83 protein-coding genes and 3 pseudogenes (1 of these 86 running past the window's edge) are annotated in these 115343 nt (G+C 66.5%); 49 read left to right on the top strand and 37 right to left on the bottom strand.

The window, feature by feature from the left end:
• Nucleotides 1-593 carry the 5' portion of a FadR/GntR family transcriptional regulator gene (locus DM816_RS00425; RefSeq protein WP_117207996.1) on the bottom strand. Its footprint begins 94 nt before the window's first position, so 593 of the gene's 687 nt are visible here — the first part of the coding sequence; the start codon lies at nucleotides 591-593; its stop codon lies beyond the left edge, outside the window.
• 1013 nt (nucleotides 594-1606) lie between these two features.
• Between DM816_RS00425 and DM816_RS00415 the strand changes: the two genes are divergently transcribed.
• The gene (locus tag DM816_RS00415) at nucleotides 1607-2965 is read left to right on the top strand and encodes a ricin-type beta-trefoil lectin domain protein (protein ID WP_246001370.1); all 1359 of its coding nucleotides are present in this window, start codon (nucleotides 1607-1609) and stop codon (nucleotides 2963-2965) included.
• A 62-nt stretch (nucleotides 2966-3027) separates the two neighbouring features.
• Nucleotides 3028-4842 (top strand): family 43 glycosylhydrolase, encoded by a 1815-nt coding sequence (locus tag DM816_RS00410; protein WP_425455196.1) that lies wholly within the window; start codon nucleotides 3028-3030, stop codon nucleotides 4840-4842.
• A 102-nt stretch (nucleotides 4843-4944) separates the two neighbouring features.
• Here the strand turns inward: DM816_RS00410 and DM816_RS00405 are convergent, their stop codons facing one another.
• Nucleotides 4945-5715 carry a FadR/GntR family transcriptional regulator gene (locus tag DM816_RS00405; protein ID WP_117207994.1) on the bottom strand — a complete coding sequence of 257 codons (771 nt, stop codon included), beginning with the start codon at nucleotides 5713-5715 and terminating at the stop codon, nucleotides 4945-4947.
• A gap of 140 nt (nucleotides 5716-5855) precedes the next feature.
• Here DM816_RS00405 and DM816_RS00400 point away from each other — a divergent pair, with 140 nt between their 5' ends.
• From DM816_RS00400 to DM816_RS00355, 10 genes are all read left to right on the top strand, one after another.
• Nucleotides 5856-7124, top strand: coding sequence for an ABC transporter substrate-binding protein (locus DM816_RS00400; protein WP_117207993.1), 1269 nt, complete (start codon nucleotides 5856-5858; stop codon nucleotides 7122-7124).
• A gap of 5 nt (nucleotides 7125-7129) precedes the next feature.
• The gene (locus DM816_RS00395; protein ID WP_117207992.1) at nucleotides 7130-8113 is read left to right on the top strand and encodes a carbohydrate ABC transporter permease; all 984 of its coding nucleotides are present in this window, start codon (nucleotides 7130-7132) and stop codon (nucleotides 8111-8113) included.
• A complete protein-coding gene (locus tag DM816_RS00390) occupies nucleotides 8113-8940 on the top strand; it encodes a carbohydrate ABC transporter permease (protein WP_117207991.1) in 828 nt (275 codons plus the stop codon). Before DM816_RS00395 ends, DM816_RS00390 begins: the two co-directional genes overlap by 1 nt.
• Before the next feature lie 2 nt (nucleotides 8941-8942).
• The gene (locus DM816_RS00385) at nucleotides 8943-10094 is read left to right on the top strand and encodes a mandelate racemase/muconate lactonizing enzyme family protein (protein WP_117207990.1); all 1152 of its coding nucleotides are present in this window, start codon (nucleotides 8943-8945) and stop codon (nucleotides 10092-10094) included.
• A 13-nt stretch (nucleotides 10095-10107) separates the two neighbouring features.
• Entirely contained in the window at nucleotides 10108-11148 is a 1041-nt protein-coding gene (locus DM816_RS00380; RefSeq protein ID WP_117207989.1) for a zinc-dependent alcohol dehydrogenase, read from the top strand.
• Nucleotides 11141-11905, top strand: a complete 765-nt coding sequence (kduD, locus tag DM816_RS00375) for a 2-dehydro-3-deoxy-D-gluconate 5-dehydrogenase KduD (protein WP_117207988.1) — start codon at nucleotides 11141-11143, stop codon at nucleotides 11903-11905. The genes DM816_RS00380 and kduD overlap by 8 nt, the downstream gene beginning before the upstream one ends.
• On the top strand, nucleotides 11902-12882 hold the full coding sequence (locus DM816_RS00370) for an aldo/keto reductase (RefSeq protein WP_117207987.1): 981 nt from the start codon (nucleotides 11902-11904) through the stop codon (nucleotides 12880-12882). Before kduD ends, DM816_RS00370 begins: the two co-directional genes overlap by 4 nt.
• A 32-nt stretch (nucleotides 12883-12914) precedes the next feature.
• Nucleotides 12915-15146, top strand: a complete 2232-nt coding sequence (locus DM816_RS00365; protein WP_211588487.1) for a beta propeller repeat protein — start codon at nucleotides 12915-12917, stop codon at nucleotides 15144-15146.
• Complete coding sequence (locus DM816_RS00360) at nucleotides 15143-16825, top strand: amylo-alpha-1,6-glucosidase (protein ID WP_211588486.1); 1683 nt, start codon at nucleotides 15143-15145, stop codon at nucleotides 16823-16825. Before DM816_RS00365 ends, DM816_RS00360 begins: the two co-directional genes overlap by 4 nt.
• Nucleotides 16826-17007: 182 nt before the next feature.
• Complete coding sequence (locus DM816_RS00355) at nucleotides 17008-18555, top strand: arabinofuranosidase catalytic domain-containing protein (protein WP_117207984.1); 1548 nt, start codon at nucleotides 17008-17010, stop codon at nucleotides 18553-18555.
• Nucleotides 18556-18603: 48 nt separating this feature from the next.
• On the opposite strand, the gene DM816_RS00350 is transcribed toward DM816_RS00355, so the two are convergent.
• The 6 genes from DM816_RS00350 to DM816_RS00325 all read right to left on the bottom strand — a co-directional run bounded on the left by DM816_RS00350 (nucleotide 18604) and on the right by DM816_RS00325 (nucleotide 30780).
• Entirely contained in the window at nucleotides 18604-20019 is a 1416-nt protein-coding gene (locus tag DM816_RS00350) for a ricin-type beta-trefoil lectin domain protein (protein WP_246001368.1), read from the bottom strand.
• Nucleotides 20020-20084: 65 nt separating this feature from the next.
• Nucleotides 20085-21422 carry a ricin-type beta-trefoil lectin domain protein gene (locus DM816_RS00345; RefSeq protein ID WP_117207982.1) on the bottom strand — a complete coding sequence of 446 codons (1338 nt, stop codon included), beginning with the start codon at nucleotides 21420-21422 and terminating at the stop codon, nucleotides 20085-20087.
• A 29-nt stretch (nucleotides 21423-21451) separates the two neighbouring features.
• Nucleotides 21452-23152 (bottom strand): ThuA domain-containing protein, encoded by a 1701-nt coding sequence (locus DM816_RS00340; protein ID WP_117207981.1) that lies wholly within the window; start codon nucleotides 23150-23152, stop codon nucleotides 21452-21454.
• Nucleotides 23153-23165: 13 nt separating this feature from the next.
• Nucleotides 23166-25979 (bottom strand): PQQ-dependent sugar dehydrogenase, encoded by a 2814-nt coding sequence (locus DM816_RS00335; RefSeq protein WP_117207980.1) that lies wholly within the window; start codon nucleotides 25977-25979, stop codon nucleotides 23166-23168.
• 47 nt (nucleotides 25980-26026) lie between these two features.
• Nucleotides 26027-27130 (bottom strand): SGNH/GDSL hydrolase family protein, encoded by a 1104-nt coding sequence (locus DM816_RS00330; protein WP_117207979.1) that lies wholly within the window; start codon nucleotides 27128-27130, stop codon nucleotides 26027-26029.
• Nucleotides 27131-27258: 128 nt separating this feature from the next.
• A complete protein-coding gene (locus tag DM816_RS00325; RefSeq protein ID WP_246001366.1) occupies nucleotides 27259-30780 on the bottom strand; it encodes a ThuA domain-containing protein in 3522 nt (1173 codons plus the stop codon).
• 391 nt (nucleotides 30781-31171) lie between these two features.
• Here DM816_RS00325 and DM816_RS00320 point away from each other — a divergent pair, with 391 nt between their 5' ends.
• From DM816_RS00320 to DM816_RS00290, 7 genes are read left to right on the top strand one after another with little or no spacing between them, the layout of a single operon-like run.
• Nucleotides 31172-32647, top strand: a complete 1476-nt coding sequence (locus DM816_RS00320) for a sugar ABC transporter ATP-binding protein (RefSeq protein ID WP_117207978.1) — start codon at nucleotides 31172-31174, stop codon at nucleotides 32645-32647.
• Nucleotides 32648-32652: 5 nt separating this feature from the next.
• Nucleotides 32653-33597 carry an ABC transporter permease gene (locus tag DM816_RS00315; RefSeq protein WP_117208008.1) on the top strand — a complete coding sequence of 315 codons (945 nt, stop codon included), beginning with the start codon at nucleotides 32653-32655 and terminating at the stop codon, nucleotides 33595-33597.
• Nucleotides 33594-34565 carry an ABC transporter permease gene (locus tag DM816_RS00310; RefSeq protein WP_117207977.1) on the top strand — a complete coding sequence of 324 codons (972 nt, stop codon included), beginning with the start codon at nucleotides 33594-33596 and terminating at the stop codon, nucleotides 34563-34565. Before DM816_RS00315 ends, DM816_RS00310 begins: the two co-directional genes overlap by 4 nt.
• A 1-nt stretch (nucleotide 34566) precedes the next feature.
• Complete coding sequence (locus tag DM816_RS00305) at nucleotides 34567-37407, top strand: glycosyl hydrolase family 95 catalytic domain-containing protein (RefSeq protein ID WP_117207976.1); 2841 nt, start codon at nucleotides 34567-34569, stop codon at nucleotides 37405-37407.
• Nucleotides 37408-37429: 22 nt separating this feature from the next.
• The gene (locus DM816_RS00300; protein WP_246001364.1) at nucleotides 37430-38599 is read left to right on the top strand and encodes a substrate-binding domain-containing protein; all 1170 of its coding nucleotides are present in this window, start codon (nucleotides 37430-37432) and stop codon (nucleotides 38597-38599) included.
• Nucleotides 38600-38610: 11 nt separating this feature from the next.
• Nucleotides 38611-39528 (top strand): sugar phosphate isomerase/epimerase family protein, encoded by a 918-nt coding sequence (locus tag DM816_RS00295; RefSeq protein ID WP_246001363.1) that lies wholly within the window; start codon nucleotides 38611-38613, stop codon nucleotides 39526-39528.
• A gap of 2 nt (nucleotides 39529-39530) precedes the next feature.
• Complete coding sequence (locus DM816_RS00290; protein ID WP_425455198.1) at nucleotides 39531-40736, top strand: ROK family transcriptional regulator; 1206 nt, start codon at nucleotides 39531-39533, stop codon at nucleotides 40734-40736.
• A 4-nt stretch (nucleotides 40737-40740) separates the two neighbouring features.
• Here DM816_RS00290 and DM816_RS00285 read toward each other — a convergent pair whose 3' ends face one another.
• A complete protein-coding gene (locus DM816_RS00285; protein ID WP_117207975.1) occupies nucleotides 40741-43014 on the bottom strand; it encodes a glycoside hydrolase family 31 protein in 2274 nt (757 codons plus the stop codon).
• Nucleotides 43015-43303: 289 nt separating this feature from the next.
• Here DM816_RS00285 and DM816_RS00280 point away from each other — a divergent pair, with 289 nt between their 5' ends.
• A complete protein-coding gene (locus DM816_RS00280) occupies nucleotides 43304-44047 on the top strand; it encodes a FadR/GntR family transcriptional regulator (RefSeq protein WP_117207974.1) in 744 nt (247 codons plus the stop codon).
• A gap of 21 nt (nucleotides 44048-44068) precedes the next feature.
• Here the strand turns inward: DM816_RS00280 and DM816_RS43595 are convergent, their stop codons facing one another.
• The 11 genes and pseudogenes from DM816_RS43595 to DM816_RS00230 all read right to left on the bottom strand — a co-directional run bounded on the left by DM816_RS43595 (nucleotide 44069) and on the right by DM816_RS00230 (nucleotide 56585).
• Nucleotides 44069-44464, bottom strand: coding sequence for a hypothetical protein (locus DM816_RS43595; RefSeq protein WP_211588485.1), 396 nt, complete (start codon nucleotides 44462-44464; stop codon nucleotides 44069-44071).
• Between the two features lie 14 nt (nucleotides 44465-44478).
• Nucleotides 44479-44856 (bottom strand): hypothetical protein, encoded by a 378-nt coding sequence (locus DM816_RS43590; protein WP_211588484.1) that lies wholly within the window; start codon nucleotides 44854-44856, stop codon nucleotides 44479-44481.
• A 170-nt stretch (nucleotides 44857-45026) separates the two neighbouring features.
• Nucleotides 45027-45167 (bottom strand): annotated as a pseudogene (locus tag DM816_RS00270) (RNA polymerase sigma factor); the annotation flags it as partial.
• 169 nt (nucleotides 45168-45336) lie between these two features.
• Nucleotides 45337-45963, bottom strand: coding sequence for a hypothetical protein (locus DM816_RS00265; protein ID WP_117207972.1), 627 nt, complete (start codon nucleotides 45961-45963; stop codon nucleotides 45337-45339).
• 5 nt (nucleotides 45964-45968) lie between these two features.
• On the bottom strand, nucleotides 45969-46967 hold the full coding sequence (locus DM816_RS00260) for a sugar phosphate isomerase/epimerase family protein (protein ID WP_117207971.1): 999 nt from the start codon (nucleotides 46965-46967) through the stop codon (nucleotides 45969-45971).
• A gap of 14 nt (nucleotides 46968-46981) precedes the next feature.
• On the bottom strand, nucleotides 46982-48190 hold the full coding sequence (locus DM816_RS00255) for a Gfo/Idh/MocA family protein (protein WP_117207970.1): 1209 nt from the start codon (nucleotides 48188-48190) through the stop codon (nucleotides 46982-46984).
• A 4-nt stretch (nucleotides 48191-48194) separates the two neighbouring features.
• Nucleotides 48195-49181, bottom strand: coding sequence for a substrate-binding domain-containing protein (locus DM816_RS00250; protein WP_246001362.1), 987 nt, complete (start codon nucleotides 49179-49181; stop codon nucleotides 48195-48197).
• Between the two features lie 75 nt (nucleotides 49182-49256).
• Nucleotides 49257-50213: an ABC transporter permease gene (locus DM816_RS00245; RefSeq protein WP_117208004.1), complete on the bottom strand. Its 957-nt coding sequence runs from the start codon at nucleotides 50211-50213 to the stop codon at nucleotides 49257-49259.
• Nucleotides 50214-50242: 29 nt separating this feature from the next.
• Nucleotides 50243-51760: a sugar ABC transporter ATP-binding protein gene (locus DM816_RS00240; RefSeq protein WP_170318762.1), complete on the bottom strand. Its 1518-nt coding sequence runs from the start codon at nucleotides 51758-51760 to the stop codon at nucleotides 50243-50245.
• A 56-nt stretch (nucleotides 51761-51816) separates the two neighbouring features.
• The gene (locus DM816_RS00235; RefSeq protein WP_117207967.1) at nucleotides 51817-53007 is read right to left on the bottom strand and encodes an ROK family protein; all 1191 of its coding nucleotides are present in this window, start codon (nucleotides 53005-53007) and stop codon (nucleotides 51817-51819) included.
• Between the two features lie 764 nt (nucleotides 53008-53771).
• Complete coding sequence (locus tag DM816_RS00230) at nucleotides 53772-56585, bottom strand: RICIN domain-containing protein (RefSeq protein WP_117208003.1); 2814 nt, start codon at nucleotides 56583-56585, stop codon at nucleotides 53772-53774.
• Nucleotides 56586-57385: 800 nt separating this feature from the next.
• Here DM816_RS00230 and DM816_RS00225 point away from each other — a divergent pair.
• The 4 genes from DM816_RS00225 (at nucleotide 57386) to DM816_RS00210 (ending at nucleotide 62604) form a co-directional block, all read left to right on the top strand.
• Nucleotides 57386-58654 (top strand): ABC transporter substrate-binding protein, encoded by a 1269-nt coding sequence (locus DM816_RS00225; protein WP_211588482.1) that lies wholly within the window; start codon nucleotides 57386-57388, stop codon nucleotides 58652-58654.
• Between the two features lie 73 nt (nucleotides 58655-58727).
• Nucleotides 58728-59681: a carbohydrate ABC transporter permease gene (locus tag DM816_RS00220; RefSeq protein WP_117208002.1), complete on the top strand. Its 954-nt coding sequence runs from the start codon at nucleotides 58728-58730 to the stop codon at nucleotides 59679-59681.
• A complete protein-coding gene (locus tag DM816_RS00215) occupies nucleotides 59678-60550 on the top strand; it encodes a carbohydrate ABC transporter permease (protein WP_117207965.1) in 873 nt (290 codons plus the stop codon). Before DM816_RS00220 ends, DM816_RS00215 begins: the two co-directional genes overlap by 4 nt.
• Entirely contained in the window at nucleotides 60547-62604 is a 2058-nt protein-coding gene (locus tag DM816_RS00210; protein ID WP_117207964.1) for a family 43 glycosylhydrolase, read from the top strand. Before DM816_RS00215 ends, DM816_RS00210 begins: the two co-directional genes overlap by 4 nt.
• Nucleotides 62605-62711: 107 nt before the next feature.
• Here DM816_RS00210 and DM816_RS00205 read toward each other — a convergent pair whose 3' ends face one another.
• Together DM816_RS00205 and DM816_RS00200 are read right to left on the bottom strand one after the other, a co-directional pair.
• Nucleotides 62712-64778 (bottom strand): glycoside hydrolase family 6 protein, encoded by a 2067-nt coding sequence (locus DM816_RS00205; protein ID WP_246001361.1) that lies wholly within the window; start codon nucleotides 64776-64778, stop codon nucleotides 62712-62714.
• Nucleotides 64779-65108: 330 nt separating this feature from the next.
• On the bottom strand, nucleotides 65109-66167 hold the full coding sequence (locus DM816_RS00200; protein ID WP_246001360.1) for a LacI family DNA-binding transcriptional regulator: 1059 nt from the start codon (nucleotides 66165-66167) through the stop codon (nucleotides 65109-65111).
• Nucleotides 66168-66535: 368 nt separating this feature from the next.
• Here DM816_RS00200 and DM816_RS00195 point away from each other — a divergent pair, with 368 nt between their 5' ends.
• The 4 genes from DM816_RS00195 (at nucleotide 66536) to DM816_RS00180 (ending at nucleotide 77440) form a co-directional block, all read left to right on the top strand.
• Complete coding sequence (locus tag DM816_RS00195; protein ID WP_162906953.1) at nucleotides 66536-68203, top strand: cellulose binding domain-containing protein; 1668 nt, start codon at nucleotides 66536-66538, stop codon at nucleotides 68201-68203.
• Between the two features lie 182 nt (nucleotides 68204-68385).
• A complete protein-coding gene (locus tag DM816_RS00190; RefSeq protein WP_117207960.1) occupies nucleotides 68386-74154 on the top strand; it encodes a ThuA domain-containing protein in 5769 nt (1922 codons plus the stop codon).
• Nucleotides 74155-74177: 23 nt separating this feature from the next.
• On the top strand, nucleotides 74178-74693 hold the full coding sequence (locus tag DM816_RS00185) for a hypothetical protein (protein ID WP_117207959.1): 516 nt from the start codon (nucleotides 74178-74180) through the stop codon (nucleotides 74691-74693).
• A 362-nt stretch (nucleotides 74694-75055) separates the two neighbouring features.
• On the top strand, nucleotides 75056-77440 hold the full coding sequence (locus tag DM816_RS00180; RefSeq protein WP_246001359.1) for a non-reducing end alpha-L-arabinofuranosidase family hydrolase: 2385 nt from the start codon (nucleotides 75056-75058) through the stop codon (nucleotides 77438-77440).
• 229 nt (nucleotides 77441-77669) lie between these two features.
• Here the strand turns inward: DM816_RS00180 and DM816_RS00175 are convergent, their stop codons facing one another.
• Nucleotides 77670-78647, bottom strand: a complete 978-nt coding sequence (locus tag DM816_RS00175) for a phosphotransferase family protein (protein ID WP_246001358.1) — start codon at nucleotides 78645-78647, stop codon at nucleotides 77670-77672.
• Between the two features lie 465 nt (nucleotides 78648-79112).
• Between DM816_RS00175 and DM816_RS00170 the strand changes: the two genes are divergently transcribed.
• On the top strand, nucleotides 79113-79856 hold the full coding sequence (locus DM816_RS00170) for a DUF5994 family protein (RefSeq protein ID WP_162906952.1): 744 nt from the start codon (nucleotides 79113-79115) through the stop codon (nucleotides 79854-79856).
• A gap of 40 nt (nucleotides 79857-79896) precedes the next feature.
• On the opposite strand, the gene DM816_RS42040 is transcribed toward DM816_RS00170, so the two are convergent.
• The 3 genes from DM816_RS42040 to DM816_RS00160 all read right to left on the bottom strand — a co-directional run bounded on the left by DM816_RS42040 (nucleotide 79897) and on the right by DM816_RS00160 (nucleotide 82490).
• Nucleotides 79897-80349: a sigma-70 family RNA polymerase sigma factor gene (locus tag DM816_RS42040; RefSeq protein ID WP_162906951.1), complete on the bottom strand. Its 453-nt coding sequence runs from the start codon at nucleotides 80347-80349 to the stop codon at nucleotides 79897-79899.
• A 361-nt stretch (nucleotides 80350-80710) separates the two neighbouring features.
• Nucleotides 80711-81721: an NAD(P)-dependent alcohol dehydrogenase gene (locus tag DM816_RS00165; protein WP_117207955.1), complete on the bottom strand. Its 1011-nt coding sequence runs from the start codon at nucleotides 81719-81721 to the stop codon at nucleotides 80711-80713.
• A 55-nt stretch (nucleotides 81722-81776) separates the two neighbouring features.
• Nucleotides 81777-82490, bottom strand: a complete 714-nt coding sequence (locus DM816_RS00160) for a DUF4386 family protein (RefSeq protein WP_117207954.1) — start codon at nucleotides 82488-82490, stop codon at nucleotides 81777-81779.
• Nucleotides 82491-82947: 457 nt separating this feature from the next.
• Here DM816_RS00160 and DM816_RS00155 point away from each other — a divergent pair, with 457 nt between their 5' ends.
• On the top strand, nucleotides 82948-83997 hold the full coding sequence (locus DM816_RS00155; RefSeq protein ID WP_117207953.1) for an acyl-CoA desaturase: 1050 nt from the start codon (nucleotides 82948-82950) through the stop codon (nucleotides 83995-83997).
• A gap of 270 nt (nucleotides 83998-84267) precedes the next feature.
• Here DM816_RS00155 and groL read toward each other — a convergent pair whose 3' ends face one another.
• Nucleotides 84268-85839, bottom strand: coding sequence for a chaperonin GroEL (gene groL / locus DM816_RS00150; protein WP_117208001.1), 1572 nt, complete (start codon nucleotides 85837-85839; stop codon nucleotides 84268-84270).
• A 505-nt stretch (nucleotides 85840-86344) separates the two neighbouring features.
• Here groL and DM816_RS45595 point away from each other — a divergent pair.
• From DM816_RS45595 to DM816_RS00135, 4 genes and pseudogenes are all read left to right on the top strand, one after another.
• Nucleotides 86345-86587 (top strand): annotated as a pseudogene (locus DM816_RS45595) (sigma factor); the annotation flags it as partial.
• A gap of 130 nt (nucleotides 86588-86717) precedes the next feature.
• Nucleotides 86718-87242, top strand: coding sequence for a hypothetical protein (locus DM816_RS45590; protein WP_425455197.1), 525 nt, complete (start codon nucleotides 86718-86720; stop codon nucleotides 87240-87242).
• A 96-nt stretch (nucleotides 87243-87338) separates the two neighbouring features.
• Nucleotides 87339-87572: a hypothetical protein gene (locus DM816_RS00140; RefSeq protein ID WP_162906950.1), complete on the top strand. Its 234-nt coding sequence runs from the start codon at nucleotides 87339-87341 to the stop codon at nucleotides 87570-87572.
• A 453-nt stretch (nucleotides 87573-88025) separates the two neighbouring features.
• Nucleotides 88026-88679, top strand: coding sequence for a hypothetical protein (locus tag DM816_RS00135; protein WP_162906949.1), 654 nt, complete (start codon nucleotides 88026-88028; stop codon nucleotides 88677-88679).
• A 304-nt stretch (nucleotides 88680-88983) separates the two neighbouring features.
• Here the strand turns inward: DM816_RS00135 and DM816_RS00130 are convergent, their stop codons facing one another.
• The 3 genes from DM816_RS00130 to DM816_RS00120 all read right to left on the bottom strand — a co-directional run bounded on the left by DM816_RS00130 (nucleotide 88984) and on the right by DM816_RS00120 (nucleotide 92146).
• Nucleotides 88984-89634: a hypothetical protein gene (locus DM816_RS00130; protein WP_162906948.1), complete on the bottom strand. Its 651-nt coding sequence runs from the start codon at nucleotides 89632-89634 to the stop codon at nucleotides 88984-88986.
• 241 nt (nucleotides 89635-89875) lie between these two features.
• Nucleotides 89876-91372, bottom strand: a complete 1497-nt coding sequence (locus DM816_RS00125; protein ID WP_162906947.1) for a vanadium-dependent haloperoxidase — start codon at nucleotides 91370-91372, stop codon at nucleotides 89876-89878.
• Nucleotides 91373-91672: 300 nt separating this feature from the next.
• Nucleotides 91673-92146 carry a hypothetical protein gene (locus DM816_RS00120; protein ID WP_162906946.1) on the bottom strand — a complete coding sequence of 158 codons (474 nt, stop codon included), beginning with the start codon at nucleotides 92144-92146 and terminating at the stop codon, nucleotides 91673-91675.
• 114 nt (nucleotides 92147-92260) lie between these two features.
• On the opposite strand from DM816_RS00120, the gene DM816_RS00115 reads away from it, so the two are divergent.
• Complete coding sequence (locus DM816_RS00115; protein ID WP_117207947.1) at nucleotides 92261-93280, top strand: phosphotransferase enzyme family protein; 1020 nt, start codon at nucleotides 92261-92263, stop codon at nucleotides 93278-93280.
• On the opposite strand, the gene DM816_RS43585 is transcribed toward DM816_RS00115, so the two are convergent.
• From DM816_RS43585 to DM816_RS00105, 3 genes are read right to left on the bottom strand one after another with little or no spacing between them, the layout of a single operon-like run.
• On the bottom strand, nucleotides 93277-93996 hold the full coding sequence (locus DM816_RS43585) for a beta-galactosidase small subunit-related protein (protein WP_246001355.1): 720 nt from the start codon (nucleotides 93994-93996) through the stop codon (nucleotides 93277-93279). The two genes, DM816_RS00115 and DM816_RS43585, sit on opposite strands and share 4 nt — an antisense overlap.
• Nucleotides 93905-95038: a glycoside hydrolase family 2 protein gene (locus tag DM816_RS43580; RefSeq protein ID WP_162906944.1), complete on the bottom strand. Its 1134-nt coding sequence runs from the start codon at nucleotides 95036-95038 to the stop codon at nucleotides 93905-93907. The genes DM816_RS43585 and DM816_RS43580 overlap by 92 nt, the downstream gene beginning before the upstream one ends.
• Before the next feature lie 3 nt (nucleotides 95039-95041).
• Nucleotides 95042-95290 (bottom strand): hypothetical protein, encoded by a 249-nt coding sequence (locus DM816_RS00105; RefSeq protein WP_117207946.1) that lies wholly within the window; start codon nucleotides 95288-95290, stop codon nucleotides 95042-95044.
• Between the two features lie 183 nt (nucleotides 95291-95473).
• On the opposite strand from DM816_RS00105, the gene DM816_RS00100 reads away from it, so the two are divergent.
• On the top strand, nucleotides 95474-96796 hold the full coding sequence (locus DM816_RS00100; protein WP_162906943.1) for a hypothetical protein: 1323 nt from the start codon (nucleotides 95474-95476) through the stop codon (nucleotides 96794-96796).
• A gap of 53 nt (nucleotides 96797-96849) precedes the next feature.
• Here DM816_RS00100 and DM816_RS00095 read toward each other — a convergent pair whose 3' ends face one another.
• Nucleotides 96850-97746, bottom strand: a complete 897-nt coding sequence (locus DM816_RS00095; RefSeq protein WP_117207944.1) for a LysR family transcriptional regulator — start codon at nucleotides 97744-97746, stop codon at nucleotides 96850-96852.
• A gap of 524 nt (nucleotides 97747-98270) precedes the next feature.
• Between DM816_RS00095 and DM816_RS00085 the strand changes: the two genes are divergently transcribed.
• The 9 genes from DM816_RS00085 (at nucleotide 98271) to DM816_RS00045 (ending at nucleotide 108739) form a co-directional block, all read left to right on the top strand.
• Entirely contained in the window at nucleotides 98271-99194 is a 924-nt protein-coding gene (locus tag DM816_RS00085; protein WP_117207943.1) for an EamA family transporter, read from the top strand.
• 14 nt (nucleotides 99195-99208) lie between these two features.
• Nucleotides 99209-99916, top strand: coding sequence for an alpha/beta fold hydrolase (locus DM816_RS00080; protein ID WP_117207942.1), 708 nt, complete (start codon nucleotides 99209-99211; stop codon nucleotides 99914-99916).
• A gap of 210 nt (nucleotides 99917-100126) precedes the next feature.
• Nucleotides 100127-101635 carry an MFS transporter gene (locus tag DM816_RS00075; protein WP_117207941.1) on the top strand — a complete coding sequence of 503 codons (1509 nt, stop codon included), beginning with the start codon at nucleotides 100127-100129 and terminating at the stop codon, nucleotides 101633-101635.
• Nucleotides 101636-101678: 43 nt separating this feature from the next.
• Nucleotides 101679-102638 (top strand): NAD(P)/FAD-dependent oxidoreductase, encoded by a 960-nt coding sequence (locus DM816_RS00070; protein WP_117208000.1) that lies wholly within the window; start codon nucleotides 101679-101681, stop codon nucleotides 102636-102638.
• A 340-nt stretch (nucleotides 102639-102978) separates the two neighbouring features.
• Nucleotides 102979-103659 (top strand): response regulator transcription factor, encoded by a 681-nt coding sequence (locus tag DM816_RS00065; protein ID WP_117207940.1) that lies wholly within the window; start codon nucleotides 102979-102981, stop codon nucleotides 103657-103659.
• Between the two features lie 47 nt (nucleotides 103660-103706).
• Nucleotides 103707-104882 carry a sensor histidine kinase gene (locus DM816_RS00060; RefSeq protein ID WP_162906942.1) on the top strand — a complete coding sequence of 392 codons (1176 nt, stop codon included), beginning with the start codon at nucleotides 103707-103709 and terminating at the stop codon, nucleotides 104880-104882.
• 129 nt (nucleotides 104883-105011) lie between these two features.
• Nucleotides 105012-106598 (top strand): amino acid adenylation domain-containing protein, encoded by a 1587-nt coding sequence (locus DM816_RS00055; protein WP_117207938.1) that lies wholly within the window; start codon nucleotides 105012-105014, stop codon nucleotides 106596-106598.
• Nucleotides 106595-107953, top strand: coding sequence for a ferredoxin reductase domain-containing protein (locus tag DM816_RS00050; RefSeq protein WP_117207937.1), 1359 nt, complete (start codon nucleotides 106595-106597; stop codon nucleotides 107951-107953). The genes DM816_RS00055 and DM816_RS00050 overlap by 4 nt, the downstream gene beginning before the upstream one ends.
• 18 nt (nucleotides 107954-107971) lie before the next feature.
• Nucleotides 107972-108739, top strand: a complete 768-nt coding sequence (locus DM816_RS00045) for an enoyl-CoA hydratase (RefSeq protein ID WP_117207936.1) — start codon at nucleotides 107972-107974, stop codon at nucleotides 108737-108739.
• Nucleotides 108740-108933: 194 nt separating this feature from the next.
• On the opposite strand, the gene DM816_RS00040 is transcribed toward DM816_RS00045, so the two are convergent.
• Together DM816_RS00040 and DM816_RS00035 are read right to left on the bottom strand one after the other, a co-directional pair.
• On the bottom strand, nucleotides 108934-109686 hold the full coding sequence (locus tag DM816_RS00040; protein WP_162906941.1) for a hypothetical protein: 753 nt from the start codon (nucleotides 109684-109686) through the stop codon (nucleotides 108934-108936).
• Nucleotides 109687-109697: 11 nt separating this feature from the next.
• Nucleotides 109698-110264, bottom strand: a complete 567-nt coding sequence (locus DM816_RS00035) for a papain-like cysteine protease family protein (protein WP_162906940.1) — start codon at nucleotides 110262-110264, stop codon at nucleotides 109698-109700.
• 784 nt (nucleotides 110265-111048) lie between these two features.
• Here DM816_RS00035 and DM816_RS00025 point away from each other — a divergent pair.
• The 4 genes from DM816_RS00025 (at nucleotide 111049) to DM816_RS43575 (ending at nucleotide 113925) form a co-directional block, all read left to right on the top strand.
• On the top strand, nucleotides 111049-111681 hold the full coding sequence (locus tag DM816_RS00025) for a hypothetical protein (protein ID WP_162906939.1): 633 nt from the start codon (nucleotides 111049-111051) through the stop codon (nucleotides 111679-111681).
• Nucleotides 111678-112085, top strand: a complete 408-nt coding sequence (locus tag DM816_RS00020) for a hypothetical protein (protein WP_117207931.1) — start codon at nucleotides 111678-111680, stop codon at nucleotides 112083-112085. The genes DM816_RS00025 and DM816_RS00020 overlap by 4 nt, the downstream gene beginning before the upstream one ends.
• Nucleotides 112078-112854 carry a hypothetical protein gene (locus tag DM816_RS00015; protein ID WP_117207930.1) on the top strand — a complete coding sequence of 259 codons (777 nt, stop codon included), beginning with the start codon at nucleotides 112078-112080 and terminating at the stop codon, nucleotides 112852-112854. The genes DM816_RS00020 and DM816_RS00015 overlap by 8 nt, the downstream gene beginning before the upstream one ends.
• 78 nt (nucleotides 112855-112932) lie before the next feature.
• Nucleotides 112933-113925 carry a hypothetical protein gene (locus DM816_RS43575; protein WP_211588480.1) on the top strand — a complete coding sequence of 331 codons (993 nt, stop codon included), beginning with the start codon at nucleotides 112933-112935 and terminating at the stop codon, nucleotides 113923-113925.
• Nucleotides 113926-114711: 786 nt separating this feature from the next.
• Here the strand turns inward: DM816_RS43575 and DM816_RS43570 are convergent.
• Nucleotides 114712-115343 (bottom strand): annotated as a pseudogene (locus DM816_RS43570) (hypothetical protein); the annotation flags it as partial.

Raw genomic sequence — 115343 nt, 5'->3', positions numbered from 1 at the left:
ACCAGCGCCGCGTAGATCGCCTCGTGTTCGCGCAGTGTCTGGCCCGCGGCCGCGGCGTCAACCAGTCCGCGCCACACCCGTGCGCGCACCGTGCGGCTGGAAATGCCGTCGAGCACCGTCGACAGGGTCTGGTTGCCGGTGGCGGCGAACACCGCGCGGTGAAACGCCGCGTCGTGCTTGTTGAGCAACTCGACATCATCGGCCGCCGTGCGCATCGCGTCGAGGTGTCCCTTGATCTCCGCCAGCTGGACGGAGGTGATCCGGGTGGCGGCCAGCGCGGTCGCGGCCGGCTCGAACAACCGGCGCACCTCGGTGAGCTCGAGCATCGTGTCGCCCTGGAGCAGCTCCACGGCCGCGCCGATGCCTTCCAGCAGAAGTTTCGGCTCCAGGCTGGTCACGAACGTGCCGTTGCCCCGGCGCACCTCAAGCACCCGCGCGGCCACCATCGCCCGCACGGCCTCCCGCATGATGTTGCGCCCCACGCCCAGCTCGGCGGCCAGTTGAGGTTCGGGCGGCAGCTTGGATCCCGGCGGGAGCTCGCCCGACTGGATGAGCTCACGTATGCGGGTCATGGCCTTCTCGGTTTGCGACATGTGAAGTTCCTTGGGCGTTCGGTCCGGGACGAGGCCGGAGCTCAGAAGAAGGTTGCCGTGTGCGACCGTTTCGCACAAGGCAATCCCATGTCTCCACGAGATCGAGGCAACGACTTTGTCGTGCCGATTGAAGAATTACTTGACGTGTTTCGGGTTTCCGAGAACTCTAGACGAATCCGTATGGCAGGGGTTATAAAGACATCCCATGACGGCCGCGTTTCGTCATAGTTTCGAACCACACGCAAGCGGCGCAGGGCATCGCCGTGCGCGTCGGATGAAGCACTATATAGCAGTATAAAAAGAGGTATTGACTGATCTCTTTCCTTTCGGTACCTTTAGCAAACTCCGAGATGTTAACGCTCACATTCCTTGGATCATGAACGGATCGGTCCTGAGGCAGCGGGACCCCGTCCGCGAAGCGAAACCGCGTGGTTAGGAGCCGGGCCACCCGCGGGCGTCCTGGAGGCAAGCGCCGCAACGCGATGCGTGACGAGGCTTGCTGCCCACCGAGAAGGGATTGACGATGGCTTCCTTGACAGCCCGGCCGCGACAAAGTGGCCGGCCCGGGGATCCCAACTCCGGCGACGACAGCGCCCTGCCGTGGCGGCTCGCCCTGCGCACCCAGACCAACTCCACCTGCTGAGCACCCGCGAGGGCCGTCGCCTTGGGCCTGCGCAGCCGGGGCGACGCCCTCGCGGGGAACCGACTAGAAAGGTTGGCGGGCATGTCCGGTCCCCTCAACCCATCCCGGCCCAATCGCCGCGCGTTGCTTGCCGCGCCGCGGCCGCGGTCGGCGGCTACCACCAGCAGTGGCGGCTGACCAGCGTGGGCAACTGCCGGGTACCAAATCGTCAACCGCGGCACCAACACCGCACTCGACGGCATGGGCAACATCACCGCCGGTTCCACCGCATCCATGTGGGCGCCCAACACGAAACACCAACAACCACTGGACCATCACCGCGGTGTGACCGGCAGTGCAATCGCTCCCCAAGTACAAAGGAGACAACGCAGTGAGACAAACATCCACCCGTTGGCTGCCGGCGGCGGTGGCCGCCTTGGCCGTCGCCGCCGCGGCGGCGTATGCCGTGACGGGCACCAGCCCATCCGCGTCGGCCGCACCCTCGTCCGGTTGCGGCCGGACGCCGACGATGGGCAACGGCACCCACACCATTCAAAGCGGTGGCCAGAACCGCCAGTTCATCCTGCGGAGGCCCAACAACTACAACAACAACACCCCGTACCGGATCATCTTCGCCTATCACTGGCGAGGCGGCACCATGAACGATGTCTCGACGGGCGGATCGAGCGGGGCCGCCTGGGCGTACTACGGGATGCAGGAACAGTCCAACAACACCGCGATTCTCGTGGCGCCGCAGGGCCTCGGCAACGGCTGGCCCAACTCCAACAATCAGGACGTCACCTTCACCGACGACATGATCCGGCGAATCGAGGGGGACCTCTGCGTCGACACCTCGCTGCGCTTCGCCATGGGCTTCAGCTACGGCGGCGGGATGAGCTACTCGCTCGCATGCAGCCGGGCGAACGTCTTCCGTGCCGTCGTGGTCTACGCCGGTGCTCAGCTCAGCGGATGCAGCGACGGCAGCCAGCCCATCGCCTACTTCGGGATCCACGGGATCTCGGACAACGTGCTCAACATTTCTCAGGGCCGGTCGCTGCGCGACAGATTCCTGCGTAACAACGGGTGTGCGGCCCAGAACGCGCCGGAGCCTGGGCAGGGCAGCGGCAGGCACATCACCACCACGTATTCGTGCCGCGCAGGCTTCCCGGTGCAGTGGGCGGCGTTCGACGGCGGTCACGGTCCGGCACCGGTGGAGGGATGCTCCGGCTGCGAGGACGGCGTCAGGACCTGGACCAAGGGCGAGGCGTGGCGGTTCATCTCGCAGTTCGTCGGCGGCCCGTCGCCCAGCAACCCGCCGACCAGCAGCCCGCCTGCCAGCAGCCCGCCGCCCGGTCAGCAGAACGTCCAGATCGTCGGGGCTCAGTCGGGTCGCTGTGTCGACGTGGCCGGGGTCAGCACCGCCAACGGTGCGCAGACCCAGTTGTGGGACTGCCACGGCAACACCAACCAGCGCTGGTCCTACAACGCCGGCAGCAGGCAGCTGACCGTGTACGGCAACAAGTGTCTGGACGCCAGCGGACAGGGCACCAGCAACGGCACCCGTGTGGTGATCTGGGACTGCAGTGGCCAAGCCAACCAGCAGTGGAACGTCAACTCCAACGGCTCCATCACCGGAGTCCAATCCGGACTGTGCCTGGACGCGAGTGGAAACGGCACCGCCAACGGCACGCTGCTTCAGCTGTGGTCCTGCCACGGCGGCGGCAACCAGCAATGGAGCTTCCGTAACTGACCGCGTTTTCGGGGCCGAGCGATCGCCGTTCGGCCCCTTCGCATGCCTATCAAGGAGCAATGGTGAAACTCGTATCGAGGCGTGGCATCGCTCTGATAACAAGCCTGCTCTGTGTCACGACTTTTCTTCCCGCCGTTGCCCGTGCGGACAACCCGATAGTCCAGACCATCTACACCGCCGACCCGGCTCCGTTGGTGCACAACGGCCGGGTGTACCTCTACACCGGGCACGACGAGGACGGGTCGACGTGGTTCACGATGCGTGAGTGGCGGGTGTGGTCGTCGGCGGACATGGTGAACTGGACCGATCACGGCTCGCCGATGAGCCTGTCCACATTCAGCTGGGCCAGCGCCGACGCCTGGGCGGGCCAGGCCATCGAGCGAAACGGCAAGTTCTATTGGTACGTGCCGGTGCGACGGTCCAACGGATCACAGGCCATCGGGGTCGGGGTCTCGGACAGTCCCACCGGGCCCTTCCGCGACGCCCTCGGCCGCCCGCTGATCGAGAACGCCGAGATCGACCCCTCGGTTTTCATCGACGACGACGGGCAGGCGTACCTGTACTACGGCAACCCGAACCTGTGGTATGTGCGGCTGAACGCCGACATGATCTCCTACTCGGGCAGCCCGACCCGGATTCCCCTTACCACGGCGGGATTTGGCGCCCGCAGTGGAAGCACCAGCCGTCCGACCCTCTATGAAGAGGGTCCGTGGGTGTACAAGCGCAACGGCTTGTACTACATGGTGTTCGCGGCGGAGTGCTGCTCCGAGTACATCGCCTACTCCACGGCCCCCGGCCCCACCGGACCGTGGACCTATCGCGGCACCATCATGCCGAGGCAGGGCGGCAGCTTCACCAACCACGCCGGGGTCATCGATTTCAACGGCGGCTCGTACTTCTTCTACCACAACGGCGCACTGCCCGGCGGTGGTGGCTTCACCCGCTCGGTGGCCGTGGAACGGTTCGCCTACAACGCCAACGGCACGTTCCCCACGATCAACATGACCACCGTGGGTCCGCCCCAAGTCGGCACGCTCAATCCCTATGTGCGCCAGGAAGCCGAGACGATCGCGTGGGCCTCCGGCGTCGAGACGGAGCCGTCCACCGAAGGCGGGATGAACGTCGGTTGGATCGAAAACGGCGACTCTATCAAGGTCAAGGGCGTCAACTTCGGCACCGGTGCGACCTCCTTCTCCGCGCGGGTTGCCTCAGCGACCAGTGGCGGCAACATCGAGCTCCGATTGGGCAGTGCCACCGGCACACTTGTCGGGACATGCCGCGTGCCGGGCACCGGCGGCTGGCAGACCTGGACCACCGTTTCGTGCTCGTTGAACGGCGCCGCCGGAACCCACGATCTGTATCTCAGATTCACCGGTGGCGGCGGCTCGCTGTTCAACCTGAACTGGTGGCAGTTCAGCGGCACGCCCGGCGGCGGCGGAAATGTGCTCACCAACGGCGACACGGAAGGCGGCGCCACCGGCTGGTCGGTGTTCGGCAGCGGGACGCTGTCGTCCAACACCGCTGTCACGCACGGCGGGACGCGATCGCTGCTGATCACCGGGCGCACCGGCTCGTGGAACGGGCCGGGTCAGGACGTCACGGCGAAGCTGACCAACGGCAAGAGCTACACGACGAACGTGTGGGTGCGCACGCAGTCCGGCACGCCCAGCGCGAAGGCGACGCTGGCGCTCACCGCCAACGGGTCGACCAGTTACGTCCAGCTGACACCGGCGGCGACCGTGAACGCCAACGGCTGGACGCTGCTCACCGGCACCGCGACGGTGTCGTGGACGGGCACGCTGTCCGGCGCCACGTTCTACGTCGAGACGGCAGCGGGCACCGACAACCTCTACGTCGACGACGTCTCCATGCAGTAGGAAGGCCAACGGATGAAAGGAATGCTGCGCGCCGCGCTCGCGGTGGGCGCTGCGGCGCGCAGCACCAACAACCACTGAACCATCACGGGAGTCAGAATGGGCCTAACGTTGCAGCCGCACCGGATCGCCCGGACCCATGCGCCTGACCAGCCAGGCCTCGGTGATGTGGGTGAAGACCGCCTCGGCGGCACCGTCGGGGTCGTGCGCGGCGATGCGTTCATAGATGCGGCGATGACCCCGGTTGGACGCCACGCACAACGCACGCTCGGGATGGCCCATGTATCTGGCCGTGTTGATGACCTGGCTCTCCAGCGCGCGCACCACGGCACGGGCGATGCGGTTCCCGGAGGCCTGCATGATCACATCGTGAAAGGCGCGGTCGTGCACGGCGTAGGTGATGTGGTCGTCGACGAGTGTGTCCATCCGGTCCACCAGTTCGAGCAGCCGCTCGACGACCTGCGGGGTGGCCACCCGCGCGGCGACGTTGGCCATGTCCGACTCCAGCAGGCGCCGGGTGACCACGAGATCGTCGAGGACGTCCAGGCCGTCGTCTTCGGCGATGCTCGCCGCGAGGACAAGCTCGTCGAGCATGTTCCACATGGCCGGTGGCGTGACCGTGGTCCCGGCTCCCTGGCGGACCTGCACGAGTCCCTTCTCCTGCAACATCTTCACCGCTTCGCGGACGACTGTGCGGCTCACGGAGAACGTCTCGCAGAGGGCCGGCTCGGGCGGCAGCACCACGCCGGGCGGGTGGACCCCGCGCACGATGCGCTCCACCAGCTCCGCGGCCACCGCGCTGGCGAGGTTGGCGGGTCGCTGAGCCCAGGCCGGGGGCGGCGAAGCGCTCACGGCCGGTTGGTGCGGTGCCGTCATGTTTCCTCCGGTGCCCAACTGCGAGCGGGGCGACTCGCGGGCTCAGTATACGCAGACCGTTGACATCACACATCATACGACTTATGTTTGCGGGCAATCTGACGGCCGGTCCTCGGCCCTCTCTCGAGGAGTGAGCAGTGATGAAACAGCAAGCACTCTGGCCGGCCGTCCTGGCGGCGGCGCTGGTCCTGGCCGGTTGCGGAAGTGCTTCCGGGACGAAGAACCCCTCCGACGCGGCGGGCGGCAAGCTCGTGGTCTGGGATTGGAAGTCCGGTGACAAGACCGCGGCTGCCTACGTGGAGAAGGCGAAGGCCGACTTCGCCAAGAAACACCCGGGCGTGACCGTGGAGTTCGTGGCCCAGCCCTTCGATCAGTACTACACGCTGCTCGGGACGGCCATCCAGTCGGGCAAGGGTCCCGACGTCATGCTGTTCAACGGCGGCGGCCAGCTGCGCGATCGGGTGAGCGCTCTGCTCCCGCTGGACGAATTCATCGCCGCGGACAAGCAGCGGCTGGCAGGCTGGGACGCGTTCGCCAAGGACGGCAAGGTCTATGCCGCGCCCATCACGCTGCAGGGTCACCCGATCTACTACAACAAGGCGCTCTACAAGAAGGCCGGGCTCAACCCCGACCGCCCGGCGACCACATGGAGCGCCTTCGTCAACGACTGCGCGACCATCACCAAGGCAACCCAGGCCACCTGCTTCGCCGTGGGAAACAAGGAGGGCGCCGGCATCCAGTTCTTCATGTCGGGCCTGGGCTCGGGCATCCTGACGCCGAAGGAATACACCGACTGGATCGCGGGCAAGCGCGACTGGAACTCCCCCAATGTGAAGCGGATGTTCGAGCTTTGGAAGGAGGCCAACGACTCCGGCCTGAACAACAAGGGCGCCAACTCGACCGCCCTGTTCAACGACGCCTTCGGGCTGTTCAGCTCCGGTAAGGCCGTCAACATCATCGGGTTGATGTCGGACATCGGGCACTGGAAGGACTTCCGGGAGTTCCTCGGCGCCGACAACGTCGGCGTCATGCAGGCCCCCGTGATCACCTCCGGCACGACACCCAGCCTTCCCTACGACGGCGGAATCGGTTACGGGATCGCCAAATGGACCCAGAACCCGGCCCTCGCCGCCGACCTCGTGCGGTCGCTGACCTCAATCGATGCGCTGCACGCCTTCTACACCGGCGCCGGCGCAATCGTGTCCGACACCACCGTCAAGACGTCGGACGGGGGTCCCGCGGTCACCACCATCGTGTCCAGCCTCAAGGACGGCAAGCCGGCACTGCACGTCGCGCTCTCGTCCAAGACCCAAGACTTGATGGGGCGGCTGTCCCAGCAGATCATCGCCGGGTCGGTCAGCGTCGACGACGCTCTCAAGCAGCTGGCCGAGTCAGACAAGGCGAGCTGATCGGCGTGCCGGTAGGACGTTCAACGTCGGTCCACTCGGCTGGTGCCGAGTGGACCGACGAGGCAAGGGGACTCGCCTCCCGCCGGCGATGGGAGGCGCGAGCGGAAACCCCACGGGCGCCGCGCCGCTTCCGGGGTGACCGCCTGGCCCCGTATGTGCTGGTGGCTCCGGCGCTTCTGATCATCCTGGGGCTACGGCTGTGGCCGCTGCTGCTCGGCGTCAACTTCTCGTTCACCGGCGACGGCGATCGCGACGGGATGCCGGTGGGTCTGGACAACTACGCCGATCTGCTCAGTGATCCGGTTTTCCAGATCGCGCTGCGCAACGTCGGGCTGCTGGCGCTGCTGCTTCCGGTGGCGGTCGCGGTCCCGGGCCTGTTGGCGACGTTCATCTTCCTGCGCGTGCCCGGTCATCGGGTCTTCCGCAGCGTGTATTTTTTCCCGGCCGTGCTCTCGCCGGTGATCGTGGGATCGATCTTCAATCTGCTCCTGGCCTTCGACGGCCCGCTCAACTCCCTCATCGAGGGCATCGGTCTGGGCCCGGTCGACTGGCTCGGCGATCCGAAGGTCGCCATGTTCACCGTCGTCGGAGTGCACATCTGGGCGACCTTCGGGATGGCCCTGGTGGTCTTTCTCGCCGGGTTCTCGACGCTTGATCCCACGCTGGTGGACGCGGCGCGAGCCGATGGGGCCACCGTGGCGCAGATGATCTGGCACGTGATCATCCCCGCTCTGTCGCGCACCATCCAGTTCGTCTTCGTTACCACGATGATCGGAATGCTGACGTCGATGTTCGGCCTGATCTACGTCATGACAAGTGGCGGTCCCGGCGGATCGACCTATCTGCCGGAGTACTACATCTGGGTGCAGCAGGGGCAGATGAACCGTCCGGCGCTGGCCTCCGCGGCATCGACGGTCCTGTTCCTCATCATGCTCGTGATGGGGCTCGTGCAGATCGCGCTGTTGCGCCGCGCGGGGAGGGAGGACTGATGCGCGGCCCCCGGGCAAGCACATGGATCGTCGCCGTGCCGATGATGGCCCTCGCTTTGGCGACCATCTATCCGCTGGTGTTCACGGCCAACGTCGCGATGAAGACCCGGCATGACTACATCCTCGACCGGTTCTCCCCAGCCGGTTCCCTGAATTGGGACAACGTGGTCACCGCGTGGACGAGCGCGGGCATGGCGCGGTACTTCGTCAACTCGCTCATCGTCGTTGCCGCCTCCGTCGCGCTGCTTCTGCTGTTCGGCTCGATGGCCGGCTTCGCCCTGAGCCACCTGCGGTTCCGTGGCTCACGAGCGCTGTTCCTGGGCTGTCTCGCGGCGCTGTTCATCCCGTTCCAGGTGATCATGGTGCCGCTCGCCCGCACCATGGCCGACGCCGGCCTGATCGACACCTATCCGGGGCTGGTCCTCGCCTACGTCGCGCAGTTCCTTCCCTTCACCATCTATCTGATGGCCAGCTATTACAGCGGCATCCCGCGCGAGATCGTGGACGCGGCCCGCATCGACGGGAACACCGTGTACGGCGTCTTCCGGCGGATCATGTTGCCGATGGGCAGTCCGGCGCTGCTGTCGGTCGGCATTCTCGACGCCCTGTTCTGCTGGAACGACGTGCTCATCGCCCTGCTCATGATGCCGTCCGCGCAACATCGGACGCTCATGGTGGGCGTCACCTCGCTGCGCGGTCAGTACTCCAGCGACATCCCGACGTTCGCGTCCGGGGTGCTGATCGCCGCCGTGCCCGTGTTGGTGGTCTATCTCGTGTTCCAGCGCCAGATCGCCGATGCCGTCACGGCCGGTTCCACGAAAGGCTGACAATGAGGATCACCGGGTTTCGTACCCTGAGGACGGTCCAGGAATGGTTCCGGCCCGTCGGAGACGCCAACGGCGTGTTCCCCGAAGGGGTCACCGCGATATCGATCGTTCTGGTGGACACCGACGAGGGAATCACCGGCGTCGGGATTGGACCGCATGTGGAGCTGGAGGCGGTCTTCGCCGCGATCGCCGGCGAGGACCCGCGTTGCGTGACCGCCCTTTACGACCGCATGCTGCGGCAGACGTTCAAGGCCGGCCACGCCGGGGTGGTCTTCGGAACCATCGGCGCGCTCGACACCGCCCTGTGGGACATCAAGGCGAAGGCGGCCGGAGAACCCCTGTGGCGCCTGCTGGGCGGACGCGACCGGACGGTACCCGCCTACGCCTCGGGTCTGGACATCGACCTCGATGACGACGAGTTGGTCGCGGTCTATCAGGTCTACGCCGAACGCGGTCTGCGGGCGGCCAAACTCAAGGGCGGCCTCGACGTCGAGCGGGACCTGCGCCGGCTGCTGTTGGTGCGCGACGTGCTGACCCAGGCCGGAAACGGGATGCGTCCCGCCCTGATGCTCGACGTGAACGAGTCGTTGACGCGCAAGCAGGCCGTCCGTCACGTCGGCGAACTGGAACGCACTGTGGATCTCACCTGGGTGGAGGAGCCCGTGCGGCGCTGGGATGCCGAAGGGCACGCCGCCGTCGGGCGTGGAATCCGGGCCTCGGTAGCCACCGGCGAAAACCTCACCGGGCTGGAGCAGTTCCGTCCCCTGCTGGCAGCCGGGGCGGTGGACATCGTGCAGACGGCGGCGGTGTGGGGAGTGACCCACTTCCTGCGCGTCGCCGCCCTGGCACACGCCCACGACCTGCCGGTGAGCCCGGTCGGCAACATTCCCGTCGCGCTGTTGCACGCCGCCACGTCGGTACCCAACCACATCGTCAGCGAGTTGCAGGACCTTGACCCCCCGGTCGGCCTGACCGTGGACATGCGCGTGGAAGACGGAGCCTTCGTCCTCGGCGACTCGCCCGGTCTGGGCATCCGCATCGACGAGGAGACCATCACCGCACGGGCGCGACGGCCCCACACGGTGACCTACCACGGACCCCACGTCCGGCCGGAACGCGCCGGACAACGCCTGATCGCGGAAGCGCGAAGCTAGCAAGGAGTGATTCATGCGCGTTGCTCGCTACACCGGCAACGGGACGATCGCTGTGGGCGAGTCGGACCCGTTGCCTCCCGGTCGTGGACAGGTGCAGATCGCGGTCGCGTTCACCGGCATCTGCGGAACCGACCTGCACATCCGGCACGGTGCGATGGACGGCCGGGTGCGTGTCCCGGCGGTGCTCGGGCACGAGATGTCCGGCCGGATCGCCGCCGTCGGCGCGGACGTCGCGGATTGGAGTGTCGGCGATCCCGTGACGGTGATGCCGTTGCGCTGGTGCGACTCGTGCCCCGCGTGCCGGGCCGGCCATCGGCATGTGTGCCAGCGCTTGAACTTTCTCGGCATCGACTCGCCGGGGGCGATGCAGGAGCGATGGACGGTGCCGGCCGAGGTGCTGGTGCGCATCCCGGAGGGGACGCCACTGCGCGGCGCCGCGCTGGTCGAGCCGGTCGCGGTGGCCGTGCACGACGTGCGGCGCGCGGGTCTTGCGGCCGGCGAGTTCGCGGTGGTGGTGGGCGGCGGCCCGATCGGCGTGCTCATCGCCTGCGTGGCCCGTTCGGTGGGAGCCGATGTCGTCCTGGTGGAACCCAACCCGCACCGGCGCAAGCTCGCCGAGGGCCTGGGCCTTGAAACGCTGAACCCGCAAGAAACCGATATCGGTGGGCACGTCGAGGACCGCACCGGTGGTGCCGGGGCGGCCGTGGCATTCGAGGTCTCCGGGGCCGAACCCGGGGTGACGACGGCCATTTCAGCGCTGGGCGTCCGCGGGCGGATGGTGGTAGTCGGCATCCACCCGGCGCCGCGAGCGGTGAACCTGCAGCAGGTGTTCTGGCGCGAGCTGAGCCTGATCGGAGCCCGTGTGTATGAGCGGGCCGACTTCGAGCAGGCCGTGCGGTTGGTGGCGGACGGGACCATCCCGGCCGACCGGCTGGTATCCCGGGTCCAACCGCTGGCGTCCGCGGCGGATGCGTTCTCGGCACTCGAATCCGGTGGCGACGTCATGAAGGTGCTCATCGACTGCCGGGTGGGGGAGGAAAGTGTCGATGCCTGAACTGTTCGACCTGAGTGGAAGGCTCGCCGTGGTCACCGGCGCCCGGCGCGGAATCGGTCTGGCCATGGCCGTCGCCCTCGCCCGAGCCGGCGCGGACATCATCGGGGTCTCCGCCAACATGGAGGAGCGGGAAAGCCTGGTGCAGCAGCAGGTTGAGGCCGCCGGAGGGAAATTCACCGGGTACCGATGCGACTTCGCCGAACGGGCCGAGGTCGAGGCGCTGGCGCAGAGACTGTGCGAGCTCGACCGGCCGGTGGATGTCTTGGTCAACAACGCCGGCACGATCGCCCGCGCACCAGCGGTGGACTACACCGACGACATGTGGGACCACGTTCTCGCGGTCAACCTGTCCAGCCAGTTCGTGCTGACCCGCGGGATAGGGCGGGAGATGGTGCGCAGGGGCCACGGAAAGGTCGTGCTGACCGCGTCTCTGCTGAGCTTCCAAGGCGGGATCAACGTGGCGGCCTACACCGCGACCAAGTCCGGGATCGCCGGGCTCACCAGAGCGCTGGCCAATGAGTGGGCGCCGCACGGAGTCAACGTCAACGCCATCGCCCCCGGCTACATCGCCACCGACAACACACAGGCGTTGCGTGACGACCCCAACCGCAACCGTGCCATTGTCGAGCGCATTCCCGCGGGGCGATGGGGTGAGGCAGACGACCTCGCCGGCGCCACCGTCTTCCTCGCCTCGGCCGCATCGGATTACGTCAACGGCATCGTCCTTCCCGTTGACGGGGGATGGCTGGGTCGATGAGCCGCACCCGTCCGCCTGTTTCGCTCAGCCGGCTCGGACTGGGCGGCAGCCAGCTGGGCAACCTCTACCGCGAGGTGTCCGACGCCACCGCCGCGCAGACATTCGAGGCCGCGTGGGAAGCCGGCATCAAATACTTCGACACCGCTCCCCACTATGGTCTCGGCCTGTCCGAGCGGCGGTTCGGCTCGCTGCTGCATGGGCTGCCCCGTGATTCCTACATACTGTCCACAAAGGTCGGACGGCTGCTCGAACCCAATCCGGCCTTCGCGGGCGAGCAGGACAACGAGGGATTCGCGGTCCCCGCCCGGACCGTTCGGCGCTGGGATTTCAGCCGTGAAGGGATCCGGCGTTCGATCGGTGACAGCTTGGAGCGCCTCGGCCTGGACCGGATCGACATCGCCTTCCTCCACGATCCGGAGAACCACTGGAGGCAGGCGCTCGACGAGGGACTGCCCGCGCTGCTTGAGCTTCGAGACGAGGGTGTGGTCGGGGCGATCGGCGCGGGAATGAACATCGCGCAGCACCTGACCGAGCTGGTTCGTGGTCACGACGTCGATGTGGTGATGTGCGCCGGGCGCTACACGCTGCTGGAACAGGCGGACGAGCTGATGTCCGCAGCCGCCGAAAACGGCGTTGGTGTGGTCATCGCCGGGGTTTACAACTCCGGTCTGCTGGCCCGGCCGCGGCCGGACTCGCAGGCTCGCTACAACTACGCACCCGCCCCGCCGGATTTGGTCTCCCGGGTGCACGCGATTGCCGATGTCTGTGAGCGCCACGGCGTGACCCTGCCGGAGGCCGCACTCGCCTTCCCGCTTCGCCACCCGGCGGTCGTCTCCGTCGTCGTGGGGGCGGGCACGCCCAGTCAGCTCACCGACGCGACGCAGCGGCTCGCCGGGCACATCCCCGAGGTCGTATGGTCGGAACTGGCGGCCGCCGGACTGATCAGCGATCCGCAACGGCAACGGCACGATCGATGATGGGTGGCCGGCCATCGACCGCTCAGCTCGCGGTGCCCAGATCCGATCCCTATGTCTGGCGCAATGTGCGGATCGGCGGAGGCGGGTTCGTCACCGGCATCGTGTGCAACCCGAGCCGGCCAAACCTCATCTACGCGCGCACCGACATCGGCGGAATGTATCGCTGGGAGGAAAGCACGCAGTCGTGGATCCCGTTGCTCGACTGGGTGGGATGGGATAACTGGGGATATCAGGGCGTGGCCAGTGTCGCCACCGACCCGATCGATCCCGACCGGGTGTACGCGGCCGTGGGGATGTACACCAACGACTGGGATCCGAACAACGGCGCGATCCTGCGTTCGGTCGATCGGGGCGACACCTGGGAGATCAGCCCACTGCCGTTCAAGTTGGGCGCCAACATGCCCGGCCGGGGGATGGGGGAGCGGCTAGCGATCGACCCCAACCACAACGCGATCCTCTACCTGGGTGCGCCCAACGGCAACGGCCTGTGGCGCAGCACCGACTCGGGAGCCAGCTGGGCGAGGGTCGCCGGCTTTCCCGGCAGCGGGGACTACGCGCCCGACCCCAGCGATCCCGAGAGATACCTCAGTCAGCGGATCGGCGTGGTCTGGGTCGCTTTCGACGCGTCAACCGGGGGCGAAGGCCATGCCACGCAAGGCATCTACGTCGGTGTGGCCGACCCGGCCAACCCGGTCTACCACAGCACAGACGGCGGTGTCACCTGGTCGGCCATCCCGGGCGCGCCGGCCGAATACCTGCCGCACAAGGGGATCGTGGACTCGGTGAACCGCGTGCTGTACATCGCCACCAGCGACACCGCCGGACCCTACGACGGCGCCAAGGGTGACGTGTGGCGCTACGACATCGCCACCACGGCGTGGACGCGCATCAGCCCGATCCCTTCCAGCAGTCCCGACTGCTACTTCGGCTACAGCGGGCTGACGCTTGACCGGCAGAATCCTGAAACCATCATGGTGACGACGCAGGTGTCGTGGTGGCCCGACGCCATCTTCTTCCGCAGCACCGACGGGGGCGCCAGCTGGACCGGCATCTGGGAATGGGCGACGTATTCCGAGCGCACCGTCCGGTACACGATGGATATTTCCTCAATTCCCTGGCTCACCTTCGGCGAGGAATCCGATCCACCGGCGACGAGCCCGAAGCTCGGTTGGATGACAGCGGCCCTCGAAATAGACCCCTTCAACCCCAATCGGATGATGTACGGTACCGGGGCGACGATCTACGGCACGAACAACCTCACCGACTGGGACTCCGGCGGGACAGTCATCATCACACCGATGGTCAATGGGCTGGAGCAGACCGCGGTCATCGATCTCATCAGCCCGCCGAGCGGGCCGCCGCTGATCAGCGCGCTCGGTGACGTCGGCGGATTCCGCCACGATGACCTGGAGCGCGTCCCGTCGACCATCTTCACCGGGCCCGTGTTCACCACCACACGGAGCCTGGACTACGCGGAAAGCAACCCTGGCGTGATCGTGCGGGCCGGAGACTTCACCGACCGGCCCAGCGACTGCCACATCGCGTTCTCCACCGACGGTGGCGCGACCTGGTTTCAGCACACCGAACCGCGAGGGATCAGCCTCGGCGGTAGCGTCGCCGTTTCCGCCGACGGGCGCCGGTTCGTGTGGGCGCCGGGCGATCCCGGTCAGCCGGTGGTTTTCTCGGCAGGATTCGGGATGCCGTGGGCGCAGTCGACCGGTGTGCCGCCGAATGCGGTCGTGAGATCCGACCGGGTCAACCCTCACACGTTCTATGCGTTCAAGGACGGCACGTTCTTCGTGAGCGCCAACGGTGGAGCCACCTTCCAGGCCACCGCCGCGACCGGTCTGCCCGCGGAGGGCAGTGTGTACTTCAAGGCAGTGCCGGGACACGAAGGCGACATCTGGTTGGCAGGCGGCAGCCCCGTCGGCGCCTACGGCATGTGGCGCTCCACGGACTCGGGCGCGAGCTTCACCCGCCTGTCCAATGTGGAGCGCGCCGACAACGTCGGATTCGGCAAAGCGCCACCCGCTCGCACCTATCCGGCGGTGTACGCCGTCGCCCAAATAGGCGGCGTACGCGGCTTCTTCCGCTCCGATGACGGCGGTGCCGGCTGGGCGCGCATCAACGACGATCAGCATCAATACGGCAACGCCTGCTGCGCCATCACTGGCGACCCACGGATTTACGGCCGCGTCTACGTCACCGGCAACGGGCGCGGCATCGTCTACGGCGACAGGAGCCTTTCGCCATGGGGGACATGAAGCAACATGCGCAGTTCTCGATACGAGATATCCCGTTCAGCTACTGCGGATCCTGGTTCAACTTCGCAGAAGTGGCCGGGGAGGCGACCCACGCGGGCGATGTGCACCTCGTGTCACACCAGACGCGGCAACAACCGGTGCTGCGGTTCACCCCGCAGTTCGGCGATGGCCGGGCGCGGACCACCATCACGGCCGTGCCGTCGCGATTGACCTGGACCGGTGAGCAGGGCCGCATCGAGCTGGCCTACGAGACGCCCGACACCGTACGGGTCCGGGGCGTGGGGCTGGGCCTGCGCCTGGCAGTGGCGTCTTCGCGAAATCACCTCCTGCACGATCCGGTCGACGGCTCGTGGCTTTGCGCCGTCCCGGGGACGGGCCGCAGGTACCGCGTCACGCCGCTCTCGCCGGAACTCCGGCCGGGCAAACGGGCAATCACCATGCGGCACGACCGCGAGTGGGAAATCGCGATCGAGGAATACGACAGTGCCCGGCCTCCGTACCGAGCCGTGCTGACCTTCGACCAGATCGTCACCGCCGGCGCCATCGGATTCCACCGGTACGCCGACTCGATCGCGCCGTGGCGAAACGCCGACACGCCGGCGGCCGAGCTCGCCGCCTACATCCTGTGGTCGACCACCGTCCGCCCGGCCGGATTCGTCACCCTCCCGGCAATCCTCGGCTCCAAACATCGCGCGGACAAGGTGTGGAGCTGGGACCACTGCGTCAACGCGCTCGCCGTCGCGTCCGGGCTGCCGGATCTCGCCTGGGCGCAATACCGGTTGCCCTTCGAGCACCAAGACGACTCGGGCGCGCTGCCGGATTCCGTCTCGCATTCGGAGGTCCTTTACCACTTCGTCAAGCCACCCATCCACGGCTGGGCCTTGCACCGGTTGCGGCAACAGATCCCCACGCTGGGCAAGATCACGCTGACCAAGGCCTATCGGGAGCTGGCGAGCTGGACGAACTTCTGGCTCACCACGCGCCGGGTGCCCGGACATGCCCTGGCGCATTACCAACACGGCAGTGACAGCGGCTGGGACAGCGCGACCACGTTCGGTCAGGGGCACGCGACCGAGTCCGCCGATCTGGCGGCGTTTCTGGTGTTGCAGACGCGCGAGCTCGCAGACCTGGCTTGCGAACTCGGGCTCGCTGCCGACGCCAAATCGTGGGCCCTCGACGCCGACCGCATGCGCGCCGGGTTGCTGGAATTGTGGACGGGGGAACGGTTCGCGGCACGTGCGGCCGGAAACCAGCGCACCTGGACCAGTGACAGCCTGCTGGACCTGATGCCGATCGTGCTCGCCGACCAGTTGCCCGAAGACATGCGTGACGCGCTCGCCAAGCGCATCCGCGCGCACCTGACCGAGCATGGTCTGGCCACAGAGCTGCCCGCCTCGCCGCACTATCGGGCCGAAGGACACTGGCGGGGCCCGATCTCGGCGTCGGCAACGGTTCTGATCGAAGACGGGTTACGCCGCAGTGGATACCAGGAGCTGGCCGACGAGATCAGCGACCGGTTTCGCGCCTTGTGCGAAGGCTCCGGCTTCGCGGAGAATTTCGACTCCCTCACCGGCGTCGCACTGCATGAGCGCGCCTGCACCCAAACCGCCGGCGCCTATCTTCTCCTCGCCGGCGCATACGTCGGCTCCACCATTGGACAATCGAAAATCGTCGCTTGACTTGGCCTTCGCCGTAGGGCAATCTACGTCTTGACTGATCGCGCTCGGCGGGCGAGATGTCCACTCCACCATCCGTTTCAGGAGTCGGCATTGTCCCAGCCGCAGCTTGTCCCGAGTGGACGGTTCCTCTACGGCCCGGCGTTCCTGCCGAGTCCTGACTCAACCACACGTGAGGAACCGCCATGGTCACTCCAAACCTCCTGCGCCGCCGCTACAGAAGACCGTCTGTCGTGGCCGGCGCGCTGATCCTCGCCCTGATCGCCGGCAGTACGGCTCTGGCGTCGCAGACCGGCAAGGTGCTGTCCGCGCCTGTGACGGCGGCCATCGAGCCCGGGCAGACCGCCCAGATCTCGGGCGTTGCCTCCGGACGCTGCCTGAGCGTCCCCAACTCCAGCATCGCCAACGGCACACAGATGCAGTTGTGGGACTGCAATGGGGCCGCCAACCAGCTCTGGACCTACACGGCCGGTCGGCAGCTCATGGTGTACGGCAACAAGTGCCTCGACGCCGAAGGGCGCGGCACCGCCAACGGCACCCGCGTCATCATCTGGGACTGCAACGGGCAGAACAACCAGCAGTGGAATGTGAACGCCAACGGCTCCATCACCGGCGTCCAATCGAACCTCTGCCTCGACGCCAACGCCGCCGGCACGGCCAACGGCACGAACATCATCCTTTGGTCGTGTCACGGGCAGAGCAACCAGCAGTGGACCTCGCCGTCGCAGCCGTCGCCGTCGCCGTCATCGTCGTCGCAACCGCCGACCGGTGACCGCCCCTGCGACATCTACGCCTCGGGCGGCACGCCCTGCATAGCAGCTCACAGCACGGTGCGAGCGCTCTACGGTTCGTACAACGGCAACCTCTACCAAGTCAGGCGCTCGTCGGACAACACGACCCGCAACATCCCGGTCCTGAGCGCGGGCGGCTCCGCCAACGCGGCGGCCCAGGACTCGTTCTGCGCCGGCACCACGTGCGTCATCACCGTCATCTACGACCAGTCCGGGAGGGGAAACAACCTGTGGTATCAGGGGTCGGCAGAGGTCCCCGGTTCGAGCCAGAGCCGCCCGGCGATCGCCACCTCCGAGTCGCTGACGGTCGGAGGCAACAAGGCATACTCGCTCTACATCAATCCCGGCAACAGCTATTGGCGCGACGGCCACCTGACCGGTGTGCCGACGGGCAGCGCCCCCGAAGGCATGTACATGGTGACCAGCGGCACGCACGTCAACAACGGCTGCTGCTTCGACTACGGCAACAGCGAGACGACGAGAAGCGCCGACGCCGCCGGAGCCATGGACGCCATTAACTTCAGCACGCAGTGCTGGTTCGGCGGGTGCTCGGGAACCGGCCCGTGGGTCCAGGCGGATCTGGAGTGGGGCCTCTACTCGGGTGGAAGCCAGTCCTGGAACCCCAACCAGAGGGCGTTCACCAGTAAGTTCGTCACGGCCATGCTGAAGAACAACGGGACCACGCGGTTCGCGATCAAGGGCGCCAACGCGCAGTCCGGCACCCTGTTCACGCTTTGGGACGGCGCGCTTCCGCCCGGATACAGCCCGATGAAAAAGCAGGGAGCCATCATCCTGGGCAGCGGCGGCGACTGCTGCAAGCCCGGCGGCGGCGCCAACCTCAGCGCCGGGACGTTCTATGAGGGCGCGATGGTGACCGGCTATCCGTCCGACGCGACCGAGAACGCGATACAGGCCAACATCATCGCGGCCGGCTATCGCTAGTTGTTGACCCGGTTTCCCTCCCTCACAGGAGGGAAACCGGCTTACGGGCTAGGGGGTGTGCGTCTGCCACTTCTGGTTGTTGCCGCCCCAGCAGGACCAGAGCTGCACCTTGAAGGTGGACTGATTCGCGTCGAGACAGAGCCCGGAGTGCACGCCGCGGATCGTGCCGTCGGAGTTGAAGACCCACTTCTGGTTGTCGCCGCCGTTGCAGTCATACGTTCCGACAACCGTGCCGTTGGTCGTGCCCCGGCCGAAGGCGTCCAGGCACTTCTGCCCGCCGAGGGCGGTGATCTGCCCGGAGTCGGTCCGGGTCCACTGCTGAGCACTCGACGTGCTGCAAGTAGACACCTGCACCTGAGCATTGGTGGTGCCCGCGGGGATTTCGAGGCAACGAGTCGTGCCGACGTTTCTCAGGTTGGTGGCAACCGGCACGCTGCCGCCACTGCCCCAGGCGTACTTGAGGCGATCCAGGCCGCTGGCGTTGGGGGTGCTCAGCGTGAGGTTGGTGCCGCTGCCGTGCAGCTTCTGCATGGCATACCAGTCGTCGCTCTGCCCGGCGGTGATTTTACCGCCGAGTCCGGGCCAGTAGATCGAGCCCATGCGCAGCTCGCGCAGGACGGCGGTGGTCGCGCGGAAGTAGCGGACGAAGTTGTCGGTGCTGTTGGCGTCGTGGTAATTGAGGCCGGTATCCATCGGTGCGCCGAACTCGTCCACGATGGTCCGCGAGGCGCAGGTGCCGATCGCGTCTTTGAGGTAGGCCACCCACTGGTCGTAGGTCTTGGCACCGCTGAAGAACGTGTAGTGGTGCAGCGAAAGAAGGGTCCCGTCGAGGCGGCGGTCGGCGCACATGGCCTTGGTGTTGGTGTTCAGGCCGGCGCCGCTGACGACTATGCGGTTCCTCGGGATTGAGGGGCGGCTGGTGATCCACGCGGCGGCGATGTCGGCCCACTCGGTGGCGCTGTGGCCGCCGGGCTCGTTCATCGGTTCGAAGTAGACCAGGCTGTTGGCGCCGTATTTGGCGACAACGGTGTTCCACATGGAATTGAAGGCGCCGGTGTTGACGATCCTGCCGCTCCTGGCCGCCACCCCGTCCTCCCAGTAGGACAGGATGACCTTCAAGCCCCTGTCGGTGGCGGCGTCAATGGCGCCGGTGTAGGCGTTCCACCAACTGGTGCCCACGCTATAGGTGTTGACCGGCAGCCGGACGGTGTTGGCGCCGAGGTTGTTCTGGAAACCGGTGTAGACGGCGTCGGCCTTGGCCCGCACCGTCGCGTAGCTGTCGGAGCCGTTGAGCCCGTGCAGGATCAGCGTCCCGCCGTGGAAGTTGTCGCCGAGACGGGCCCAGTTGACGCCCATGAACTGGCTGGTGTCCGCCGCGGCGGGGGCAGCGATGGCGGGAAGGAAGGTCGTGGCACAGGCTAGGCTGACCATCAATGCGAGGCCGCGCCTCGATAAAAGTTTCACTTTCTGCTCCTTGATAGGTACGGTTCGGGGCCGGACGGTGACTCCGCCCGGCCCCGAAAACGCGGTCAGTTGCGCAAGCTCCATTGCTGATTGCCGCCGCCGTGGCAGGACCACAGCTGAAGCAGGGTGCCGTTGGCGGTGCCGTTGCCGCTGGCGTCCAGGCACAGTCCGGATTGGACTCCCGTGATGCTGCCGTTGGCGTTGACGTTCCACTGCTGGTTGGCGCCACCGTGGCAGTCCCAGATCACCACACGGGTGCCGTTGCTGGTGCCCTGTCCGCTGGCGTCGAGGCACTTGTTGCCATACACGGTCAGCTGCCTACTGCTGCTGTTGTAGGTGAAGCGCTGGTTGGTGCCGCCGTGGCAATCCCAGATCTGCAATTGGGTGCCGTTGGTGGTGCTGGAGTTGGGCACGTCGGCACACCGGCCGGACTGACCACCCACGATCTGGACGTTCTGCTGACCGGGCGGCGGGCTGCTCGTCGGTGGGTTGCTCGGCGTCGGACCGGACCCGAACTGCGTGAAGAACTTCCACACCTCCGGCTTGACCCAGCTGCGGGCGCCGCTCTCACACCCGGCGCACCCATCCACCGGACCCTGCTGGTGACCTCCGTCGAACGGTGCCCAGACCACCGGATACCCGGCCTGGCAGCCCGAGTAGACGGTGATGATGTGGGTGAGACTGCCCCGTGCGGGCTCCGGCGGGTTCTGCGGGGTGCAGCCGTTGTTCCTGACGAACCTGTCCCGCAGCGACCGTCCGGCGGAAATGTTGTCCGAGATGCCATGGATTCCCATGTACGCGAACGGCTGGGTGCCGCCGCTGCATCCGCTGATCGCGCCGGGGGCGGCGATGGCGACGACCGCACGGAAGACGGTCGGCCGGGCGCACGCGAGCGCGTAACTCATGGCGCCGCCATAGCTGAAGCCCACCGAGAACCGCTGCGTCGTGTCGACACACAGGTCGGCTTCGATCAGCCTGATCATGTCGTCGGTGAACGTCACGTCCTCGCCGTTGGAGTTGCCCCAGCCGTTGTTGAGCCCCTGGGGCGCAACGAAGATGGTCGTGTTGCCCGACTGCGACTGCATGCCGTAGTACGCCCAGGCGTACCCATCGGATCCGCCCCCCGCGACCTGGCTGGCGGTGCCGCCCAACCAGTGGAATCCGAAGGCCAGCCGGTGGGCGTAGTTGTTGTTGTAGCTGTCGGGGATCTTCAGGATGAAGCTGCGGCTCTTGCCGCCGCTTTGAATCGTCCGCGTGCCGCTGGTCAGGGTCGGGGCCTTGCCGCAGCCGGCGGAGTTCGCCGCTGATGCGGGCGAACCGGCCGTGAGCGCATACGCACCTATGGCAGCCACGGCCAGGACGGCGATTGTCGCCCCCAGCCAGCGGGTGGATGACTGTCTCACTGCTGTGTCTCCTTTCGTTCCTTCATGGGTCACGGCAGTGTCCAGCGTTGGTTGGTGCCGCCGTGGCAGGTCCAGATGATGAGTTGGGTACCGTCGGCGGAGCTGCCGCCGTTGGCATCCAGGCACTTGCCGGACTGCTGATTCACCAGAGAGCCGTTGGCTCCGGCGGTCCAGTTCTGTGAGCCGGAGCCGTTGCAGGTCCACAACTGCACCAGCGCGCCGTTTGCGGTGCTGCCACCGGCCACGGTCATGCACTTGCTCAGCGAGCGGATGGTGTTGTCCGAGCCGATCGTCCACTGCTGGTTGGGGTTGTTGTGGCAGGTCCACAGTTGGATCTTCGAACCGTCGGTGGAACTCGCGCCGCTGACGTCCACGCACTTGCCACTGGCACTCCGGATCTGCCCGGTGCGGGGCTGAGTCCCGCCCAGCTCCTTGATCCGGATGTTGCGGAACGACACGTCGTCGCCGGTGCCGTGGTTCTGGATGCCGATGTGCCCGGAGGCCAGCGACCGTACCGGATCGGTGTTGGTGAAGTCGTTTATCTTCACGCCGTTGAGGAACACCTGCAGGCGCTCGCCCTCGACGAGCAGTTCGAAGGTGTTCCACTCGCCCGGTGGGTTCAGCGCCCCGTCACGGGCCGCCTGATCGGCCGCCTTGAACCCGTAGATGGACCCGGTGGTCCGGTCTGCGGTGTCAGTGGCATCGATCTGTACCTCGTAGCCGGTGTTGAGGGCGGCGTTCGGGTCGCTTGTCGGCGGGAAGCCGACGATGACACCGGAGTTGTCATCGCCGGGCATCATCCAGTCCAGCTTGAGCGAGTAGGAGCGGAACTCCTTGGTGCTGTACCAGAGCATGCCCATCCCGCCGGACGAGGTCAGCGTGCCGTTGCTGTTGCTGAACCCGCCGGGCCCGGCCTGGGACCAGCCTGTGGTGGAGCCGTTGTAGAGCGCGGTGTAGCCGGTCTCCGGCCGGCAGTCCGCCTTGGTCCGGTTGGCCGCGTACCGGATTCCGCCCAGCACGTGGGACCGGAACGCCGGCTCGCTGTAGGAGGACTGGGTGTGTCCGCTGCCGGTGTAGAAGGACCGTCCCCCCTGGTACGTCTTGCACCAGGCGTGCGGGTGGTCGGCGCCCATGCTGCCACCGGAGTAGCTCGACTCGTCCAAAGTGGCCAGTACGCGAGCCGACGACCGGGGGTTGGTCCGGAAGTTGTACCACTCGTCGGTGCGCACCCACGTCGGGCTCAACCCGGCCGTCGCGGCGTGCGCGCGGTTTTCGACCCGGATCGTTGCCTGCTGGATCGCCGGGTGCGAGGCGAAGTAGGCGCCCACGAGCTCGCCGTAGAACGCCCAGTTGTACTCGGTGTCCGAGGCGGAGTGCACGCCAACATACCCGCCGCCGGCCCGGATGTAGTTCTCGAAGGCGGTCTGCTGGGTCGCGTTGAGCACGTCGCCGGTGGTGTTGAGGAAGACGACGGCCTCGAACTGCGCCAGGTTGGTGGCGTTGAACTGGTTGGCGTCCTCGGTGGCGGTCACGGTGAAGCTGTTGGCCGCCCCAAGTTCGCGGATCATCTGGATGCCTTGCGGGATGGAGTCGTGCCGGAAGCCCGCCGTCTTGGAGAACACCAGCACGTCATACGGTGTGTCCGCGGCGCTCGCCGGCGGACAGCCGACGCTGGCCAGGATCAGCGTCGTCGCCGCTGCGCCGATGATGCTGCGCATTGTTTGTCGCATAACCGGATTCCTCTCAGGGTAGAGTCCAGCGTTGGTTGGTGCCGCCGTGGCAGGTCCAGATGATGAGCTGGGTCCCGTCGGCGGAACTGCCCCCGTTGGCGTCCAAGCACCTGCTCAAGGCCCGGATGGTGCCGTCAGCGCCCGATGTCCACTGCTGGTTGGTGCCGCCGTTACAGGCCCACAGCTGCACGAGTGCGCCGTCTGCGGTGCCGTTGGCGGTCATACACTTGCCCAGCGAGCGGATCGTGCCGTCGGCTCCGATGGTCCACTGCTGGTTGGTGCCGCTGTTGCACGTCCACAGGTGAATCTTCGTCCCGTCAGCGGAGCTGGCACCGCTGACGTCCACGCACTTGCCGCTGGAGCTCCTGATCTGCCCGGTGCGGCTGCCCGTGGATGTGCCGAAGGTGAAGGCGTCCACGTCGAACAGATTGCCCGTGCCGCTGCCATGGAAGGTCAGATACAGCGTGATCGTTCCGGCCGGGACGTTGGACAGGGTGGTCGAAACCTCCCTGAAGGTCTCCCAGCCGCCTGTGACCGGGACGGTGACCGTGCCGAGCACGGTGCCGGTGGGCGAGCCGGCGCGCACCGAGAGCGTGCCGCCGGAGCCGGCGGAGGAAACCCGGGCGGTGAAACGGGTTTCGCCGGCCAGCGCGTAGGGCTCGAACGCGATCCAGTCGCCGTTGTGGATGTCACCGACGGTCTGCCCGCCCTCGGCGCTTGCCTTGCTGAACAGGCCGGTGCCCGACTGGGTGCCGCGGTGCTCGGCCTGACGGTGCCGCACCTGCAGGACGTGCTGCGCCTGCGTGGTCAGCGGCGGCTGCCCGTTCGCGCCGAGGTCGGTGTATTCGGCGACGAACCCGCCGTACAGGTTCGCCGCGGTGTCGTGCTCACCGTCCACCGGGATCTGCATCGTCCCGGAGCATCCGGTGCGCGTGGTGATGAGGTGACCGTGGTTGTCGTGACCCAGGTTGTAGGAGAGCTTGACCCGGCTGCAGTCGATGGCGCTGTCCTCCGGGTCGGACACGGTGATCGTGTACGGCACGCTGTCGCCGAAGTTGAACAGGGAGCCGTTGATCGGTGTGGTCAGGGTGACCGTCGGGGCGGTGTTGCCGACCGTGATGATGACGTTGGCGACAGCGGAGCGCCCGCCCGCGTCGGTCACGGTGAGTGTCGCGGTGTAGACCCCGTTGGTCGTGTACGTGTGGCTGGGGTTGGCCGCGGTGGAGGTGTTGCCGTTACCGAAGTTCCACGAGTACGTCAGCGCGGTGCCCTCCGGGTCCGACGAGCCCGCGCTGGAGAAGTTCACGGCCAGCGGCGCGTGGCCGGAGGTCCGGTTGGCGGCTGCCCGTGCGATCGGCGCCTGGTTGCCCGCGGGGTTGTATTCGATGCGGTACAGCGCGGAGTTGGCGTCGCCACCGCCCCAGCCGGTGCCGTAGTCCAAGACGTACAGTGCACCGTCTGGACCGAACGCGGCGTCCATGATCTGCGTGCCGCGCCACGGGAAGTCGCTGACCTGCCCGGGAGTGCCGTCGGCGTTGACGTCGATGGTCTTGATCCAGCGCCGGCCGAACTCGGTGGCGAAGACGTGCCCGTCCAACGCCGGCGGGAACTTGATGGTCGAGGGGTTGGCGGCGTCGTAGCGGTACACCGGTGCGGCCATCGGCGACTCGGAGCCACAGCCGAACGCGGCGAACGAGCAGTTGTCGTACTTGATCCACGACGGGCGCGCGGCCGGCAGGTTCCGCAACCCGGTGTTGCGCGGCGAGTCGTTGACTGGCGCGGCACAGTTGAACCGGGCACCCGACGGGCCGGACGGGAACGTGTAATCCACGTAGGCCTCGGCGGTGGTGTTGGTGCCGACGCAGTAGGGCCAGCCGTAGTTGCCCGCCGAGGTGATCCGGTTGAACTCCACCAGACCGGCGGGCCCACGGGTCGCGCTGGCGCTGCCGGCGTCCGGCCCGTATTCGCCGAGGTAGATTGCACCGGTCGGCTTGTCAACGTTGAACCGGAACGGGTTGCGCAGGCCCATGGCATAAATCTCGGGCCGCGTGCCCGCGGTGCCCGGCGGGAACAGGTTGCCGGCCGGGATCGAGTACGTCCCGTTGGCGTTCACCTTGATCCGCAGCACCTTGCCCCGCAGATCGTTGGTGTTGGCCGCGCTGCGCTGCGCGTCGTAGGCCGGGTTGCGGTTGCTCCGCTCGTCGAGCGGTGCGTAGCCACTCGAATCGAACGGGTTGGTGTCGTCCCCTGTGGACAGGTACAGGTTGCCGGCCGCGTCGAAGTCGATGTCTCCGCCCGCGTGGCAGCACATGCCCCGGTTGGCCGCCACCTCCAGCACGGTCACCTGGCTGCTCATGTTGAGCGTGAAATCGGCGTTGAGGGTGAACCTCGACAACCGGTTCACGCCGTTCCAGGCCGAGAAGTCCGTGCCGGTGGATGGCGCGTCACCGCCCGGAGTGGACAGTGGTGGCGCGTAGTACAGGTAGATGTGCCGGTTGGTGGCGAAGCCCGGGTCCACTCCGATGCCCTGCAGGCCGTCCTCGTCGTGGGAATACACCTGCAGCGTGCCGATCACGCTCGTGGCTCCGGCGGCGGTGGTGCGGCGCAGCACCCCGTTGCGCGAGGTGTGCAGCACGGAGCGGTCGGGCAGCACTGCCATCGACATCGGTTCGCCCATCTCGGCCACACCGCGGGCGAGCTCGATCTGCTGGAAGTCCGCCGCGTTGACGGGATGCGCCGCGGCCGGCGACGCAGCGGTGAGGACGGCCACCACAACGCCTGCCGCGAGAACAGCGGCGGATACCGCCGCACTCATAGGTTTTTTCATGCGAGGTCACACACCTTTGGGTCGTGGAGTTGGTTGAGGGAGGCCGACTAGCTGGTGGCGGCAGCCATAGTCCACCTCTGGTTGGCGCCGCCGTGGCATGCCCACAGGATGAGCTTGGTGCCGTTGGCGGTGCCTAGGCCGGACGCGTCGATGCACAGTCCGGATTGGACGCCGGTGATCGTGCCGTTGGCATTGACGTTCCACTGCTGATTGGTCTGCCCGTTGCAGTCCCAGACGACCACTTGGGTACCGTTGCTCGTGCCCTGACCGCGTGCGTCCAGGCACTTGCCGCCGGAGGCCACCAGTTGCCGGCCGGCGGTGTGGGTCCAGGACTGGTTGGCCCCGCCGTGGCAGTCCCACAGCTGGATCTGAGTGCCGTTGGCGGTGTTCGGCACATCCAGGCACCGGCCGGACTGCACACCGACGATCGGCCGGGCGGGCTGGCCGGGGTCACCGATGCTGCCTGGCACGGACCGCAGTGCGGTGAGCCAGGTGGCGGCCATCTTGTCGTAGCCACCCGCGGTGGGATGCACGCCGTCGATCAGGTCGGCGGTAGTCAGCGCGGCGTGCATGTCCACCAGGTGCACGCGTTTGCCGGCGTTCACCTTGGACTGCACCATGGCCGGGATGGTGGCGTTGAAGGAGCGGGCCTTGCTTTCCTGATCGGCGTTGGCGAGCGGGATGATGGTCGCGACGAACACATCGGCGGCCGGGACGGTTGCCGTGATGCGATCGACCAATGTGGACAGCCGGCTCGGCGCCGTGGCGAGATGGTAATTTTGCAGCACGTCGTTGGTGCCGATGTGCAGAAGTACCGTGCGGGGGTTGGTGACCTGGAGCCAGCGGACGATGTTGGCGTCGATCTGGTCGATGCGCCAGCCGGGATGACCCTGGTGGTCGTGGTCGCCGAGACTGGGCGGGCCGTTGAACTGAGAGCCCACGAAGTCCACCCGGTATCCGTTGGCGGCCAAGCGTTGCCAGAGCCCGTTCCGGTACCCGCCGGGAATCTGCGTCCCCTCGGTGATGGAATCGCCCAGCGGCATCACCCGGACCCCGCCATTGGACTCGGCGGCGGCGATCCCGCCGTGCAGCACGGTGCCCATGATGACGGCCACGGCGGCTGCTGCGACCCATCGACGGCGTGTACGCATTGTCTCTCCTTGGGTTGTCGGCACAAGCCCGCGCCCGATTCAGCACATGGGGGACCGCCACGACCACCAGCGGGTGAGCCTGAACAGGCCCACCCCGCCGGTGTCGTGCGCGGGCTGGAATACGTGGGTCAGACGACCGTCAAGCGCCAGCGCTGGTTGTTGCCGGTGTGGCAGGACCACTGGATGAGAGCGGCGCCGGTGGATGTGGAGGCGCCGTTGACATCCAGACACTTTCCACTGTGGACGGCCCGGAACTGGTACACGCCGGTCGTGCCGGTGGGCACGGGCTCCCACTTCTGGGTGTTCTGGTTGTTGCAGGTGAGCTGGACGATCGCCGCGGCATCCGCGGTGGAACCGCCCGAGACCGCCATGCACTTTCCGCTGTGGACGGCCTTGAGGTACACCTGGCCGCTGCCCGCGTCGACCGCTTGCCACCTTTCGTTGTTGCCACCGGTGGCCGACCACTGGATCACGGTGGCGTTGTCGGCCGTGGAGTTGCCGTTGACATTGGCCAGCAGGTTGCTGTGCACGGCGGTCATCGTGTAGGTCTTGCCCGCGATGCCACCGGTGGGACCGGTGCCCACGCCTGCCCCGCCGAACGTGAACGCGTCCACGTCGAACGAGTTGGTAGTGGTGCTCTTGAAGACCATGTACAGGTTGTGCGTGCCGCTGAGCGCCGCAACCGGTACCGGAGCAAGGTTTTGATAATTGTCCCACCCACCGGTGCTGGTCACCGAAGCCGTCGCCAGCAGTTGGCCCGTCGGTGAATCGGCCCGCAGCTCGATGCTGCCGCCGCCGCCGGACGGCGCCGAAACACGGTAGCTGATGGTGTTGATGTTCAGCAGGTTCATCGGGCTGAACATGATCCAGTCGTTGTTGCTGATGTCGCCGATCCGGTTGCCGCCCTCGGCGCCGGACTGCGCGACGACCCGGACGCCGGACTGCTGGGTGAAGTACTCGGCTTGCTTATGCTTGGGCTGCAGGATGGCCTTGGCGTAACCCGTCAGCGGGTTGACCGTGCCGTTGCCGTTGTCGGTGTAGCGCGCGTTGAACGCGTAGTACAGGTTGGCGCCGTCCGGATGCCCACCCAGGATTTCGGTGTTGACCGTGCCGGAACACCCCGGATAGTCGGTCGTCGAGTGCTCGTGGTCATCGTGCCCGAGCGCCGGGTTCATGATGACCCGGCTGCACGTGACCGTGCCGTCGTCAGGGTCGGAAGCGCTGATGGCGTATGCGACCTGCTGTCCGAAGTCGAGCATGCCTCCGTTGGGCGGGCTGGTGACGGTTACCGTCGGTGCCCTGTTGCCCACGGTGATCGGGATCGTCGCCGACGACGACAGCCCGGTGTTGTCGCGCACCGTCAGCTTGGCGGTGTAGTTGCCGTTGGCGTTGTAGACGTGCGACGGGTTGGCCGCGGTGGAGTCGGTGGTGCCGTTGTTGTCGAAGTCCCAGGCGAAACTGATGACGTTGCCCGGGTCGGGATCGGACGATCCGGTGCTGGAGAACTGCACGGTCAGCGGGGCAAGACCGTTGGTCGGGGTCGCCGTGGCCCTCGCGACGGGTGCGCGCCCGCCACTTCTCACGTAGTCGATGCGGTAGAGCGCCGAGTCGTTGTTGCCACCGCCGAACGAGGAGCCCCATTCGAGCACGTACAGCGATCCGTCCGGTCCGAACCGCATGGCCATGGGCTTGATGAAGCTGAGGCCGGGCAGGAACGGGTTGATCTTCACGAGGTTGCCGTTGGCGTCAAAGTGGATTTCCTTGACATAGCCACGTTCCCACTCGTAGAAGAAGTGCACTCCGTTGTAGTACTCCGGGAACTTCGTCGGGCTGGTGCTGGCGGCGTTGTACCGGTAGACCGGGCCGCCCATCGGCGCAGTGCCCCCGGTGCTTCCCATCTCGGGGAAGTTGGCGGATTGCGGATAGCCGTACCAGATCTGCGGCTGCACCAGTGGCGGCAGGTTGCGCAGACCGGTGTTGTTCGGCGAGTCGTTGACGGGGGCGTTGCAGTTGAACTTCGGCCCCACGACGCCGGTGTCCGGGTTGTACGGCGCGTAGGGCTGGTTGTTGCCGTGGCAGAACGGCCAGCCGAAGTTGCCCGCCTGCTTGATGACGTTCAGCTCCACCAGGCCTTCCGGGCCACGGTTGGTGGTCGGCGGATTGCGGTCGGGGCCGTAGTCGGCCAGGTTCACCCATCCGGTCTGCATGTCCACTTCGAAGCGGAACGGGTTGCGGAAGCCCATCGCGTAGATCTCGGGCTTGGTCTGCGCCGTCCCTTGCGGGAACAGGTTTCCGGCCGGAATCGTGTAGGTGCCGTTGGCCTCCGGGTGGATCCGCAGCAGCTTGCCACGCAGATCGTTGGTGTTGCCCGACGAGCGTGCCGCGTCGAGGAAGCTCTTGCCGGGCCGCCAGTCCAGTGGGGCATATCCCTGCCAGGCCGGGTCCAGGTTGGGCGGGGTGTCATCGCCGGTGCTGATGTAGAGGTTTCCGTTGGGACCAAAGGCCAGATAGCCCCCGGTGTGTCCGGGCTCGGGGAAGGTGCGATCCCGGTACGCGGGAACGCTCAGCAGGACGACCTCGCTGGACACGTTGAGCGTGTCACCGCTCATGGTGAACCGGGACACCCGGTTGACGTCCGTTGCGGACGCGCTCGGCGACCAGTAGAGGTAGACCCAGTTGTTGGTGGCGAAGTTCGGGTCCAGGGCGATGCCCGTCAGCCCGTCCTCGCCGCCGGTGTAGACACTGAGCTGACCGGCGGTCACGGTGGAGCGGGTGCTGGGCTTGTAAATCTTGAGTGCCCCACCGCGCTGGACGTAGAAGACCCGGCCGTCGGGAGCGATGTCGAGGGCCATCGGGTCGACCGTGTTCTGGTCGAGGCTTACCTTGTCGAAGTTGCCCCACACCGTTCCACCGCAGTCGCCGGGCATGTTGCCGGCCGCCCACTTGACGCCGCCGAGGATGTGGTTGCGGAAGTGGGTTTCGCTGTATGCCGGGGTGTCGTGCCCCATGGCGGTCGCCCACACCCGGCCGCCTTCGACCTCACGGCACCAGGAGATCGGGTGGTCCGGCCCCATGGCCCTGCTGCCGGGGTTGTAGGTCCGCTCATCGACGGTCACCAGGACGTGGACGCTGCCGCGGGGGTTGCGGTCGAAGTTGTACCACTCCTCGCTGCGAACCCAGTTGTCGGGCAGGCCCGCCGTCGACGGGTGAACCTTGTCGGCCACCTTCGCCGTGCCCTGGAGCACTCCGGGCGAGTGCTCGGGCATGTGCGCGCCGCCGTTGATGGTGTTGTCCCACCACGGGTATTCGGTGTCGATGCCCATGTCGGTGGCGTTGTGGATCGCGACGATTCCCTTGCCGCTGTTGATAAATCCTTGGACGGCCTGGCGCTCGGCCAGATTGTTGAACACCATGCCGGAGGTCTGGAGCATGACCAGCACGTCGAACGTCGCGAGGTTGGCCGGGGTCAACACCGACGAGTCCTCCGACGTGACGATCTCGAAGTTGTTCGCCGCGGCCAGCTGGCTGAACATCGTCAGCCCGGCCGGGATGGAGGCGTGACGGTAGCCGACGGTCTTGCTGAAAACCAAAGCTCGGAAGGCCGGCGCCGCGTCCACGGGCGAGGTCAGTACGAGAGGGGTGATCATCATGATCGCGGCCACAAGTCCGCTTAGGACAGATTTGCGGCGGTCCATCATTTGTCCTCCAGGGAGGGAAAGGGACGGTGGATTGGCGCGCCCGCCGCAGCGCAGCCGATCGTGCATCCGAGCTTGACGTAGCCGCCCGATTGTTGTCAATGAATGTTCGAAAATTTTCGTTATCTGAGAGAAACTTCCCGTGATCGGGATGAAATGTGGCTCGATGGACCGATGGCCGATCGTCCTCTATCAGACCAGGTTGACGGGGAAATGGCTCGACGGGAGATCGTTACGACCCGATGACGGGCTTGTCAAACCTGTGCTCTGTGGCTAACGTCCGGTGCACCGAGTTTCGATGAAACCACTAAAAGTTCCGTCCCACGGTAAAAATCTTGAGGGTGTCATGCTGCTGGAGCTGAACGGGATCAGCAAGTCGTTTCTGGGCGTGCGGGTCCTCGACGGCGTCGGCCTTCAGGTGCGAGCCGGTGAGGTTCACGCCGTGGTCGGTGAGAACGGTGCGGGCAAGTCGACGCTGATGAAGATCGCCTCGGGTGCCCACCAGCCGGACGCCGGAATGATTCACCTCGACGGCGATCCGGTGTCGTTCCGTGACCCGCGGCAGGCGCAGGCGGCCGGGATCGGCATCATCCATCAGGAGTTCAACCTGCTGCCGGAGCGCACCGTGGCGCAAAACGTCTTCCTTGGGCGTGAGCCGACGCGGCGCGGGCTGGTCGACCTGCGCGCGATGCACGAGCGCACCGAGGAACTGCTCGCTTCGGTGGGGCAGGAAGGCATCTCCCCGCAGGCGACCGCAGGCACCCTGGGCGTCGCCCGGCAGCAGGTCGTGGAGATCGTCAAGGCGCTCTCGCTTGACGCCCGCGTGCTCATCATGGACGAGCCGACCGCCTCGCTTGCCGACCACGAGGTCGAGCTGCTCTACGCATTGGTGCGCCGGCTTCAGGAACGCGGCATCGGCATCCTCTATGTCTCGCACCGCCTCAAAGAGGTCTTCGACCTGTCCAGCCGGATCACCGTGCTCAAGGACGGGAAGCTGGTGACCACCTTGGACACGGCGGCCACGAGCCCGGAAGCGTTGGTGCGCCATATGGTCGGCCGGGAACTGGCGCACTACTATCCACCGCGGGCCACAGCCACACCCGGGCCGGCTCGCCTGGCGCTCAAGGCGGCCGGCAATCGCAAACTGCACGCCATCGACCTGGAGCTGCGGGCCGGCGAAGTCGTCGGCATCGGCGGGCTGCAAGGGTCCGGCAGATCGTCCCTGGCGCGTGCCATCTTCGGGGTCAACCGGTTCAGCACGGGAGAGATGTTCCTCGACGGGAGCCCGCTGCATGTCCGGTCCCCCCGGCACGCGGTTCGCGCGGGAATCGCCTATGTGACCGAGGATCGCAAGGCCGAAGGGCTCGTGCTTGGACAGTCGGTTTTGGACAACGCGATGCTCGCGTTGCGAGCGGTCACACCCACGGTGGCCGGCCGGGCGGCGCGCGCCGTTGGCATCCGGGAACTGCTGGCCGGCGTGCAGGTGCACGCTGCCGGGGAGCGGCAGGAGGTTCGGTTCCTCTCCGGTGGAAACCAGCAAAAGGTCATCCTCGCCCGGTGGCTGGCCATGAAACCGCGAATACTGCTGTTCGACGAGCCGACCCGGGGGATCGACGTCGGCGCCAAGGCCGCCATCCACGACCTGATCCGCCGGCTCGCCGACGACGGGGCGGCCGTGTTGATGATCTCGTCGGAACTGCCGGAGCTGATCGGCATGAGCGACCGGATCGTCGTGCTGCGGGACGGGCGGGTCGCCGGTGAGCTGCCCGCCGGGCCACCCGAGGAATCAGTGGTCGGCCTGGCGACGGGAGCCGGTTCGTGAGCGGCATGCGTGAAAGAGGGGTATGGGTCGCCCTCGCGGCGACCCTGACCATCGGGGGCCTGCTCGTGTACGCCGACGGAGGCGCGCTGTTCGGCCAGTCCAGCACGGTGAGCATGCTGCAACGGGCGGCGGGCCTCGGCATTGTCGCGATAGGACAGACGTTCGCGATCCTTGCCGGTTCGCTGGACCTGTCGGTGGGCTTCGTCATCAGCCTGACCTCGCTCATCGCCGCGGAAACCATGGCCGGCTCGAACGGCATGGTGGCGCCGGCGATCCTCGCCGTGCTTGCCGTTTCGGCAGGTATCGGGCTCGTCAACGGGCTGCTGATCACGAAGCTGCGGATCAACGCGTTCATCGCAACGCTCGGCGTCGGGCTGGTCATCAAGGGCTACCTCGAGCACGGCTACGCCGGTCCGGCCGGCTCGGTTCCGGCGTCGTTCCAGCGCCTGGGTTACGACCGCATCGGTCCGATACCGATGTCGTTCCTCCTGATGGTGGCGGTGGCGGTCGTGTCGTGGGTGGTGCTCAAGCGCACCCGATTCGGCCACCACGTGCTGGCGGTCGGCGGAGACGTGGATGTGGCGCGGCTTTCCGGCGTGCGCACCGACCGGGTCCTCATCCGCACGCACGTCATCTGCTCACTCTGCGCAGGGATCGCGGGGCTCTACCTGGCCAGCAGGCTCGGCGCGGGTGCGCCCCGCGTGGGCGCCGAAGGCGGGTATGACCTCGAATCGATCGCCGCCGTGGTGCTCGGCGGCACAGTCCTGGCCGGCGGGCGCGGGGGAGTCGCCGGAACGGTCGGCGGGGTAGCGCTCCTGGCGGCCATCGACAGCGTCTTCAACCAGCTGGCCATCGATCCGTTCTTCAAACAGGTCGTCCGGGGGACGGTCATCATCGCCGCGGTGGCGGTCTATGCCCTGCGGCTGCGGCGCAAGGAGGCGTTGGCATGACGGCCGAGGCCACGCTGCCGAGCCGGTGGCGGTTCGGACGACTGACCGGGATCGGGCCGATCCTCGCGCTCCTCGCGGTGCTGCTCATGGTGATCGCCATTCGTCAGCCGAGCTTCTACGATCCGCCCTCGCTGCTTGCGTTTCTCAAGCGGGCCGCGCCGTTGGTGATCCTGGCGGCCGGGCAGTATTTCGTCATCGTTGCCGGTGACTTCGACCTCTCGGTGGGATCACTGGTCACCGCGGAGGTCGTGATCGCGGCGCGGCTCATCGACGGCGATCCCGCCATGACGTGGCCGGTGGTCGCGCTGATGATCGGGTTCGGGCTCATGGTGGGCCTGGCCAACGGTCTCATCACGACGGCGCTTCGCGTGCCGTCGTTCATCACCACACTGGGCATGTACCTGATCCTTGTCGGCGCGGTCTACACGTGGACCGGCGGCTCGCCGCGCGGTGCGCTCACCGAAGAGTTCCGCCTGCTCGGCCGCAGGGGCATCGAGGGCATCCCGTTCCTGCAACAGCTGCCCTACGCCGTGCTCGTGCTGGCGGGGATCGCCACGATCGCGGTCGTGCTGATGCGCTCGGACTTCGGCAAGGTGCTGCTGGCCGTGGGTGGAAACCCCAGGGCGGCAGCGCTTTCGGGGGCCCGGGTCAACCTGATGCGCGTCATCGCCTTCCTCATCAGCGGGCTGTTCGCCGCCGTCGCCGCGGTCCTGCTCGGTGGCTTCGGCGGCGTGTCGTTTCAGGTCGGCGCGGGGCTCGAGTTCACCGCGATCACCGCGGTGGTCCTGGGCGGAGTCGTGCTTGGCGGTGGCCGGGGATCGGTGATCGGCGCGATGCTCGGCGCGGTCACCCTCGAGGTGCTGTTCACGCTGCTCAACCTTTTCGGCGTCTCCGGCGCGCTGAAGTCCGCGGTACAGGGACTGATCATCATCGCCGCCGTCGCCATAGGCAGAACCAGGAGGAATTGAGATGTCCGACGTGACACGAAGGCAAATTCTCACCGCCGGTGCGGGTGGCGTCGGAGCCGCCCTACTGCCGGCGGCCTGGACCACCGGCGCACACGCCGCGTCAAAGTCGATGGCGGCCAACGATTTGATGCTCTGGTACGACGAGCCGGCCGGCACCGACTGGCTGAGAGCGCTGCCGATCGGCAACGGACGCCTGGGCGCCATGGTGTTCGGCAACGTCGACGCGGAGCGGGTGCAGCTCAACGAGGACACCATCTGGGCCGGGGGCCCGCACGACTCCAGCAACACCCGCGGCGCCGCGGCGCTGGCCGAGATCCGGCGGCGGGTCTTCGCCGACCAGTGGACCCAGGCGCAGGATCTGATCAACCAGACGATGCTCAGCAATCCCGTCGGGCAGCTGGCGTACCAGCCCGTCGGCAACCTCCGGCTCACCTTCCCGTCCTCCACCGGATTCTCGCAGTACCAACGGAATCTGGATCTCACCACCGCCCTCACGTCGGTGACATATGTGCTGGGCGGCGTGCGGTATCAGCGGGAGGCGTTCGCCAGCGCGCCCGATCAGGTGATCGTGATCCAACTGACCGCCGACCGGGCCAACTCGATTTCGTTCACCGCCACCTTCGACAGTCCACAACGGACGACCGTGTCCAGTCCCGACGGTGCGACCATCGGCCTCGACGGTGTCTCCGGCAACATGGAGGGCCTCACCGGATCGGTCCGGTTCCTCGCGCTGGCCAACGCCATCACCACCGGAGGCACGGTCAGCAGTTCGGCTGGCACGCTACGCGTGTCCAACGCGACCAGTGTGACCCTCTTGATTTCCATCGGCTCCAGCTACGTCAACTACCGCACGGTCAACGGCGACTACCAGGGCATCGCGCGCAACCGCCTCAGCGCCGCCCGAAGCGTGGGCTACGACCAGTTGCGTGCCCGGCATGTGGCCGACTACCAGGCGCTGTTCGGGAGGGTGACGATCGATCTGGGCCGGACGCCGGCGGCCGACCAGACGACCGATGTGCGGATCGCGCAGCACGCGAGCGTCAACGATCCGCAGTTCTCCGCGCTGCTGTTCCAGTACGGCCGATACCTGCTCATCTCTTCCTCTCGCCCCGGCACCCAGCCGGCCAACCTTCAGGGCATCTGGAACCAGGAGATGGCCCCGTCCTGGGACTCGAAATACACCATCAATGCCAACCTGCCGATGAACTACTGGCCCACCGACACGACAAACCTCTCCGAGTGCTTCCTGCCACTCTCCGAACTGGTGAAGGATCTGGCGGTCACCGGCGCCCGCACGGCCCAGGTGCAATACGGCGCGGGTGGTTGGGTCGCTCATCACAACACCGACGGATGGCGGGGCACGTCGGTCGTCGACGAGGCGCGGTGGGGCATGTGGCAGACCGGCGGTGCCTGGCTGGCCACGATGATCTGGGACCACTATCTGTTCACCGGGGACGTGGAGTTCCTGCGGTCCAACTACCCGGCCATGAAGGGCGCCGCCCAGTTCTTCCTCGACACGCTGGTCACCCACCCCACCCGGAACTACCTCGTCACCAACCCCTCGAACTCACCGGAATTGCAGCATCACGCGAACGCCACCGTGTGCGCCGGGCCCACCATGGACAACCAGATCCTGCGCGACCTGTTCGAAGGCTGCGCCCGGGCCAGCGAGGTCCTCGGCGTCGACGCCACACTCCGAACGCAGTGGCGAACCACGCGCGACCGGCTCGCGCCCACGCGCGTCGGCTCTCGTGGCAACGTCATGGAGTGGCTTGACGATTGGATCGAGACCGAGCGCACCCATCGGCACGTCTCCCACCTGTACGGGCTGCATCCCAGTAACCAGATCACCAGGCGGGGCACGCCCCAGCTGGCCGACGCCGCGCGCCGGACGCTGGAGCTGCGCGGCGATGACGGGACCGGCTGGTCGCTGGCCTGGAAAATCAACTTCTGGGCCCGGCTGGAGGACGCCGCACGCGCCCACAAGCTCCTGCGCGATCTGGTGCGCACGGACCGGCTCGCACCGAACATGTTCGACCTGCATCCGCCGTTCCAGATCGACGGCAACTTCGGCGCCACGTCCGGGATCGCCGAAATGCTGCTCCACAGCCACAACGGTGAACTGCACCTCCTGCCCGCCCTGCCGATCGCGTGGCCGGCCGGAAGCGTGGCGGGCCTGCGCGGCCGGGGCGGATACACCGTCGGCATGGCGTGGAGCGCGAGCCAGGCCAACGAGTTTCTCGTCAGGGCCGACCGCGACGGCACCGTCAAGCTGCGCGCCCGGATGTTCACCGTCGAATTCGCGGCGCTCGACGTCACCGATGGCAGCACGCCCGCCATCACACGGCTTGAGACCGACTCCATCCAGCTCAGCGTTCGGGCGGGCCACACGTACCGGTTCGAACGGCGCGGCACGATCCCGACCAACTACGTGCGGCTCGTGAACCGCAACAGCGGCAAGGTCATCGGGGTCAGCGGCGGATCCACCGCCGACGCCGCCGCGATCGTCCAGCAGACCGACACCGGCGCCGCGAGCCAAAGGTGGCAGGTCGTCGACCTCGGCGGCGGCTACGTGAAACTGCTCAACCGCAACAGCGGCAAGGCGCTCGACGTCAACGGCGCCTCCACCGCCAACGGTGCCACCGTCATCCAATGGACCGACCACGGCGGCGCCAACCAGCAATGGCAACTGGTTACCAGCGGCGGCTACACCAAGCTCGTCAATCGCAACAGTGGCAAGGTCCTCGACGTCAGCGGTGCTTCCACGGCCGACGGCACCGCGGTCATCCAGTGGACCGACAACGGTGGAGCCAACCAACAGTGGACCCTGCCCACCGCCTGAAACAGCTGAAAGGACAATAGAGGTGAGATTATTCAGTGTGCTCGTCGTGACGGGCATGTTGCTTGCGGCGGCCGGATGCGCCAGCGATGCGCCAACGGAGACGCCCGTCAGCAAGAGTCCGGCCACCGGTGAGCAGTCGAAGTTCTTCGTCCAGGCCGACTACGACCGGGAGATGGCGCTGCGCACTGCCACGCCGCAAGGCCCGAGCGACAAGCCATGGGAGCAGGCGCTCGATCCGCAATGGGCCGACACGGCCAAGTACAAGAAGGCCGGGCCATACCACCTCTGCTTTTCGAACGCCGGTGTCGGCAACCCGTGGCGCCAGGTCGGCATCAAGAACATGCAGGCCGAAGTGTCGCTGCACGCCGAGATCAAGACCTTCAGCGTCGCCGATGCGGAAAGCAAGGACGACAAGCAGATCTCCGACATCAACGACCTGCTCGGCAAGGGATGCGACGCGCTCATCGTGTCACCCAACACGACCGCCACCCTGACCCCGGCGGTAGAGTTGGCTTGCGCCAAGGTGCCGGTCATCGTGTTCGACCGAGGCGTCAACACCAAATGCCCCGTCACCTTCATCAACCCCATTGGGGGCTATGCGTTTGGCGCCACCGGAGCGGAGTTCCTCACGCAGAACGTCAAGGAGCGCGGGAAGGTCCTGGCGTTGCGCATCCTGCCCGGCGTGGATGTGCTTGAGACCCGCTGGTCGGCGGCCAAGGTGGCCTTCGACAAGTCGAAGCTCGACGTGGTCGGCGTGGAGTTCACCGACGGCGACCCGGCCAAGACGAAGTCGATTGTGACCAACTATATCCAGCGATTCGGCAACCTCGACGGTGTCTGGATGGACGCGGGCGCAACGGCTGTGGCCGCAGCCGAGGCCTTCGAGGACGCTGGCAAGCCGATCCCACCGATGGTGGGCGAGGACCAGCAGGACTTCCTCAAGATGTGGCAGGACAAGAAGCTCAACGCCATCGCTCCGACCTATCCCACCTTCCAGTGGCGCACGCCCATCATCGCCGCGCTGCGGATCCTCAACGGTGAGAAGGTCGCCAACCCGTGGAAGCTGCCACAGCCCACGATCACGTCGGCCAACCTCGGCCAGTTTGTCCAGCCCAACATGCCGCCGTTGCACTACGCCATGTGCGGGTGCACGTCGCTGCCGGGCTACCCGCAAACCTGGGGCGGTAAATAGGTTTCGTGGGCGTGCCGTGGCTGCCGGACGCGTGGCTGCGGGACGCCCACCCTCCATTAAGGATGGTCATGTTCACCATCGGCGCAAACCCTTGGATCTGGGAAGCCCCGATCACCAGCGACACGGTCACCCGGCTCGCCCCGAAGCTGGCCGCCTGGGGCTTCGGCGCGATCGAACTTCCGGTCGAGAACGTGGGCGACTGGGAGCCAGGCGCCGTCCGGGACACCCTCGCCGGTCATGGGCTGCCCGTGGCGGCGGTGATCGCCGTGACCTCACCCGGGCGTGAGCTGGTCGCGGCCGACGCGGAAACTGTCGCCCACACGCAGGGCTATGTGCGGGCGTGCATCGATCTCGCCGTCGCCGTGGGTGCGCCGTCGGTCTGTGGGCCGCTCTACGCCTCGGTCGGGCGGACGTGGCGGATGACCGGTGACGAACGGGCGCAGGTGTACCGGCAGCTGCGCGAGCATCTCGCTCCCCTTGCCGCATACGCCGGCCAGCGGGGGATCAGCCTGGGCCTGGAGGCGCTCAACAGGTACGAAACCAGCGTGCTCAACACGGTCGGCCAGACACTTGACGCAGTTGATGGCCTTCCAGACAATGTAGGGATCATGCTCGACAGCTACCACATGAACATCGAAGAAGCGGATCCCTACGCGGCAATCACGCAGGCCGGTCCCCGCCTGGTGCACGTCCAGGCCAGCGGCAGTCACCGGGGTGCACCCGGTGACGACCATCTGGACTGGAAGAGATGGATGACCACATTGGCCGGCACGGGATACCGCAAGGCTGTCTGCCTGGAGTCGTTCACCGGTGACAACGAGGCGATCGCCGTCGCCGCGGCGATCTGGCGCCCGCTGGCGGCGAGCCAGGACGACCTCGCCCGCGACGGGCTGGCTCACCTGCGCTCCGTTCTGCCCGCGGCTGCGTGACCGTGGCCAAAGGCGCCAAGACCGCGCGACCGGCTGTCTCGCCGGATTCCGCGCAAGCGCGGCTGCTGGCCCTGCTGCGCGACAACGGCCCCATGTCGCTCGCGGAGCTCGGCGAGCGGTTGGACCTTCCCCGCACCCGGCTGGTGTCGGAGGTTGACACGCTTCTGGCGTCAGGCCTGATCCAGGACAAAGGGCGGGCGCCGTCGCGTGTCGGACGTCCGTCTACCTTGCTCGCCCTCGATTCGGCCATCCGTTACGGGGCCATAGATCTCGGGGCGACCTCGATCGACATCGAGATCACCGATGGCTACCTCGAACCGGTGGCCGGGCTCAGCGAGGAGGTCGACGTCAAAGCCGGGCCGGCCGCCATCCTGCAGCGCATCACGGAGCTGTTCGCCGATCTGCGCCGGGACGGTGCCTTCGACCGGCTCAACGCCATCGGCATCGGGGTGCCCGGTCCCGTCGACGTCGAACACGGGATGCCGATCTCACCGCCGATCATGCCGGGCTGGGACCGATATCCCCTGCGGGCCACGCTGGAAATGGAGTTCGGCTGCCCGGCGATCGTCGACAACGATGCCAACATCATGAGCGTGGGCGAAAAGTACCGGGGCATCGCCCGCAACGTGCGCAACTACCTGTTCGTCAAGGTCGGCACGGGGATCGGGTGCGGCATTCACATCGACGGGCGAATCTATCGCGGCGACAACGGATGCGCCGGCGACATCGGCCACATCCGGCTCGACAGCCGTGGGCCGCAATGTGTCTGCGGCAACAACGGATGCCTTGAGGCCTACTTCGGCGGCTCCGCGCTCAGCCGCCACGCCGAGGCTGCCGCCCGCTCGGGCACGTCGCCCTATCTGGCGGCACGGCTGGAGGCGGCCGGTGTGGTCACCGCACGAGATGTGGGCAAGGGCGCGATCCAGCGCGACCCCGTGTGCCTGCGGCTCGTGCGCGATGGTGGGAGCCGCCTCGGTGAGGTGCTGGCCGGCCTCATCAGCTTCATCAACCCATCGATGATAGTTATCGGCGGTGGCCTGGCCGAGCTCGGAAACCAGCTCCTGGCCGAGGTCCGCACGGTCATCTACCAAAGATCGATTCCAGTGGCCACGGGCGATCTGCCCATAGTTCTTTCCGAGCTCGGCTCGCGGGCCGGTGTGACCGGAGCCGCGCTGATCGCCAGCGACCTCCTTATCCGCCAACCATGACGGTCTACAGGCGCAGCCGCACCACCTCGTCGCGTTGCTCGGCGTCGACGTATCCGGCATGCGCGTGGGGCTGCCATCCGGCTCCCGGCTGGATGAGACTCGCTCGGACGTGCCGTGTGGCCGGCGCGCCCGGATAGGAACCGGCAGGAGAGCCGACGGTCAGTGTGCGCTCGGCATCGTTCCATTGCAGCGTGATGCGCGTGTATTCGCCGGTCTCGTAACCCCAGCCGTCGCCCGCGTCCTCGTACAGGGTGAAGGTGCCGTCAGCGCCGGGGAAGACCAGCAGGGCACTGTCGAGCGGGACGATCGAGCCCGCGCGGGCGTAGACGGGGATCGTTTCCAGCGGCGCCGGTGCGTCGATCCACGTGCCGCCCTCGTGGACGGTGCCGTCCCAGACGTCGACCCACGTGGACCCGGCCGGCAGATACACCGGCCGGCTGACGACATCCGGCCCGGTGACGGGACACACCAGCAGCGCCGGGCCGAGCATGAACTGGTCCTCGATGCCGAAGATCTCAGGATCGTGGCTGAAGTCGAAGGCCAGGGCGCGCATCATCGTGTACCCGTCGAAGTGCACGGCGGCCGCGATCGAGTACAGGTAGGGCAGCAGATCCTTGCGCAGCTCGATAAAACGCACGAGCGTCTCATAGACCGGCGTGCCCGGCTCGCCGAACTGCCAGATCTCACGCGGCGTGTCGGTGCCGTGGGCACGCATCATCGGCAGGAACGTTCCATATTGGAACCAGCGCAGGAACAGCTCGCGATAGCCGGGATCGGCGACACCGCCGTCGAAATCGCCGGCCCAGAACCACTGCTCCCGCGACGCGGCGAAGAAGCCGCCGATATCGCAATTCCAGTACGGTATGCCGGAGGCGCAGAAGTTGAGCCCCTCCGGGATCTGGCACCGCAGCGTGTCCCATGACGCGCTGATGTCGCCCGACCAGACGAACGTGCCGTAGCGCTGCTGGCCCGCCCACGCGGAGCGGGTCACGATGAGCACCCGTTTGCCGCTGTCCGAGCCGCGTTGACCCTCCCAGATCCCGCTGCTGTGCATGAGCGGGTAGGCGTTGGAAACCCCCGGCCCGAGATAACGCTCGGCCATCTCCACACTGAGCTCGCGACGTTGTGCGGGGTGAGGTTTCACGCTTCCGTGCCAATCGGCCTGGAAAGGCTCGGTGCTGTCGCACCACCACGCATCGACACCGTGGACGAACAGGCCATCGTGTGTCTGCCGCCAGAACATCGCGCGGGCCTCGGGGTCGAACGCATCGTAGGTGTGGCCGTCGGCGAGCAGCTTGCCCGCGACCCGCAGCTCAAGCTGATCAGGGCCGTCGTTGTGCAGTTCGGGCCAGATCGAGACCATCAGCCGCGTCCCCAGCGCGTGCAGCTGCCGGCACATGCCTTCGGGATCGGGAAACCGCTTGGGATCCAAAGACTTCTGGCCCCACAGATCGTCGGGCCAGTACTGCCAGTCCAGCATGATGCCATCGAGTGGGAGACCGAGCTGCGCGTAGCGGCGGGCGACCTCGACCAGTTCCTCCTGCGTCTGGTACCGCTCCTTGGACTGCACGAACCCGAACGCCCAGCGTGGCGGCAGCGGTGCGGCTCCGGTCAGGCGCCGGTAACCCTTGATGACGTTGTCCAGTGTGCCGCCCGCGATCACGAAGTAGTCCAACTCGGCGACGCAGTCCGCCTCCAGGTACGAACCCAGCTCGTCGTCGCGGAAGGTCATCGCCGAATAGCCGTGCCACAGCAGTCCCCATCCCCGCGAAGACACCAGCAAGGGGATGGGTGCCTTCAAGTTGTGCTGGTACAGGTCCTGCGCACGGCCGCGGTAATCGAGCCGGCCGTCCTCGTGCTGCCCCAGGCCGTACAGCGCCTCACCGGGGGAGAAGGCCAGGTCCAAGCGCGCGTGATATCCCTCGCCCGCCACCGGCCGTGGCTCCAGCAGTTTCGCGTCCTCGCGCAACAGCAGCGTCCCGTCCGCGTCCCGGTACGAGAACGCGCCCGTGTCGGTGTCGATGTGCACGCTCAGCACACCGTCGGACGTCACCAACTCCTGCGGCGACTCGCGCACCTCGAAAACCGTCGGGCGCCAGGTGCGGGCGGGATCGAGCATCGGACCGTAAGCGGAAAGGGGCTCACCGGCGTCGATGGGCACCGCCCCGACCCGAACGATGCCCGGCGCCACCCAGGACAGCCGCAGCGAAAGGTCGCGGGCCCGCAACGCCAGGCCGTCCCTCCACCGCTCCCACGCCACCGGGCTCAGATCGCTCATGTGGTTCTCCTCCTGAAGGGGCGTCCGGCCCGGACGATCGAAGGCCACGAGGATGTCGAACAGGGGACAGGACTTCCGCGATAGGTACTAGTTATCGCTCCTTTGATCGGGAGAGTCAAGGCGTTAAGCATGCTTATCTTCGCCGGCTGGGAGGACCTTCATCTATTTTGCGGGCTTTTATGCCGATCGCCACGCATGGATGAGTAGGCCAGCTGACTTTTGTGTACGGAGAGCTGAGGAGCCGGGGCGGAATAGGTAATACTCTTATCCGCGATGCAGAGGGGGCCAGGTGAACGACAGCGGTCGCGCCGAAGGCGGATACCGGCCGGGCTATGAGCTCGCGGCCGAGCAGGTGCTGGAGTTGATCGCCCAGCTGCGGTTGCGTCCCGGTGACCGCATGCCGACGGAAAACGAACTGGCCCAACAGCTGGGCACCAGCCGCACGGTGGTGCGTGAGGCCATCAAGATCCTGTCCGCGCTGGGCCGGGTGCGTGCCCAGAAGGGTCGCGGCCTCTACGTCGCCGACGACGAGGGGATGCTCGGTACCGGCCGTTGGGCCCCGTTCTTCCTGCCCACCGACCTGGACCATGTCTACATGCTCTTCGAGTTCCGCCGGGCACAGGAGATGGAGACCAGCCGGCTGGCCGCCCACCGCGCCACGCCCGCGCAGTTAAGCGCGATCCAGCAGGCCGTGGAGCTGTGCCGCGAGGGGTTCGATACCGGGCGCGAGGAACTGTTCAACCGGGGCGATGACGCCTTCCACACCAGCGTCGCCGACGCCTCCAACAACATGTTCCTGCAGATCGCGGTGCGCGAGGCGCGTCGGCTACAGGCCCAGTCCAACATCATCGGACTGCACGGCTCGATCGGTGGGCACGCCGCGAAGGCCGTCGAGGAGCACGACGCCATCTATCAAGCGATCCGGGCGGGCAACGCCGAAGCGGCGGCGCAGGCGGCCGCCATTCACATCGACAACACGCTCGGCGACTATCGCCGGGAGATCCAGCAGCGCCTGTTCTTCCGAAATGACTAAGCCTGGGCACCGGCGAGAACGTCACGGCTGCTGGAAGTTCGGAGTCGTCCATATCCGCTGGGCCAGGTAGTCCTTGACCCTGGTGATGTATCCCTGGGCGGCGGCGGTGTGCCAGCGCCCGGAGAAGTGGACGCCCATGCACCCCCACGCGTCTCCGGCGGCGTAATCGGATCCACGCTCCACCGTGTTGAGCCAGGTCATCTTGCCCTCGTAGCAGGAGCGCCAGACGGCGTACCCGTAATCGGAGTTCATCGCCGACGACCTCGCGACGCCCGGGAAAGCGTCCACATTGTACGGATAGCGGACCTGAAGCAGACCAAAGCTTTCTGGGCACTTTCCCGGGGTGCCGTCCACACCGAGCCCGTGGTCGGCCGGGCAGCGCGCGGGATCGGTGCCCCAGCCACCCTTATTACCCATGTGCCACCAGCTCTCTATGGCCGTCTGCGCCTTGACCATGTCCTCGTCGATGCCCCACTTGCAGGCGGCCAGCGCAGGATCTGCTCGGTCGTGCCGGTGAAGTTCCCGTCGACACGGGTGAGTGGGGCACCGGCACCCGGCACGGTGTGCCCCTTGGTCTTGTTGGCCGTCGCGTTGACCGCCTTGTTCTCGGGAATGGCCTTGGCGCGGACCTCGGTGGCGCATTGCGCCCCTGACGGCAACGTGGCGCCGGGCGCGAGCAACCGGAACTGGTCCGTGATCTTCGATCTGGTCGGTGTGGCCCCGGCCGTCGTCGGGGATGATGAGGTGACGATGCCTGCGGACTCGGTCGCCTGCGGTGACGGCGAATCCGAGACGGCCGCCGTGGACATGGCGGACGGTGACGATGCGGTACCGGAAGGCGGGCTCTCGAACGTTCCCAAGCCGTATGCCGCGACGCCACCACCGCCGAGCACCAAGACGGTGGCTGCCGCAGCTATGACCGGCTTTGTGGCGAGGATCGTTCCGACCTTGGCGAGCCAACCACCTGAATGGCCGCCGGCAACATGGTCTCCTGCACGACATCATCGACATCGGTGTGCCCGCCCAAGGCACGGCCGACGACGTTGTAGACCAACGGCAGGCACGCCGCCACAAGCTCGTCCACGGCTGGCTGGTTTCCGGCCATCGCGGCGGCCACCATCGCAGGATCAAATCCAACCTTTTCGTACATCCGGCACGGCCCTTTCATGCTCCACGGCATCTCGCTGGTCTCTCGTATAGGAGATGCGCGTGCGCAGGCAGCATTGCAGGAATCCGCGAACCGATGTCGAGCGGGCGTCATTGTCGGTCGATTGCCGGCGCCTCCACCGTCAGGAGCTGCCTTCGGCGGCTCCGTCGGGGGTCATCGCGCCGCCTTCGGCCTTGTCGCTGAGGTACACATGCTGATGGCCGTTCCCAGCATCGATGCTGAGCTGATCCAGTTGCGTGCCGGCCACCGACCACGTGGCAACGGCCAGGATCCGTTGCCGGCCGGCAAGTTCGAGCAGGGCCGCCCGCGACTCCGGCGCAGCGGTCTGGGCCATGACGTAGGTGTCGACGGCTGCGGCGAGCAGTTCGACCGCGTTGCGCAAGGCGCCGCGCGCGACGTTGGTCGCGGTGGCACCCGAAACGGTTATGGAGTACCGCTGTACCTCCAACGACATCACCGCTTTCCACCCGTCAGGCGGGCGTCCGGCGGCCAGGCCGGTGAGCACCGGGGTGACGGCCTGTTTGGTGTTTCGGGCCATGGTGGTGAGCTCGCGGATCTGAGCGCTGTCGCGCTCGGCCTCAGCCTTGCGCAGCTGTGCCACGGACGCCTCGGTCGCGCTGGGCGCGGCTATTTCGAGCCCGGCGCCGACACCGATGGCCAGTGTCAGCGCCAGGCCTGCGAGCAGCCGGACGGCACGCCAGGGATCGATGCTTGGCCGGGCCGGCCTTGGCGCCTGCTTACGTGCCATTGTCTTCAGCTGGAGAACGCGGCGTCGAACGCCGTTGACGGTGGATCGAACAGCAGCCCGCGGACATATTGGAGCGCCTGTGGTGCTCCGGTGAGGCGGTCCATGCCGGCGTCTTCCCACTCGATGGAGATCGGGCCGTCGTAGCCGATCGCGTTGAGCGCGCGGAAGCAGTCTTCCCATGGCACGTCGCCGTGCCCGGTGGAGACGAAGTCCCAGCCGCGTCGCATGTCGGCCCACGGCAGGTGGGAGGACAGGATGCCGCGCCGGCCGTCGCCCATGCGCACCTTCGTGTCCTTGCAGTCCACGTGGTAGATGCGGTCGGCGAAGTCGAGGATGAAGTTGACCGGGTCGATGCCCTGCCACACCATGTGCGACGGGTCCCAGTTGAGACCGAACGCCGCGCGGTGCTCGATGGCCTCAAGGGTGCGCCGGGTCGTGTGGTAGTCGTAGGCGATTTCGCTCGGGTGGACCTCGTGGGCGAATTTCACCCCGACCTCGTCGAACACGTCGAGGATGGGGTGCCAGCGGCGGGCGAAGTCGTCGTACCCGGCGTCGATCATGGAGGCGGGTGCGGGTGGGAACATGGCGACCGTGTGCCAGATGGAGGATCCGGTGAAGCCCACGACAGTCTCCACACCGAGTCGGGCAGCGGCGACGGCGGTGTCTTTCATTTCCTGTGCGGCGTTCTGTCGCACCTGCTCGGGGTCCTCGGCCCACAGGCGGGCTGGGAGGATCGCCCGGTGCCGTTCGTCGATCGGATGGTCGCAGACCGCTTGCCCGGCAAGGTGATTGGAGATGGTCCACACCTGCAGGCCGTACTTGGCGAGCGTCGCCTTCTTATGGTCCACATAGGACGAATCGGCGATGGCCGCCTGCACGTCGAAGTGGTCGCCCCAGCAGGCGATTTCGAGCCCGTCATAGCCCCAATCGGACGCGAGCCGGCACACCTCCTCGAACGGCAGGTCCGCCCACTGCCCGGTGAACAGGCTGACCGGTCTAGACATGATGCTCCATCCTTCTAGGAAACGGGTGGGGGCGCCGCCTCAACCGTTCGGCGTACGGCCGAGACGGCGCCCCCACGAACGTGAGTCCAGCCTGAGCCGGACGATGCTGATTGCTGCACGGCGTCGAGCACGAGCTGGACGCTGTAGGCGTCGTCGAACGACGGCTCGGGTTGCGTGCCGGTCGCGATGGCCTCGATGAAGTCGCGTGCCTGGTGGGTGAACGAGTGTTCGTAGCCGATGATGTGGCCGGGCGGCCACCACGCGTCCATATAGGGGTGGTGCGGCTCGGTCACCAGGATGGTGGAAAAGCCCGGCTCGGCCGCGGCACTGTCGTAGTAGGACAGTTCGTTGAGCCGCTCCAGGTCGAACACGAGTGAGCCGAGCGAACCGTTGACCTCGATGCGCAGCGCGTTTTTGCGCCCGGTCGCGAACCGGGTGGCCTCATAGGTGGCGATCGCGCCACCGTCGAGCCGGGCGATGAACAGCGCGGCATCGTCCACGGTGACCTCGCCGGTGGACGCGCCGTCGCGCGAGGCGGCCAGGCCACGCGAGGCTGTGGGAAGCGGGCGCTCTTTGACGAAGGTCTCGGTCAGCGCGCTCACCCCGGTAATGCGTTGGCCCGTCACGTACTGGGTCAGGTCCACGATGTGCGAGCCGATGTCGCCCAGCGCGCCCGAGCCGGCCTTTTCCTTCTGTAGCCGCCACACCAACGGGAACTGCGGATCGACGATCCAGTCCTGCAGATATTGTGCACGCACATGACGGATCTGGCCGATCCGGCCATCGGCAATCATCCGGCGCATGAGCGCCGCCGCCGGTACCCGCCGATAATTGAAGCCGCACATGGCAAGACCCGCAGCCGAGGCCGCCGCCTGGACCATCGCGGCGGCCTCGGTAAGGGAATTGGCCAGCGGCTTCTCACACAACACATGCTTGCCCGCCGCGAGTGCCGCCAGCGCGATCTGCGCGTGGCTGTCTCCGGGGGTGCAGATGTCGATGACGTCGATGTCATCCCGCGCCACCAGCGTTTGCCAATCGGTGGTGTGGGACTGCCAGCCGAGCCGCTGCGCCGCAGCCGCGACCGCATCGCCGTCGCGACCGCAGACCGTCGTCATCTCCACCCGCACCGGCAGGTCGAACACCCGGTTCACGGCGCGCCACGCCTGCGAATGCGCGGCGCCCATGAACGCGTAACCGACCATGCCCACCCGAAGAACAGACATAATTTCAGAATCCCAGCTTCACATAGGTCGCCGCGTTGTCCTTGGTGATGGTCTCCGAGGCGAGGATGATTTCCTTGGGCACCTGCAACTCCACCAGGTCGGCCATGCCCCGGCTCTGCCCGATCAGACGGGCCAGTGAGATCGCCGAGGACGCCATCGACGGGCTGTAGGTCACGGTGGCCTTGAGCACGGTCTTGTCGGAGGCGATGTCCTCGATGGCCTTCTTGCTGCCCGCGCCGCCGACCATCAGGAACTCGCTGCGGTTGGCCGCCGCGACCGCCGCGAGGACACCGATGCCCTGGTCGTCGTCGTGGTTCCACACGGCGTCCATTTTGGGCAGTGCCTGCAGCAGATTTTGTGCCTCCCGCTGGCCGGTGTCGGCGGTGAACCGGGCCGCGCGCCGGTTGGCGACCGTGAAACCGTAGGTGGCCAGGGCCGCCTTGAAGCCTGCGCTGCGTTCCTGGGTCAGTTCGAGCTCGTCCATGCCGGCGATCTCACCGATGATGGGTGAGGCGATGTTTTTGGCCCGCATGGCCTTGCCGATATAGTGTCCCGCGGCGACGCCCATGCCGTAGTTGTCGCCTTTGATCTGGCAGCGGTAGGCCAGCGGGTCCGGGAAGGCCCGGTCCAAATTGACCACCGGTATGCCTGCCTCCATCGCCTTGAGCCCGAACGCGTTGAGTTCCTTGCCGTCGTGTGGGAGCAGGACGATGACGTCAGGCTTCTGCGAGATGAGGGCTTCCAGCGCCGCCCGCTGCGCAGCCGCGTCCTTGCCGGCCTCGACCGGTTTGAAGACGACGTCTTTGAAGGTACCGGCCTGAGCCTTCGCGTTGTTGGTGATAGCGGCGATCCAGCCGTGGTCGGCCGCGGGCGCGGAAAACCCGATCGTGACCGTCTTGCCCGGCTGGACGTTGGGGTTGTTTCCGTCCCCATCCTTCACCTGCGGTGTGTTGGTCGGAGTCTCGTTGCTGGTGCATCCAGCGACGGCCATCGCGCTTAAGACAGCCCCGCCGAGCAACATGTTGCGACGAGTTGCCATATGTCCTCCAGAAAGTGTGTATGCGGTTCAGGTGCGCTTCTTGAGCCTGAATTGCAGTTGCTGTACCAGGACCGCGACCACGATGATGCCGCCCTTGACCATGTTCTGGACCTCGGTGGGCAGGTTGGCGATCGCGAACAGGTTGGTAATGGTGGAGAAGACGACCACACCGATCATCGAACCGACGATGGTGCCCCGGCCGCCGGACAACAGCGTGCCACCGATGATGGCGGCCGCGATGGCGTCGAGTTCGTACAGCTCCGCCGCTGCCGCCTGCGACGACGTGGCAAGCGACGTGAGCATGACGGCCGCGATGCCACAGCACAGACCCGACAGCGCGTAGAGCAGCATCGTGTGCCGGCGGATGTTGATGCCCGCCAGACGGGCCGCCTCCGCATTGCCTCCGATCGCGACAGTCCGCCGGCCGAACGTGGTGCGGTTCAACAAGACCCAGCCCAGCCCGGCCACCACGATGAGGATGACGACAAGCGTGGGCACACCCAGGATGCGCGTGCGGGCCAGGCCGTTGATGAACTGATCGCCCGAGATCTGGGTCTGCTTGCCGGAGATCTGCGCGGCGAGGCCACGCGCCGCCACGAGCATCGCGAGGGTGGCGATGAACGGGACGAGTTTGCCGTACGCGACGAGAATCCCATTGACCAGACCGGCGCCGATCCCGACCGCCAGCGCGCAGAAGATCATGCCACCGGGCCCGAAGCTTTGCGTGGCAACGGTCGTCGACCACACCCCGGCCAGCGCGATGAGCGCGCCCACCGACAGGTCGATGCCGCCACCGATGATGACGAACGTCATCCCTACCGTGACCACCCCGATCGCGGCCGAATGCTGCAGGATCACCAGGGTGTTGTTGACCACCCAGTCGGCGTCGCTGTAGAGGTCGGGCCGGATCAAGGCGCCGACGACGAACAGGACGATCAGCACGCCGACCAGCGCGAGATTGCGCGTCCAGGCGACGTTGCGCATCCAGCTCACGGGAAGGTTGCGCGCAGTGGTCACGTCGTCTCATCTCCATTGGTGTGAAGCGATCCCGCCATCACGAGATCAAGCACGTCATCTTCTGTCAGCAGGCCGGCGTCGGCCGTGCGGATGATTCGCCCCTCGCGCATGACGAGCACGCGATCGGCCAACCCGAGCACCTCGGGCACTTCGCTGGACACGAGCAGGACGCCGACGCCGGTGGCCGTCAGGTCGTGGATCACCTGGTACAGCTCCGCTCTCGCGCCCACGTCGACACCGCGCGTGGGCTCGTCGAGCAGCAGCAGTTTGGTGCCGCCCAGCAGCCATCGCCCAACGACGACCTTCTGCTGGTTGCCGCCGGACAGGGTGTTCACCAGTCGCCGGACGTCGAGCGGCCGCACCTGCAACTGCTCGGCCACGCGCGTCGCGGCCTCGAGTTCTCTTCCTATGTCGGTGAACCCGCCGTGGCCCAGGCTGGAGAACGTCGTCAGGGTCATGTTGCGGTAGACCGGTTCGCCCAGCAGCAATGCCTGCGACTTGCGCTCCTCGGGCGCCATGCCGAGGCCGTTGCGCACAGCCGCGGAAACGCCCTTGATCGTCTTGCCGTTCATCACGACCGTGCCGTCGTCGGCGCGGCGTGCCCCGAAGATGGTTTCGAGTAGTTCGGAGCGGCCGGAGCCGACGAGGCCCGCGATGCCGACGATCTCTCCACTGTGGACCGTGAGCGATACGTCGTGGAACTCGCGGTCCCGGGTCAGGTTGGTGACCTCCAGCAGCTTCTCGCCCACGACCGCGACCCGTGGCGGGAAGACATACTCGATGTTGCGGCCGGTCATCCGGCTCACCAGCTCGCGGGTCGCAGTGGTGCGGGCGGGCAGGTTGACCGCACTGGTGCGGCCGTCCTTGAGCACGGTCACGCGATCGCCGATCTCGCGGATCTCCTCCAGCCGGTGGGAGATGTAGATGACCGCGATCCCATGGGCCGTAAGGTCTCTGATGATGCGGAACAGGTTGGCCACCTCGTCATGGGCCAGCACCGCGCTCGGCTCATCCATGATGATCAGCTTCGCCTGGTGCGACAGCGCGCGGGCCATGCTCACCAGTTGCTTGCCGGCGTTGGACAGGTCTCGCACCATCCGGCCCGGGTCGATTTCACCGTGCCCGAGGCGGGTCAGGATGGCGGCGGTCTCGCGCTTCATCTGTCCGTTGCGGACGAAGCCGGCGCGCTCCGGCTCGTGCCCGAGGAACACGTTTTCGGCCACGGACAAGTCGTCGACCAGGTCGAGTTCCTGGTAAATCGTGGCAATGCCCGCCCGCACGGCGGCCAGCGGGTTGCCGAACGACACCGGACCGCCCAGCCACTCGACGGTGCCTTCGTCCGGCGCGTGCACCCCGGCCAGGATTTTGATCAGGGTGGACTTGCCCGCGCCGTTCTGGCCCAGCAGGCAATGCACCTCGCCTGCCCGCACCTCAAGCTCGACCCCGCTGAGCGCCACCACACCGGGGAAGGTCTTGACCACATCGCTCAGCCGCAGGATGACGTCGCCGCGCATCGCGCCTGCCTCTCCGTCTCCGCTGATGCTCACAGCGCCTGGTTTTTCGCCGGTGTTCATAGCGCCTGCTCGAACGCGATCTCGCTGGCCAGGACGGCGGCTCCCGCCACGCCCGCTCGCGGGCCCAGCTCCGACAACACGATGGGCAGGTTGCCCGTGGCCAGCGGGAGCGATCGTCTATAGACGACACTGCGGATCTCGGCCAGCAGGATGTGGCCCAACTGCGCCAGGCCGCCGCCGATCACGATCATCGACGGGTTGGCAAACGACACCAGGCTGGCAAGCACACCGCCCAGGCGCCGGCCGCCCTCACGGATCAACTGGATGCTCGCCAGATCGCCCTCCGCCGCGGCGATCGACACGTCTCGCGCGGAGAGCGTGCCGTTGGCGGCGTATCGCTCCTCCAGAACCGCCGAGCGACCGGCTTTTGCCGCCTCGATCGCAAGGGCCTCCAGGACCGCTCCGCTGAACATGGCCTCCAGGCAGCCGATGTTGCCGCACGAGCACACCGGCCCGCGGGACTCGACCTGGATGTGCCCGATGTCGCCGGCACACCCGTCGCTGCCCCGATAAACCTGCCCGGCCAGGTGGATCCCGCAACCCACACCCGTGCCGATCTTCACGAACAGGAAGTCGTCCACCGAGTGCGCCACCCCGCCGTGGCGTTCGCCGATGGCCATGATGTTCACGTCGTTATCCACCACTGCCGGACAGCCGTGCTCCCGGCTCAACAGCTCGCGCACCGGGAACCGATCCCAGCCGGGCATGATGGGCGGCGACACGGGCACGCCGTCGCGGAAGCTGACCGGGCCGGGCACGCCGATGCCTATCGCATCGAGGCGCTCGTAGGCACCCTCCACTTTGGCCTTGTTGAGCAACTCGTTGACCCTGTGCAGGATCGACTTCGGTCCGGTACGGATGTCGGCGAACTCGCTGAACGCGGCGACCGTCTCCATGCGGGAGTCGACCACCTCAACGTCCATCGATGTAGCGCCCAGGTCCACCCCGGCGAAGCGTAAGCCCGGATTGAGCTCTACCAGGGTGGACCGGCGCCCCCCGCGTGACTCCGCCGGGCCGGCCTCGACCAACAACTCAGCCGTCGTCAGGCGATCCAGCTCGGCGAGCATTCTGGTGCGCGCGATCTCCAGCCGGTCACAGAGCTCGGCGCGCGACAACGGACCTTCGTCGCGCAGCAAGCGAAGCAGGCGCACCGGCAACGCAGCTGTTAGATCTCGCGCCAGGCTCATATGCGAAGCCTCCGTGGACGTGTGTTGCAGAGAGGTTATGAGCTTTCGCTCACCCTGTCCATAGCATTCGATGAAAAGTACTAAAGTCAAAAACGATCAACGTGGGTGTGATGATCGCCGGCGGGTCGGTGGTAGCTAATTGGTGGGCAGGTGAAACCGGATCTGATGGGGCGCTCCACCGCGTTGATCGCCGCGTCACATGACCTTCTGGTCGAGGTGGATCGACGGCGGCAGGAGCGCCCGAGGTTTTTACGCTCGCATGGCTAAAGTTTTCGTACAAAATAAAAAAGTTTCTTCTTGACGGCGGGCACTGCGCGCGGCAACATACCTAGCGACTGATCGCTCGGCAGGCGAGACGTCCACTCCAGTGCAGCAGGCGCTTTGGCGCCATCCAACGCGTCGTGGTGGTCATGTCAACGCTCTACCCATCACCGACCGTCGGACGCCGCCTATGGTGGCTCGCAGCACCCGCTTGATCATCGGCCGACATTGGGCATTTGGAGATCAGCGCGGGACCATCCCATAAAGACGTGGCGAAGCCCCGATCCGACGCGCGCCGACGGACGGGCGGGGCTTCCCACTCACCAGCGGCCTGGACGCGGGCGGGGGTGGCACGACCAACGGCACGCAACTGGCACTGTATTCCTGCCACGGCGGAGCCAGTCGGCAGTGGAGTCTGCGCTGGCGGATCCACCGACCCACCGGCTGCCGGCGCGGTAACGAGCCGGCAGCCGTCATCGTCTACATCCGCCCCCGGCAGGGGATCAGTTGCGCAGGCTCCACTGCTGGTTGGAGCCACCGTGGCAGGACCAGAGTTGGATCAGGGTCCCGTTAGCGGTGCCGGAACCACTGGCGTCCAGGCAGAGTCCTGATTGGACCGAGCTGATGGTGCCGTTGGCATTGACGTTCCACTGCTGGTTGGTCCCACTGTGACAATCCCAGATGATCGCCCGAGTGCCGTTGCCGGTGCCGCTCCCTTCGGCGTCCAGACACTTGTTGCCATACACCATCAACTGCTTGCCCGCGGTGTAGGTCCAGCGCTGGTTGGTGCCGCTGTGGCAATCCCACAATTGCACCCGGGTGCCGTTCGTCGTGCTGGCGTTGGGGATGTCGACGCACCGGCCGGAGCTGGTACCAACAATCATCACATTCTGCTGACCGCCGCCGCCTTGCCGCCGAACCAGCGATTTCGACTCGGCCGACCGATTCCCCTGAGCGTCAATGACGTAGAGCCGGTAGTCACCGGATGACGCCGGCACATCGATGGCAGTCGCGGTGCCGCTTGCCCTGGTCATCGTCAGGCCGACGACGAAGTTGGTCGTGCCCAGGGGCGCGAGCCAGACCGTCTTGGCCGAATCACCGGTGCTCCGGATCGGGATCGACGACCCGGTGGCACCGACGAATGTGCTGGCGGGCAGGACGTAGTCCGGCAGGGAGAGGTTCGCCTGCGCAACGATGTCCCGGTATGAATCCTCAAGCCCGGAGTTCACGGCGATGCCGTAAGCCGCCGCCGGCCACACATAGTCGGAGTAGACGAGGATGTCCTGGATGGTGCTGTTCGGCAGGTTCTTGTTGGAGACCTTGTTAATGGGGCCGTAGGTCTGCGTGATGCTCAGATCGTGCTTGCGTCCGAAGTCGTCGGAGTTGATGAGCCACGTGACGTTCTTGTCGACGCTCAGCACGTTGTCGCGGAAGCTCATGTATGCCGAGCCTTCATCCGGGTGAAGACCATAGGTGTGGCCGGCCCGGACACCTTGAAGGTAATTGTTGCTGATCGTGGTCCCCGGCTGGCTGCCCAGCGTATAGATGGGGCCCGAATCGTTGAGCCGCTGCATCGTGTCGATGATGTGGTTGTAGCTGATGTTGTTGTTTCTCGCCGTCGTGGTCGGCCGGTTGGGCGCGATGGAGCCCGATGACCCGTCGAAGTTCCACCATCCCCAACCGAGTGTGATGCCCGCCCACTGGGTCTTCTCGATCCGGTTGTGCTGGATGGTCAGGGTGTCGGCGAAGTATGCCGAGATGGGGCTGTGCGCGTTGAACAACACGGCGGTGTCGTAGAGGTAGTTGTTCTTTATCTCGATGTTCTTGGGAAGTCCCTCGACGTGGGCGGGGTACTTCTCGCGATTCGTCGAGGTGTGGTCCCCGATGTAGACGTGCTGCGGATGGCCCACCGTTATGGCGGATCCGGCGATGTCGTTGGTGTAGTTTCCGATCAATTGGACATTCTGCACGTCGTTGATCATATTGATGCCGTCGGCGCCGGTGTGCTGGATTCGGTTGCGCTGCAAAATGATCTGGTCAGCATTCTCGATCTGGATGATGCCCGGCGTGACATCGACATTGCGGTAATAGTAGACGTGGAAGTTGCCCTTCGCATACGCAAGTGCGCCGAGATTGCCCTGCTGGGCCTGCTTGAACACGGAGCCGGCCACATTGAACAGGTTCCAGTCCGAGTGCTGAGCCGTGAGACCGGAGAACGTAATGTTTCGCACCCGGCTGCTCGTGGACGCGCCGGCGACCCGGAGAACAGTAGGCACGTTGTTGGGCGCGTAAACCGTCGCTGTCGTCATGTCCTCGGAGGCTGCCTTGTAGTAGTACAGCACTCGGCTCGCCTTGTCGAAGTGGAACTCGCCCGGCGAGTCGAGGAACTCGTACGCGTTCATGAACTTGTGGCTGCCGCCGATTTGGAAGTTGCCGTTGAACGCGCCTTGCGCGATGGCCGCGCCCGGTTGCTGGAACAGCGCCACCCGGTTTGCGCCGTCGGAACTCGTGGTGATCTGGCGAACTCCCACGATTGCGGTGGTCCAGGTGGTCGCGGTCTCAATTTCGATGTCGTCTTGATTCCGTGCGATCGCGGGCAGATCCGCCAGGCTGTATTTGGCTCCGTCGCACTGCGAGCCGGACTCCCACGCCCAGCCGGCCTGTCCCGCCGTGACGTTGTAGGTGCCGTAGCAGCCCGCTGAGTTTATCGTCTTGGAGGCCATGTACGCCCGCTTGTCGTTGACATAGAGCGCTCGCAGCTTGTTGCTGCGATTGAGCGGGGCCTTCCAGATGTTACCGCTGTGCTGTGTCCAGCCGGTCACCTGAACTCCGCCGTTCAGCACCGGCTTCTCATTCTGGTACGCGGAATATATGACGCGGTATCCGTTCGTGCCGGAGTCGCTCGGTGCGAACTCGATGGCACTGCTGACCGGATAGTTCCCGCCGCGGAGGTAAACATAGATGTCCCCGGTCATGTTCGCGTTTATCGTGCGAACGACGTCGCGCGCGCGTTGGACCGTTCTGAACGGCGCCGCAAGCGTCCCGGGATTGGCGTCGTCGCCTTCAGGAGAAACATAGAAGCTCGCCTGGGTCGCCGCCGAGGCGGGCACGTCACGGGCAAGGGTTGTCAGGAGCACGGCGGACACGAGTACCGCGAGCGCCAGCAACGACCTGCCGACGGTGAATACGGAGAGGTTCACATTCAATACCTTTCGCTTGGCGTGCGAACAGACGTGTTCGCGGGCAATCGGTTCGCCGCGGAACCACGCGTCGGTGAGTGTGATCGCGTCGGGGTGCCCGGTGTCTGTTCTGATCATGCTGAGGCCGTTGAGGAGGGAGGCCATGGTGCTCCTGCAGCACATGCCACGCTGTCGGATGCCGTGCTCTTCCCTACCGCGCACGGTGTCCGTCCCTACGGTTCAGCGCATTTGACCTGTCGTGCTCCTGCGAGCCGCCGGCGCCTTCTCTCCACGCTTCGAACCCATGACGACGATTCGCATCGTCATGGGATGTCTTTATACGCCGCGAGCATGTTTCCGTCTAGATGCCCCCGTTAAATACGGCTTCTTTCCCCGCTTCTTTCGCCGACTGAAGATCTGGTTCGCTGCTGGATGTTCGAGACATGGGATTGCTGACGGAATCACTTCTCGGCGTGCGCCGAGCCGCGACGCGTCCGGGTCAGCGTGCCGCCGTGCTTGGAGCAGGTCTGGACGGCAGTCCTAATTGGACTGCGGTTTTGAAGCTTGGTGCTGCCGGCGGTGCCGCCTTTCGGGCAGGCTCGCCGGACCTGCCTGGGAGGCTGGAAGCTATCGGGCTGAGTGCGAAAACTTTCGGAAAGTTTATTCGGTTCGTGGCCGGTATATGAGTCGTGATCATCGTTGACGCCTTGTATAGCAACGAGTAACGTCGGCGACTGATATCGATACGAGCCCGAAACTTGTCGGATCAGACTTCGCGACAGAGAGCGAGCTCGACGGTATGTGGGCAGGCACCTGAGCCGCACGCCGGGAGAGACGTCGCCTCCGCCACGCGGTGTCCGGCCGGTATCTGGTTCACCCGTGATTTCACCGCGGTCGCCCCGACCGCCACAGCTCATGATCACCGTATGGAGGGCCGCGTGAAGCGCGTAATCACCACCGCAGCCATCTTGGCCACAGCCGTGCTCCTGGTGGTCGGCTGTACGCCAGGATCAGGCGGCGAATCCGCCGCCGATTCGAAGACCTTCGAGTTCTGGTCGTTCACCGGCATCAACCAGAAGGCCGCCGTCGATAACTACACCAAGGCGCACCCTGACATTCAGGTCAAGCTCACCGAGGTTGGCAGCACGACCGAGACGGCACAGGCGCTCACCACCGCCCTCGCCGGCGGCAAGGTGCCCGACCTCGTGCTGATCCAGGGTGACGACCTGCCGAAGTTCATGCAGTCCCCGGACAACTTCGTCGACCTCAGCACGCTGGGCGCCGACAAGATGAAGGGGGACTATCTCGACTGGGTGATAAAGCAGTCGACGACCAAGGACGGCAAGGTCATCGGGATACCGACGGATGTCGGCGGCCTGGCGATCGCGTACCGTACGGACCTGTTCAAGGCTGCCGGTCTGCCCACGGATCGGGACGAGGTGTCCAAGCTGTGGCCGACCTGGGACGGCTTTTTGGAGGCGGGCAAGAAGTACGTCCAGGCGACCGGCAAGCCGTTCCTGGACAATGCGTCGACGAGTGTCTTCTTCCAGGCGGTCAACCAGGGCACCGAGCGTTACTACGATGCGGATCGCAAGCTGACGTACGAGAAGAACCCACAGGTCAAGGCCGCTTTCGACCTGTCGCTGAAGATCCATTCGGCAGGCATCACATCCAAGATCACATCTTGGTCGACCGGATGGACCGCGGGCATGAGCAAGGGTGACTTCGCGGTCGTGTCGGCGCCGTCGTGGATGCTCAACGCGATCCGCACCAACGCTCCCGACACGTCCGGCAAGTGGGATGTCGCCACCATCCCCGGTGGCGCGGGAAACTGGGGCGGTAGCTACCTCGCCATCCCCAAGCGCGCGAAGAACCCGAAGGCGGCCTGGAACTACATCGCCGAGATGCAGTCTCCGGCCGGCCAGCTGGCGCAGTTCCTGAGGCAGGGGTCATTGCCCACGACGCCGTCGGTCTATTCCGACCCGCAGCTCATCGGCAAGACCGACCCGTTCTTCTCCAACGCACCGATCGGCAAGATCTACACCCAGTCCGTGTTGGGCATCAAGCCGTTCTACATCGGACCGGAGGACGCCACCGTCGGCTCGGAAATGCTCAACACCCTCGTCAGTGTCGAGCAGGGCCAGGTCGCCCCGGGCGACGCGTGGAACACCGCGATGACCAACGTCAAGAACGCCCTCCGCGGTTGAACGGACGACTGATGGGCGGCGGCTGGGCGGGCCCGGCCGCCGCACTTCGGGAAGGTGACCCGCTGTGACCATCATGCTCAGCCCGGCCCCGGCCGCCAAGACGACTGCCCGGCCCACCCGGTACCGCCACATCCAACAGGGCATGCGCGAGCGACTGCTGCCCTATGCCTATGTGGCGCCGTTCTTCCTGCTGTTCTTCATCTTCGGCCTCTTCCCGCTGCTGTTCACGTTCTACATCGCCCTGTTCGACTGGGACCCGATCGGCGAGCGTCACTACGTGGGGCTGGAAAACTTCACCGAGCTCGCCCGGGATCCGCGGTTCTGGGGCGCGATGCGCAACACGTTCAGCATCTGGGTGCTCTCGACGGTTCCGCAACTGATGCTCGCGCTCGTCGTGGCGCATGTGCTCAACCACGTGCGGCTGCGGGCGGCCACATTGTTCCGGATGTCGGTGCTCGTTCCCTACATCACGTCGGTGGCGGCGACGACCATTGTGTTCGCCCAACTCTTCGACCGCGACTACGGCATACTCAACTGGATCCTCGGGTTGCTGGGCTTCCAGCATTTCGACTTCACGGCGTCGGTGTGGGGCAGCCACTTCATGATCGCCGTGATGGTCGCCTGGCGGTGGACCGGATACAACGTCCTGCTTTATCTCGCCTCGCTCCAGGCGGTTCCCCGCGAGCTCTACGAGGCGGCCGCAGCGGACGGCGCGAGCGGCTGGAAGCAGTTCCGCCACATCTCCATCCCCTCACTGCGGCCGATCATCGTGTTCACCGTGGTGACGTCGACGATCGGCGGGCTGCAGATCTTCACCGAGCCGCTGCTGGCCAACCCGGTGGGCGGGCTCACGTGCGGGGCGGCCCGGCAGTGCCAGACCCTTACCCTCTTCCTCTACGAGCAGGGGTTCGGCCGGTTCCACTTCGGCTACGGAGCGGCCGTCGGCGTCGCGCTCTTCGTCATGGTCGTGATCGTCGCCGCGATCAACTACCTGCTGGTCACCCGCATCCGCTCGGAGCGTCCATGAACCCCCAATCCACCACCGCCACGCCCGCACCGCACCGCCGGCGGCGCACCCTCAACCGGGTTTCCTTTGTGGTGTACGCGCTGCTCAGCGTCATGGTGTTCGTCAGCGTGTTTCCGCTCTACTGGATGTTCGTGGTTGCCACGACGGATTCAGCCACCGCCACGAGCCTTCCACCCCACATCGTGCCCGGCGAGAACTTCCTGTACCTGGCGCGGCTGGTCTTCGACACCGTGCCGTTCGTGCAGGCGCTCATCAACAGCCTCGTCGTCGCCACCACGATCGGCGTGGGCCAGGCGGTGCTGTGCGCGCTGGCCGGGTTCGCCTTCGCCAAGCTGTCCTTCCCGGGCCGCAACACGCTGTTCCTCATCGTCGTGCTGACCATGACGGTGCCTGCCCAGCTGGCCGTCATCCCGCAATACCTCATCATGTCGAACCTCGGCTGGGTGGACACCCTTCAGGCGGTGATCGTCCCCGGGCTGGTGAGTGCCTTCGGCATCTTCTGGATGCGCCAGCACATCGGCAGCGCCATCGACGACGAGCTGATGCACGCCGCCCGCGTTGACGGCGCGACGACCGGACAGATCTTCTGGCGCATCGCCTTCCCGCTGGTCCGCCCGGCGGCCTTCGTCCTTGGGCTGTTCGGGTTCGTCAGCGCGTGGAACGACTTCCTGTGGCCTTTCATCGTGCTGAAGTCCCCGGAGCGGTACACCGTCCAAATTGCCATCAAGGCGTTGCAGAATAACCGGGACATCGACTTGGGCCTGGCCATGTCCGGCTCGTTTCTGGCCACACTGCCGCTGCTGGTGTTGTTCGTCTTCGTCGGGCGGCGCCTGGTGCAGGGCATCATGGAAGGTGCGTTCAAGGGTTGACAAGCTTCAGTTCCGGGCCGGTGAGCCGCGTTGTGCTGCCGCCGGTCGTCTGCTCGGGCACCGCCATGCCGGCCGGCGTCCAGCTCAGCACCGATCATCCAGACGTCGATGTCACCGCCGGCGTGATTACCAGCCGTGTGGCGACCGCGGTCGTCGCACGCGTCGCGGTGCTGGCCGCGCCGGAGGTGGCGGACGCGTTCGACGTCACGGTACTGCCCGCGGGCGCGCCGGTGCTGTTGGCCGGCACGCGGCAGCCGGACTCCGATTCGGCGGTGTACGCATCGTCCATCGCATTCAGTCTGCACCTGGCGCTGGCAACGCCGGACGGCGCGATCACCCGGCTCAACGACGACCGTGGGGTCCTGTTCCCCCGTGCGGTTCCCACCGAGCACGTCGACATCCATCGCGTGCGCACCCTCACCGATCCGTGGGCGTTCGCGATCCCCGGTGGGTACGCGATCGTCGCCTCGCCTGGCCTGCCTGACGGTTCGCCGGACCCGTCGGCCGGCTCCAATGTGCTGCTTTTCCAGTCGCCGGACCTCATTGGATACGAGGAGATCGGGCTTGTGCGGGTGGCAGACGGGGGCGGCGTGCGGGGTCCGCGTGCGGTGTACGACCAGGCGCGCAAGGAAATCGTGCTGTGGTGGACGGATGACGAGGGCCGGGCGTGGTCCACGCACGCCGCCGCGTTGCGTGGGCCGTGGGCGCCTGCCGTCGAGGCGGCACCCGTGGTGCCGGCACCGTCCATACCGGACGGTGGACCCGGTCGCGTCGTGACCTGTGCCCTGCCGCTCGGAGACGAGGATGCCGTGCGGCTGCGGCGCCGGTTCGGGCGCATCTGCAACGTCGCCGTCGAGGTTCCACCGATTGAGGCCGCGGCGGGGGAGAGCGCCGGCGAACTGCCGTGGGCGCGGCTTGTCTACGACGACGGCTCCACCGCGCAACGCCCCGTCGACTGGGACCCGGACAGCCTCGCCGGAGTCGGCTGGGACCGGCCGGGCGAATACGTGGTGACCGGCACGGTACGGCAACGGGTCTATCCGTTCCCGTTCGTCGTCGACCGGGCCGATCCCACCGTGCTGTCCTATCAGGGCCGGTACTACTTCATCGCCACGGATGACCCCGATGGCAACTGCGTGGCCACGAGCAGACTGATGATCCGCGTCGCGGACAGCATCGCCGGGCTCGCCACCGCGCCGGACCACGCCATCGTCGAGGTCGGCACCGCGGATATCGCCGGTTGCTTCTGGGCTCCCGAGCTGCACGTGATCGGCGGGCGCCTGCACTGCTTCTTCGCCCCCTGCATCGGCGCCACGGACTGGAAACGCGTGCGCTGTCACGTGATGCGGCTAAGGGACGGCGGTGACCCGGTGGTCGCCGCGGATTGGGAGCAGCCCCGCCCGGTACTCCAAGCGGATGGTTCGCCCCTGCAGCGTGACCCTGAGCACCCAGGGCTCAGCCTCGACATGACCTATCTCGAGGACGGCGGGCGAAGCTACGTCATGTGGTCCCAGCGATACATCACCGACCGCATCGGCGACGCCGAGCTCTGGATCGCGACCATCGACCCCGCCGACCCGTGGCGGCTTACCAGCGATCCGGTACGCATCGTCACCGCCGAATATGGTTGGGACCACGAGGTCGCCGAGGGGCCGTTCGCGCTGCGGCACGGCGATCGTCTCGTGGTCACCTACTCCGGATCCGCGGTAGGGCCGACATACGCGGTCGGTGCGATCGAGGCGCGCAGCGGTGCCGACCTGCTCGACCCGGGTGCCTGGACCAAGGCGGGTGCGCCGGTGCTCGGCACCGGCAGCAACTTCAGCCATTGGGGGCCCGGTCACAACACGTTCAGCCACGATGAGGACGGCCTCGAACTCGTTGCCTTCCACGCCCATCCCACGATCACCACGCGTGGGCGGTGCACGGCGCTGCGACGGGTCCACTGGGCCGCCGACGGGCACCTGGTGCTCGATCAGCGCCCCGACGAGGAGGTGGCGCCACACCTGCGCCGCGTCCGCGCGATCGTCCGCGTCACTCCGGCGGGCACGGCGTAGCCGAGCCCAGCCAGGCCGCCGGCGGACGTTCTGGTGCAGAACAACAGGGGTGCCACCCGACGTTGCGGTGGCACCCCTGCCGTTGTCTGTCTAGACAGGACTACCCGTCAGGACAGCGGGGGATAGGCGTTTTGCATCAGCTGAGCGAACTGCGCCGCGAACCAATGCCCGGAAAGCGGGGCATCGGGCAGGGCGCCGCTCATGTTGTTGCCGTTGAGCGGGTTGCCGGTGTAGGTCGGGTCGCACATGCGGTCAAAACCCTTACCTTCATTGTTGGGGATTTCGCGGCTTGAGCCGTCGGACTCGCCCGGCGGTTTGACCCATACGTAGGCGTCGATTCCGGTGGCCGGGTTGGCCCGCGGCCGTTCGCCCATACCCGCGCCGGACTGGTTGCACCAGTTGCCGGAGTGGATGCGCCGGTCGATGCGCGACTGGTTGACGAATGTGTTGACCACGTTGGAGGTGGACGGCGCCGTCGGGCGGGCTGAGCCGCCCCACCCGTTACGGGAGGTGTCGATCAGCATGCCGATGTCGCGGTTGAAGTTTTCCTGTACGAGGCGGCCCCGGAACGCCTGCGCGAAGGACTGTTCGTCGACGTACCAGTTCCAGTCGACCCATGTCGATTGGCGCACCGATTGGCCGTTCACGGTGGTGTTGACGGTGAAGTGCGGCTCGACCAGCGCGCCGTAGTTGGACGTGTTGACGATGAAGCCGTGAACCTTGTCGACGGTGCTTCCCTCGGCGACCGCCGCCTCCTTGAGCTTGACCGCGGTGGGGCCGAAGTTGGAGTCCCAGCCGATCCAGGCGTGGTGTGCCGCGTCAATGTAGTTGTACACATTGGGTATCGCGCCGAGCTTGTTGAGCGCGTAGCCAACGCCGCGAACATAGGCGCCATTGGAGTTGACGGCGGCGCACTTGGCGATGTTGAGGTTCGTCACCAGGTTCGGGATCGAGTCGATCTCGATGATGGTGACGATGCGCAGCGGAGCGTATTTGGGCTGCGCCATGATGGCCGCGATGGGGTCGATGTATTCGGCCTTGTAGCGCGGCAGTTCGTCGATGCCGAGTTCGCCGTTGGAGGCCAGCGCGGAGCAGTCGCGGCCGGGCAGGTTGTAGATGACGAACTGCACGACCAGCGGTCCGGTTCCGGCGTTGTATTGGGCCAGCGCGGCGTCCAGGTGGGCGGCCAGGCCCATGCTGGTGGCCGTGCCGTTGATGGCCGCGATGCGGTCCAGCCACACCGCGGTGGAGATGTTGGACACCCGGTTGCCCCCGGCGACCGACTCGGCGTTGGCTTTCCACTGCGGGTTCACGTATCCACGGGCGCCCGCGTATGGGTTGTCTGCCTTGCCGCCCTGGCTGCCGTCGTTGTCGATTTCGGTGACGGCGAGCGACGCGCTGGTGTAGCCGGATGCAGAGGCGGTGATCGTTGCGGTGCCGCCTGTCTGGTCGGCATCCTCGGCGGCAGTGATCGACACCGGCACACCCGCGACGGCGTTGGCCGGGGTCAGGGTGACCGATGCCGGAGCGCCGATGTCACCGTCGCCGGTGCGCGCCAAGGCCACCGTCACATTGGCGGCGGGTGCCGAGCTCAGTTTCACGGTCACCGTCGCGTTGCTGCCTTCAGTGACCGTGGTCGCGGCCGGCGTGATGATGATCGATCGAGGCCCGGTGCTCGGGCTGACACTGGCACTCGGGCTGGGGCTGGTGCTGGGGCTGGGCGTGACACCACCGGTGCTGCAGACCACGCCGTTGAGGGTGAACGTGGTGGGTTTGGGGTTGCTGCCGGTCCACCGGCCGTTGAAGCCGACGGTGGTCGAGGCGCCGGTACCCAAGGCGCCGTTCCAGGACAGGCTGTTGGCGGTGACGTTGGCACCCGAGGCCGCCCAGGTGGCAGACCATCCCGGCGGGATCAGCGTCTGCCCGGCTGGGAACGCGAATCCTAATGTCCAGCGGGTCAGCGGGTCGCCGGTGTTCTTGACCACGATGTTGGCGGTGAAGCCACCGGAGCCGGGGCCCTCGGTCCAGTCGTTGGTGGCGTACGTGATGTCGCAGCTGGGTGCGGCATGTGCGAGCGTCGCCGGAAGGGTGACGAGTCCGGCGATAACGAGGGCGCTGGCACTGGTCAGTGCCATCACCCGGTGTCGTCCGGTTCGCCTGATCGCAAAATTCATGAGTTCTCCTGAATACAGCTGTCTGCCCGGCTCTTGGCATGGCCAAGAGCTGCGACGTGACCATGACCGGTCACGGCGCAGTGTCGCTGGTGCGATCGGCGTCTGCGCAGGTGGGCGCAATGGCCCGCGCCGAATGGTGACATGCGCCAATAGGCGCCAGGTGCTACCGCCGTCTCGACAAGACCATCGAGTTGCCCTCGGCGAGAAGCTCGTGTGGGAGCGTGCCCACGTGCCCCTGCAGGCAACATCGTGGCATAGCAGATCGTCACGCACAACAGCCATGTAGTAACGCGGCGGCTTGATGGTCTGGACGGGTCGGCCGGGGTGTGGTCACCGCTTCCGTGGTGGAGCGGTGCTTTCTCGTACGACGAGGGTGGTCGGGAGTTCCAGGCGGTCGTATGCGGGTTGCCTGCCGGCGGCGAGATCGAGGAGCATGGTCGCGGCGGCCGCGCCCATCTCGGCCAAGGGCTGGCGGACGGTGGTCATGGGCGGGGCGGACCACTGGACGAAGGCCAGGTCGTCGAACCCGACCACGCTGAGATCGCGCGGGATGTGCAGACCCCTGTGGCGTGCCGCCTCGTAGACGCCTACGGCTTGCAGATCGTTGGCGGTGAAGACGGCGGTGGGCGGGTCGGTCAGGCTGAGCAGTTCCATCGCCGCGTCGCGGCCGCCCTCGACCTTGAGCGGCCCCATCCGCAGCAGGTCCGCGTCGGCGGCGAGCCCGGCGGCGTCCATGGCCGCACGGTAGCCGTCGAGGCGGGCTCGGCAGCACAGGTACTCGGCCGGACCGTTGATCATCGCGATCCGGCGGTGACCCAGCCCGAGGAGGTGGCGGGTGGCGGCCAGCCCGCCGTTCCAGTTCGTTGCGCCCACGGACGGTACGGCATGGTCTGGTTCGCCGCTGGGGTCAAGCGCGACAACCGGGATGGCGGCGGCTGTCAGACGGGTCTGCTGCCGGCGGGTGAGCTGTCCGGACACCGTGATCACGCCGGTCGGGTGGCGGGAGGCCACCTGTTCCGACCAGCCTCGGCCAGGGGTCGGCGAGCGTTGCATGTCGGTGATCGCGACGGCCAGTTCATGCTCGCGGGCAACCTTTTGCACGCCGCGGACGATTTCCAGTGCCCACAGGCTGTCCAGCGCCCACAGGTCGTCCAGCGCCTGGAAGACGATCTCAATGTTGCCGGCGGCGGGTTTGTGCTCGGCCCGCTGATATTGGTGTTCGCGGATCAGCTCCTCGATCCGGCGGCGGGTATCAGGTGCCACGCCGGCGTGCCCGTTGATGACCTTGGAGACGGTGGGCGCCGAAACGCCGGCCAGGTCCGCGATTCGGGCCACCGTCATGGGCCCACGCGGGCGCCGCTGGCGAGCCGAGGGGCTGGTAGTGGTCACCGGTGCAGTTTAAGTGGAGGTGCGCCGACGACCCAGTCCCGTGACAGTGCGCCTGTGGACCAGCCAGGTTGATCTTGACACTGTGGCGCGTCGGCTTTATAGTTCGCAACATCGGGCGAAACATTCGTCGGGTTCAGTGCTTTGGGCAGCAGAAACACGCTGAACCTTCGAAGATGCTGGCGAGGGAGCGGCTAGCGGCCCGTCTCGCCCCATGCGCTGCGGCGGCGCGCAGCCATGCCTACCACCCGGAAGCGATCCACGTAACGAGCTGTCTGCGTAGCGACCGACGTCGTGAGCGGCACAGCCCGATCAACCCTGGTCGCTTCTCCGCGAACGACCGATCGTCGTGTCAAAGCCATGGAGGACACATGAAAGGCCGCATCACGTTCGGGCGCCTCCGAACTGCGACCATCTTCGCCGCCGCCGGTGCGCTGCTGTGCGCGGCGCTGGCCATTCCCGTCTCGGGTGCTGCCGCCGCGGACGCGTCAACGAAATACCTCGGCATTTTCCGCGAGGCCAGCCCCACCGAGATTCCCTCCGGGACTGTCAGCCGGTACGGGGTCACCCCGGCAAGCGTCATGTGGTTCGACAGTTGGGCCAGCGGCAACGCCTTCAACGTGGCCGCGGCCAGGTCCCTGTGGAACCAGGGCATCATGGCGCACTACACCTGGGAACCGTGGAACACGGCGCTGGGCGTGAGCGACCCCAACCAGATCCACCTTCAAGACATCATCAACGGCACGTGGGACAGCTACATCCGGGCCCGTGGCGCGGAGTTCGCCGCGGTCGGCGCTCCGATCATGGTGCGATGGGGACACGAGTTCAACGGCAACTGGTACCCCTGGGGCATCGCCAACAACAGCAACAACCCCGCGCTTTACGTCAGCGCCTACCGGCGCGTGCACGACCTGGTCGTCGCCGCCGGTGCCACCAACGTGCAATGGGTGTGGTGCTTCAACAACGGCTCCAGCCCCGACGCCCCCTATAACGACCCCGCGCAGTCCTACCCCGGTGACGCCTATGTCGACTGGGTGGGAATCGATGGGTACAACTGGGGTCTGGCTCCGTCGTGGGACCCGGCCGGCAACCACTGGGTCAGCTTCGACAACATGATCAGCAACGCGTACAACAAGGCACGCAGTATCGCGCCGAGGCGTCCGGTCATGCTCGGCGAATACGCCTCCACCGAGGACGGCGGCAACAAGGCCCAATGGATCAACGAGATGGCCGGCGTCCTGCAGTCGGGCCGTTACCCCGATCTGAAAAACGTCGTCTATTTCGATCAGGACAAGGAGGAGCGCTGGTCCGGTACCTCCTCGCCTGCCGTCCAAACCGCCTTCAGGTCATGGGTCAACCAGGCCTACATGCGGGGAACCGGAAGAGAACTGGCCCAGGTGGCTCCGCAATACGCCGGTCGTGACACGCAGCCGCCGTCGGCGCCGGGCAACCTGTCCGCGTCCGGGACCACGTCGTCGAGCACCAACCTGACCTGGAGCCCGTCGAGCGACAACGTCGGTGTGTCCGGCTACGACATCCTGCGCGCACCCGGCGCAAGCGGCGGCACGTTCACCCAGGTGGCCACCGTCACCGGCACATCACACACCAACACCGGCCTGGCCGCGAACACCACCTATCGATACCAGGTCCGCGCGCGCGACGCCGCCGGCAACACCTCACCGGTGTCCAACACGGTCACCATCACCACGACCGGCGGCGGGGGCGGGGGCGGCTGCTCGGCGACGCTGACCGTGCAGAACCAGTGGGGCAACGGCTACGTCATCCAACCGGCCCGCGTCACCAACACCGGCACCTCCACCATCCCCGGCTGGACCGTCACGTTCACCCTTCCCGCCGGGCACACCGTCACCGGGTGGTGGAACGCGAACGTCACCACCAACGGGCAAACGGTCACCGCCCGCGGAGTCAGCCACAACAGCACTCTGGCTCCCGGAGCCGTTGCCGAATGGGGCTTGCAAGCCAGCCGCCCCAACGGCAACACCGCCCTGCCCGGACCGGCCACCTGCACGAGCCCATGACAGCACCAGAGCGGGGACCACACCACACGCGTGGTCCCCGCCGCCCCCGTCCCGGTGCGGATAGGCATAGGTTGATTGGCGGCGGGATCCCGCGTAACGTGTGGGCGAAATCGGGCTGGACTTCGGCGAGCCGGCCTACGTCTTCGTTGTCCACGAAAGACGGAGGGGTTCGCGTGTTCTGCATGCGTCTTTTCGCCGCCTTGGCCCTGCTCGCCAGTGTCCTTGTCAGTCCCGGCAGTTCCGTTGCCGCGACCGCCCAACCTGTGGCGCAGCAGTATTCCGTGCTCGTCTTCTCCAAAACGGCGGGCTTCCGGCACGACTCCATCCCCGCGGGCATCGCAGCGATTCAGCAGTTGGGCGCTGACAACGGATTCACGGTCGTCGCGACCGAGGACGCCGGCGCGTTCAACGACGCCAACCTGGCCCGGTTCGCGACCGTGGTGTGGCTGTCGACCACCGGCGATGTGCTCGACGCGACGCAACAGGCGGCGTTCGAGCGATACATCAAGGCCGGGGGAGGTTATGTCGGCATCCATGCCGCGTCGGACACCGAGTATGACTGGCCGTGGTATGGCGATCTGGTCGGCGCGTACTTCGCGTCGCACCCGCAGAACCAGCAGGCGACGATAAAGGTGGAAGACCCGGCCCATCCGTCCACAGTGGACCTCCCGGCGACCTGGTCGCGGTTTGACGAGTGGTACAACTTCCGCACCAACCCGCGCGCCGATGTGCACGTGTTGGCCAGCCTGAACGAGTCCAGCTACACGCCCGGCACGGGGGCGATGGGCGCCGACCACCCGACCGCGTGGTGCCACGACTATGACGGTGGCCGTGCGTGGTACACCGGTGGTGGGCACACCGTCGAGTCGTATGCGGAGCCGCAATTTCGCGCGCACCTGCTGGGAGGCATCGAGACGACCGCGGGTGTGGCCGACGCCGACTGCGCCGCCTCGCTCAGCAGTAGCTTCGAGAAGATCACGCTCGACAGCAACACCAGCAACCCGATGGAGCTCGACATCGCGTCGGACGGCCGCGTGTTCTACATCGAGCGCGACGGGCGGGTGCAGATCGTCAAGCCCGACACGGGTTTGACGGTCACCGCGATCGATCTCGATGTGTTCGCGGGCAACGAGGACGGGCTGATCGGCATCCGGCTCGATCCCAACTTTCATACCAATCATTGGGTGTACCTGTACTACGCCCCCAATGACGGGATAACCCGCAACATGGTGGCGCGCTTCACGGTCACGGGCGACACGATCGACCCGGCGTCGCGCGTGGTGGTGCTGGCTGTGCCGACGCAGCGCAACACGTGTTGCCACGCGGGCGGGTCGATGGTGTTCGACAGCGCCGGAAACCTTTACCTGGCAACGGGCGACAACACGAACCCGTTCGAGTCCAACAACTTCACGCCGATCGACGAGCGGCCGGGCCGGCAGGACTATGACGCGCAGCGCACCGCGGGCAACACCAACGACCTGCGCGGCAAGATCTTGCGGATCCATCCCGAGCCGAACGGCGGCTACACGATCCCGGCGGGCAACCTGTTCCCGGTGGGCACACCCGGTACCAAATCTGAAATCTTCGCCATGGGATGGCGTAACCCGTTCCGAATCGGGATCGACCCGCGGACCGACACGCTCTATGTCGCAGACTACGGCCCGGACGCACGCGCGGCCGACCCGAACCGGGGCCCGGAAGGCACCGTGGAATGGAACGTGGTCACGCCCGGCAACTACGGCTGGCCCTACTGCCACGGGGCGAACTACGCCTACAACGACTACCAGTTCCCGTCGGGGCCGAGCGGGGCGAAGTTCAACTGCGCCGCGCCGGTCAACAACTCGCCCAACAACACGGGCCTGACCAACCTGCCCCCGGCGATCTCGGCGACGGTCGACTACGACTTCGGTGGCAACCCGCTGTTCCCCGAGATCGGTGGTGGCGGCGCGCCGATGGGCGGGCCGGTGTATCGGTTCGACGCGGCGAACCCGTCCGACCGCAAGTGGCCGGCCTACTTCGACGGCAAGGCGATGTTCGGCGAGTGGAACCAGAACAGGATGTACGCGTTCCAGCTCGGCGCGGACGCGCGCTCGCTTGTGGACATCAACCAGATATTGGCGGGCATGACGTTCATCCGCCCGATGGACTTTGAGTTCGGGCCGGACGGCGCCCTCTATCTGATCGAGTGGGGTAGCGGTTTCGGCGGCAACAACGACGATTCCGGCGTGTACCGGATCGACTACATCGCCGGTGACCGGGCACCGATCGCGGTGGCCGGCGGCGACCCGACGTCCGGCCCGACGCCGTTGACGGTGCGCTTCTCCAGCGCGGGTTCCCGTGACCCGGACGGCCAGCAGATCACGTTCGCGTGGGCGTTCGGCGACGGGCAGACCTCGACCGAGCCGAATCCCACGCACACCTATGCCGCCGCGGGCAACTACACCGCCCAGTTGACGGTGACGGACACCTCGGGCCGCACGGGCATCGCCAATGTGCCTGTGACCGTGGGCAATACGGCTCCCACCGTCACGATCGAGTTCCCGCCAGACGGAGGTTTCTTCGACTGGGGCGACCAGGTGCGGTACACGGTCGAGGTGACCGACCCCGAGGACGGCCAGATCGACTGCGGCCGCGTGACATTGCAGTACTACCTGGGCCATGACGAACACTCCCACCCGTTGCGGTCGGCGACCGGTTGCACCGGCGTGGTGCAGACCTCGCTCGCCTCGGGGCACGGTGCCGACGCCAACGTCTTCGCGGTGTTCGAGGCGACCTACACCGACAACGGCGGCACGGGCGGCTCCAACCCGTTGACCGGCCGCGCGATCGAGAAGTTGCAGCCCAAGCGCAAGCAGGCCGAGTACTTTTCGTCCACGGGCCGGGTGCCGGACGGGGTCAGCGGGGGCGATCCCGGCGTGGTGCGTGAGACGACCGGCGACACCGCGGGCGGCTTCCAGAACATCGGCTCCATCGAGGACGGCGACTGGTGGTCGTTCAACCCGACCAACCTGACCAACATCGATAGCCTTCGCTTCCGGGTCGCGTCGGCCGCCCAGGGCGGGCGGCTCGAGGTGCGCGGCGGCTCGGCCGACGGCACGCTGCTGGGCACGGCCACCATTCCCGCGACCGGCGGCTGGCAGGTCTACACCGACGTCACGATCGGCCTGGGCGCGCCAAGCACGACGACCGGCCCGCTCTATTTGGTGGCGCGCGACCCGGCCGGTGCGACCGGCGGAGGTGGACTGTTCAATGTGAACTGGGTCGATTTCCTCGGCCGGGGCGTGACCCACAACGCGCCGCCGGTGGTGTCGGCATCGGCCAGTCCCGGCAGTGGCGAGGCTCCGTTGACCGTGGCGTTCACAGGCACGGCCACAGATGCCGAAGGCGACCTTCCGCTGACCTATGCCTGGGATTTCGGTGATGGGGGTACGGCGACGACACTGAACGCCTCGCACACGTACACGGTTCCGGGCGTCTTCACGGCCACCCTGACCGTGACGGATTCCCGTGGCGCGTTCTCATATGCGACCGTGACGGTGCGGGTGCAGGCGCCCAACAACGCGTGCTTCGGCGGGCGCTCCGACAACTTCGACGGCTCCACTTTGGACCGTGCCCGGTGGGGCACCATCATCCGGGAGAACCAGCAGTACTCCGTCGCGAATGGGAGCCTGCTGCTGCCCACCGCGGCAGGCGACCTGTACGGCTCACGCAATGACGCGACCAACATCGTGTTGCAGCCGACTCCCGGTGTCGCTTGGCAGGCAACAACAAAGGTGTCGTTGGCGGCCACCGCCAACTACCAGCAGGCCGGAATCATGCTGTACGGCGATGACGACAACTACGCCAAGGTCGACGTGGTCTACTCAAGTGAGCGGAAGGTGGAGTTCCTCCGGGAGACCGCCGGCGTGCCGCGCAACGAGGCCGGCGACAGCACCACCGCACCCTCAGGCGAAGTGATCTATCTGCGGCTCATCAGCGACGGGACGACGCTGACCGCGGCGTACTCGGCCGACGGGCAGACCTTCACCCCGGTCGGGCGGTCGGCCGACCTCGCGGGCATCACCAACCCGAAGATCGGTGTCTTCGCCCTCAACGGTGGCACCACCGCGCCCGTGGTCAACGCGGCGTTCGACTGGTTCCAGCTCACGCCCGACGAGTTGCCACAACCGGTCCCGTCGGACGAGTTCAACGGCGTCGCGCTCGACCGGTGCCGCTGGGACGCCGTCGTTCGCGAGGACGCGGCCGGGTATCGGATGACCGGCACCGCGTTGGAGATAGACATCCCCAACGGTGACATCTACGGCACGGGCAACACCGGGCCGGCCAACTTCATCCTGCAGAACGCGCCCGACGGCGACTGGACCATCCAGACCAAAGTGGACGGTTCGCAGATGAACGAGCAGTACCAGCAGGCCGGTTTGCTGGTGTACCTCGATGACGACAACTATCTGAAGCTCGACTACATCACGAAGAACGCTGCCGGACAGGCGGTGTCGCGCTTTATCGAGTTCCGTAGCGAAATCGGTGGCGCGGTGCAGAACCCGCAACCGGAGGTGGCCAACCTCACCGAAGCGGTCTGGCATCTGCGGATAGCCAAGGCGGGCAACCTCTACACGGCGTCGTACTCATTGGACGGCACCGCGTGGACGGCGTTCGAACCGCTGACCAACGCGGCCGTCTCGGGTGCGCCGAAGGTCGGGCTGTTCAGCCTGGGCGGCCCGCAGACCGCATCCAAGCCGGTCTCGTTCGACTACTTCCGCCTCACCCCGGCACAGCAGCCCGGTGACACCACCGCACCGGCGACCACGGCGGCGGTGAGCGGCCCGGTCAGCGGTGGCTGGTACACCGGCCCGGCGGCGGTCACGTTGACCGCGACTGACGAGACCGGCGGCAGTGGAGTTGCCGGCACGCAGTACCAACTGGACAACGCGACCACGTGGACGCCTTACACCGACCCGATGGTGGTATCGGGCGACGGCGCCCATTCGGTGCGGTTCCGCTCAACCGACAACGCGGGCAACATCGAGGCGACCAAGTCCGTGGAAGTCAGGATCGACACGACCGCACCGGTCACCACCGCCACGTTCGCCCCGCCCAACCACGCGGGCTGGCACAACGGTGCCGTGCCGGTGACGCTGGCCGCCACCGACGCCGGTTCCGGGGTGACCTCCGTGGACTGGTCTTTGGACGGTGGCCCTTGGACGCCTTACACCACAACGGTCAACGTGGCCGGCGACGGCGAGCACGAGTTGCTGTACAAGGCGACGGACGCGGCCGGCAACGTGGAGACGCTCAAGTCCGCGATCGTGAAAATCGACGGAGCCCGGCCGACCGTCATGGTCTCCGGACTGGCCGACGGGCAGCTCTACGGCGACAGCCAGGATGTGCGCGTGACGTTCCAAGCCGTGGACCCGTTGTCGGGCATCGCCGGCACCATCGGCAAACTCGATGGGGTCGACTATCGCAGCGGCACACTGCAGGCCATGTTCGAGCTCGACCTCGGCCTGCACGAGCTGGTCGTCACCGCGACCGACCGGGCGGGCAACGTGACCACGACCAACGTGCGTTTCTTCGTCAACACCTCGTTCCGCGACATGCAGGCGCTGCTCGACCGGTTCAAGGCGACGGGCTGGCTGTCGGCCAACGCGCACAAGCAGTTGGGCGCCAAGCTCAGTGCGGCGCGCAAGGCCGAGGCGGCCGGCAACGACGCCCGAGCGATCAGGGAACTACAGGCATTCCGGGCGCTCGCGGCCGATACCGCGCTGGTGCCCAACGCTGAGGTGCGGGCGGTCCTGATCAGGGACGCCGACGCCATGATCGCACGACTCGGTGGCACGCCCACCCAGGCAGGCATCAAAGCCAACGGTGGGCGGCCGCTGCACGACGCGGGTTGGATCACCGGCGACCCGACCCGGGTCAGCCTTCCATCCAAATTGGACGGTGCACATTGAACGGTCCGCCTACCCGGCTAGCGGTGTGCCTGGCAGCCACGATGCTCGTCGTGCTGCCGGGCAAGGCCGCGCTGGGCCATGGCGGCCCGGTCAAGCTGGACGTGGCGGGCGACGGGGCCGGCGGGGTGACCGTCCGAGCCCTTGACGAACGCGACGGCCACCCGGTCGAGGAGCCGCTGCGGCTGGTGCTCACCGCCAAGGGCGAATCCGGCCGCACCGCGGGACCGATCCAGTTGGCCGCCTCGCCAGAGGGGCGCGGCTTCTACAGCAGTGGCCAGGTACTCACACCAGGCCACTGGGACGTGACCGTCAGGGCGCCGCCGCCACATCTGGCGGAGGCGACTGCGGCGGTGCGAGCCCGTGCGCCGCAATCGCCTCCGGCGCCCGCGGTGGATGCCAGGCAACCCGCCGCGAGCGGTGCGTGGTGGTGGCTCTGGTTGGCGGGCGGCACGCTCGCCCTCGTCGCCACCGCGGCGGTGCTCCTCATCAACGGCAGCGCGACCACTTGGTACTACCGTCTGCGCCGAGCCCGCCGATAATGCTGCCCTGCCTTGATTTCCCTCGGTCGACAGGTGTCAATTTGGCTTCCGGAAACCTTTCGGAAGTTCTTGACTGACCCCGATGTTATCGCTCACAGTCTGAGAGTGTGGGGCAGTTTGTCGCTTGCCAGCCCGTTACTCGCCAAATCTGGAAAGCCCTGCATACCGCTCCCGCAGGCCGACCAGGGATGTTAGCGATAACAGCGCCTCAGTGCTTGGCCGAACCTGCACCTGCAACTTTTCCCGCTCGATGAAGGAGAGTTATGTATCGCACGACGAGACCCGCCCGGCATCGTCTGGCGTTCAGACTGCCGGCCGCAGCGATAGCCGCGGTTACCGCGGTTACCGCGGCGATGGCGGTGATGACCGCGACCGCGGATGCCGCGGCGTCCACGCTGGGTGCGGCGGCGGCCCAGTCAGGCCGTTACTTCGGCGCCGCAGTGCCCGCCGGCAAGCTTGGCGACAACACCTATATGACCATCCTCAACCGTGAATTCAACTCGGTCACCGCCGAGAACGAGATGAAGATGGACGCCACGGAGCCACAGCAGAACAACTTCACCTTCGGCAACGCCGACCGGATCGTCAACCACGCCCTCAGCCGGGGTTGGCAGGTCCGCGGTCACACCCTGGCTTGGCACTCGCAGCAGCCCCAGTGGATGCAGCCGATGGAGGGCTCGGCCCTGCGCCAGGCCATGCTGAACCACGTCACCAGGGTGGCCACCTACTACCGGGGCAAGGTCGTGGCCTGGGACGTGGTGAACGAGGCGTTCGAAGACGGCAGTAGCGGCGCCCGCCGCAACTCCAACCTGCAGCGCACCGGCAACGACTGGATCGAAGCCGCCTTCCGCGCGGCGGACGCGGCCGACCCCAACGCCAAGCTGTGCTACAACGACTACAACACCGACAACTGGAGCCACGCGAAGACCCAGGCTGTCTACCGGATGGTGCAAGACTTCAAGAACCGCGGCGTGCCCATCGATTGCGTCGGGTTCCAATCTCACTTCAACGCCAACTCGCCGTATCCCAGCAACTATCGCACCACCCTGTCGAGCTTCGCCGCGCTCGGTGTCGATGTGCAGATCACTGAGCTGGACATCGAAGGCTCGGGCACCACGCAGGCCAACACCTACCGCAATGTTGTCAACGACTGCCTCGCCGTGCCGCGCTGCAACGGCATCACGGTCTGGGGTGTGCGTGACTGCGACTCGTGGCGCTCCGGTGGCACCCCACTGCTGTTCGAGTGCAGCGGCAACAAGAAGCCGGCGTACGACACGACTCTGGCAGCGTTGAACAGCGCAACCCCCAGCCCATCGGCAACGGGAACCCAGACGCCATCCCCGACGCCGACCGGGCCGGTCGATCCGACCGCGTGGTATGTGTTGGTCAATCGCAATAGCGGCAAGGCGATGGATGTTTCCGGGAGCAGCACCGCCGACGGGGCGCGGATCCAGCAGTACGCCCGGCACAACGGGCAAAACCAGCAGTTCCAATTCGTCGACTCCGGCGGTGGCTACTACCGGCTGAGGGCACGCCACTCCGGCAAGGTCTTGGACGTGAGCGGGGCTTCCACCGCCGATGGCGCGCAAATCGTCCAATGGGCCGACCACGGCGGCAACAACCAGCAGTTCCGGATGGCCAACACGGACAGCGGCTATGTGAAGCTGGTCAACCGCAACAGCAACAAGGTCTTGGACGTGACCGGACAGTCCACTGCGGACGGTGCCTTCATCCAGCAGTACACGGACTGGAGCGGGTCCAACCAGCAGTGGCAGCTGGTCAGGGTGGGCGGTGGTTCGCCATCCCCGTCGCCGTCTGTGACCGCGTCCCCGCAGCCGTGTGCTCTCCCATCGACGTACCGCTGGACGTCGACGGGCCCACTGGCGCAGCCGAAGTCGGGATGGGTGTCGCTCAAGGACTTCACCCACGCGCCCTACAACGGCAGGCATCTCGTTTATGCGACGACGCACGACTTCGGCACGTCGTGGGGCTCGATGAACTTCAGCCTCTTCTCCAACTGGTCCGAGATGGGCTCGGCCAGTCAGAACACGATGTCCTCCGGTACCGTTGCGCCTTCGCTGTTCTACTTCGCACCGAGGAACATCTGGGTGCTCGCCTATCAGTGGGGGCAGTGGCCCTTCATCTACCGGACGTCGAGCGACCCCACCAACCCGAACGGATGGTCGGCGCCGCAGGCGCTGTTCACCGGAAGCATTTCCGGCTCCGATACGGGACCGATCGACCAGGCGATCATCGGCGACGACCAGAACATGTACCTGTTCTTCGCCGGGGACAACGGCAACATCTACCGGGCCAGCATGCCCATCGGGAACTTCCCGGGCAGTTTCGGCTCGAACTACACGACGATCATGACCGACTCGAGGAACAACCTGTTCGAAGCGGTTCAGGTCTACAAGCTCCAGGGCCAGAACCGGTACCTCATGATCGTCGAGGCGATCGGTGCGCAGGGTCACCGCTACTTCCGCTCGTTCACGGCCACCAGCCTGGGCGGTACGTGGACACCGCAGGCCACCAGCGAGAGCAACCCCTTCGCCGGCAGGGTCAACAGCGGCGCCACCTGGACCAACGACATCAGCCACGGCGAGCTGATTCGCACCAACGCCGACCAAACCATGACCATTGATCCCTGCAATCTGCAGCTGCTCTACCAGGGACGTGACCCCAACTCCGGCGGCGACTACGGTCTCCTGCCGTACCGGCCGGGTCTTCTGACACTGCAGCGCTAATTAGTGGAGTGACACAGGTCCGGCTCAAGCGTTCTGACGTTCGCAGGCAACGGCGTATGCCGAACCGGTTGGGCGTTGTCACGGCTCGCGATCAGGAACAGCGTCAGCTGGACTGGCGGGCTCGGCACCAAGCCGAGCCCGCCGCTGTCACGCAGAGAGCCCTCCTTCGGTCGAGGAGGCATGGGGGACGGGGCACTGGTAGGCGACGCGGTCGAAGCGCGGCGCTTGGTCACAGGTTGCGCAACGCGGTGACCCAGGGGGCGACGAGGTTGTGGCAGAAGCTGACGTGCTCAGGCCCGTACCCACGCGGTCCGCATTCAGTAACCAGGATCAGGCCGAGATACAGACGGTACAGCGCGAGTCGGCGGGTAAGCGACTCGTCGAAGTCAAGTTGCCCGCCCGCGTCCCGATACCCGGCGACGAGTTCGCTGTCCGCGTCGATCGGGCCGCAGAACTCAAGGGACACAAGTTCGGCGGCGGGATCGCCCCAGAACGCGCGCTCGTGATCGATCAACCCCGTGACGCGAGGCTTCTCACCATCGGCGGTGACGAAAATGTTGCCCGGCCAGAGGTCAAAGTGGACCAGTGTGGGCACGCGCACGTCGTCCAGCACGTCGGCGTGCGCGTCGACCAGCGCCAGTACCTCGTTGGATGCCATGCCAAGCGGAACCTGCCAATGCTGCGCGTCGGCGAGGATCGCCGTCACCATCCCGGTGAACGCCTCACGCCACGTGCCGGCGGTAAGGCCGGACTCGGCAGCCGGGTACCCGAACAGACCGCTCGGCGATACCAAGGTATGGAAGCGAGCGGTGATCTGGCCGAGTTCGCGCAGCAGCAGTGGCTGGGCGTCGGCGGGCAGGAGTTCGCGCGCCTTGTCCCACGGCGTGCCATCGAGGGCTGACAGAACGAGGAACTCGTCATCGGCGTACAGCAGCTCGGGCAGTGGGACCCCCGGGATGGTCGACGCCAGCCGATACACAAGCGCCTCGGTGGCTATGATGCCCCGTTCGTAGCGCAGGACGGGTACCTCCCGCGGTGGAGCGAGCTTGACGATCGCGGTGCGCCCGTCGCTGAGGCGGACCCGGTACGCGGTGTTGAACCAGCCGTCGCTCAATTCGGATTCGACACGGCACCCGATGCCCATCGTCGCGTTCAGCATCTCGCCGAGCTCGTCCGGGGCCAGCCGCCGCTTTGTCAAACTCTGCACGCCAGGCAGCCTAGGCCGCAGGGCAGGGGTGTAGATCCACTGTTGATCCGAATTAGTTTGACCATGTGGCGAAGGGCATGCGGCCCGCCGACCGGTGGCGCGAAACAGGACATGTCCGATGCCGAGGAACTGGCGATCCTCGCCTCACCGGCTCTGCTGAATAGCCAGGATGCGCGGCCTTCGGCAAGTCGCCGGGCCAGATGGCCATCGGTTGCGCCGAACGGGTGTACGATTGCTTTGTTCCCCGAATCTGCCGCTGGCCTTGGCGTTGCGACCGCGCGATAGGCGCCGCGATGGTGACCACGGCGGTCGGCGCCGCGCGGATCATCCAACTGCCTCGCTTGGCACGCCGGCACTGGTAACCCGGTCTGCAGACAGCCTCCACCTTCATCAGACACCATGCACCAAACCCCAGGCCTCATCCGTCTTCGGCGGGACAGCGGCTGCGGGATGGGAAGGACTGCCATGAAACATGCCATCGCCAATAGCCGGATAACTGTCATCTCTCCAACGCCGCCTTCAACCCCGCGGCTGCGGCTACCACCCGCCGGATTGCGCCGTACCCACCTGGACGGCGGCTGGTGGCCTCGCTCAACCGACCCGGTCGCCGAATTGCCCGGTCTGGTGCTCGCCATCGACGAACTACGAGGACCGGTCACCCGTCTGATCCTGGCCGCGGAGGGCTGGGACAGCCGCCCACGCCGCCTCGGCGTAGCGGATCGGGTGCTGCGGCTGGGCTACTTCCACAGCCAACCGATCAGTCTGCTCACCGCGTTATGCGCCAACGGGGATCGCGTCGACCTGCTCGTCGTGCCACCCCACACCGACGGCGAAACCGCTGATGCGGCGATGGTCATGGCTGCCGCGACAGGGAACCTCGTTCCCGCCCAACAGATCGCGGCGGCCGTCGCGACGGGGACCTCACGCCCGTTACGTGGCGCCGCCGAGCAGGCATGGGAATCCGAAGGCGGTTACACCGGTTCCAGGGGGCGGCCCATCGCCGTACCAGATAATAGGATTGGAAGTAAAATGATGCACATCGATAAGGCGGAAGTCATCGCGGTCTTGCGGTCGCGAGGGCTGTTCGACAGAGCCGACTGGGTGGACCGCGAACTTCCCGGAGTAATCGACACGCACGCGCACGGCTCTCTGCTGCGGTTGCTTCACATCGACCTGGCCACGATGCCGTCTGCTGCAATTCACCGCTGACGCCATCGACTCGCTGCCGAGGGGTCTTGAAGCGTACTTGTCAAAACGCTTTCTGCCATCTATGCCGTCCCAACAGCCCTGCAAGCACCACGGCAACGGTCTCGTCGTGGGCGCCGGACAAATCCGACCATGGGGGCCTTCGCTGCGCATCCGCGTCGTCAGCTGACGGCGCGGGTACGGTGTGGCGTCGACGGTCTGCTATCCGAGCTGCCGCTATTGCGGATATCCAAGCCGGCGCATCGGATTCGTCGGGGTTGTAGAGCGGGGCGAGCCACCATATCTGCAGAAAAGTGGCCGCTACCACCGCGTCCACGGCTTCACCGGCAGACAGCGCCGCCTGCGCCTGCCCGCGCACTTGACCGGATGCGGCGTCATATAGCACCGCAAACGCTGTCCGGTCCGCAGCGCCGACCCGGCGCAGAAGTTGCGACATCGGCACCTTTTCGGACTGGCGCTCCATTGACGACGGTGTGCGATCCAACGTGGCTGTCATGATGTCTACCCTTCCGGCGCGGTGGTGTGTCACTCGGCCACCGGGGTCCTGGGTGGATAGTGAGCGTAACCTCACTGGCTGTCACCTTAGCTTGCAGTGGTCTCTGGCGCGATCTGTTTTTGGCGCTCGTCGAGACTGATCAGCATCAGCGGCCGGTCAGGCGACCGGGGGCGGCAGGCGGTTGACCTTTCGGCAACCACGCCGCCGTCGGGGCCACCAACACGGCTTCGCACCTTTCGCTCAGCCGGTTGGTTACAGCCCGAGCATCGCACACCGCAGAAGGATCACGAACCTTCACCTTGTCCGCCACGCTGATCAACGGGTCAGCCAGGCGTCCAGGCGAAGGTTCGTGGTCACAGCACTACACGGAATCGGCGATGACCGTGATGGCGACTTTGCCGCGCACGTTACCGGCTTGGAGGTTTCGCATGGCTTGCCGGACTTTGCCCAGGGGGTAGGTGGCGTCGATGCTCGGTGTCACCTTGCCTGCCTGGATGAGCTCGGTAAGCGACTGCAGGTCATCGGCGTTCTCCTTGCTGGTGAACATCACCAGCCGCTGGCCTTTCAGCAGAGGCGTCATGGCGGCGGCGCGCAGCGATCGGCCAAAACCGCCGGTGAATCTGCCGCCCTTCTCACCTCCGATGATGACGGCGGTGCCGGTGGGAGTCAGGGCACGGCGCAGCCGTGACAGGCTGGGATTGCCACCGGCGTCGAGGATCAGGTCGTAGCGTGTGCTGCCCGCGGCGAAGTCTTCGCCGGTGTAGTCGATGACATGGTCGGCGCCCAGCGACCGCACCAGATCGAGCTTCGATGTGCTGCATACGCCGGTGACCTGCGCGCCGAAGGCCTTGGCCAGCTGTACGGCATAGCTGCCGACACCACCGGACGCGCCTATGACAAGCACGTGCTGCCCGGACTTGACGTTTCCGGCGTCGCGCAACGCCTGCAGTGCGGTGAGGCCTGAGACAGGCACGACGGCCGCTTGGGCGAACGACAGGATGGATGGTTTGCGGGCCAGCTTGCTCTCCAGTGCGGCGGTGTATTCGGCGAAGGAGCCTTTGGCGACGCCGAAAACCTCGTCACCGATGGCGAATGTGGTGACCGACGCGCCGACGGCGGCAACGGTGCCGGCGACGTCGAAGCCGGGCACCCGATTTTTCGGTCTGCGTAGCCCGAAACCGATCACCCGCAGCAGATAGGGCAGGCCAGCCATCATGTGCCAGGTGCCCCGGTCCAGCCCTGCCGCGTGCACGCGGATCAAGACCTCGTTGGTGGCGATTTCGGGTATGGCTATCTGTGTGAGGCGGAAGACGTCGTCGCCGTAGGTGTCTTGCACGATCGCCTGGCTCGTGGGTGTTGTGGTCGATGTCATGGTGTGCCTTTCAATTCGGCGGCGAAGACGTTGGCGCGAAGCACCAGCTTGCCGGTTAGGCGCGCAGCGCGTGTCTGGCGCGGTGTGGCCGGATCGTGGTGTTGGTGGTGCGGGGCTGGCGCAGCAGCAGGACCGCGAAGGCGATCAGCCACAGGCCCCACAGGGCGTAGCCGATGAAATTGGCCGTGCCGACGGCGGGAAGGTCCAATGGAGACAGCACCCCGGCGGTGATGAGGACGGCCGATGCCATCCCGAGTGCGGTGAACCACCTTCCGGCACCGGCGCGCGTCAGCGCGGCGAGGACGAGCACAGTCCATGCGGCGGTGAGGAGGTGCCCGCAGGTTTCGCCGATGATGGTGCCGAGCAAGAGGTTTGCTGTGTCAAACGAGTCGTGTGCGGTGGCGACGATGCCGGGTTCTGTGCCGGCCGCATCCGCGGCATGGCGTGGTACCAGCAGCGGCCAGCGCATCAGGCCTATCACCTGAACCACGGCGGCGGCGATGCCCACGACGACGGCGATGCGCATCACCGGGCGGGCAGACAGCTTCCCCACGCCGATCGCGATTGGCACGAACAGTGCCGCCGCGAACGCCATCACGGTAAACCACAAGCTGATTGGGCCTTGCGAGGCGCGGAAGGCCGCCAAGACGCTGTCGGTGGACTGCTTTGACACGTCCGGATAGTGAAAGATGCTGCTGAGCATGGTGGATGCCACGTTGGTCAGCACGGCTGCGCCTATGAGTAAGGCGGCCGTCAGTTTGCGATTCATGAACCCTCTCCAACGAGACGGCGTGCTGAGCTAGCGGTTGATACCGGCCCTGAAAGCGTGCGCCGGACACCGGCATGGATCATGGATCGTGGGGCCGCGGCGAGAAGGCGGCGCCAGACAAGGTCTGGATCGGACGGGAGCCGGTCGCGGCGGCTAGTCACCCCCAGCCTACGCTCTGTGGCGCAGGTGACATAGCCCGTCGGCCGCCCCTTTACCGTTGAGTGCGTCCTGACCTTCGCGGATCAGCCCTCGGGGAAGAAGTGGTCCCGCAGCGCAGCCATTGAGCGGCAGGGTCCGGAGCAGCGTGCCGCGCCGTGTCCAGCGTACGCCGGACCATTTGGCAAGTATCCCGGCTATCATGAATACGAGGCAGCGTTCGCTGTTGCTCAACTTCACCGCTCCGGACCCAGGCGGTCGTCCTCACCACTGCTGCGGCACGACTGAAGGGTCCTTTCTCATGGTGTTGATCGACCTACCCAGACAAACACCACCTGTCACGGGTAAACCACTGCTGGAACAGCCACCACCACGCTGGGCCCTGGTTATCCTGACCATCGGCGTGGCACTGCCTTTGCTGGCGCTGCTGGCCGCGATCCCGGTGGCATGGGGCTGGGGACTGTCCTGGTTGGACATGACAATCGCCCTGTCGTTCTATCTGATCTCCGGATTCGGTGTCACCGTGGGGTTTCACCGCTACTTCACCCACGGCGCGTTCAAAGCCAAACGGTGGCTGCGCGTCACCCTCGCCATCGCCGGATCCCTGGCGATCGAAGGCGCACCCATCATCTGGGTAGCCGACCACCGACGCCACCACGCCTACGCCGACCGTGACGGCGACCCGCACTCACCCTGGCGCTACGGCCCCACCGTCGCCGGCATAGCCAAAGGTTTGCTACACGCCCACATCGGCTGGATGTTCAAACGCGAATCGTCCAACCGGCAGCGGTTCGCCCCCGACCTGCTGGCCGACCGCGACATCCGGCTCGTCGACCGGCTCTTCGGACCCATCGCCATGACATCCGTGCTGGCCCCACCGCTCATCGGCGGGCTGCTGACCTGGTCCTGGCAGGGCGCACTGACCGCGTTCTTCTGGGCCACCCTGGTGCGCGTCGCCCTGCTGCACCACGTGACCTGGTCGATCAATTCGATCTGCCATGTGTACGGGCAACGCCCGTTCGCCACCCGCGGCGCAGACCGCGCCACCAACTTCTGGCCCCTGGCGATCATCTCCTTCGGCGAGAACTGGCACAACTCCCACCACGCCGACCCGACCTGCGCCCGCCACGGCGTCCTGCCCGGCCAGATAGACCCGTCAGCCCGCGTCATCTGGCTGCTGGAGAAGGCCGGCTGGGCGCGAGACGTGCGCTGGCCCGCACCGCGAGGGCCCCGCAAAGTTCAGCAGGATCGAAGCGCCGAAGCCCTCGGCGACGCACAGCAGGGACACCTTGGCCGCCAGGTCAGCCACCTACGTCGTCGAGAAACCGATGGGTCAGCTGATCTGGTATGACGCCCGTGTCCACTCCACGACCGGCTGCGACGGCTTGCCGTACAGGCGCATTCTGGATGCCGGAAAGCGGCTTCCGGCGCCAACCACGCCAGCCGGTGGTGGGGGTGGACGGACAGGGTTGGACTCGACGATGGGTCCGAGGTCCCGATACCGTCACGGGAGCATGCGGCAGCCGGGGATCGTGGTCCAGCCCGTCTCGGCGATGGTTAACGCATTGCTGTCGGTGCGGGCGAACACCCGCTTCTGCGTGCCGCCGTGGATGTTGCGACTCTAGGGCATATCGGCGATGAGCACCTCGGTAGTCAGGAACAGCGCCGCGATTGAGGCGGCGTTCTGTAGCGCGCAACGGGTGACCTTGGTGGGTTCGACGATACCGGCGCGGATCATGTCGACGTATTCGCCGGTCGCGGCATTGAGACCGTGGCCTGCGGGCAGGGCGTTGACCCTCTCGGCAACCACGCCGCCTTCCAAGCCGGCGTTGATGGCGATCTGCCTAAGCGGTGCGCTCAGCGCAATCCGCACGATGTTGGCGCCGGTGGCCTCGTCACCTGTCAGGTCCAGTTTGTCAAACGCGCTCGCCGCGGCGTTGGCCAGCGCCACGCCGCCACCGGCGACGATGCCCTCCTCGATGGCCGCTTGGGCGTTGCGGACGGCGTCTTCGATGCGGTGCTTGCGCTCTTTGAGCTCCACCTCGGTCGCCGCACCAACCTTGATCACCGCGACACCGCCGGCCAGTTTGGCCAGGCGCTCCTGCAGCTTCTCGCGGTCGTAGTCCGAGTCCGACCCGCCGATCTCAGCGCGGATTTGATTGATCCGACCGGTGAGCTGTCCGGTATCGCCGGCGCCGTCGATGATGGTGGTCTCGTCTCGTGTCACGACGACCTTGCGTGCCCGGCCCAACATGTCAAGACCAACGTTGTCGAGCGTGCCGCCGAGCTCGTCGGAGATGACCTGAGCACCGGTAAGGATCGCCAGGTCGGTCAGCATCGCCTTGCGGCGGTCACCGAACCCGGGAGCCTTGACAGCCACGGACGTGAAAGTGCCACGCAGCTTGTTGACGATCAGGGTGGCAAGGGCCTGCCCTTCGACGTCACCTGCGATGATCACCAGCGGTTTGCCGGCCTGTATGACCCTGTCCAGGATCGGGAGCAGGTCGCCGAGATTCGAGACCTTGTTCTCGACGATGAGAAGGTACGGGTCGTCGAGGACGGCTTCCATGCGATCGGTGTCGGTGACGAAGTAGGGCGAGATGTAGCCCTTGTCCCAGCGCATGCCCTCGGTGAGCTCGAGTTCAAGGCCGAAGGTGTTGCTGTCTTCGACGGTGATGACGCCTTCCCGGCCAACCTTGTCCATAGCATCGGCGATCATCTCGCCGATCGCCGGATCGGCGGCGGAGATCGAGGCGGTGGCGGCGATCTGCTCCCGGGTTTCCACATCCCGGGCTTGGTTGGCCAACGATTCGGTCACCGCGGCCACGGCCTGCTCGATGCCGCGTTTAAGCGCGATCGGGTTCGCGCCGGCCGCGACGTTGCGCAGGCCCTCCCGCACGAGTGCCTGGGCCAGCACGGTAGCGGTGGTGGTGCCGTCGCCGGCCGCGTCGTCGGTCTTCTTGGCCACTTCCTTGACCAGTTCGGCGCCGAGTTTCTCGTACGGGTCGTCGAGCTCGATCTGCTTGGCGATGCTGACACCGTCATTGGTGATGGTCGGTGCGCCCCACGCCTCGCCAAGCACGACGTTGCGCCCCTTCGGGCCCAAGGTCACCTTCACCGTGTCGGCGAGGAGGTTCATGCCGCGCTCCAGGCCGCGGCGGGCCTGCTCGCCAAATACGATCAACTTGGTCATCTGTGTCGTCGTCCTCTGCTGCTCGTGCCGGATGCGGCACTCGTTTGGACCGACCTGCGATGACCGCTGCACACGGGATCACGCCCGGTGGGGTCTCATCCCATTCGGTTGGCACTCACACAGGGCGAGTGCTAACCACAAGTGCAACACTTATTGTCCGCGAGCGCAAGTGAAGCCGGATCCCGTACCTGTTGTGCTGCCAGGCAAGACAAAAGGCCGGCCGGGACGCGCCGGCCAGGTGCACGGCCCTGTCGGCCACGCCTCGCGTGTGCCGCAGACGGCGGCCTTTGAGCAACGCGTGCGCGAGCCTCTCGGCCCGACCCTGCGCCATCCCGGCGCTTGGCCGCAGCGGGCGCGGGGGTGTCAGGGCGCACGCGAGACGCGGCCCCATGTTCCGAATTCATTGATAGCCGCTCGTGGCTTGTGTCCCGAGAGCGAAAAGGTGCCTGACGCGCAAGAAAGCGGATGACGCTCGTAAACCTTTGGCAGCTGCCCGTCGTCCTTGGTGACGACGGAAGGAGAGCCCGTGCGTCGGAAGCAGAGCTTCGATGGGTTCGACGCCCTCATCGCTGAACGCGGCAACGCCCAGCTCGCAACCGCTGTGTTGCCGACCGGCAGCCGAACGGCCGGAGAAGACCTGGTGCAGTCGGCGCTGGAGCGGCTGATGCGGCAATGGAGCCGGGTGAATGGCGACAAGGAAGCATATCTGCGCCGCATCCTGTACCACCTGGCGGTTGATCAGTGGCGGTCGGGCAAGCGGCGACCTGAGGTGCTGACCGAGGTCGAGCCGCCGGGCCAGTCCGACGGCACCGACGCGTTGCACCTGCGGCAGGCACTTGTCCGGGGCGTTGGCCGCCTTGCCACCCAAGCAGCGGGCTGTGCTGGTGCTGCGTTACTGGGAGCAGCTCAGCGAGGCGGAACCGCTGCCGAAACGCTCGGATGCTCGATCGGTGCCGTCAAGTCCCATACCTCACGTGGGCTGGCTCGCCTGCGTGACATCACGACTGCTTGGGCGCTGGAAGACGCACGGCGGGGGTTGTCGGCGTGGCCGGGGCGGTGGCCGCGGCCATGGCGGTCGGTACGGGCGGCGAGCCTGGACCGGGCACCGGTGGGTCCGCGGTCGCGAGCGCGGATTCGCCGAACCTGCAGCTCCTCGCCGCGATCGCAGCCAGCGAGAACATCAGCTTCAAGCTGGGGACGAGTGCTGCGGGGGAGAAGAGCGACGGCAAGGACACCGCACCCCGATACGAGTACATCACCGACAGTGCCTTCGATCCGGCGACGGCCACTGGTTACGCACGCTCGGCCGACGGCGGGATCGATGTACGCCTGATCAACGGTGTCAAATACAGCAAGAATCCGGCGAGCAGCAGCCAGTTCCTGCAATACACGGGCCGGTTTGACTCGTTGGGCAATGGCGTCCACGGTGAGCTGACGCGTCGGCGGATTCACGGCGGCTCTTTGACGCGTTGCGGCAGGCTGATGCCAAGGTTACCAAGGTGGGTGATGACCGGTACCGCTTCGAGGCCACCGGCAGGCAAGACGGAGGCGTGGTCAAGTTCGTCGGTGATGTCACGCTCAACGCTGACAAGCGGGTGGCGAAGGTCGCCTATGACTGGACGTTGACCTATTCGCAGGGTGGTTTCCGCACCTTCAAGGTGTCCCTGGAGTTTTCTGAGTACGGCGTGCCGGTGACGGTCGATCGGCCGGCCGACGTGGTCATCGTCGACTGAACGCGATTCCCTCGTGATTGGAGCCGAGCCGGTTGCATGCCAAGCAACTGGCCGGTGAGTCCTGTTTGAGTTCAACCGAATCAGTCGCCTGCAGAGTGCAGCCGGGCCAACGGCTTGGCCGCACTCGTCTATAAGTCTCCGAGTGTGAAAGAAGATGAGCATGCGTCTGCCTCGACGAGTCGGCGACCTGTGCGACGTGCGGGACGAAGTGTCCTATGACGACGGACAGTCCTGGAGCCAAGCGCCGATTGCCGGTGCCGGCCCGCAACGCACCGTGCAGCGAGCAGGATCCGTGCCGCACCCGAACCACCCGGACGGGCGACGGCAAACGGTGCCGAACCGTCGTCGGCGCAGTTCAGAGCCGGTATCAGAACTGCTGCGGCAATTTGCTGATCGGTGTCGGCCGGCGGATGGTGGCGTGGGTAATCGTCCAGCCACACGGAGGTTTGTCTGATGCGTCGAATCCCCGCAAGTCTTCTCACCGTTGTCATGGTCGTCGCTGGCGTTCTCACCGTGCCCACCGCCGCCTTGGCCGCTGGGGGCGACCCGGTGTGCCAAGAAACCCGGGCCGCCCAATATCGGGCCATCCCGGCCAACGCCACCACCCAGGCGAGGCTGCGGGCCTGCCCGGCGGTGCACAACCCTGCGCTCAACAACGCTGTCCCCGCGATCGCGTTGTTGTACTGCGAGGGATATTTCACCGTCACCTATGATCCTCCACTGACCAATACGCCCACGCAGACCACGGTGACCTACCACAACGACTTGGACTACTGCCTTGCCGGCGGTGTCACCAGGGGAGACGCGTCGGGAATCTTCACCGGGGTCAGGAGCTGCACCGCGCTGGACCTGCCGCCGCACCCCGCGACTAACACCTATCGGTGGAACACCGGGGCGTCCAGCACCATCGGCTTCTCGCACAGCACAGTGGACAGACTCGGCAATGGCACGACCTTGGTGGCCTCGTACGGAACGGTGACCCACGGGCTCAACCAAGGAGCCAACGCGATTCACACGGCGATCCAGCCGCAGTTGGATCCCATCGCCTGCGCCGGCGCCGGAGTCGCGCACCTGACCGGGCCCGAGAAACTGGTATTCATCAACTGACAGCGACCGACTCCCTCAAGCCGGGATCAGCGCCGGTCCGCTCGGCTTGAACGCTGCGGCTGGAACCCGACATCGTGGAGGAGAGCGTTCAACGACGCGGGCTTGTGCGCACCCGCGGCGGAGGCGCGGGCTTGAGGGCACCGCGACGGCGGCGATCCGGTTGTGGTGCAGCGCTTTCAGGCATGCGCGGGGCGGCGGCGGACGTGGGCCGCCGCACCCGCGGCCGCGGGTGGACACCCGTGAGGCCGGAGTATGCCGCTAAGGCGGGGCCGCGCCGGCAATGAGGCCGGGCTGGGTGGGGTGGCTAAGCCGGGTTGTGGACCCAGGTGGGCTCCCACGGCACGGGACGTTCGAAAGAATTGCCCAGCAGCCGGGAATGGTTCCACCAGTCGTCCTCGGGCGCATCGAGGTCGTCCAGCGCCAGCCGGGCCGCGGGGAACGGTCGTCCAAGGCGGAGCGCGGTAAGGTCGGCCAGCCGCTGCCGCGCGACGATGAGGTCACCGGGCTCGTCGAGACTGGCGAGCGCGTCGCGCTGGGTGTCGTAGAACTCCTGCTCACCGCCGAGCACCGCGATCTCGTATGGGTTGATGGTGACGAATTTGCCGGGCATGCTCTCGACCCCGGCTCGCAGCAGCGCGGCGTGCTCTCGCAGGGAACCCTCCTGGGCGAAGATGCGGTCGAGCACGTCAAGCGCGGCCTGCAACTGTGCAAGCGCCCGGTCCTTCGGTGCCAGCGGTGCGATGACCTTCACCTCGTCCTCGTCGTCGTCCTCGGGATCGGCGGGCTGAAAGGTCGCGGTCACCAGGTCCGGTGGCCGGAACATGGCCAGCCACAGCAACGGCACGCAGGACCTGTCTTCGGCGAGCACCGTCTGGCCGAGGTCGGGGATGCCGCCGACAAAGTCGGGGCAGATGCCGTCGTAGTCACTGACGAACAGATAACTGTTGTTTGACATGGCCGCCAGCATAGAAGCGACCACCGACATCCCCCGCCAGACCTCGAACCGCGATGCGGGCGGCTCTGCCGGGTACCAGATGGGTGATGTTCGTATCGACCATCCGTTGACGCTCCAAGGTCATTTGGTGAGTGGCGCCGGCGGCAGCGTCCATTGTGGAACGCGCACCGGCTGGCTGACCGAGCCAAGGCGAGCCTGCCAGCGGTCACACGATCCGGTTTCACGCGCTGCAACGCTGATATTAGGAGGGTGGTCCGGCTCTGCCTTCCAGATGCGCCACGACGAACGCGTGCGCCCGGTCGCCGACACCGGTCCCGAGGGTCTGCGCTGCGGTGACGGCGTCGCGGAAGTGGACACCGCCGAACAGGCGGGCCTGCCCGCACTCCTGCGACCACTGGGTCCAGGTGTGCCACGGTCCCAGGGTGAGGTCTGCGGCAGGGGTGATGCCCGGCTCGATGACCGAGGTGCCACGGGCGACCGTGACCGTTTGGCCGAGCTGGTCGGTGCCGGTGATGCGCCGGCTCGCTTGGGCGTGTGCGGCGCAGATCGTTGCGGACGCCGACGGGTATTCGGGATGGTCCGCGGTGTTCATGTAGCTGCGCCATTCCGAACCTTTGATGTCATTGACGGTACCCCGACCCGGCCCGCCCCAGGCGGTGACAGCCCGGTTGCCGTAGAGGTATCGGATCGCGGTGAACGGTCTGACCGCGTCATAGCGCCGTTTGAAGTGCCATGTCGCGATGCCGGCGTCGAAGGAGGCCATATTGACCAGGAAGTTGTGCGCGATGAACTGGTCGAGGCTGTATCCGCGGGTGTCGGCCAGATGCGTGACGGTGGTGGGCAGGGACCGGAACTTGTCGTCGAAGTGTTCGGCCAAAATCTTGCGCTGGTCGTTGAGGCCCGCGGAGATGGCCAGGACTTCGTCGGTCTGCCGCCGGTATCCGCCGGGGTTGGTTGCGGGGTCGCTGTTGGCCGGTGGCGGCACGGTGAACTCGGCCGGGCTGCGGTAGGAGTATGGCCGGGTGACGCTCCACTGCGGGGTCACGAACTCCTGCACCCTGAAGATCCCGTTGCCGGTGGTCACCACGTTGGGCTGCCAGCGGGCCGGGTCCCGGATGGTGTCGGCGGTGTTGACCGGCACGTATCCGAGGTAGTCGGCGTAAGGCTGGCGGTTGTATTTGCGCCCGCCCTCATCGCCGAGCTGGTTCATGCCGTCGTGCAACCTGCTGGCCACCACCGCGTTGCCGGCCCTGTTGCCGATGCCGACCGGGGTGGTGAGGTCTTGGCTGTTGTCGTCGGGGTTCAACCCGACCGACAGCAGCATCTCGCGCCATTGCTGCCTGAATTGGGGCAGCTGGCTGTTGAGCAGCCGGTAGGTGGCGTACAGGATGGCGATGTTGCGTTGCCGGTGGGTGACGCGTTCTTCCGGCGGCCTGCGGCCGAGCCGTGAGGCCACGCCGACGGCCGTCGGGTGGTATGGCGCGGTCGCGTCGAACCATGCGTTGTTCAACATGACCGTGTGTCGTAAGACGAGCGAGACATCGCTTGCCGAGACGGTGGTCAGGAACAGGTCGTGCTGTGCCGGGATCGCCACCTCCCGGATCGCGTTGCCGGTGTCGAAGTCGAACGCCAGCCTGCCCGCTGAGTTCGCACCAACCGGGGCCGCAAGCAACCCCATCATGCAGACCACGGCCAAAGCCCTGGAAACGTTGCGCGCGAGAGATATCGGCGGTCTCATCTCGACTCTCCTTCACATAGATCTCGAGTCGCGGGGTCAACCGTTTGCCCGTACCCGCGATAGCAAGATTTATGTTTGACAGTCAGCCGGCGTCTGTGCCATTCAAGGAGCGAATCTGGTCTCGCGCCGCGAGGTTGCAGTAACACGTTGCAGGTCAACGTTTCTCAGCCACCGCATCGGTTTGCCGGGGCGCGGCCGATCTAATTGGAGCGCCGGCTCGCTGCTCGCCTGCCGCCGCAACCGCCCCAACTCAAGCCAGCCGCCACGGGCCGCCGCCCTAAGCCGCGGCCCGTGGCTGCGCTACACCTCGATGGATGCGCCGTCGATCCGCAGGACCACCTTGGTGATCGGGTCGAGGACACAGTCACCCTCCATTGGTTTGAAGCTGCCTTCACCGTCCAGTTCGCCGACGAATACGGCCGTCGGTGTGACCACGAGGATGCTGAAGGAAGCCTCGACGGTCAACGGGTCACCGTCGAGGTCGAACAGGCGCAGCCGCACCGCACCGTCGCCGGTGAAGGGAGCGGAGGCACAGCTGACAGGTTCATCGGAGTTTGCGTTGAAGGAGATGACCTCGCCGGCGGCGGGATCGACCGCCCTGCCGTCGACCTCGCCCACGCAGGCGGCGAGCAAGCTCTCATCCAGAGAAGACGATTGCACGAACTCCTCGACCAGCTGGACCCCGGGAGAGACGTTCAACGTCATGTGCAGGGTGCAGACGAGCGATGCCAGACTGGCCTGCGCGGGCGGCGCCCCGACGAGCAGCAGTCCCAACGCGGCGATGGAAGCGAGCAGAGCCTTTCTGACCATGCTGATTCCCCTTTCGTCGCCTCGATTCTTCGCCACGCGAAAGCTTGGCGACCACCAGTCCAGAGTGATTGTCGATGAGTGAGTACCCGCTTGACTTCGCCGCCTCAAGCGACAACACGCCGCGGCCCCATTTCTCGCCGTGCCGGCGTTGCTCGGCCTGTATGCCGGCGCGCAGGCGCCTGCTGGACGCCGCACGCATCTGAGGCCGGGACGGCGAAGTGGTGGCGTTCCAGTGCCTCACACGTTTTCGTTCTTCCCGATCCGCGAGGGAAGCGGTATCTGCGGTTCGTGCCCGACGTCTATCGGGGCGCCGCAGCGGTCGAGCCGGTGGCCGGCCTCATGGCTCAGCTCGCGGCGAGCGGCTCTGCGGTGGTACGCCCCGTTCCAGCCGCGTCTGGGGCCCTGACCGTGACGGTGCCGACAGCACTTGGGCCGATGCACGCGATGGTGGTGGAGGCCGCCGCAGGCACGATGCTGGACGTCGACGATCTCATTGAAAGCCGCGCATGGGCGTGGGGCCAGGCACTCGCGGCGGTCCACCAGGCGGCGGCCGGGATCGACGCCGGTCTGCCCGTGGCGTTCGGTCAGCTGGTGCAAGTTCCCGAGCGGTTCGGCGATGACCCGGCGCTGGTGAAAGCCGCTGCTCGCCTAGGCAGCCGGCTTGCCGCCCTGGCTCGTGACCACTCCCGATTCGGGGTGATCCACGGCGACTTCGAGCTGGACAACCTGGCGTGGGAAGGCGAACGCGTCACGGCCTTCGACTTCGACGAGGCCGCGGTCTGCTGGTATGCGGCGGACATCGCCTACGCCGTGCGTGTCCTGACTGACCCGGTCGGCCACCCGCTCGTCGAGCGGCAGGGACTGTTCGCCGCCTTCGTCGCCGGGTACCGCATCGTGCGGCCGCTCGATGATGCCGATTTGGCGAGTCTGCGACTGTTCACCGGTGTGCATGCCGTCTGTGCCCTCGTGCGCATTGACCAAGCGCTCGGCGTTCCCGGTGAGGACGAACCGGCGTGGCTTGCCGAGCTCCGGGCAAAGCTGGCCGTCATCGACCGGTCCCACGGGGAACTCGCGATCGCCATCGCCGAAGATGTCTAGCCGGTCGGAGCTGAGCACGTCTCCCCGTGCGTCAGCAAACGACGACCATCGGCTTGCCGACTTGACCGGCGTAGGGTGAGGTCGCCGGGGCGCTGAACCGCACGCGCAGCGCGGTCAGGACGTCCTTGCGCATGGGCGGGTAGGGCGGTCAGGATCAGAGCGAACTCGGCGGGCCGGACCTCGAGCCGGTGCTGCGGCAGGACTCCCGGGCCGACGGCGCCGGACCCGAGCCCTTGCACGGCATGGTCGGTGTACAGATAGACCATTGGCTCGGCGGTCAGGTCGATCTGATGACGTGCCTCAGCCAGGCTGCGGTCGCTCCACCGCCTGGTGGCGAGGTTGAACACCGGATCCCCCGCCACCCGGATGCCCGAGCCGTCGTGATCGGTCACCTCCGCCCAGCGCACCTCGGCGCGATTGCCGTTGTCCTGTGGGCGTACATAAGGGGTCTGCATTTCCTCGACGGTGGCGTGGAACATGCCGATGCGGGCGGCTTGCCGGGAGTCCGGATAGGCTTCGCCCGGCCCGGCGCCGAACCATCGAACGTGGGACCACTCCTCGGGCAGCAGCCAGCACAGTCCGATCCGGCCGAGCGACGGTGCCCCGTTTCGGCGCACGAGCTCCTCAACCTGCTCGGGCGGCAGGTCCGGGTCCACCATCGGCTCGGCGAATCTGTCGCCCCGGTCGGGCCAGTGGCCGACCGGTTCGGTGCGCACCCGCACCCGCAGCCGGTGTCCGTCGGTGTCCCAGCGGTAGGTGGTCCGCATTGATGTTGTGCCGCTTCATCAGTTCCACATCCCGGCGCATGGTTTGCGGCGTGACCGCGCGCCCACGGCCGGGATCGAACTCGTGCCGATTGACCCCGCGCAGCAACACCCGCCGCCCGTTGACGGTCAGCACGCCGGCTTCGTCGATGACGACCGTGCGGAACCCGAACCGGACGCGCACCTGCTCGCTGTGCGTGGCGAGCACAGCCTCGTAGAGGAACGGGTCTTCCGCGCTCCACGGCCTCACCGTGTCGAAAGTGGACAGTGTCTCGACCGGTGCGCCGGTCACGCCGAGCCCCGGGATGCTGACCGTGACGGGAGCCTGCGCGCCCACGTCGATGCGCAGCCGCCCGCCGCCGCTGGACGCGTCGTAGTCGGCGTGCACGAACACGTCCCGGATGCCGCCGGCCGGGCGAGCCAGCAGGGTCACCTCGCGGAAGATTCCGGACAGCCGCCACGTGTCCTGGTCTTCCAGATAGGTGCCGGAAGAAAATTGGTGGACCCGCACCGCAAGGACATTGCGTCCGGGCCGCAACATCGCCGAGACGTCGAACTCCGACGCAAGGCGGCTGCCCATCGTCACTCCCAGCTCGACACCGTTGAGCCAGACCCGGGCGCACGACTCCACGCCTTCGAAGCGCACCACGGCAGGGGTTTGCGCCCAGGACTGCGCAACGTCGAAGACGCGCCGATAATCGCCGGTCGGATTTTCATCCGGTACGAACGGCGGGTCCACCGGGATCGGGTACGGAATGTTCAAATACACCGGTTTGCCGTAGCCGTGCAGCTGCCAGTGCGAGGGGACGGCAAGCCGGTCCCATCCCGCGTCGTCGAAGCCGGGCAGCTCGAAGCCGTCCGGCTCGTCGAGCCCGATCGCCGAATACCGGAAAGCCCAGTCACCGCTGAGGTCCAGCCGCGCGGTGTCGGAGGTCAGGGCGGCGCGCGGCGCGAGCCTGCCGTAGCCGGGTGAGAAGTCTTCGAAATAGCGCATGGCTCAATGGATTCCGTCTCGGAGAGGGACGAACCCGCGCGGACGAAAGCGGGGATGCGCTCCAGCGGCGGCGCGGAGAAAAAGCGCAGCCCACACTCGCGGGTCAGCGTTGGCCGCTGAGAAACCGTTGAGCTGTGTCATGCACTGCTCGTGCGGCACGTCGCGGGAGTAGAACGCCCACGACTCGGCGATCCGGCCGACCGCGTAAATCTCGTAGTGGATGAAGATTCCGAGCTGGGCGTCGAGAACCATTGCTGCATAGACACCTTGTCACGGTAGCGGTGAACGCGTCGCCGGGGATGAGCCGAGTTCACCATCGCTGGTAAATTCTCACCATGTCCGCGGGGATGGTGGTGATCCGGCTGGATGAACCGCCCGGGTGGCGGGCGCCGGGCTCGCCAGAGACCGGGTGCCGGGGCTGTTTACCATGGGCGGATGAGTGCGGTCCGGCTGTCTGTGTCCGAGCGGCTCCATCATGCCGTCGGTGACGAGGATCTTTCCGCAGCGGCGAGCCATCTTTTGACACAGAAATGGCGGGCCGACCGGGCGTTGCAGGAGCGGGTCAGTGGTGCGCTCGTTGAGTGGGAGGGGCAGTTCACACCGCCTGGCCGACCGGATGGTGTGCGGCTTCGGCCGCTGGTGACCGGGCAGCATAATGTTCACCACGTGTATAGCCCGCGGCCTTACTCGTCGTATGACGATGAGTGGGACGAGGCGGTCGCACCAACCCGTTGCCTGCATTGGTATTTCAACAACCCGGGTCGCGGCGACACGGGTGGGCACCAAGTGAGTTTGACTGAATTCCTCAATCAGGTGAAGCATTATCTGCTCTATTCGGATGCTATCGCGTTTGAGCTTCCGGTCGAGGCGGAAAGGCTTGGGGACCCGTGGCAGCTGGGCCGGCTGCTCCGGCTCTGCCAGGAGCTGGAGCCACTGTTGCGAAACGACATCGTCGTGCTGGTGCCCAATAAGGACAGCCGTCCGGCCGGGCTGGCCCAGCTGGAAAAAGCGGGGCGGAAAGAATTCGCCGCGATCTACCCTGAAGCTGAGGCTGACGATCCGCTTGGACCGCTGGCCTTTCCCTATGATGCTTTGCCTGCGGAGTGGTTCTCCCACGATCTGCGGGCGCAGCGTTTCAGCGCGACCATCGGGCCGCTCGTTTCGGGTCTGGCTCAGGCCGACCACTACGATCAGGCCTTTGATCTTTATGCTAACGCCGCTGACGTGGCACTGCTTCGGGCGATGCTGCACAGGTCAGCGCTGTCCGGGGAAACCGTTGCGGCTGCACGTAAAGCGCAGCAGCTGCTCATTTTGCACGACATCGCCAGGCTTCGCCTGCCGATGGGCAAGCTGGAGGCAGCCGATATCGTCTCCATTCGGGCTCACGGGCAATTCGAGATTTTCCGCGAGACGTTACGTCACAGTATTTCCCAGGTCTCGCAACGTGATTATGCCGACTTCTTCGACCCGCGTGCGCAGGCGATGCTGGAAATCCGCGACGAATTGCGGCTTGCGGAGCGGCAAGCGCATCGCGAGACCAGCCAGTCAAAGTGGATGCGGTGCAAAATGCTCGACACCACTGAGCTGACCATAGTCTCCGGCCTTGGCGCGGCAGGCTCGGTGCTGGGTGACCCGCTGGCCGCCGCAGGACTTGCGGCCGGCGGGTTTTTCGCCTCGAAAATGGTCCAATGGCTCAAGGGCCGGTCGGCCCGCGATGACAAGGTTTTCGCCCGGCACATCGCGGTCTTCGACGAGTGAGGATGCCGGGAAAACAACCACTGGTCGGTTGGACCGTCCGGTGTGTTGGAGTCTCACATCCTCTTGGCCAGGTCGGACGCTACCTCGATGGCGATCTCGATCGCTCGTGCCGCCAGGGGGGATTGGGTGCGCCCGAGCCGCCAGTGCAGATAGATTTCGCGCGGGGGGAGCGCCGGCCCCAGCTCATGGATGCGCAAACGGTCGTCGGAATCGGCGCCGGCAGCGTGGATGGCGAGCCACGGCAGCACTGCGGATCCCATCCCAGCCCGCACCATGGACAGCAGCGTCTCGTTGCCCGCCGTGCGGAAGACGACCTTCGGATTCGCGCCACCACGGGTCAGCGCCTCCTCCACGCGGCGCTGGTCGCAGATCGACGGCCAGGCCACCATCGGTGCGCCGTCGAGTTGCTTGAGCGGGACGGAATTCCCGGAGAAGGTGCCGGGCTTGGCCACCAGCAGGTACGGATCGTCGAGTAGCTTGACGTGCTCGACGTCGCCATTGAGGGGACCGTCGTAGAACAGCAGGTCGAGGTCGCCGATCTGTGGCGCGTCCGGCTCTTCCTCGGACAGCCGGATATCGCTGCCGGGGTGCTCGTCGCGCAGCCGACGTACAACGACTGGCAGGATGACCGTGGATATGCTCTGGAATGTGCCGATGTCGATCCGGCCGTCGCCTGCGTGAAACCGGTCCACCGTCTCGGCCAGTGCCGCCGCCTTCGCCAGCAGTTCGCGTCCCTGCTCGAGGACGATGGCGCCTAGTGGTGTGAGCCGCACCGGTCTGGGGCCACCCGGACGGTCGAACACCGGGCCTCCGACAGATCTCTCCAGCGCGGCGATCTGCTGGCTCACGGTCGATTGGGTGAAGCCGAGGCGGGCGGCCGCGCGGCCGAACGAGCCCTCCTCGGCGATGGCTGCCATCGCGGCCAGGTGCCGCAGTTCGAGATCGGTCACCGGCCGAGCATACTCATCATCGCTGTTAGCGATCGTATTGATCGGAAACTATCGCTTTTGGCGAATCTTTCCGAGACCTAGCGTGGCTGGCGTGACGTCAACCGGTCGGCGCCGGCCTGTCCGGGATCCTCGCCGAATGGTTCGGGTTCTCGGTGTCGTTCGGGTTCTTTGCCCTGACGTCCGTCCTCGTGATCATCCCGTTCGTCCGGGTGTTCACGCCCGCGGTTCAGGCCGAGGTTGAGGCCAAGGTGGCGGCCGGCTGACCAAAGGAGCCCGCGGCCCGGCCGGCGCGCCCATCCGCGCAACGACAGTGAGGTTATTGACTTCTGACCTTGTGATCGAGCGGTTCGACCCGGCGCGAGCGACGGACGCCGACTTCGCGGGCTATCGCCAGGTGATGACAGCGGGCCATGCCCTGAGATCGATCACAAGCCCAGCTCAATCCGAATCCATCGCTGTTAGCGATGATACTGATCGGAAATCATCGCTTTTCACGATATCTTGCGAGCGCCTAGCGTGCTGGTATGACCACCACCGCCACTGTTGCCCCAGCACAGACTCGAAGCCCTCTGCTGCTCGTCGGGGCTGCCCTGGCGATCGTCTATGTCGTTTGGGGTTCGACGTACCTCGCGATCCGGATCATGGTTGAGGAGATGCCTCCCTTCGTGAGCGCAGGTATCCGCTTCCTCATGGCCAGCGTTTTGCTGGCAGGCGTGCTGGCGGGTCGCGGGGGTCTGGGCAGGCTGGCCGTGACGCGCCGGCAACTGCTGGGATGCGCGCAGATAGGGCTCCTTCTAGTGGTGGTAGGCCAGGGCCTGGTGACCCTCGCCGAATACGGCGGGGCAACGTCCGGGATCACAGCATTACTGGTCGCGGCAGTGCCGCTGTGGATCGTCTGCCACCGTGTCCTGTCCGGTGAACGTCCTGCGGGTCCTACGGTGGCGGGCGTAACGATGGGCTTCGGCGGCTTGGTCGTGCTGGTCACCGCGACCGGTCTCGGTGGCACCTTCCCGGTCTGGACCATGGTGGCCGTCCTCGTCGCCGGGCTGTCGTGGGCGTTCGGCTCGTGGCGCCAGCCGCGGATCCCGCTCCCGCGTGACCCGTTCGTTGTCGCGGTCTACGAGATGCTCATCGGTGGTGGTGTACTGACGATGGCCGGTCTGGCCAGTGGTGAGCGGTTCGACCCAGCCGCCTACTCGGCCCGGTCCTGGGCCGCGTGGGGATACCTCGTCCTATTCGGATCCGTCCTGGCCTTCTCCGCGTATGTCTGGCTGTTGCAATCGACGGCGACGTCCTTGGCTGCCACGTACGCGTATGTCAATCCGTTAGTGGCCGTGTGCCTGGGGTGGCTGATTCTCGCGGAGCCGGTGACGGTGCCGATCCTCATCGGCGGGGTGATCGTGGTGCTCGCGGTCGCCGTCGTCGTTCGCTCCGAATTCCAACGATGAAAGAGGAGAGTCCAATGAGTACGTTCGTGTTGATCCATGGTGGGGGAGACGTCGGATGGTCCTGGCACCTGGTGCAGGCCGAGCTACAAGCGCGCGGTCACGACGTGGTAGCTCCCGATCTTCCGGGTGATGACGAGTCGAAAACCCTGGAGGACTACGCCGACGCGGTAGTCGAAGCCATCGGTGACAGGCAGAACCTGGTCGTCGTGGGCCACTCGTTTGGTGCGTTCACCGCCCCGTTGGTCGCCGCACGGCTTCCCGTCGATGTGCTGGTGCTCCTGGCCGGCATGGTCCCGTCGCCGGGCGAGTCGCCCGACGAGTGGTGGGCCAACACCGGCTACCAGAGCGCGGTGCAGCAGCAGGCCAAGCGTGATGGCGGTTTGACCGGCAACGCGGATCCCTTCGTGAGCTTCTACCACGATGTACCGCGGGAGTTGGCCGAGGAAGCGATGGGCAAGGAGCGCGCGCATCCGTCGAGTGCCGCGACGGCCGCTGCGTGGCCGTTGGATGCGTGGCCGAACGTGCCGACGAGGTTCGTGCTGTGCAACGAGGACCGCTTCTTCCCGCCCGACTTCTTCCGCCGGCTGGTGCCCGACCGCCTGGGTATCGTCCCCGACGAGATCGCGGGCAGCCACTGCGTGGCACTCAGCCGGCCCAAGGAGGTGGCCGACATGCTGGCCGGCTACGCGGCTACCGTGGCCGCCACGAGGCTCGGGCAGTGAACCGTTCCTTGGCACCGGCGAGTCCACGCGAGATGCCGGCCGGATCGCCTTGGCCGGAAGCGTCTTGGGCGTCGATACAGCAAGGGGAATACCTCGGTTCTCGAGCTTGGCTCAGCACCGCCGATCGCGGCGAACCCGCCTTACCAGACCACCGCCCACGGCCGGGGTTCACCTCTCCCGGTACCTCGGTTATCTCAGGGGAGATTACAGATGACGTCACCACTTCCACCCACTCGGCATTGGCTCGCACTGGCGCTGTTGGCCATGACCCAGTTCGTACTCGTCGTCGACACCGCGATCGTCATCATCGCCGCCCCGTCGATGGAGTCGGAACTCGGGTTCACGCCCGAAAGCCTGACCTGGGTGGCGAACGCTTACGCCCTCGCCTTCGGTGGTTTGCTGCTGGTCGGCGGCCGTGCCGGTGACATTCTCGGACGGCGCCGGATGTTCGTCTGGGGTCTGGCACTGTTCGCAGTGGGGTCGCTGGCCGGTGCGCTTGCCACCGCACCGCTGTGGCTGATCATCGCCCGTGCGGTGCAGGGCGCGGGCGCGGCGATGGTTTCACCGGCCGCGCTTGCACTGGTCATGACCCTTTTCACGGAGCAAAAGGCGCGAAGCAAAGCCCTCGGCATCTGGGGGTCGGTGGCCGCCGCGGGTGCCGCCACCGGATACGTCCTCGGTGGCCTTCTCACCCAATGGTTCGGCTGGCAGTCGGTGTTCTGGATCAACCTACCGATCGTGGCCGTGGTCGTGCTGCTGGCTCCGCGCCTGCTCCCCGAGGCCAAAGACGCGAGCCACCGTTCGTTCGACATCGCCGGAGCCGTCACTGTCACCGCAGGTGTCTCGTTGGTGGTGTACGCGTTGTTCAACGCCGGAACCGTCGGCTGGGCCACCGCACAGACAACCGGCCTTTTCGCCGCGGCCGCGGTGCTGCTCGTCGCGTTCGTCGTGATTGAGTCGCGCAGCAGCCAGCCACTCATCCCGCTGCGAATCTTCCGGATCGCGTCGCTGCGCAACGGCAACGGACTCACCTTTCTCACCCAGGCCGCCATCATGCCGATGTTCTTCCTCCTCACCCTGTACGTGCAGCACGTACTGGGATTTACGCCACTGCAGGCCGGGTTGGCCCAAATGCCGGCGGCATTGTGCTTCGCGCTGCTGGGAACCCACGTCGGTGGCCTCGTCAGCCGGATCGGATACCGCATCCCGGCAACGGCCGGAAGCCTGATCGCCGCGGCGGGCCTGCTCTGGCTGGCCCAGGCCGACGTGGGCGGCGACTACTTCACCGACGTGATCGGGCCGCTGACCGTTACCGCGATCGGTGCCGTGCTCAGTGTCGTCGCCCTGATGATCGCCGCTACCGCCGAGGCGCCCGCGGACAGCGCCGGTCTGGCTTCGGGCCTGGTGAACGTCACCATGCAGATCGGCGGCGCGATCGGGTTGGCCGTGCTCGGCGCGGTCGCGGTGGCGGCCAGTTCGCGGTCGGCCGGGCGAGGCGGTGACGCGCTGTCGTCGTTGACCGACGGAGTCGGCGCCGCTCTCACCACCGGTGCCGGGCTTGCCGCAGCGACCGGTGTGCTGGCCGCCGTGCTACTGCGGAAATCTCGGCGTACAGCCACCGAATCCGATGATTCGGGCAGTGCACTCGCGGAAAACGACGGCGCGGTCGCCGAACCATTGACGGTCCCGCACGGAATCGGCGGGAGACGAGAGGCATGACATGGCCCGCCCGAACAGTCAGTCCGACCTCGAAAGGGTCCCAATGTTCGATGTAATCGTCGTCGGAGGTGGACCGGCCGGTCTCTCCGCCGCGCTCACCCTCGGCCGCGCAATCCGGCCGGCCCTTCTGATCGATTCCGGCGAATACCGCAACGCACGCGCCGAGAACATGCACAACTTCCTCACCCGGGATGGCACGCCCCCGAGTCAGTTTCGCGCGATCGCCCACTCGGAACTCAAGCAGTATCCCACCATCGAGACCCGGACCGGGACGGTCGACGACGCCACTCCGCTGGGAGACGGCGAAGGGTTCGAGTTGACGCTGGGGGACGGCTCGACCGTCCACACGCGACGCCTGGTGTTGGCGACGGGGCTGGCCGACGAACTGCCACATATCGAGGGATTCGGGGAGCTGTGGGGACGCGGCATCTACCACTGCCCATACTGCCATGGCTACGAAGCGGCCCGCGGCAACCCGATCGCCGTGCTGTACAACGACGGTGTCATGGTCGATCTCGCCCTGCACCTGCGGAGGTTCACCTCTGACGTGGTCCTGTGTGCCGACGGCCGCGTCGACGAGCTCGACGAAACGGTACTGAACCGGTTGGCGGACAACGGCGTATCGGTCCGCGATGAAAAGATCGTCCGCTTGGAGTCCGGCGACGAAGAGCTGGAGCGCATTGTCTTCGAGTCGGGCGAGCCGCTCTCGCGGAAGGCGCTCTTCGCCATCGGGCAGTTCGCGCAGCGCTCCGAGTTGCCGGGCAAACTGGGATGCCGATTGCTGCCGGACGGTTGCGTGGAGGTCGACGACTTCCAGGCGACCAGCGTCCCGGGGGTGTACGCCGCCGGCGACATGGCACACCGGCCGAGCCTTCCGATGCCTCTGCCCTTTGTCGCCACGGCGACGGCCAGCGGCACGATCGCGGCGATCGCGGCAGACAAGAACCTGGTCGCCACCGACACCGCTCCTCGGCCAGGCCCGGTCTCCGCTAACGTGCCGTGATTCTGGTCCCCACGCTCGAGCGGTTTACCGCCCCAACACCGGAAGTCTTATGCCCTTGCGGCACAGACGCCTGTGGCGCCCGCGCCTGCGGCCTGGGCGGCCACGATCATCTCAACACCGGTCGTGTATCCCAGCTTTCCGAAAAGACCGCATCGATTTTTGGCAGACGCCCGTAATGACAGGTAGCGGCGCTCGGAGGAGAAATGTTGCCGGGAAAGGGATCGTCGTATGCGCGTCTAATTTGGAACCAATCAAAAACAATCGACATTCGATGATGGATTTTCGCGGTTCATCGGCTCTCCTTCCTGACAATCGTGTCGGTAGATGCCATGATGTTGAGATGGATGAGCGTTCAACTGACGGCCCGCGTCGTCTCCTCCTCGTGGAGGACGACGGCGCGCTGGCCGGCATGTTGGTTGAGCTGTTCACCGCCGAAGGCTTCACCGTCGACCACGCCCCGGACGGTTACCGTGGCCTCCACTTCGCACTGACCAGGGCATATCGGCTGATCGTCGTGGACCGGGGACTGCCCGGACTGGACGGGCTCGACCTCGTGGTGCGCCTGCGGCAGCGCGCCGTCAGCGCCCGGGTGCTTATGCTGACCGCGCTCGGCGGCTGTGCCGACCTGGTCGACGGGCTCGACGCCGGTGCCGACGACTACCTCGCCAAGCCGTTCGAGGTGGCCGAATTGCTCGCCCGGACAAGGGCGCTGAGCCGTCGCGCGATCGACCAGGCGGAGGTGATCCCGTTGGGCGCCGCCCGGCTGGACATGGCGCAGCGCGGGGTGCAACTGCCCAGCGGCGATTTCGTCAGCCTGTCCGGCCGCGAGTTCGCGTTGATCCGTTCGCTGGCGAGGCGGCCGCGGGCGGTGCACAGCCGGACGCAGTTGCGCAGCCGGGTGTTCGAGGGTGCCGACTCAGAGTCCATTGTGGACACCTACGTGCACTATCTGCGGCGCAAACTGGGGCCCGGCGTGGTACGCACTGTGCACGGCCTGGGTTATCAGATCGGCGCTCTGTGAACAAAGCGGGCCATGGCCGGGACGACTGCGTCCTGCACCGGGCTCGCGTGTCCGTCGCGGTGAGCCTGACCGCCGCGATCAGCGGGATGGTCCTCCTGGTCGGTGCGCTGGCTTGCCTGCTCGTCGGGCAGTACCACGAATACGCGGTCGAGCGGTCGCTCAACGACGCCATCAGCTGCGACGAGCCGGCCGGCGAAGATCCCGGCGTGTGGCTGTTCGTCCTCAGCGGAGAGCAGTGGACCGGCGCCGGCCGAGTGCCGCCAGGCCTGCCGCTGCACGACTCCATGCGGGCGGTGGCATCCGGTGGGCGACCGATGGAGGAAGCGGTAGAGGGCAACGGTACCGTCTATCGGGTCCTGACCAAGCGGTTCGGGACCGAGGTGCGCCAGGTCGTCCTCGACGAGAGCAGGCAGCGCAGGACGCGCGACGGAGCGTTGGCCGCGGTGACGGTCTCCGGGCTCACGGGATTGGTGGTGGCGGTGGCCACCGGCGTCATGGTGGCCCGCCGGGCGTTGCACCCGGTCGCGCGGCTGCTGGATCGGCGCTGCCGGTTCGTCGAGGACGCGAGCCACGAACTCCGGGCACCGCTCACCCGCTTGCACATGCGCAGTCAACTCCTGTTGCAGCGGGCCGACGACCTGCCCGAGCCGCTCGTGACCGAGCTGCGCCGGATGGTAGCGGACAGCCGCGAACTCGGTGAGGTGCTCGATGACATGCTGCGCGGCGCCCGGCTGCGGTCGGATGCCCCGGGCGATGAGCGGGTCGACTTGGCCGAGGTCGCCGCCGATCTGCTCGGCGCGGAGGCGGGACGCCTCGGCGAGCGGGAGCTGGTCGCAGTCTTGGAGACCAGGGCCGGGCCGCTTGTGGTGCTGGGTGTGAAATCCGCCTTGCGCCGGATGCTGTCCGCCTTGGTGGACAACGCCATCGGGCACACCCCGCCCCGAGGGCGGATCACCGTGTCCGTGGCGGCGGTCGACCGCGGCCGGACCGTGGAGCTGGTCGTCGAGGACACCGGTGTCGGCTTCGATCCGGCGCAGCACCGTGTCATGTTCAACCGTTTCGTGCGTGGCGCCGCCGGCCGGGGCCATCGCTTCGGGATGGGGCTGGCCTTGGCCCGGGAGGTGGTCGAGAGTCACGGCGGCACCGTCGTGGCCGCGGGCCGGCCGGGGGATGGCGCGCGGTTCACCGTGCGGTTGCCCGCCGCACCTCTGCGATCGCACTGATCACTGCGAACGGACGGCGTGGAACCGAGGTCCGCACGCGTTTCTAAGAACGTTCTGAGATGTGCTCTCAACCATCGAGGTATGCGCGTTTAGCGCCACGGCAAACTTTCGATCGGAGGGGATGACACCATGTACCCACAGGTGATCGAGCGGACCTCGACCTCCTGGTCCACGCCCCTGCTGGACCACCTTTCAGACCGCGACCGCGAACTGTTCCGGCGTTTCGGGCAGGGGCCGGTCGCGGCCGTGCCGGAGACACATATCCACCACGCGTTCGAGCGGCATGCGGCCATGCGCCCGGACGCGGTGGCCGCCGAACATGGTGGCGAGACGATTTCGTACGCCGAGTTGGACCGTCAGGCGAACCGGCTCGCCGCGGTGCTGGCCGACCGCGGCGTGCGCCCGGGCGACAACGTCGCCCTGTTTGTCCGGCGCGGCATTCCCATGCTGGTCGGCATCCTCGGCGCGCTCAAGGCCGGTGCCGCCTATGTCCCGCAGGACGCCGCCCACGCTCCGCCGGCCCACCTGCGCCACGTCATCAGCACCGCAGCGACGCGGGCCATCCTGACCGTGTCCAGCGTGGCCGACCGGGTGCCGGTGCCGCACGGGCACCATCTCATCACCCTCGACACGCTGATGTCCCAACCCTTCGGCCCGTCCGCGGGCCGATTCCAATCACGACAGTCAACCGGCGCCGGCGAAAACTGCTATGTGCTGTTCACATCCGGTACGACCGGACGCGCCAACGGAGTCGTCGTCTCCCATCGCAACGTGTGCAACATCCTGCTCACCGCGCCCGGAGACCTCGCCATCCGCCCGGGATGGCGGGTGGCCCAACTGCTCAACGTGGCGTTCGACATGGCGGCATGGGAAATCCTCGGTTGTCTGAGCCACGGCGGGACCCTCGTGATCCGGGGTGACGACATCACCGCGGCCGCCGAACGCGCCGACGTCATCATCGCGACCCCCACCATTTTGAGCGCTGTCGATCCGGCCCGGTGTGCGCGGGCGAAGGTGGTGGCCGTGGCGGGTGAACCCTGCCCACGACCGCTGGCCGACCGGTGGGCCCGCCAATGCGTCTTCTACAACGGGTGCGGGCCGACCGAGACCACCATCGTGAACACGATGCAGCACCACGACCCGAGCGCACTGCTGCTCACGATCGGCCGGCCGACACCGAACAACACCGTGTACGTCCTCGATCCGTCCGGGCGTCCATGCGCCATCGGCGACGTCGGCGAGATGTGGGCCGGGGGAGACTGTGTGTCGGCCGGCTATCTGGACAACCCGGCCTTGAACGCCGAGCGCTATGTGCCGGACCCGTTTCTCGGCGATGGCAGGCTGATGTTCCGCACGCGTGACCTGGGCCGGTGGACCCCGGACGGTCAGCTGGAACACCTGGGCCGCACCGACGATCAGGTCAAGATTCGTGGATTCCGGGTGGAGCTGGACTCGGTCTCGGCCGTGCTGGAGTCCGTGCCGGGTTGCCTGCGCGCGGTCACCCTCAAGCTCGACGACCGCAATCTCGTGTCGTTTGTGGCGCCCGGCCAGGTCGACCCCGAGGTGGCGCGGCAGGCCGTGGCTTCGGCTTTGCCGTACTACTGCGTCCCGGCGGCGGTCTACCCGTTGCCCAGCCTGCCGGAGACCAGCCGCGGGAAGATCGACAAGGCGGCGCTGCGGCAGATCGCCATCGCCGGGGCGGAGCAGGCGGCATGACCGTGGTCAGTCCCGTCCGCGCCGGGACAATCCCCGCGTCCGGCTCCGTCGAGCAACCCGTGCTGCCGCCGCCGATTTCACCTCTGCGGCGGATCCTCAAGCATCCACGCCTGATGCACCACAACCGCCTCGTCGCCCTCGTGCTGGCGGCGAACGCGGCACTGCTCGCACACGCGATCACCGGGGGTGACTGGTGGTCTCGCAATCACATCGACTTGGCGGCCATCTCCGGCGCCGTCCTGGCCAACTTCGCGCTGGCGATCCTCATCCGCCAGCAGTACGTGATCAACCTGCTCTTCTGGCTCGCGACGCGGGCGCCCACGCACTGGCCGCTGCGCGTCCGTTGGACCCTGGGCAAGGTGTATCACTTCGGCGGCCTGCATGTCGGGGGCGCCTTCGCCGGTACCATATGGATTTTCATCTTCACCGGCTCCATCACCGTCGCGGCGCTGCGCGGCGACCCGGCTATATCAACGGGCCTGCTCGTCGTTTCCTTTGCGCTGCCGGCGCTGTTGGCCGCGGTCGTGGTGATGGCGCGGCCGGGTTACCGGGCCAGGCGGCACGACCGGTTCGAACGGATGCACCGGTTCGGCGGGTGGACCGCGCTGGTGCTGTTCTGGGCGCAGACCGTGTTGTTCGTGCGGGCGGAGGGCGGCAGCCTGCTGACCGCGCCGCAGATCTGGGCGCTGGCACTGCTCACCGCCAGCATCGCGCTGCCCTGGCTGCGTCTGCGCAAGGTCCGGGTGGACATCACCCGGCCGTCGAGCCACGTGGCGCTGGCGCGCTTCAACCACGGGGTGACCCCGTTCGCCGGATCGTCCACCGCGATCAGCCGCCGTCCGCTGTGGGAGTGGCACTCGTTTGCCAACGTGCCCGCGCCCGGCGAATCCGGCTTCCGGCTCACCATCTCCCGCGCCGGTGACTGGACCGGGTCTTTCATCGACGACGCGCCGTCGCACGTGTGGGTCAAGGGCATCACCACCGCCGGGGTCGCGAACATCGAAACCCTGTTCACCAAAGTGGTTTACGTCGCCACCGGCAGCGGGATCGGACCGGTGCTGCCGCACCTGCTGGCCCGCAAGGTGCCGTCCCGGCTGGTCTGGGCGACCCGCAGCCCGCGAGCCACCTACGGCGATGCGCTGGTCGACGAGATCCTGGCCGACCAGCCCGACGCGACCGTGTGGGACACGGCCGAGCGCGGGAAGCCCGACATGGTGCGGCTGGCCTACGACGCGTATGTCGCGTTTGGCGCAGAGGCCGTCATCTGCATCTCGAACAAGAAACTGACCTGGGAGGTCGTACACGGCCTCGAACGCCGGGGCATCCCGGCATACGGCGCCATCTGGGACTCCTGAACGAAAGGGTGCAACTCCATGCAGCACATCAAGATTGAGCAGCACGACCGGGTCGTCACCGTGCACCTGCACCGGCCGGAGGTGCTCAACGCGCTCAACACCGAACTGATGACCGAACTCGTCGACACGCTCCGTCCACTCGATCGGGACCCCGACGTGGGCTGCTTCGTCATCACCGGTTCCGGGCGGGCCTTCGCCGCCGGGGCCGACATACGGGAGATGGCGCCGAAGTCCTTTGTGGACATGTTCACGGAGGACTTCTTCGCGGGCTGGGACGGCTTCGCCGCATTGCGTACCCCGAAAATCGCCGCGGTGGCCGGATACGCGCTCGGCGGCGGCTGCGAACTGGCGATGATGTGCGACCTCATCTTCGCGGCCGACACCGCCCGGTTCGGCCAGCCGGAGATCACGCTCGGTGTCATCCCGGGCATCGGCGGTACCCAGCGGTTGACCCGGTTGGTTGGCAAGGCCAAGGCGATGGACATGATCCTGACGGGGCGGTTGATGGACGCGGCCGAGGCGGAACGGTCCGGCCTGGTCGCCCGGGTGTTCCCCGCAGACGCGCTGCTGCCGGAGACGATGGCCGTGGCCAAGGGGATCGCCGCATACGGCAAGCCGGCCGCGATGACGGCGCGCGAGGCGGTGGACCGGGCGCTTGAGGTCGGTCTGCGGGAAGGCCTGCTGTTCGAAAGGCGCGTGTTCCACGCCCTGTTCGCCACCGAGGACCAGACCGAGGGGATGCGGGCGTTCCTGGAGAAGCGGCCCGCGCGGTTCACCGGCCGCTGAGGCCATGCGGTACGAGGTGCGCGACCCGCAGACGGATCATGGAGCCGACTGGGGGTCGCGCACCTCGTACGGAAGGCAGCTTGCTTCACGGCTCGGGTCCACGCCGTTGTCTGCGACCAATTATGGAGTTGCGCCGACGCTCCAGCGAATCATGCTCGTGCAGCAGCACCTGGTTGGCGCAACGCGCCCGGCGGTTACAGGCGGTGCGCCAGCGGGGCCGACGGGCGCCGCCACGCGAGCCAGAGCACCAGCCCGGCCAGCGCGAGCGCCAACCCGAACCCGAGCGGTGTCACGCCACGGCTCTCGGGCGGGGCACCGCTTCCGGCTTCAGCCGAGCCGGCCGAGTCCAATGGGCCCGGCAAGTGCGCGTTGCGGACGGTCGCCCGCAGATCGGCCGCGCCGTCGACGCCGAGCATCGAGGCCGCCACCGTGGACAGCCCCAAGGTCCTGCCGTCGGGCTTCACCTCGACGAGACCGCCCATGCGGAAATCCTGGACGATTTTGCCCGCGACGTCGCGGGACACCAGCCCCTTGCCCGCTGCGGCATCATCGTCGGCGTAGGAGAACGCGACCTTCCCGTCAGGAGCGAGGACCGCCGCGATCGTGCCGACGATCTGGCCATCGCGGTACAGGGCGGCCACCCACTCATCGCGCGAGACAGCAACCTGATCGGAGGTACCGGAAACGAACTGCGGGTTCCAGTCGTGCACCCGCGCCGGCACGCCGACCGCGTATGCGCCCCCCGCTTGGTCAGGCTCGAGGCTGACCGCCTTGGTCCCGAGCACATCGCTGGCGACCTGCGCCGCGTCCTGGGCGAACCAGGCGACGACGGCCGGAGGTGCGCCGACGGTGGGCGCGTCGGCGGATGCGGGGGAGCCGAGCAGGACGACGCCGATGGTGAGCGCTGTCGCCAGAGCACCGGCGCGGAGCGCCTTTTTCATAGTCATGTCGCCTCCTGTCACAGCTTGTAGAGATAGATGAGCGCGGTGCTTGCGTTCCAACTCGAGTTGTCCTTGTAGTTAGCCCATTCGCGCGCCGTCCTCGAACCGGTCGCCGGGTCTATGTAGGACACTCCGGTGGAGTAGCCGGTGCTGTAGTAACCGCGGATGACGTGGGCGTGCCCGGCGCCGTTTGAGCGCCACACGATTCCGCTGTAGATGGGTCGGGAGCTGTCGATCTCGTTCTTCATCTGCGCCCAGGTCAGGTCCACCTGGGAGCCGGAGTTGACACCGTTTTGCGACAGCGCGCTCATCACGTTGGCCCGCGTTCCCGCCTGGTTCGGGCAGGTGGAAATGTGCTTTCCGTCCTTGACGATCTGGCACTGCGATACGGTGCGGCCCGTCTTGTACTTGATGATCATCTTGGACGCCGCGGCCCAGCACCAGTTCGACTTCTCCTGCTGGTAGGCCGTAACACTGAGGTTCTTCTCCGCCGCGATAGCCGCCTGCGGTGCGGCGATCGCCAGGCCGAGGGAGACCATCAGCACGGCGAGAATCCGTGCCGGGTGCCTCCGTAATTCGTTCACGTGCTACCTCCGGTAGGGGTGTGGTGAGTCCGACGGCGTTTGCCGCCGCATACGGGTGGCGTCGATCTCCGAGTGTGATGGGCGGGGTTTGACGGTTATTTGTGCGCGGATGGAATCCGCAGCGTGCTGCGTTCCTGGACAGGTAGCGGCGCACGGTGAGCACGGGCCAATCGAGGTGGGGCCGGCTCGGCTGCGTGCGGTGCTCGTCAACCTCAATCAACGCGCGCCCGCATCGGCCACTTCAGATTCCCGTCCTCGATCTGCTGATCCCTACCCCGTGTTGGCCCCTGCCGGGCCTACACGGCGCAGTTCGCGGCCACCGTGCTCGGCCTCGCCGTCGCGGTGTCGCGGGACATGTGCCCCGCCGAGATCCACGATCGGAGCCGGAAGATGTTGTCCGGCAGAGGGACTCATGCCAAAGTGATGGCGGGTTACCGCCTCCTCCAGGACCACGGGATCTCGCCGGGTGCGATATGCATGTTGCGGCGGGAGTCGTTCTGGGCAACGTCCTGACCGATACTCCCGCCCAAGTCGCGGGGCGGCGCCGCTCGGCGTGCAATCGTGGACGCCGGGGGCGTGGGTGCCCCTGGTCTGCCGGAGTCAACCGCCGAGGACCAGCGGATTCAATTCTCGTTCAATGGTGGTGCAATGCTGCGATGCCACGCTCGACAGCGCCGTTCGTCGCTCAGGTCGTACTCAGCGGCCACGAGTAAGTCGTTCGGGCGCAATTGGAGATTACCTTTGGGGGCGTGGCATGTACCGAGAAGGCCGGGACCGTTGGCGGTTGAGAGACATAGAGTTCAGCGGCGACCGGGCCCAGCTGCGCCAGGAGGCACTGGCGGAGCTGGCCAAAGTCGGTGGGCGCAGCTACCGGGCGCCGGCTAACAACGAGGCCAGCGACGACAGCGACACCGTTCGCGTGGCGGTGGATCAGTCCGGCAAAGTAGTCGACGTCCACATCAGATCGGACTGGCGCGACCGGCTCGGTGCGAGTCGGCTGGGACCGGCCCTGCTGGAGGCGCGCAACAACGCGGCGGCCGCCATGGCGCGGGCCAGGTGCCTGGCCGCCCTGGCCGAGCGGGAACGCGTGGCCGCCGAAGGCCATAACCCGGATCGTGACCGGCGGCCGCTGCCGTACGTCGAGCCGATGACCATTGAACAGGTCTGGCAGCGGTTGTCGGACAACGAAGACCGGCTCTACCGCAGGCAGAAGGCGGCGCGGGTGGCCGGAGAGGGCCGAACCCGTACGGTAGGTGGTTCGCTGGGGCTGCTCAGCGGCAGGTGTGAGGGCCGTGTCCTGGTCGGCATCACGGCGGAGCCCATGTGGGTTCAGCACGCCGACACCGAGCAGCTGCGCCACGCGGCGCTGGAGCTGTTCCGGCAGGCCGAGACCCAGGAGCGGGAGGAGGTCCGGTGACCGGCCCGACGACGACCGAGGTCGTCACCGACAACGTCCGGAAGGAGGCCGACAAATGGCGCGACCTGTCCGACGAGATGTCGGCGGTCTACGCCAACCCGGTGGGCAACGCCGGGCTTGAGCTGGGCATCACCGCGTTCTTCATCGGGCCGACTGAGCATATTGCCACGGCGCTGCACTCCGAGGCCTACAACGGGTTCTACGCGGAAGTCCAGAACCTGGTCAAAAGCGCGGCGACCGAGTGGCTGCAACTGGGCGAGGCGCTGGACCGGATGGCCGACGAGTTCGACCGGACCGATCAGACAGCGGCGGCCGATCTCGAAGCCATCTACGCAGAACCGGCGACGAACGGTGCGCAGGCCCCCGCGGCCGAGGGGCACGCAGGAGGGCAGCAGGGTGACTAGTCCAGGCGAGCCCAGCGGCGATCCGTCGCAGCACACGAGCGCGGTCGAGACCGCCGTCCGCCAGATCGAGGAGACCAGCGACCAGATGGTGGAGGACTTCAACGCGCTGGCCCAAAAGCTTGCCGACAACGCCTGGTGGCTGTCGCCGGTCATCGGCTCAGCCGCAGTCCATGCCCTCAGCGAAACGCTCGACGGCATCAAGGAGAAGCTCGACGAGTTGCTGGACATCGCCGGAGAGGTTTTGGCTCATCACACGCCGGTCATTTCCTTGATCAACATCAGCTTCCACTGGTTGACCGCGGTCAAGCAGCCTGTCTCCGGCTTGGTTCCCGTGATCCAGCAGTATGCCACCGAGAACCTTTCCTACTGGGAGGGCGGCACCGCCAGCCACTACAAGCAGCAGATCGTGCCGCCACAGGCCGGCGCGGCCGGGGAACTGTCGGCCAAGGCGGGCTTCATCAGCGAATGGCTCTACAGCATCGCGCAGGCCAACGTGGATTACGTCACGAAGCTGGCTCAGGTGATGGGCACGATCGCCGGAGATGTCGCTCAAGCGGCCGTCAAGGCGGGCACCATCATCGACATCCCGTGGGCGATCTCGGACCTGGCGTCAATCGTCGGCACCCTCGTCACCGCCGCGGTCGACAATCTGACCGGCATCGGCCAACGGATTGTGGAAGCCGGCGAAAACGTGCGCCAGATCGTGTCCGACCGGGTGGACGAGAGCAAGTTCCCCGGTGGTGGGTGGCCGCAGGCCGTCAGGGACTGATCCCGCACAACGAAGGGCCCCTCCGGTCGGGCTCCGCCTGGTCTGCGCGGGAAGCGGCCGTGACGTAGTGTCGCGGCCGTGTACTTCGTCTACCGCTCGCACTACGAGGGCCCGCTGGGTAAACACGTGCGCCGCCTACCGGACACGACCGTCCTGGGCTGGTTCAAACGCGGCTGGGCCAGCTCGGATCCGAGCGAGTTCGTCGAAGCCGAGCTGGGCGCCGACGTTTACGGCCTGGACACAATCTTGGAGGCGGCGCAGACAGACGACCTGCCTGAACCGCAGACCGACGAGCAACTGCGCGCCCTGCTGCACGAGCACCTGTATGTGGAAGGCGGCGAGGACTACATCCGGCTCGACGATCACAGCCTACGCGTACGAACCGACGACGATGAGGTGGAACTGGCCTACTTCTTCCTCGACGAGCACATCGCGGAGGCGGCACCCGATCGTCTTGCCTACCTGTTGCATGAGTCCTGGCCGTTGCCCGACGAGGGTATCGGCTCCGAGAGGTTTGACCCGACGGTGCCGGTGACCGCCATCACGCAAGCCGGCGCAAACGACGTCACCACCTACGCGGTGTTTCTCACCTACTACGACGGAGAAAGCCTTGCCCGGCTGCAACCGCTGGCATTCGCCGGCGTTGCCCTGCCCGAGCTGACACAACATCTGCAAAGCATTGAGGTACCAGATCGTGATTGGCCGGTCGAGCTGACGCTGCTGCGGGCGCTGATCGCCCCTGGCGAGCAAGACCTGCGCCAGGCGCTGCTGCGGTGCAACCGGTGGCCCGGATTCAATCTCAATGCCGACTGGCCACAATTGCCACCAGCACATGAGGCGGCGCACCAGACGGCTGCGCAACTGATGGCATCGGCGGAGTTCACTTCGGGCCGCCGCCCCGAGAAATCCCTGTTGCACGTCAGTGACCACGCGGCTCAGCTGGCAATGCACTGCGACGAAACCTTTGGATACCAGCAGTGGTACCTGTTCGACACGGTCTGGGCGGCCACTCACCCCAGCCTCGCGCAGTCGCTGCTGCGCTACGCCAACCACTGGGACCCCCTTGAGTAAGGAGGTTCCGGTCGTGCTCGCGCGGGTGTGTCTGTAGCGCCGTCAGTCGTCGATCAGCCCTGTGTCGGCCGGGGGATTGCTCGGCTACGTCCGGCTCTGAGCCTGCTCCCGGCGGCTACCATAGGTATATGACGATCCCAGAGAGCTCCACCCCGTTTCGGGAGGTGCCACCGTCGCAAGCTCCACAGCTGGTGCCGTGGACCGAAAATAGCACTTTCCTATCGCCCGGTGGCGCAGTGGCCGGCATCGCCGCCTTCGCCGACAGCGCGACCAGCCCAGGGCGCAGCAAAGCCGCCAGGGTGTTCATCCGGGTAGTCGTAGCGCTAATCCTGATCTCGCTTGTCGCCGGTGGTGTATGGCGCCTTGGCGGCGGTCTCCTGTAAAGCCTCACCGGTGCGGTGATGTTCCCCCGGATGCCTGATCGGAGGCTCGCCGGCTCGTCTACGTATCAGACGGCGGATTCTGACCATCATCGCACCAGCGGTCCGATCAGCTCGATCGGTTGACGGAATCCTGACCGCTTGCGCGGTCGGTCGTTGAGTTCAGCGGCGATGCGCTCCAAGTCCTCGACACCGTGCACACATCAAGTCGATGCCCTTCGGAACGTACTGACGCAGCAACCCATTCGTATTCTCGTGATGCCACGCTGCCACGGCAACCGGCGCACGCCTGGTGTGCACGGCAACGAGTTGCGCAAGGCCGGTCACCCGGCGGCAGCGCAACGACATCTCGCCCACACAGCCGGTCAAACCGGCACGCTGGCAGCTCAACCCATGCATCGATCATCTAGGGGAGCGTGGTGCACGGGGTGGTGGCGGTGATCGGTGCGCCTCTCCAGGTCACGATTGCCATGGAGGGGACTGAGGTCAAACCCACCTCCAACGAGGTGAGCCTTGCCGTCAGGTAGTGCGGGCCGTGGTACATGTAGACGTCTATCGTGCGGGTCGTACCGTTGACAAAGTCCATGGTCTCGCTGCCCGCTGATTCCTTGATCTTGGTGCCGGAGCATGTGTACAACTCCAAAGACCAGGTGATGTAGCCGGACGGACTCTGGAAATGAGGGCTTCGCTGGTAAGCCATGTCTATATAGGCCCAAGGTTGTTCGGCCGTTTCGACGATGTTGGCCGACAGGCGGAAGTCGGGCATGGGGTTGTCGCTGCCGTGCGACGGTGTCATCCGCACGCCGACCGTTTCCGTGCCGTTGTTTGTTCTGGTCCGGGGGTAGGGCGTCGCTGCGGTGGGCGGGGTCGTCGGGGGCTTCGAGCCGGTATTGGCCGGGCTTACCGGTGTAGGGCCGGCACCGCCGCCACCGGGGGCGCTGGACACCACGGGCCCGCCGGACCGGCCTGTCCCGCCCGGCAGCCCCGATCCGGCTGGACCCGCGGACGCCACGTCGGCCGGAGTCCCGGACGCCGTGC

Source organism: Allorhizocola rhizosphaerae (genome assembly GCF_003426775.1).
GTDB classification, from domain to species: Bacteria; Actinomycetota; Actinomycetes; order Mycobacteriales; family Micromonosporaceae; genus Allorhizocola; species Allorhizocola rhizosphaerae.
This window is presented reverse-complemented; position numbering and strand designations above follow the sequence as displayed.

What these genes read in the sequence shown, in the direction of transcription:
- DM816_RS00405 (WP_117207994.1), bottom strand. Translation starts at nt 5,715, where the DNA reads ATGACGGCACCGCACCAACCGGCCGTGAGCGCTTCGCCGCCCCCGGCC.
- DM816_RS00400 (WP_117207993.1), top strand. Translation starts at nt 5,856, where the DNA reads ATGAAACAGCAAGCACTCTGGCCGGCCGTCCTGGCGGCGGCGCTGGTC.
- DM816_RS00390 (WP_117207991.1), top strand. Translation starts at nt 8,113, where the DNA reads ATGCGCGGCCCCCGGGCAAGCACATGGATCGTCGCCGTGCCGATGATG.
- DM816_RS00385 (WP_117207990.1), top strand. Translation starts at nt 8,943, where the DNA reads ATGAGGATCACCGGGTTTCGTACCCTGAGGACGGTCCAGGAATGGTTC.
- DM816_RS00380 (WP_117207989.1), top strand. Translation starts at nt 10,108, where the DNA reads ATGCGCGTTGCTCGCTACACCGGCAACGGGACGATCGCTGTGGGCGAG.
- kduD (WP_117207988.1), top strand. Translation starts at nt 11,141, where the DNA reads ATGCCTGAACTGTTCGACCTGAGTGGAAGGCTCGCCGTGGTCACCGGC.
- DM816_RS00370 (WP_117207987.1), top strand. Translation starts at nt 11,902, where the DNA reads ATGAGCCGCACCCGTCCGCCTGTTTCGCTCAGCCGGCTCGGACTGGGC.
- DM816_RS00360 (WP_211588486.1), top strand. Translation starts at nt 15,143, where the DNA reads ATGAAGCAACATGCGCAGTTCTCGATACGAGATATCCCGTTCAGCTAC.
- DM816_RS00355 (WP_117207984.1), top strand. Translation starts at nt 17,008, where the DNA reads ATGGTCACTCCAAACCTCCTGCGCCGCCGCTACAGAAGACCGTCTGTC.
- DM816_RS00340 (WP_117207981.1), bottom strand. Translation starts at nt 23,152, where the DNA reads ATGCGACAAACAATGCGCAGCATCATCGGCGCAGCGGCGACGACGCTG.
- DM816_RS00335 (WP_117207980.1), bottom strand. Translation starts at nt 25,979, where the DNA reads ATGAAAAAACCTATGAGTGCGGCGGTATCCGCCGCTGTTCTCGCGGCA.
- DM816_RS00330 (WP_117207979.1), bottom strand. Translation starts at nt 27,130, where the DNA reads ATGCGTACACGCCGTCGATGGGTCGCAGCAGCCGCCGTGGCCGTCATC.
- DM816_RS00325 (WP_246001366.1), bottom strand. Translation starts at nt 30,780, where the DNA reads ATGATGATCACCCCTCTCGTACTGACCTCGCCCGTGGACGCGGCGCCG.
- DM816_RS00320 (WP_117207978.1), top strand. Translation starts at nt 31,172, where the DNA reads ATGCTGCTGGAGCTGAACGGGATCAGCAAGTCGTTTCTGGGCGTGCGG.
- DM816_RS00315 (WP_117208008.1), top strand. Translation starts at nt 32,653, where the DNA reads ATGCGTGAAAGAGGGGTATGGGTCGCCCTCGCGGCGACCCTGACCATC.
- DM816_RS00310 (WP_117207977.1), top strand. Translation starts at nt 33,594, where the DNA reads ATGACGGCCGAGGCCACGCTGCCGAGCCGGTGGCGGTTCGGACGACTG.
- DM816_RS00305 (WP_117207976.1), top strand. Translation starts at nt 34,567, where the DNA reads ATGTCCGACGTGACACGAAGGCAAATTCTCACCGCCGGTGCGGGTGGC.
- DM816_RS00285 (WP_117207975.1), bottom strand. Translation starts at nt 43,014, where the DNA reads ATGAGCGATCTGAGCCCGGTGGCGTGGGAGCGGTGGAGGGACGGCCTG.
- DM816_RS43595 (WP_211588485.1), bottom strand. Translation starts at nt 44,464, where the DNA reads ATGGGTAATAAGGGTGGCTGGGGCACCGATCCCGCGCGCTGCCCGGCC.
- DM816_RS43590 (WP_211588484.1), bottom strand. Translation starts at nt 44,856, where the DNA reads ATGTCCACGGCGGCCGTCTCGGATTCGCCGTCACCGCAGGCGACCGAG.
- DM816_RS00265 (WP_117207972.1), bottom strand. Translation starts at nt 45,963, where the DNA reads ATGGCACGTAAGCAGGCGCCAAGGCCGGCCCGGCCAAGCATCGATCCC.
- DM816_RS00260 (WP_117207971.1), bottom strand. Translation starts at nt 46,967, where the DNA reads ATGTCTAGACCGGTCAGCCTGTTCACCGGGCAGTGGGCGGACCTGCCG.
- DM816_RS00255 (WP_117207970.1), bottom strand. Translation starts at nt 48,190, where the DNA reads ATGTCTGTTCTTCGGGTGGGCATGGTCGGTTACGCGTTCATGGGCGCC.
- DM816_RS00250 (WP_246001362.1), bottom strand. Translation starts at nt 49,181, where the DNA reads ATGGCCGTCGCTGGATGCACCAGCAACGAGACTCCGACCAACACACCG.
- DM816_RS00245 (WP_117208004.1), bottom strand. Translation starts at nt 50,213, where the DNA reads ATGCGCAACGTCGCCTGGACGCGCAATCTCGCGCTGGTCGGCGTGCTG.
- DM816_RS00240 (WP_170318762.1), bottom strand. Translation starts at nt 51,760, where the DNA reads ATGCGCGGCGACGTCATCCTGCGGCTGAGCGATGTGGTCAAGACCTTC.
- DM816_RS00235 (WP_117207967.1), bottom strand. Translation starts at nt 53,007, where the DNA reads ATGAGCCTGGCGCGAGATCTAACAGCTGCGTTGCCGGTGCGCCTGCTT.
- DM816_RS00230 (WP_117208003.1), bottom strand. Translation starts at nt 56,585, where the DNA reads ATGATCAGAACAGACACCGGGCACCCCGACGCGATCACACTCACCGAC.
- DM816_RS00220 (WP_117208002.1), top strand. Translation starts at nt 58,728, where the DNA reads ATGCTCAGCCCGGCCCCGGCCGCCAAGACGACTGCCCGGCCCACCCGG.
- DM816_RS00215 (WP_117207965.1), top strand. Translation starts at nt 59,678, where the DNA reads ATGAACCCCCAATCCACCACCGCCACGCCCGCACCGCACCGCCGGCGG.
- DM816_RS00205 (WP_246001361.1), bottom strand. Translation starts at nt 64,778, where the DNA reads ATGAATTTTGCGATCAGGCGAACCGGACGACACCGGGTGATGGCACTG.
- DM816_RS00195 (WP_162906953.1), top strand. Translation starts at nt 66,536, where the DNA reads ATGAAAGGCCGCATCACGTTCGGGCGCCTCCGAACTGCGACCATCTTC.
- DM816_RS00190 (WP_117207960.1), top strand. Translation starts at nt 68,386, where the DNA reads ATGCGTCTTTTCGCCGCCTTGGCCCTGCTCGCCAGTGTCCTTGTCAGT.
- DM816_RS00180 (WP_246001359.1), top strand. Translation starts at nt 75,056, where the DNA reads ATGACCGCGACCGCGGATGCCGCGGCGTCCACGCTGGGTGCGGCGGCG.
- DM816_RS00170 (WP_162906952.1), top strand. Translation starts at nt 79,113, where the DNA reads ATGAAACATGCCATCGCCAATAGCCGGATAACTGTCATCTCTCCAACG.
- DM816_RS42040 (WP_162906951.1), bottom strand. Translation starts at nt 80,349, where the DNA reads ATGACAGCCACGTTGGATCGCACACCGTCGTCAATGGAGCGCCAGTCC.
- DM816_RS00165 (WP_117207955.1), bottom strand. Translation starts at nt 81,721, where the DNA reads ATGACATCGACCACAACACCCACGAGCCAGGCGATCGTGCAAGACACC.
- DM816_RS00160 (WP_117207954.1), bottom strand. Translation starts at nt 82,490, where the DNA reads ATGAATCGCAAACTGACGGCCGCCTTACTCATAGGCGCAGCCGTGCTG.
- DM816_RS00155 (WP_117207953.1), top strand. Translation starts at nt 82,948, where the DNA reads ATGGTGTTGATCGACCTACCCAGACAAACACCACCTGTCACGGGTAAA.
- groL (WP_117208001.1), bottom strand. Translation starts at nt 85,839, where the DNA reads ATGACCAAGTTGATCGTATTTGGCGAGCAGGCCCGCCGCGGCCTGGAG.
- DM816_RS00135 (WP_162906949.1), top strand. Translation starts at nt 88,026, where the DNA reads ATGCGTCGAATCCCCGCAAGTCTTCTCACCGTTGTCATGGTCGTCGCT.
- DM816_RS00130 (WP_162906948.1), bottom strand. Translation starts at nt 89,634, where the DNA reads ATGTCAAACAACAGTTATCTGTTCGTCAGTGACTACGACGGCATCTGC.
- DM816_RS00125 (WP_162906947.1), bottom strand. Translation starts at nt 91,372, where the DNA reads ATGAGACCGCCGATATCTCTCGCGCGCAACGTTTCCAGGGCTTTGGCC.
- DM816_RS43580 (WP_162906944.1), bottom strand. Translation starts at nt 95,038, where the DNA reads ATGCGCTATTTCGAAGACTTCTCACCCGGCTACGGCAGGCTCGCGCCG.
- DM816_RS00105 (WP_117207946.1), bottom strand. Translation starts at nt 95,290, where the DNA reads ATGGTTCTCGACGCCCAGCTCGGAATCTTCATCCACTACGAGATTTAC.
- DM816_RS00100 (WP_162906943.1), top strand. Translation starts at nt 95,474, where the DNA reads ATGAGTGCGGTCCGGCTGTCTGTGTCCGAGCGGCTCCATCATGCCGTC.
- DM816_RS00085 (WP_117207943.1), top strand. Translation starts at nt 98,271, where the DNA reads ATGACCACCACCGCCACTGTTGCCCCAGCACAGACTCGAAGCCCTCTG.
- DM816_RS00080 (WP_117207942.1), top strand. Translation starts at nt 99,209, where the DNA reads ATGAGTACGTTCGTGTTGATCCATGGTGGGGGAGACGTCGGATGGTCC.
- DM816_RS00075 (WP_117207941.1), top strand. Translation starts at nt 100,127, where the DNA reads ATGACGTCACCACTTCCACCCACTCGGCATTGGCTCGCACTGGCGCTG.
- DM816_RS00070 (WP_117208000.1), top strand. Translation starts at nt 101,679, where the DNA reads ATGTTCGATGTAATCGTCGTCGGAGGTGGACCGGCCGGTCTCTCCGCC.
- DM816_RS00065 (WP_117207940.1), top strand. Translation starts at nt 102,979, where the DNA reads ATGGATGAGCGTTCAACTGACGGCCCGCGTCGTCTCCTCCTCGTGGAG.
- DM816_RS00055 (WP_117207938.1), top strand. Translation starts at nt 105,012, where the DNA reads ATGTACCCACAGGTGATCGAGCGGACCTCGACCTCCTGGTCCACGCCC.
- DM816_RS00050 (WP_117207937.1), top strand. Translation starts at nt 106,595, where the DNA reads ATGACCGTGGTCAGTCCCGTCCGCGCCGGGACAATCCCCGCGTCCGGC.
- DM816_RS00045 (WP_117207936.1), top strand. Translation starts at nt 107,972, where the DNA reads ATGCAGCACATCAAGATTGAGCAGCACGACCGGGTCGTCACCGTGCAC.
- DM816_RS00040 (WP_162906941.1), bottom strand. Translation starts at nt 109,686, where the DNA reads ATGACTATGAAAAAGGCGCTCCGCGCCGGTGCTCTGGCGACAGCGCTC.